The organism is Paenibacillus canaveralius (assembly GCF_047238265.1).
GTDB lineage: Bacteria > Bacillota > Bacilli > Paenibacillales > NBRC-103111 > Paenibacillus_F.
Genome location: NZ_JBDFMM010000001.1, coordinates 315,344 through 430,686, shown reverse-complemented (window position 1 = coordinate 430,686; position 115,343 = coordinate 315,344). Strand labels below are relative to the sequence as shown.

At 54.6% G+C, this 115,343-nt stretch carries 85 protein-coding genes, 5 pseudogenes and 1 other annotated feature (2 of these 91 running past the window's edge); of the genes and pseudogenes, 31 read left to right on the top strand and 59 right to left on the bottom strand.

The window, feature by feature from the left end:
* Positions 1-1,717, bottom strand: partial view of an Ig-like domain-containing protein gene (locus ABC395_RS01925; RefSeq protein WP_413000353.1) — the 5' portion only. The gene continues 542 nt to the left of window position 1, outside the view; the window shows 1,717 of its 2,259 coding nt (coding positions 1-1,717); the start codon lies at positions 1,715-1,717; its stop codon lies off the left edge, out of view.
* Between the two features lie 237 nt (positions 1,718-1,954).
* On the opposite strand from ABC395_RS01925, the gene ABC395_RS01920 reads away from it, so the two are divergent.
* The 4 genes from ABC395_RS01920 (at position 1,955) to ABC395_RS01905 (ending at position 7,160) form a co-directional block, all read left to right on the top strand.
* Positions 1,955-4,054: a cache domain-containing sensor histidine kinase gene (locus ABC395_RS01920; RefSeq protein WP_413000352.1), complete on the top strand. Its 2,100-nt coding sequence runs from the start codon at positions 1,955-1,957 to the stop codon at positions 4,052-4,054.
* Between the two features lie 15 nt (positions 4,055-4,069).
* The gene (locus tag ABC395_RS01915) at positions 4,070-5,128 is read left to right on the top strand and encodes a helix-turn-helix domain-containing protein (RefSeq protein ID WP_413000351.1); all 1,059 of its coding nucleotides are present in this window, start codon (positions 4,070-4,072) and stop codon (positions 5,126-5,128) included.
* Positions 5,129-5,363: 235 nt separating this feature from the next.
* On the top strand, positions 5,364-6,392 hold the full coding sequence (locus ABC395_RS01910; protein WP_413006669.1) for a hypothetical protein: 1,029 nt from the start codon (positions 5,364-5,366) through the stop codon (positions 6,390-6,392).
* A gap of 303 nt (positions 6,393-6,695) precedes the next feature.
* Positions 6,696-7,160 (top strand): hypothetical protein, encoded by a 465-nt coding sequence (locus tag ABC395_RS01905; protein ID WP_413000350.1) that lies wholly within the window; start codon positions 6,696-6,698, stop codon positions 7,158-7,160.
* A gap of 286 nt (positions 7,161-7,446) precedes the next feature.
* Here the strand turns inward: ABC395_RS01905 and ABC395_RS01900 are convergent, their stop codons facing one another.
* The 5 genes and pseudogenes from ABC395_RS01900 to ABC395_RS01880 all read right to left on the bottom strand — a co-directional run bounded on the left by ABC395_RS01900 (position 7,447) and on the right by ABC395_RS01880 (position 13,721).
* Positions 7,447-8,625, bottom strand: coding sequence for a response regulator transcription factor (locus tag ABC395_RS01900; protein WP_413000349.1), 1,179 nt, complete (start codon positions 8,623-8,625; stop codon positions 7,447-7,449).
* Positions 8,622-10,473 (bottom strand): annotated as a pseudogene (locus ABC395_RS01895) (sensor histidine kinase). The gene ABC395_RS01900 and the pseudogene ABC395_RS01895 overlap by 4 nt, the downstream one beginning before the upstream one ends.
* Positions 10,474-10,524: 51 nt before the next feature.
* Positions 10,525-11,349, bottom strand: coding sequence for a carbohydrate ABC transporter permease (locus tag ABC395_RS01890; protein WP_413000348.1), 825 nt, complete (start codon positions 11,347-11,349; stop codon positions 10,525-10,527).
* A 13-nt stretch (positions 11,350-11,362) separates the two neighbouring features.
* Complete coding sequence (locus ABC395_RS01885) at positions 11,363-12,253, bottom strand: carbohydrate ABC transporter permease (protein ID WP_413000347.1); 891 nt, start codon at positions 12,251-12,253, stop codon at positions 11,363-11,365.
* Between the two features lie 127 nt (positions 12,254-12,380).
* Entirely contained in the window at positions 12,381-13,721 is a 1,341-nt protein-coding gene (locus tag ABC395_RS01880) for a sugar ABC transporter substrate-binding protein (protein WP_413000346.1), read from the bottom strand.
* 239 nt (positions 13,722-13,960) lie between these two features.
* Between ABC395_RS01880 and ABC395_RS01875 the strand changes: the two are divergent.
* From ABC395_RS01875 to ABC395_RS01855, 5 genes and pseudogenes are all read left to right on the top strand, one after another.
* Positions 13,961-15,122 (top strand): annotated as a pseudogene (locus ABC395_RS01875) (Gfo/Idh/MocA family protein).
* Between the two features lie 406 nt (positions 15,123-15,528).
* A complete protein-coding gene (locus tag ABC395_RS01870; protein WP_413000345.1) occupies positions 15,529-16,386 on the top strand; it encodes an AraC family transcriptional regulator in 858 nt (285 codons plus the stop codon).
* Between the two features lie 202 nt (positions 16,387-16,588).
* Entirely contained in the window at positions 16,589-17,662 is a 1,074-nt protein-coding gene (locus ABC395_RS01865; protein ID WP_413000344.1) for a Gfo/Idh/MocA family protein, read from the top strand.
* Positions 17,654-17,984 (bottom strand) — a sequence feature (23S ribosomal RNA rRNA prediction is too short). Its footprint overlaps the gene before it by 9 nt.
* 71 nt (positions 17,985-18,055) lie before the next feature.
* Positions 18,056-18,922 carry a sugar phosphate isomerase/epimerase family protein gene (locus tag ABC395_RS01860; protein WP_413000343.1) on the top strand — a complete coding sequence of 289 codons (867 nt, stop codon included), beginning with the start codon at positions 18,056-18,058 and terminating at the stop codon, positions 18,920-18,922.
* Positions 18,923-19,154: 232 nt separating this feature from the next.
* On the top strand, positions 19,155-19,568 hold the full coding sequence (locus ABC395_RS01855) for a membrane lipoprotein lipid attachment site-containing protein (protein ID WP_413000342.1): 414 nt from the start codon (positions 19,155-19,157) through the stop codon (positions 19,566-19,568).
* 472 nt (positions 19,569-20,040) lie between these two features.
* Here ABC395_RS01855 and ABC395_RS01850 read toward each other — a convergent pair whose 3' ends face one another.
* On the bottom strand, positions 20,041-21,306 hold the full coding sequence (locus ABC395_RS01850) for a glucuronate isomerase (RefSeq protein WP_413000341.1): 1,266 nt from the start codon (positions 21,304-21,306) through the stop codon (positions 20,041-20,043).
* A gap of 70 nt (positions 21,307-21,376) precedes the next feature.
* A complete protein-coding gene (locus ABC395_RS01845; RefSeq protein ID WP_413000340.1) occupies positions 21,377-22,144 on the bottom strand; it encodes an SDR family oxidoreductase in 768 nt (255 codons plus the stop codon).
* Between the two features lie 304 nt (positions 22,145-22,448).
* On the opposite strand from ABC395_RS01845, the gene ABC395_RS01840 reads away from it, so the two are divergent.
* Positions 22,449-23,303, top strand: a complete 855-nt coding sequence (locus tag ABC395_RS01840) for an AraC family transcriptional regulator (RefSeq protein ID WP_413000339.1) — start codon at positions 22,449-22,451, stop codon at positions 23,301-23,303.
* A gap of 348 nt (positions 23,304-23,651) precedes the next feature.
* On the opposite strand, the gene ABC395_RS01835 is transcribed toward ABC395_RS01840, so the two are convergent.
* The 4 genes from ABC395_RS01835 to ABC395_RS01820 form a co-directional block, all read right to left on the bottom strand.
* Positions 23,652-24,752 (bottom strand): YitT family protein, encoded by a 1,101-nt coding sequence (locus ABC395_RS01835; protein WP_413000338.1) that lies wholly within the window; start codon positions 24,750-24,752, stop codon positions 23,652-23,654.
* A gap of 83 nt (positions 24,753-24,835) precedes the next feature.
* Complete coding sequence (locus ABC395_RS01830; RefSeq protein WP_413000337.1) at positions 24,836-26,077, bottom strand: cation:proton antiporter; 1,242 nt, start codon at positions 26,075-26,077, stop codon at positions 24,836-24,838.
* Positions 26,078-26,081: 4 nt separating this feature from the next.
* Entirely contained in the window at positions 26,082-26,576 is a 495-nt protein-coding gene (locus tag ABC395_RS01825; protein WP_413000336.1) for a cation:proton antiporter regulatory subunit, read from the bottom strand.
* 384 nt (positions 26,577-26,960) lie between these two features.
* The gene (locus tag ABC395_RS01820) at positions 26,961-27,320 is read right to left on the bottom strand and encodes a hypothetical protein (RefSeq protein ID WP_413000335.1); all 360 of its coding nucleotides are present in this window, start codon (positions 27,318-27,320) and stop codon (positions 26,961-26,963) included.
* 236 nt (positions 27,321-27,556) lie between these two features.
* On the opposite strand from ABC395_RS01820, the gene ABC395_RS01815 reads away from it, so the two are divergent.
* On the top strand, positions 27,557-28,249 hold the full coding sequence (locus ABC395_RS01815; protein WP_413000334.1) for a M24 family metallopeptidase: 693 nt from the start codon (positions 27,557-27,559) through the stop codon (positions 28,247-28,249).
* Between the two features lie 32 nt (positions 28,250-28,281).
* Here ABC395_RS01815 and ABC395_RS01810 read toward each other — a convergent pair whose 3' ends face one another.
* Together ABC395_RS01810 and pdxR are read right to left on the bottom strand one after the other, a co-directional pair.
* Positions 28,282-29,043 carry an HAD-IIB family hydrolase gene (locus ABC395_RS01810; protein ID WP_413000333.1) on the bottom strand — a complete coding sequence of 254 codons (762 nt, stop codon included), beginning with the start codon at positions 29,041-29,043 and terminating at the stop codon, positions 28,282-28,284.
* A 115-nt stretch (positions 29,044-29,158) separates the two neighbouring features.
* Positions 29,159-30,541: a MocR-like pyridoxine biosynthesis transcription factor PdxR gene (gene pdxR / locus ABC395_RS01805; RefSeq protein WP_413000332.1), complete on the bottom strand. Its 1,383-nt coding sequence runs from the start codon at positions 30,539-30,541 to the stop codon at positions 29,159-29,161.
* 265 nt (positions 30,542-30,806) lie between these two features.
* Between pdxR and ABC395_RS01800 the strand changes: the two genes are divergently transcribed.
* Positions 30,807-31,448, top strand: a complete 642-nt coding sequence (locus tag ABC395_RS01800; RefSeq protein ID WP_413000331.1) for an iron-containing redox enzyme family protein — start codon at positions 30,807-30,809, stop codon at positions 31,446-31,448.
* Between the two features lie 20 nt (positions 31,449-31,468).
* A complete protein-coding gene (locus ABC395_RS01795) occupies positions 31,469-31,918 on the top strand; it encodes a hypothetical protein (protein WP_413000330.1) in 450 nt (149 codons plus the stop codon).
* Between the two features lie 156 nt (positions 31,919-32,074).
* On the opposite strand, the gene ABC395_RS01790 is transcribed toward ABC395_RS01795, so the two are convergent.
* From ABC395_RS01790 to ABC395_RS01775, 4 genes are all read right to left on the bottom strand, one after another.
* Positions 32,075-34,126, bottom strand: a complete 2,052-nt coding sequence (locus ABC395_RS01790; RefSeq protein WP_413000329.1) for a glycerophosphodiester phosphodiesterase family protein — start codon at positions 34,124-34,126, stop codon at positions 32,075-32,077.
* Between the two features lie 232 nt (positions 34,127-34,358).
* Positions 34,359-36,116 (bottom strand): fibronectin type III domain-containing protein, encoded by a 1,758-nt coding sequence (locus ABC395_RS01785; protein WP_413000328.1) that lies wholly within the window; start codon positions 36,114-36,116, stop codon positions 34,359-34,361.
* A gap of 339 nt (positions 36,117-36,455) precedes the next feature.
* The gene (locus ABC395_RS01780; RefSeq protein ID WP_413000327.1) at positions 36,456-36,740 is read right to left on the bottom strand and encodes a GNAT family N-acetyltransferase; all 285 of its coding nucleotides are present in this window, start codon (positions 36,738-36,740) and stop codon (positions 36,456-36,458) included.
* A gap of 336 nt (positions 36,741-37,076) precedes the next feature.
* Positions 37,077-38,039, bottom strand: coding sequence for a DUF4097 family beta strand repeat-containing protein (locus tag ABC395_RS01775; RefSeq protein WP_413000326.1), 963 nt, complete (start codon positions 38,037-38,039; stop codon positions 37,077-37,079).
* A gap of 210 nt (positions 38,040-38,249) precedes the next feature.
* Here ABC395_RS01775 and ABC395_RS01770 point away from each other — a divergent pair, with 210 nt between their 5' ends.
* Positions 38,250-38,657, top strand: coding sequence for a YuzC family spore coat inner layer protein (locus ABC395_RS01770; protein WP_413000325.1), 408 nt, complete (start codon positions 38,250-38,252; stop codon positions 38,655-38,657).
* Positions 38,658-38,924: 267 nt separating this feature from the next.
* Here the strand turns inward: ABC395_RS01770 and ABC395_RS01765 are convergent, their stop codons facing one another.
* Entirely contained in the window at positions 38,925-39,788 is an 864-nt protein-coding gene (locus ABC395_RS01765; protein WP_413000324.1) for an NAD-dependent epimerase/dehydratase family protein, read from the bottom strand.
* A 156-nt stretch (positions 39,789-39,944) separates the two neighbouring features.
* Entirely contained in the window at positions 39,945-41,564 is a 1,620-nt protein-coding gene (locus ABC395_RS01760) for a glycoside hydrolase family 13 protein (RefSeq protein ID WP_413000323.1), read from the bottom strand.
* A gap of 569 nt (positions 41,565-42,133) precedes the next feature.
* Here ABC395_RS01760 and ABC395_RS01755 point away from each other — a divergent pair.
* Positions 42,134-43,711, top strand: a complete 1,578-nt coding sequence (locus tag ABC395_RS01755; RefSeq protein WP_413000322.1) for a M4 family metallopeptidase — start codon at positions 42,134-42,136, stop codon at positions 43,709-43,711.
* A gap of 207 nt (positions 43,712-43,918) precedes the next feature.
* On the opposite strand, the gene ABC395_RS01750 is transcribed toward ABC395_RS01755, so the two are convergent.
* The 5 genes from ABC395_RS01750 to ABC395_RS01730 form a co-directional block, all read right to left on the bottom strand.
* Complete coding sequence (locus tag ABC395_RS01750) at positions 43,919-44,290, bottom strand: DUF898 family protein (RefSeq protein ID WP_413000321.1); 372 nt, start codon at positions 44,288-44,290, stop codon at positions 43,919-43,921.
* A gap of 42 nt (positions 44,291-44,332) precedes the next feature.
* Complete coding sequence (locus ABC395_RS01745) at positions 44,333-45,073, bottom strand: stalk domain-containing protein (RefSeq protein WP_413000320.1); 741 nt, start codon at positions 45,071-45,073, stop codon at positions 44,333-44,335.
* A 307-nt stretch (positions 45,074-45,380) separates the two neighbouring features.
* A complete protein-coding gene (locus ABC395_RS01740) occupies positions 45,381-50,852 on the bottom strand; it encodes a glycerophosphodiester phosphodiesterase family protein (RefSeq protein WP_413000319.1) in 5,472 nt (1,823 codons plus the stop codon).
* 486 nt (positions 50,853-51,338) lie between these two features.
* Positions 51,339-51,827, bottom strand: a complete 489-nt coding sequence (locus ABC395_RS01735; protein ID WP_413000318.1) for a DinB family protein — start codon at positions 51,825-51,827, stop codon at positions 51,339-51,341.
* Positions 51,828-51,891: 64 nt separating this feature from the next.
* Positions 51,892-52,761 carry a DUF6597 domain-containing transcriptional factor gene (locus ABC395_RS01730; RefSeq protein ID WP_413000317.1) on the bottom strand — a complete coding sequence of 290 codons (870 nt, stop codon included), beginning with the start codon at positions 52,759-52,761 and terminating at the stop codon, positions 51,892-51,894.
* A gap of 279 nt (positions 52,762-53,040) precedes the next feature.
* On the opposite strand from ABC395_RS01730, the pseudogene ABC395_RS01725 reads away from it, so the two are divergent.
* Positions 53,041-56,315 (top strand): annotated as a pseudogene (locus ABC395_RS01725) (S8 family serine peptidase).
* A gap of 374 nt (positions 56,316-56,689) precedes the next feature.
* Here ABC395_RS01725 and ABC395_RS01720 read toward each other — a convergent pair.
* From ABC395_RS01720 to bglX, 5 genes are all read right to left on the bottom strand, one after another.
* A complete protein-coding gene (locus ABC395_RS01720) occupies positions 56,690-57,268 on the bottom strand; it encodes a TetR/AcrR family transcriptional regulator (RefSeq protein WP_413000316.1) in 579 nt (192 codons plus the stop codon).
* A gap of 179 nt (positions 57,269-57,447) precedes the next feature.
* Positions 57,448-59,064: a copper amine oxidase N-terminal domain-containing protein gene (locus ABC395_RS01715; RefSeq protein ID WP_413000315.1), complete on the bottom strand. Its 1,617-nt coding sequence runs from the start codon at positions 59,062-59,064 to the stop codon at positions 57,448-57,450.
* Between the two features lie 158 nt (positions 59,065-59,222).
* On the bottom strand, positions 59,223-60,188 hold the full coding sequence (locus tag ABC395_RS01710; protein WP_413000314.1) for a LacI family DNA-binding transcriptional regulator: 966 nt from the start codon (positions 60,186-60,188) through the stop codon (positions 59,223-59,225).
* A 159-nt stretch (positions 60,189-60,347) separates the two neighbouring features.
* The gene (locus ABC395_RS01705; protein ID WP_413006668.1) at positions 60,348-63,926 is read right to left on the bottom strand and encodes a GH36-type glycosyl hydrolase domain-containing protein; all 3,579 of its coding nucleotides are present in this window, start codon (positions 63,924-63,926) and stop codon (positions 60,348-60,350) included.
* 21 nt (positions 63,927-63,947) lie between these two features.
* Positions 63,948-66,107, bottom strand: a complete 2,160-nt coding sequence (gene bglX, locus ABC395_RS01700; RefSeq protein ID WP_413000313.1) for a beta-glucosidase BglX — start codon at positions 66,105-66,107, stop codon at positions 63,948-63,950.
* 349 nt (positions 66,108-66,456) lie between these two features.
* On the opposite strand from bglX, the gene ABC395_RS01695 reads away from it, so the two are divergent.
* The 3 genes from ABC395_RS01695 (at position 66,457) to ABC395_RS01685 (ending at position 69,599) form a co-directional block, all read left to right on the top strand.
* Positions 66,457-67,716, top strand: coding sequence for a sugar ABC transporter substrate-binding protein (locus ABC395_RS01695; protein ID WP_413000312.1), 1,260 nt, complete (start codon positions 66,457-66,459; stop codon positions 67,714-67,716).
* A gap of 111 nt (positions 67,717-67,827) precedes the next feature.
* Positions 67,828-68,715: a carbohydrate ABC transporter permease gene (locus ABC395_RS01690; RefSeq protein WP_413000311.1), complete on the top strand. Its 888-nt coding sequence runs from the start codon at positions 67,828-67,830 to the stop codon at positions 68,713-68,715.
* A gap of 20 nt (positions 68,716-68,735) precedes the next feature.
* The gene (locus tag ABC395_RS01685) at positions 68,736-69,599 is read left to right on the top strand and encodes a carbohydrate ABC transporter permease (protein WP_009675348.1); all 864 of its coding nucleotides are present in this window, start codon (positions 68,736-68,738) and stop codon (positions 69,597-69,599) included.
* Positions 69,600-69,976: 377 nt separating this feature from the next.
* On the opposite strand, the gene ABC395_RS01680 is transcribed toward ABC395_RS01685, so the two are convergent.
* The 9 genes from ABC395_RS01680 to ABC395_RS01640 all read right to left on the bottom strand — a co-directional run bounded on the left by ABC395_RS01680 (position 69,977) and on the right by ABC395_RS01640 (position 76,849).
* Positions 69,977-70,585, bottom strand: coding sequence for a hypothetical protein (locus ABC395_RS01680; RefSeq protein WP_413000310.1), 609 nt, complete (start codon positions 70,583-70,585; stop codon positions 69,977-69,979).
* A 213-nt stretch (positions 70,586-70,798) separates the two neighbouring features.
* Complete coding sequence (locus tag ABC395_RS01675) at positions 70,799-71,539, bottom strand: YfjL-like protein (RefSeq protein WP_413000309.1); 741 nt, start codon at positions 71,537-71,539, stop codon at positions 70,799-70,801.
* On the bottom strand, positions 71,536-72,123 hold the full coding sequence (locus tag ABC395_RS01670) for an anti-sigma factor (RefSeq protein WP_413000308.1): 588 nt from the start codon (positions 72,121-72,123) through the stop codon (positions 71,536-71,538). Before ABC395_RS01670 ends, ABC395_RS01675 begins: the two co-directional genes overlap by 4 nt.
* Positions 72,113-72,607: an RNA polymerase sigma factor gene (locus ABC395_RS01665; RefSeq protein ID WP_413000307.1), complete on the bottom strand. Its 495-nt coding sequence runs from the start codon at positions 72,605-72,607 to the stop codon at positions 72,113-72,115. The genes ABC395_RS01670 and ABC395_RS01665 overlap by 11 nt, the downstream gene beginning before the upstream one ends.
* Positions 72,608-72,846: 239 nt before the next feature.
* Positions 72,847-73,695 (bottom strand): MurR/RpiR family transcriptional regulator, encoded by an 849-nt coding sequence (locus tag ABC395_RS01660; protein ID WP_413000306.1) that lies wholly within the window; start codon positions 73,693-73,695, stop codon positions 72,847-72,849.
* Positions 73,696-73,725: 30 nt separating this feature from the next.
* Positions 73,726-74,430 carry a PIG-L deacetylase family protein gene (locus ABC395_RS01655; protein ID WP_009675323.1) on the bottom strand — a complete coding sequence of 235 codons (705 nt, stop codon included), beginning with the start codon at positions 74,428-74,430 and terminating at the stop codon, positions 73,726-73,728.
* A 44-nt stretch (positions 74,431-74,474) separates the two neighbouring features.
* Positions 74,475-75,644: a serine hydrolase domain-containing protein gene (locus ABC395_RS01650; protein ID WP_413000305.1), complete on the bottom strand. Its 1,170-nt coding sequence runs from the start codon at positions 75,642-75,644 to the stop codon at positions 74,475-74,477.
* Entirely contained in the window at positions 75,634-76,662 is a 1,029-nt protein-coding gene (locus tag ABC395_RS01645; RefSeq protein WP_413006667.1) for an exo-beta-N-acetylmuramidase NamZ family protein, read from the bottom strand. The genes ABC395_RS01650 and ABC395_RS01645 overlap by 11 nt, the downstream gene beginning before the upstream one ends.
* A complete protein-coding gene (locus ABC395_RS01640; RefSeq protein ID WP_413000304.1) occupies positions 76,622-76,849 on the bottom strand; it encodes a hypothetical protein in 228 nt (75 codons plus the stop codon). The genes ABC395_RS01645 and ABC395_RS01640 overlap by 41 nt, the downstream gene beginning before the upstream one ends.
* A 508-nt stretch (positions 76,850-77,357) precedes the next feature.
* Here ABC395_RS01640 and ABC395_RS01635 point away from each other — a divergent pair.
* The 5 genes from ABC395_RS01635 to ABC395_RS01615 all read left to right on the top strand — a co-directional run bounded on the left by ABC395_RS01635 (position 77,358) and on the right by ABC395_RS01615 (position 84,571).
* Complete coding sequence (locus tag ABC395_RS01635; protein ID WP_413000303.1) at positions 77,358-78,299, top strand: N-acetylglucosamine kinase; 942 nt, start codon at positions 77,358-77,360, stop codon at positions 78,297-78,299.
* A 65-nt stretch (positions 78,300-78,364) separates the two neighbouring features.
* On the top strand, positions 78,365-79,279 hold the full coding sequence (gene murQ, locus ABC395_RS01630) for an N-acetylmuramic acid 6-phosphate etherase (RefSeq protein ID WP_413000302.1): 915 nt from the start codon (positions 78,365-78,367) through the stop codon (positions 79,277-79,279).
* Positions 79,280-79,311: 32 nt separating this feature from the next.
* Positions 79,312-80,598, top strand: a complete 1,287-nt coding sequence (locus ABC395_RS01625) for a GNAT family N-acetyltransferase (protein ID WP_413000301.1) — start codon at positions 79,312-79,314, stop codon at positions 80,596-80,598.
* Positions 80,599-81,119: 521 nt separating this feature from the next.
* Positions 81,120-83,732, top strand: coding sequence for a winged helix-turn-helix domain-containing protein (locus ABC395_RS01620; protein WP_413000300.1), 2,613 nt, complete (start codon positions 81,120-81,122; stop codon positions 83,730-83,732).
* 410 nt (positions 83,733-84,142) lie between these two features.
* Complete coding sequence (locus tag ABC395_RS01615) at positions 84,143-84,571, top strand: hypothetical protein (protein WP_413000299.1); 429 nt, start codon at positions 84,143-84,145, stop codon at positions 84,569-84,571.
* Positions 84,572-84,788: 217 nt separating this feature from the next.
* On the opposite strand, the gene ABC395_RS01610 is transcribed toward ABC395_RS01615, so the two are convergent.
* The 4 genes from ABC395_RS01610 to ABC395_RS01595 form a co-directional block, all read right to left on the bottom strand.
* Entirely contained in the window at positions 84,789-86,069 is a 1,281-nt protein-coding gene (locus ABC395_RS01610) for a DUF1963 domain-containing protein (RefSeq protein ID WP_413000298.1), read from the bottom strand.
* A gap of 116 nt (positions 86,070-86,185) precedes the next feature.
* The gene (gene thrS / locus ABC395_RS01605) at positions 86,186-88,099 is read right to left on the bottom strand and encodes a threonine--tRNA ligase (RefSeq protein WP_413000297.1); all 1,914 of its coding nucleotides are present in this window, start codon (positions 88,097-88,099) and stop codon (positions 86,186-86,188) included.
* 370 nt (positions 88,100-88,469) lie between these two features.
* The gene (locus ABC395_RS01600) at positions 88,470-91,070 is read right to left on the bottom strand and encodes a metallophosphoesterase (RefSeq protein WP_413000296.1); all 2,601 of its coding nucleotides are present in this window, start codon (positions 91,068-91,070) and stop codon (positions 88,470-88,472) included.
* A 234-nt stretch (positions 91,071-91,304) separates the two neighbouring features.
* Complete coding sequence (locus ABC395_RS01595) at positions 91,305-91,712, bottom strand: GNAT family N-acetyltransferase (protein WP_413000295.1); 408 nt, start codon at positions 91,710-91,712, stop codon at positions 91,305-91,307.
* A gap of 465 nt (positions 91,713-92,177) precedes the next feature.
* On the opposite strand from ABC395_RS01595, the gene ABC395_RS01590 reads away from it, so the two are divergent.
* The gene (locus ABC395_RS01590; protein ID WP_413000294.1) at positions 92,178-93,152 is read left to right on the top strand and encodes a hypothetical protein; all 975 of its coding nucleotides are present in this window, start codon (positions 92,178-92,180) and stop codon (positions 93,150-93,152) included.
* Positions 93,153-93,240: 88 nt separating this feature from the next.
* Here the strand turns inward: ABC395_RS01590 and ABC395_RS01585 are convergent, their stop codons facing one another.
* From ABC395_RS01585 to ABC395_RS01560, 6 genes are all read right to left on the bottom strand, one after another.
* Positions 93,241-93,666 carry a hypothetical protein gene (locus ABC395_RS01585; RefSeq protein WP_413000293.1) on the bottom strand — a complete coding sequence of 142 codons (426 nt, stop codon included), beginning with the start codon at positions 93,664-93,666 and terminating at the stop codon, positions 93,241-93,243.
* A 90-nt stretch (positions 93,667-93,756) separates the two neighbouring features.
* On the bottom strand, positions 93,757-94,407 hold the full coding sequence (locus ABC395_RS01580; protein ID WP_413000292.1) for a hypothetical protein: 651 nt from the start codon (positions 94,405-94,407) through the stop codon (positions 93,757-93,759).
* Positions 94,408-94,607: 200 nt separating this feature from the next.
* A complete protein-coding gene (locus ABC395_RS01575; RefSeq protein WP_413000291.1) occupies positions 94,608-95,795 on the bottom strand; it encodes an MFS transporter in 1,188 nt (395 codons plus the stop codon).
* A gap of 267 nt (positions 95,796-96,062) precedes the next feature.
* Positions 96,063-96,374: an ArsR/SmtB family transcription factor gene (locus ABC395_RS01570; protein ID WP_413000290.1), complete on the bottom strand. Its 312-nt coding sequence runs from the start codon at positions 96,372-96,374 to the stop codon at positions 96,063-96,065.
* A gap of 338 nt (positions 96,375-96,712) precedes the next feature.
* Positions 96,713-97,132, bottom strand: coding sequence for an arsenate reductase (thioredoxin) (gene arsC / locus ABC395_RS01565; protein ID WP_413000289.1), 420 nt, complete (start codon positions 97,130-97,132; stop codon positions 96,713-96,715).
* 46 nt (positions 97,133-97,178) lie between these two features.
* The gene (locus tag ABC395_RS01560) at positions 97,179-98,477 is read right to left on the bottom strand and encodes an arsenic transporter (protein ID WP_413000288.1); all 1,299 of its coding nucleotides are present in this window, start codon (positions 98,475-98,477) and stop codon (positions 97,179-97,181) included.
* Between the two features lie 206 nt (positions 98,478-98,683).
* Between ABC395_RS01560 and ABC395_RS01555 the strand changes: the two genes are divergently transcribed.
* Complete coding sequence (locus ABC395_RS01555; protein WP_413000287.1) at positions 98,684-99,133, top strand: MarR family winged helix-turn-helix transcriptional regulator; 450 nt, start codon at positions 98,684-98,686, stop codon at positions 99,131-99,133.
* Positions 99,134-99,203: 70 nt separating this feature from the next.
* A pseudogene (locus ABC395_RS01550) lies at positions 99,204-100,065 on the top strand (arsenite methyltransferase).
* A gap of 144 nt (positions 100,066-100,209) precedes the next feature.
* Here ABC395_RS01550 and msrA read toward each other — a convergent pair.
* Complete coding sequence (gene msrA, locus ABC395_RS01545) at positions 100,210-100,890, bottom strand: peptide-methionine (S)-S-oxide reductase MsrA (protein WP_413000286.1); 681 nt, start codon at positions 100,888-100,890, stop codon at positions 100,210-100,212.
* 91 nt (positions 100,891-100,981) lie between these two features.
* Positions 100,982-101,205 (bottom strand): annotated as a pseudogene (locus ABC395_RS01540) (DNA-binding protein).
* Between the two features lie 195 nt (positions 101,206-101,400).
* Here ABC395_RS01540 and ABC395_RS01535 point away from each other — a divergent pair.
* Entirely contained in the window at positions 101,401-101,715 is a 315-nt protein-coding gene (locus tag ABC395_RS01535; protein ID WP_413000285.1) for a hypothetical protein, read from the top strand.
* Positions 101,716-101,768: 53 nt separating this feature from the next.
* Here the strand turns inward: ABC395_RS01535 and ABC395_RS01530 are convergent, their stop codons facing one another.
* The 7 genes from ABC395_RS01530 to ABC395_RS01500 all read right to left on the bottom strand — a co-directional run bounded on the left by ABC395_RS01530 (position 101,769) and on the right by ABC395_RS01500 (position 106,983).
* Positions 101,769-102,083: a DMT family transporter gene (locus ABC395_RS01530; protein ID WP_413000284.1), complete on the bottom strand. Its 315-nt coding sequence runs from the start codon at positions 102,081-102,083 to the stop codon at positions 101,769-101,771.
* The gene (locus tag ABC395_RS01525; RefSeq protein WP_413000283.1) at positions 102,083-102,445 is read right to left on the bottom strand and encodes a DMT family transporter; all 363 of its coding nucleotides are present in this window, start codon (positions 102,443-102,445) and stop codon (positions 102,083-102,085) included. The genes ABC395_RS01530 and ABC395_RS01525 overlap by 1 nt, the downstream gene beginning before the upstream one ends.
* A complete protein-coding gene (locus ABC395_RS01520) occupies positions 102,446-103,210 on the bottom strand; it encodes a MerR family transcriptional regulator (RefSeq protein WP_413000282.1) in 765 nt (254 codons plus the stop codon).
* Between the two features lie 248 nt (positions 103,211-103,458).
* Positions 103,459-104,922, bottom strand: coding sequence for a M56 family metallopeptidase (locus tag ABC395_RS01515; protein WP_413000281.1), 1,464 nt, complete (start codon positions 104,920-104,922; stop codon positions 103,459-103,461).
* Positions 104,919-105,278, bottom strand: a complete 360-nt coding sequence (locus ABC395_RS01510) for a BlaI/MecI/CopY family transcriptional regulator (RefSeq protein ID WP_413000280.1) — start codon at positions 105,276-105,278, stop codon at positions 104,919-104,921. The genes ABC395_RS01515 and ABC395_RS01510 overlap by 4 nt, the downstream gene beginning before the upstream one ends.
* 150 nt (positions 105,279-105,428) lie before the next feature.
* Entirely contained in the window at positions 105,429-105,791 is a 363-nt protein-coding gene (locus ABC395_RS01505) for a hypothetical protein (protein WP_413000279.1), read from the bottom strand.
* Positions 105,792-106,113: 322 nt separating this feature from the next.
* Entirely contained in the window at positions 106,114-106,983 is an 870-nt protein-coding gene (locus ABC395_RS01500; RefSeq protein WP_413006666.1) for a sigma-70 family RNA polymerase sigma factor, read from the bottom strand.
* A 194-nt stretch (positions 106,984-107,177) separates the two neighbouring features.
* Between ABC395_RS01500 and ABC395_RS01495 the strand changes: the two genes are divergently transcribed.
* The 3 genes from ABC395_RS01495 to ABC395_RS01485 all read left to right on the top strand — a co-directional run bounded on the left by ABC395_RS01495 (position 107,178) and on the right by ABC395_RS01485 (position 109,325).
* Positions 107,178-107,651, top strand: coding sequence for a carboxymuconolactone decarboxylase family protein (locus ABC395_RS01495; protein ID WP_413000278.1), 474 nt, complete (start codon positions 107,178-107,180; stop codon positions 107,649-107,651).
* A 107-nt stretch (positions 107,652-107,758) separates the two neighbouring features.
* Positions 107,759-108,400 (top strand): NAD(P)H-dependent oxidoreductase, encoded by a 642-nt coding sequence (locus ABC395_RS01490; protein WP_413000277.1) that lies wholly within the window; start codon positions 107,759-107,761, stop codon positions 108,398-108,400.
* A 406-nt stretch (positions 108,401-108,806) separates the two neighbouring features.
* Positions 108,807-109,325, top strand: a complete 519-nt coding sequence (locus tag ABC395_RS01485; protein ID WP_413000276.1) for a hypothetical protein — start codon at positions 108,807-108,809, stop codon at positions 109,323-109,325.
* Between the two features lie 483 nt (positions 109,326-109,808).
* Here ABC395_RS01485 and ABC395_RS01480 read toward each other — a convergent pair whose 3' ends face one another.
* Positions 109,809-115,343, bottom strand: the 3' portion of a protein-coding gene (locus ABC395_RS01480; RefSeq protein ID WP_413000275.1) for an S-layer homology domain-containing protein. It continues 216 nt past the right edge of the window; only the last 5,535 of its 5,751 coding nucleotides appear in the window; the start codon falls outside the window, past its right edge; its stop codon occupies positions 109,809-109,811.

The following is a 115,343-nucleotide window of genomic DNA, read 5'->3' as shown; positions in this document are numbered from 1 at the left end:
AAGCCCGGCCGTAGGCCAGATCGATCCGCTGGTAGTCGAATGCATCCGCTTGGGGCCTGCCTCTCACGGCCGAAGGAGGCCGTTTGTCGGCCGGCGGCTGCCAGAAGCGGGCGCCGGGGCCCCAGGCGGAAGGCAGCGCGCGCAGCGTATCGTAGTGATGCAGCGCGATTCCGCCGAATGCGGCGTTCCCTCCGAACGCGGCGTACACTTTATCCAGCTCCCGCTCCATATGGGAGCGCCCTTCTTCGCTGAAGGAGATCGTTTCCGGATCGCCTCCGTCCGCGATGTCTTTGGTCTCTACGCCGAGGATAACGGAGTACGGCTTCCCGATTTTGTTGGCGTAGTCGATCTCTCCCTGCGCCTGCTGGATGATGCCGGCACCGCCCTCGGCCTGATCCCGGTAATCCATAATGGCGTCCTGGATATGCTCGGACAGCCATTTCGTGGAGCCGTTCCACGTAATGCTTTTCGCCGTGTCCGACGAATCGTACCATCTCGGGATAGCCGGTCCGACAGGCAGTGATAAGCCCGACGCGTCTTTGCGCTCCATCAGCGCGGCAAGCATATCGAGATACTGGATCTGAACGTCCGGGTAGCCCGTTTTAAAATCCGGCAGCGAATACGGCTCCGTATCCACATTCACTCCGTCAAACCGCTCCGCGGCTTCGGAAGCCAGGTTGTAGTTCAGCACCTTTTCGAACTCCCGCAGCGCCGCTTCCCTGTATCGCGGATAAGTTCCGAAGTACGGCGGAACCGTTCCTCCCGCTATCAGCGCCTGCACGCGGTATCCTTCGGCATGAGCCCAGCGCACGAAATCCCGCACCTTGGGTCTCTCGTCCTCCAGCATGTCCGTGCCCCCTAATTTGTCGACCCCCAGATAAAGCGTCGTAACGGGGTCCTGGCCGAACGTCTTCGTATCCTTCGCCATCGCATCGAGTACTTGCCGGGAACCCGGCGTTTGGATGAGATTGTAGGACGCGTTCTCCCAGATCCACATGGAGCGGTCCTGGCGGGGCAGCACGGTGACGGGCTTCGGCTCCGTCCCTCCGCCCGTGCGGACGTACGTCGTCAGGCTCCGGCCCGTATGGCCCCGTATGTCTGTCGCCCGGGCCTCGATGCTGTTCGTGCGGCTTCCCGTTTTCTTCGTCTCCCATTTGTAAAGATAGCCGCTTCCTTTCTTCTCGGCCCGCTTCCAGTTCCCGCCGTTTATGCGAACCTCCACGGATTTAACGGGATTCGCGCCGTAAACGTCCACCGTCACATCGGCAGTGCCGCTCACCTTGTCACGGTCAACGGGACTCGTGATCGTTACCTGCGGCACGTCCGCGGCCGGGTTATCCACCGTCAGACGGGTGTAGGCCGACCAGGCATTGTACCGTGTCGCCGTATCCTTCCCCCTGGCGATCAGCTCGACCTCCCCGTCGTATTCGGTAGTATCCAGGTCATAATACCAGGTACCCGCATCATCCCCGTTGGGGTCGTCCATGTGCGCGTCCGCCACTTTTTGACCGTTGATCACCAGCTCGACCTCGTAAGCTCCCGCATAAGAACCGCCGATCCTGACCGTCCCCACTTCCAGACGGCCACCGTCCCTGTGGGAATCGATCGTCAGCAGCGAAGCCGCATTCCCCCTGGACACCGGAAAGGTCATTAAACCAAGCAGAAGAGCCAGCGCGAAAAGAAATCCTTTTTTCCAGCCGTTCCATACGGATGTCACGGAATCATCTCCTTATCGGATTCATGTTCATGTTGCGGCCCCGGCAGACATACACGCCGTTTTTTGCGCTTACCCAGGGCGCTTTTTAACGGGCCGATAAAAATAAAGCGTTTTCAATGTGTAGCTGTAGTATACGGGATGAAAAAGCGGCGCCGCATGGTTTTTTATTTACAATTGGTGTTTTTTTGCTACACTATTTTTAACTCCGACAATGAGAAACGGAAGAGGGGTACATCGATGAAGACCCGGAATTCCCAACACAAAATCGTATCGATCCACCGGCGGCTGTTTATTCTGATCCTTTTCTTCATCGCCCTGCCTGTCCTGATTTTGGGGTGGCTGTGGTACGAAACTTCCACCCGCACGATCGAGCAGTCCGCCATCGAAACGAACCGGCGCTTTATCGAACAAACCGGTAAAAACCTGGATCTGTACATATCCAACCTGGAAAAATCCACTTATCCCATCGTTACCAGTGCCTTGACCCAGCAGTTTCTGGCGCCCGCGCTGCCCTCCGCTTATCCTTACTATCAGCTGACGGAAAAAGTCGAAAACGACTTGTTCGCGCAGATGATCTACGGGCGCTCCGATATTGTCGGCATTTCTCTGGTGGGCAAAAACAGCCTGCAGATCAACGATTTCAGCGAGGCGAAAGAAATTCTCGATATGAACACGATCCGCAGCCGCAACGCGGACCTGCTGAAAAGGCTGGACACTCTTGGCAATTTCGAGGTGCTCGGTTTAAACCGGATCGGCTCCAGCCCCGTTCTGACGGTCGCTCGCAAGCTGCACAGCAGCTCGACCTATCTGTACGAGGGACTCCTCATCGTCGACCTTAACCTCCAGCAGATTGAAAATATATGCAAAGATGTTTCGCAGGGAAGCTTCAGCGCCTGGATCTCCTCGGCGGCCGGAGAGCTCGTCTACCATCCCGACGCCTGGAAAATCGGCACGTACCTTCCCGGTGAGCAGTTGACCCGGTTTCAGGGAGAGCAGCCGGATTTCTTCCGGACAGATACGCCTCAGGGCGAAGAAATTGTCATTTATGAAACGTCCCGGGTCACCGATTGGATCGTCGGAGCCAACATTCCGATGGAGACGATTATCGGGAATCTGATCCGCCTGAGAAACATCTCGCTTGCCGCTGCACTGCTGCTGTTTGTGATTGCGCTTTCAATCGTGGGCGGCTATTCGCTCTCCATCACGCGGTCTTTGACCTATCTGCAAAAATGGATGGAAAAAGTCGAAAACGGCGATTTTAACGTCCGGATTACTTCGACGCGGGAGCGTAACGATGAAATCGGGCTTGTGTTCCGAAGCTTCTCCAAGATGGTCAGTGAACTGAACCGGCTTGTGAGGGAGGTTCATTCTTCCAAGCTGAAAGAGCAGGAACTCATTATCAAGCAGAAAGAATCGGCTCTGCAATCCATGCAGGCGCATATCAACCCCCATTTTCTGTACAATTCGCTGGAAATTATCAATTCCCATGCCATCCTCGAAAACAACCGCAGCATCAGCAAAATGACGGCGGCCCTGGCGCATATTTTCCGCTACAACACGGGCAGCGCCGGACCGCTCGTGCCGCTCGGCGAGGAAGCGGCGCATATCCGTTCCTATCTGGAGATCCAGACTTCCCGCTTCCGCAATCTCCAGGTGGAGATTGACATCGGAGAACCGTGGCTGAGCACCGTCACGACAGTCCGGCTGACGCTGCAGCCTCTGGTGGAAAACGCGTTCATTCACGGGTACCGCGACAAAAAGCCCGCGTATATCGGCATTATCGGCAAGCCCCGCGATACGTACTATGCCGTTGAAATATCCGACCGCGGCCTGGGGATGAGCGCGGAGACGGCCGGGAGGCTCGTCTCGCTGCTTGCCGGCAGCACCGGAGACGGACCGGCGGAACTGGAGCCGGAGCCGGACGGCTCTTCTCCGGCAGACCCGCGCGAAGCTCCGCCGGCCGCTGCCGGCCATGCCTCCGAGGCGGCCGCGGACCTCCCGAGAGCGGCCCGGGAAGCGGCATCCGCCTCCGATGGCAGAACGGCGGATGCCGCTGCCGCGAGCGGGCCGGAGGACGACGGCGCCTTCATCGGCCGGACATCGGCGGCCGCTCCCCCGGACGGCTCCAGGCTGCCGCAGAAGCCTGCCTCCGGTAAGGCATGGCCGGATTCAGCCGGGACGCGGCCGGACGGCGGCGGCCGCCAAGGGGGCATCGGCCTGCTCAATGTGCACCGGCGCATCCGGCTGACGTTCGGGGAGGAATACGGAGTCTTCCTCCTCTCTTCCTCCCCCGGCGCGGGAACTTGCTTCGAGATTCGTCTGCCTTATTCGAAATAACGAGGAGGTCTTGCCATGTACCGGATGATGATTGTCGACGACGAATATATGATCCATTTGAGTGTCCGCAAGATGGTGGAAACGTCCGGACTGGACATTGTCATCGCAGGCGAAGCGGAAGACGGGGAGGAAGCGCTCCGGGTGCTCGGGAGCTGTTCCCCGGACATCGTCCTGACGGATATCCGCATGCCGGAGCTGGACGGGCTCTCCTTCATCGAAGCGGCGAAAAAGCGGAATGAACGGACCCAGTTCATTATTTTGTCGGGCTACAGCGATTTCGAATATGCCCAGCAGGCGATCCGCTTCGGCGTCTCGGATTTTCTGCTGAAGCCCGTCGATCCCGACCAGTTCCGCGAAGCCCTCGGCCGGGTGTACGACCAGCTCGCCAGCAGCGAGTCGAAGCTGTCCCGGCAGCATGAATGGCTGCTGACGCTGCAGGGGCTGACCGGGGAGCTGATCGAGCAGCTCTGGGCCGCCTGCGAGGACAAAGCCCAGCTTCTGGCCGGAGAAGCGCTCCGGCATTACATAAGCTCGGGCCCGGCCGAGCTCAGCCCTCCGCAGTTTGCCCACCATTTCACGGGCATGCTGGAGACGGAGCTGGGCAAACGGGATTTCCGGTTTGCCCGTCCCTACTCAGACCGCGAATGGCCGGGCCATGCGGCGGAGCTCGGAGAGGCCCTGCGCGGGACTTTGAGCGCCATGATCCGGGAAATCAAAGGGACCCGCAACCTCGGGTCCCGGCAGAATATCCACCGGGCGATGCAGTACATGCGGGAGCACTACGCCCGCGAAGATCTCTCGCTGAGTGTGGTGGCGGAGGCCATCGGCATGTCCGACGCGTATCTGAGCCGCATGTTCAAGGAAGAGACGAACGTGAACTTCGTGAAGTACCTCATCCGGCTGCGGATGGAGAAGGCCAGGGATCTCCTGGAGCATACGGATTGTCCGACGACGGACGCCGCCTATCAGGTCGGCTTCTCCGATTACTCCCATTTCAGCAAAACGTTCAAAAAGACATACGGGCTTACGCCTTCCGAGCTCAGGAAACAAAGCCGTCAGCATCCGGAAGGATAGCCCCGCATAAACAGAAGCCGCAAACGGATCGCCGTTTGCGGCTTCTTTGCATGATCATCAGGCCGTACCGGACAAAGCAGCCGCCCGATTTTCTGGTAATTTCGTTACATTTTCTGGTAAATTGATTATAACTTTTTAATTAAATAGATGAAATTATTTACATTTTTTCAAGAAGTGATAAGCTTTTTTTTGTAAGAACCAAAAAACTATAAAGGATGTGTGCCGTTTGAAGAAAATGAAGACCGCTCTCGCTTCCAGTCTCACTCTGCTGTCCCTTGTAGTCTCTCTCGCCCCTGTGTCCGCTTCGTCCAATAACCGGGAGCTGGAGAAAGAAGTCGCCGCCGGAATTACCGGTCAGGAACGTCAGATCATGATCGACGTCATGAAAAATCTTCCCAAAGAAGAGCGTGAAAACGTCATATACATCGACGACAACGGACAAATTCATGCCAACAAGACAGAGTTGAAAGATGTCTTCGGCAAAGTGGCCGTATCAGAAGACAATACCGTAGCCGTCAGCAGCAATGAAACCTTCACCCTGCCGAAAAGCACCGACTCGCCGGCACTAAGCAAGAACGCTTCCGTCACCCCGCTTGCGGGTTATGCTTGTGGAGAAGCGGGCGGACCTTACCGTCGCGTATTCTCGAATCCCGGTTTCTCCTGGTGGTCCGGCAACGTATATCTGCCTTCCAGCACCAACAATGAAGTTTACGTGAACAACGCTACTTCCAACGATACTCCTTACATTTATACGGGTGGGCACGCCAGCAACGGAGCCTCCGAAGTCGATGCCGGATTCCAGTACAGCAAAACGTACAACAACTGGGCCCACTCGATCTTTACCGGCGGCGTCTACTACCATAACAATTCCTTCCGTTTCAAGGCCGGACAAAATCTTACGTTCAAATTCTACGTACCGGCAGACGGGCAAGTCGCTCTCTATGCCGCAGGTATCCGGTATGACACGAATACGGCGGACAACTATACCGTTGTAACCAATGCGTCCGGCTGGAAAAAAAGCGGCGCCGGCAACGAGATCAAACGGATCACGGCCATTGCGAGCAACGCCCCTAAGCCTTATAGCACCGGGACTTATCTGAAAAACGTCAAATGGTCCAATTCCAAGATCGGAACAAGCTCGACCAGCAATCACCAATGGCTGGCGGCGGATACGGGCGGCTACTGCACTTATCCGAACTCCACCCAAGTCAGCGTTAACTATGTGAACGCGGGCGAGGAGACCGTCAATATCAGCATGAACTAGCGGACTGCCTCAATTCCATTCGTTCCGCACTCTTTTTGTAAGGTAATCCCCTTCGGACGGGTTTCATAGAAGCTTTGGCTGCTATCGCCCCGGCTTTGTTCAAGACAAGGTATATCCCCCTTCGGGCGGATATACCTTTTTTTACGGAACCGATGCCCGTACTAAACCTGCAGCCCGCTAACTATCCGGGAAATAAACTCCACAAATTCATTCTCTAATGGATAGAATACAGTCGTCCCTATTCCCATATAGTGTAAACGCAACCGTAATTTATACCCTATCAAAATTAGAGGAGATGAATTGATGAGAGTAAAAAAATGGGTGCTTGGTTTCATGACGGCGGCTCTGTTATCGTTAACACTGATGATCAGCGGAGCGGCCGCAGCACCGGTAACGAGTGTTCACAGTATCTGGTCTACGAAACCTATTCAGGTCATAGACAATGGCACCGCTTACAAAGCCAAGGCGGGAAATGTTATCATCAGTTGGACGAATCAGCCCTTGTCTTCGGGTGACAGCGGTTTCTTCAACGCGATCGTGCAAGCAACAAACGGCATCCAATATGAGTTCCGGCTCGTGTCGTTCAGCTCCAGCACAAACGATGAGATTACAGGCAAATTCGATATCTACAAAAACAACACCCTGGTCACCACCGTTGCCGGAACCGCTTACGGGTTGAGCCAGCCGGTCGGAAGCTATTTCAAGTTCTACGACACGTCCCAGCAGTGGCATGTTTCGGCTTACATTACAAGCCGCTTCGATTATTAATCACCGGCTAAATGAAACGTCCGTGTTAACTTGCAATTCCTGACGGCTCTATAAATAAAGAACGGTTGCAAAAAGGTACATTCCCTTTACGAAGGGAAATGTACCTTTTTAAATGGGAGGCATTCCAATCATCCATTCGGCTTCCCGTTCATACTACAACGAATGTGCGGCTTATAATTTTCCGCAAAATAAAGGGCCGCATCTCCAGACCGCACCCGGTTGATTCGAAATTTACCGAAAAACGGGCCATTATTTGTCATGATTCCGTTTCTCCGTGAATCCCGCCTCATACCACCGTCACATTGTGCTCCTGCCGGTATTCCGTGGGCGTCTGCAAAAATTTCTTGCGGAACACCTGTGTAAAATGCCTCACATCCTGGTAGCCCACACGCTCGGCGATTTCCGCCAATTTCAGCCGGGGGTTGCACAGGAGCTGCTTGGCCTGATCCAGCCGCAAGCCCGTTACATACTCCTTGTAGCCCTGGCCGGTTTTCTGTTTGAACAACTGGCTGAAATAGACCGGGTTCAGAAAGACGACAGAGGCCATTTTCTCCAGGGACAAGTCTCCGGAATAATGCGCCTTGATATATTGCAGCGCCACCTCGATGGATTTGTCTCCGCTCATTTTGATACTGTCGTATTCGACCGCTGCGGAAGCCTGCCTCAACCGGGTGACGATTTGCGGCACGTTTTTAAAATCATGATGGAGCCCCGAGTTCAAAATCTGGAAGGGCACCTTCAAATAGTGTTTGAGGTGACCTTTCAGCGCGTCCAGCAGGGTATCGATCCGGATACCGTCACCGAGTGCCGCAAGACCGAGCAGGCTCTGGCGGTCGTAGCTGACGACAAAGCCCTGGCCATGCGTCTCGATCATTTCGGAGAGGACATTTTCCACGATAAAATGTTCCAGATGAACGCTCTTGCTCCCGGCATCCATCTGCACGAACACGAGGTAATAATCCGGGAAATCTTCCACGAACGACTGAATATCGAGGTTGCCGGTATCCAGTCCCGCCGCCAGCCGGAGAAAAACAGCTTCGCGCAAATATTTCAGGCTCGACTTCAGTCTCACGCTCTCCTTGCTTTGGAGATTCTCGCGTCTGATCTCACCGGTGAGATTCTCGATCAGCTCGACCAGCTTCGGCTTGCCGATCGGCTTCAGCAAATAGTCGCGGGCGCCGAGCCGGACCGCCTCCTGCGCATAAGCGAATTCGGAGTGAGCCGAAATGACGACCCATTTGATGGCCGGATGCTTCCGCTTCGAAATGCGCATAAGTTCAAGGCCTGTCATCCCCGGCATGATAATGTCGGTAAGCACGATATCCACGTGCCGTTCACCGAGGATTTTGACCGCTTCCTCGGTCGAAGCCGCCAGATAAACGCCGTACCCCGGGCAGGCGTTCTCGATCGTGCGCTTGACCCCTTCCCGGATGACGCTCTCGTCGTCGGCAACCAGAATGTTCATACGTTCTTCTCCTCCTTCGGAAGCGGGACCCGCACGATGACGGTCGTTCCCCCGCCCGCTGAACTTTCGACCGTGACGCCGTATGCGCCACCGTACATGTGCCGCACACGCCGGTGCAGGTTCTGCAGCCCGATGCCGCCAGGCGGTGCCGCTCCGCTGCCTTCGCCCGGACCATCCCGGCTCTCCGGAGCGCCGGTCGCGACCCCGGCGCTCCCCCCGCCACCCGGTGCGCCGGCGGCGCATTCGCCGTACAGCGACTCGCGCAGCCGGAGCAGCTTCTCTTCCCCGATGCCGACGCCGTTGTCCCCGATCCGGATCGCCAGTCTCCCCGCCGTCCGCGAAGGTCGAGATGGTGAGCATCCCCGGCCGGCTAAGCGGCTCCAGGCCGTGCTTCACGGCATTCTCGATGATGGGCTGGAGCGTCATCTTCGGAATACGGATGTCCATGTACCGTTCATCCGTCTTCAGCTCCACGTCCAAACGTCCTTCGAGCCGGACGAGAATGATGGTCAGATAGTGATGAATCTGCCCGAATTCCTCGCGAAGCGTAACCTCCGCACCTTCTTCCCACTGGCTGCTGTAGCGGAACATATGGGAGAGCGAAAGTACGACTTCGCCCAGCTTGTCGTTGCCTTTCTCGTCCAGCATCCAATAGATCATATCCAGCGTATTGTATAGGAAGTGGGGGTTCACCTGGGACTGGAGCGCATGAAGCTCCGCATTCTTTTCGCTGACCGATGAAATCTTCACCCGTTCGATAAGCTCCCCGATCCGGTTCACCATATGATTGAACGATCCGACCAGAATGTTGATTTCCCGGTAGGAAGTCACATTTACGATTCCTTTGAAATTGCCCTGCTCCACCTGTTTCATCTGACGGATCAGCCGGATGAGCGGCATCGAAATCCGTTTGGATACGATGGAAGCGATAAATGCCGAGACGAGAACGAGAATCGTTCCGATCAGAATAATATAGCGCTGCATCTGCACAAGCTCGACGTTCAGATCTTTGTAGGGCGTCAGGCTGACCACCAGCCAGTCGGCAAAAGGCAGCTTGGAAGCTACCGCCAGCCGCCCGTTCTTCTGATCGACGGTCATTTCCCGGGAATCGTCCGGCAGCGGGATATCCCCGAGGGAAGGCAGCGAGGCGGCCGAAGAAGTAGAAGACACGAAGCGTCCTTTATCCGAAACGATATATACCTCGCTGTGTTCGCTGAGCTTCAAGTTATTCAACGCGGACAGAATCGCCTGCGGATTCGCTTCGTACAGCACGATCCCGATCGGCTTATGCTCGTTGAGATCGTAAATTTGACGGCCGAAGGCAAATACGGTCCGCTTCTCGTTCTGGTCGATCAGGGAGTGGGGAAACACGCCGAGCCAGACCATTTTGCCCGAAGATTGACGGACGTCCCGGTACCAGCCGGAACTGCGGTATTCGGGATCGACCACGTTCATGTAGTTGCCGTAGTTGTAGATCTTTCCTTTGTCCATGATGACGTGAATACCGATCAGATCTTCCCGGGAGTAGAAAATCGCCCCGATCATGTTAGTGACGGAGCGAGTGTTGATATAATCGAGCGCGGGCTCTTGCGGCGATTCCGTCAGCAGTCGGACGAGATCGAAATTGTTGCCGATCGTTTTGGACAAGCTGTCGTAGCCTTTGAGCAGCAGGTCGAAGAGATCGACGGTCTGCGAGACGTTTTTCCGGGAAAGGTCGCTGATCTTCGTCTGAAACTGCTCCGTCGTGCGGCTGTAGAACAGCAGGGAGATGATGATCAGAATGCCGGACATGCAGAACAGGAACAGAAAAAACAACCGGTGGTGGATAGATTGGAAGCCGCGTCTCAAAGATTCGTCCCCTTTCGTTGTTTCGCCCGGTCCTTGCCGCCGGCTAGGCGCCTACCCTTTTACCGCCCCGGCAACCATGCCCTTCGTGATTTTTTCCGAAAGAATGAAATAAAGGAGAATGACGGGCACTGCCCCCATGACGAGAAAAGCCCCGATGTTGCCGTAGTTGACGGAATACTGGCTCACGAAGGTGTACACACCGAACGGAAGCGTCTTGAGCTTCTCCGAGGAGATGAACGTCGCCGCCAGGATGTATTCGTTCCAGATGTTGATGAACGTTAAGATGCAGACCGTCATGACAGGCGGAACGGAAACCGGGAGGATGATGCTGCGGAAAATGCGGTACACGCTTGCCCCGTCCATATAAGCGGACTCTTCGATTTCGTGCGGAACCGTTTTCATAAAACCGCTCAGGATAAAGACGGCGACCGGCGTCTGGAACGCGATGTAAGGCAGAATCAGAGACAAGTGCGTGTTGAGTATGCTCATATTTTTGAAAATAATCATCAGGGGCAGCAGCGTGGCCTGCAGCGGAATCATAAGCCCGATCAGAAAAACGAGCATGACGGCGGGGGCCAGCTTCCAGCGGAAGCGCGAGATGGCGTAAGCCGCCATGGAGCTTAGCAGTATGACGCAGACCATCGTAATAACGGTGACGAACACGCTGTTGAACAAATACTGCAAATAATGGCCCGCCTCGTAGGCTTCTTTGTAGTTGCCCCATCTCGGGGATGCGGGCAGGGAGAAAAAGCTGCTGCCGAGAATCTCTTCGTTGGTTTTAAGGGAGTACGTGAGCAGCCAGAGAAGAGGATACATCTGGGTAACGGCCAGAATCGCGAAAAGCATATAGACGATTCCTTTTTTAACGGATTTCATAGGTATCCTCCTCCTAGCTTACCTTATTTTCCAGACGTTTGAAAACCACATTAATCAGCACCGTAAACGCCAGGCACAGGATAACGAGGAAGGTGGCGATCGCGCTGCCGTACCCGTATTTCTGGGACAGGAACGACATGTTGTACATATGCGTCGAGATCACATCCGTCGAGTGTGCGGGCCCGCCGCCCGTCATGACCATCACGAGATCGAACGCCTGCAGGGAGCCGATAAAGGCGAGCACGAGCGAGATTTTCAGAATGGGCACGATCATCGGGAACGTGATGTAGCGGTCGGCGGCAAAGCCTTCCGCTCCGTCGATGCGGGCCGCCTCATAGATCTCGGCCGGGATGTTCTGCACCCCGGTAAACTGGATAAGCAGGTGATAGCCGAAATACTGCCACAGGGACACGAAATAGAGGCAGAACATGGCGATGTTCGGCTCGGTCAGCCAGCTGCGCGTCCATTCGGTCAAGCCCATTGCGGTCAGCAGCCCGTTGATCATCCCGCCCATCGAAGCCGGGTTGTAGACGGTTTTCCAGAGCTGCCCGATAATGACGACCGACAAAATCACCGGCAGAAAGTAAACCGACACGAGCGAATTGGCTTTTTTCACGTACCGGTTCAGCAAAATCGCTACCATCAGGCAGACCGGAATCTCGATCATGGAAAAGACCGCGTAAAGCAGCGTCCTGCGGACGGACGGCCAGAAGACCGGATCGCCGAAAAACATCGTCTTGAAGTTGGCCAGGCCAACGAATTTGGAGCCCGATATACCGTTCCAGTCCAGCAGCCCGGTGTAAAACGAAACCAGGATGGGGACGAATACCATGCAGACGTACAGCAGCAGACTTGGCAGCACGAAGACGGCGATAGTACGCGCAGGTACTTTTAACACATTCACACGAGTACGCCTCCTGTAGACAAACGGCCGCTTGCTCTTTCTCCCCATGGGGCGGCCCTTGCGAAAAAATGTCGAATGTCGATGAAAAAGGGGCCCGGTTCGAACCCCTCCAGCGCAGCACTCTTTTTTATTTGTTGGCCTCGAATGCGCTCTGATGCTCCTGCGCGACCTGTTTAGGATCGGCCTTCTGGATGAACAGGTTCTGGATGCTGCCGAGGTGGACTTGAGCGGTGGCCGGATTCATCGTGTTGTCGAACGCGAGGTCGCCGCCTTTGACGTTTTTGAACAGATCGAGGATGGAAATCGCCAGATCGGAGTAACCCGCCGCTTTAAAATCCCCCTCGACCTTCTGGCCGATGCCCACGGCGTTCTTCAGCTCAAACTGGACTTTAGGCAGATTCAGCGTGAAGTAGTTCAGGAAGTCCTTCGTCTCCTGCAAATGCTTGCTGTTGGCCGAGATGGCGAAGGCGCTGCCCGGCGCGATCATGTACTGGTTCACGTCGCCTTTGCCGCCCACTGTCGGGAACTGGAACACGCCGACCTTGCCCCCTACGGAAGAAGCGTCGATGGCGCCCGTTTCCCACGTTCCCATGACGTGCATGGCCGCTTTGCCCGTTTTGAAAATGTTGCCGCCCGCATTGTAATCGACGGATGTGGCGCCTTCGTTAAATGCGCCGGCCTGCACCAGCTCCTGGAACTTCGAAACGGCTTCCGTAAATGCCGGATCACTGAACGTCTTCTTCTTGTCGAGCACGTCCTGGAGGAAACCCGGGCCGCCGTTGGTGCGGAGCAGCATGTTCATAAACAGGAACGAACCTGTCCAGGAGTCCTTCTCCCCGATGGCGATGGGCGTGATGCCTTTGGATTTCAGCAGTTTCACGTCTTCCAGCAGTTCCTCGAACGTTTTCGGCGTATCCTTGATGCCCGCCTGCGCGAACAAATCCTTGTTATAGTAAACGACCTGGATGTTGTTTCCGTCCGGCAGCGCATAGACGTTACCCGCAAAGCTGTAGTAATCGAGCAGCCCGTCCTGGTAAGTCCCTTTGAGGCCGTTCTTGTCCAGCATGTCGTTCAGCGGAGCGAGCAGTCCGGCATCGACGAACGGCTTCATCTGGGCGGCCGGGTTCACGATCGTGATGTCCGGGATTTCTTTGGAGGCGGCCTGGGTTTTCAGCTTCATTTTCTGCTGGTCGGTGTTCATGGAATCAAGCTCGATATGAATGTTGGGGTTTTCCTTTTCATACTGCTCCACGATTTTATGAAGCATTTTGTACGTAGGCGTCGTCGGATCGGGGTATATGTTCTGGAACGTGATGGTGACTTTCTTGTCCCCTCCCTTAGATCCCGTATTCGTATCCTGTGTGTTCGCCGTACCCGCGGATTCATCGGCCCTTCCGCAAGCCGCCAGGCCGACCGCCAAGATACCGGCCAGTGCCGCGGCGGAGATGCGAGCTGTTTTTCTGCCCATTTTCCCAACCCCCATTAAGTTCGAAATGTAAGTTTATTATCATCGTTTGGAGCGCTTTCAACAATGCAAGAAATTTAGGTATGTGGTTTACTTTTTCAAGATTGTGGAATTTTTCAATTGAACAATCAGAGTTAAATCCGTCCGTCAACTGGAAAAGTGCAGTAAAACGCCCTCCGTCACAGCCGTGCTACACTAGTACAAAACGGCCTTGATCTATGCCGGAGAGGATGGTTTTACAGATGGAACATGTCCGCATCGGAATCATCGGATTGGGTAACATGGGATCGGCGCACGCGAGATATTTGATTGAGAACAAAGTAAAAGGCGCGGTGCTTGCAGCGGTGTGCGACGCGCGGACCGAGCGGCTGGAGTGGGCGGCCCGTGAATTCGGAGACGGGGTTGCACGCTTCACCGGCACCCTGGAGATGTACGCCTCCGGCACAATCGACGGCGTGATCATCTGCACGCCGCATTACGGCCATCCGGCGGAAGCCATTGAAGCGTTCCGGCACGGTCTGCACGTGCTGACGGAAAAGCCGGCCGGCGTCTATACGAAGCAGGTCCGTGAAATGAACGAAGCGGCCGCGGCATCCGGCAAGGTGTTCGGCATCATGTACAACCAGCGAACGCAGCCGCTGTACAAAAAGCTCCGGGAAGCTGATCCAAGAAGGCGAGCTCGGGGAAATCCGCCGGATCAACTGGATCATCACCCTCTGGTACCGGTCCCAGAGCTACTACGATTCCGGCGGATGGCGCGCCACCTGGGCGGGAGAAGGCGGCGGCGTGCTTATCAACCAGTCGCCCCACCAGCTCGACCTGTGGCAGTGGATCACCGGCATGATGCCCAAGCGGCTTCGCGCCTTCTGCGCGTTCGGCAAACACCGGGACATCGAGGTGGAGAACGAAGTGACCGCCTACGCGGAGTATGAGAACGGCGCGACGGGCGTATTTATCACGTCCGCCTGCGAAACGCCGGGTACGAACCGGCTTGAAGTGGCGGGAGACCTGGGCCGGATGGTCATCGAAAACGACAAGCTGACCTTCTACCGGCTGCGGCAGTCCGAGACGGAATTCAACCGCACCTATAAGGGCGGCTTTGGAGAGCCGGAGGTGTGGAAAATCGACATTCCCGTCGGAGGAGAGCGCGGCCAGCACTACCTCATCACCCAGGATTGGGTGAACGGCATTCTTCACGGCACTCCCCTGATCGCTCCGGGCGAAGAGGGGTTGAAGGGACTCACGCTCTCGAACGCCATGCTTTTATCCGCCTGGACGGACAAATGGGCGGAGCTCCCGTTGGACGAAGAGCGGTTTTACGAGCTGCTCCGGCAGAAAATACAGGCTTCGGGAGCCGTGAAAAACGCGGAAGAGAAAACGCTCGATACGACAGGTTCTTACTGACAGGAAGAAGCGCACACCTATGGAGCCCGCCTTTGGCTGGGGAATTTATAGAGCGGACTAGAGCGTTGTGTGGAGCGGCTGCGGGGTGCATAGCTACTGCCGTGATGCGACTGCTTCAGATTCTTAGCGAGCAGGCGCGATGTTCAGCACGGATGTATCTTCGGGGTGCATAGCGGGCTTGTCGCGATATGCGGTGCGGCTGCGACTGCGGGCACCTGTCTCCCACCCTTTAATTGGCGGCCGTCATAAAAGACGACACCCTGTAGTCACAAAGTGTGCCGCCAAAAATGCTCCGGACACGCCTTCCTTGCAAATAGAACCAGGAAGCGCTTCCATGCTACACTAAAGATAGAATGGCCGCTTCCGGGCGGCCCTTACATCCCGATAAAGCGTGGTGCTCTCCCGCATGTTCAAGAACCTGCACGACCGTGAAGATACGCTCGGCCTGAGCTACCGGAACGAAGGGAAGGTCGATTCCGTTTTTCATTCCCATGCGTATTACGAAATTTATTACTTCCACGGCGGAAGCTGCAACTATCTGATCGGCGGCAACATCTACATGCTCCAGCCCGGGGATCTCATCCTCATGAACGGCATGACGCTCCACTGTCCCAAGGTTGATACCGCCGTCCCTTATATCCGGACGACTGTGCATTTTGAGCCGGCGGCCCTCAAACCGTATCTGGAGCTGCCTCATGCGGTCAATGTTCTACAGCCGTTTCAGGAATTGAAAAACTGCCGCCTCACTCTCCGCGGACCCGAGAAAGAAGAAGCGGAGCGCATCCTGCATGAAATGAGCGTCCACCGCAGGACGGACGGCTTGATCGCCTACAACCGGCTCCACCTTGCATTCCTGGACCTGCTTTATTTCGTTCACGACCAGTGTCAGCGTACGCTGCGCGCGGGACGCGAGTTTTCTTCCGAGAAGGAAAAACACGTCCAGCGCATCGTCAGCTTTCTCGAAGAGCGCTTTGCGGAAGATCTGCACCTGGAGCATCTTCAGGAGCACCTTAACTTCAGTAAATTTTATTTATCTAAAATATTCAAGGAAATCACGGGACTGACCATCTTTCAGTTCGTGTACCGCCGCAGAATCAACGAGGCCAAAACGTTGTTCCTGCACAATCCCGGCCACTCCGTTACCGATGTGTGCCTGCAGGTCGGCTTCAAGCATCTCGCGCACTTCAGCCGCTTGTTCAAGCAACAGGTCGGACTGACGCCGGAAAAATACAAGAAAACGGTTCGCGAGCAGCTTTCTTCGTAACCTCCCGCTCGGTCACAGGAGATCGGCTGGCGTCACTTTACCCGTCGTGGAGGCTGCCACAAGAGTCCGGTCTCGGGGTTCCCCTCATTCGAGAAGAGCTCTCACTGGCGGCAGCGGCCGGACACATCGCCGTACAACATCTCATACGGAATCTTTTCGTAACGGGCATGATCCTACCATCATCCTGAAAGGAGCATCTCTTTTGAGCAAAAATGACGGCATGAACTATGCGCCCGAAGGCAAACCGGCATCGGTCGTCGCGAGGGGCGACTTTATTTTCGCGGCTGCGGGATTGGAACACGGCCACATCTACGGCATGTGCAACGGCCTGCGGGAAGCCGGGGGCGAGCTGAAATGGGTTTACGACCCCGATCCCTTGAAAGTAAAAGCATTCCTGACCGCTTATCCCGGTGTCCGTGCCGCCTCGTCGTTGGAGGATATTTTACAGGACGGGGAAGTCCGGCTGGTAGCGGCGGCCGCCGTTCCATGCGACCGCGGGCCGCTCGGAGAGAAAGTGATGCGCAGCGGCAAGGACTACTTCACCGACAAAACGCCGTTCACCTCGCCGGACCAGCTTCAATCGGCCAAAAAAACCGCAGCCGAGACCGGCCGCAAATACACGGTCTATTTCAGCGAGCGGCTTCATGTCGAAAGCGCCGTCTTCGCGGGGCAGCTCGTCCGCGACGGGGCGATCGGGCGCGTCGTACAGGTGCTCGGCCTCGGCCCGCACCGGCTGAATGCCGCTTCGCGTCCCGGCTGGTTCTTCGAGCGGGCCAAGTACGGCGGCATCCTGTGCGATATCGGCAGCCACCAGATCGAACAGTTTCTGTTCTTCGCCGGCTGCCGGGATGCACAGGTGCTGCACAGCAAGGTCGCCAACTACAACAACCGGGAGTATCCCGAGCTGGAGGATTTCGGCGACGCGACCCTGCTCGGTGACAACGGGGCGACCCAGTATTTCCGCGTCGATTGGCTGACGCCGGAGGGCCTGTCCACCTGGGGAGACGGGCGCACCGTTCTCCTCGGCACGGACGGCTATATCGAGCTGAGAAAATACGTAGACATCGCCCGCAGCACGCAGGGCGACAACTTATACCTCGTGAACGGCGAGGGCGAACGCAGGCTTGAGCTGAGCGGCAAAGTCGGCTATCCGTTCTTCGGAGAGCTCATTCTCGACTGTCTGAACCGCACGGAGCATGCGATGACCCAGGAGCATATTTTCAAAGCGGCCGAGCTGTGCCTGCTTGCCCAGCAGAAAGCGGTAAGGGCCGAATAGCGGCCGGCGGAAGTTCCGCCTTTACGGACAATACATTTTGGGTGCACAGACATTATGCCAGTGAGCTGTTTATGCACTCTTTAATTATAGACTGCTTCTAATCTCGTATCCTGGTTGTCTGTGCAACGCTAACCTTTTTTCACTTCACCCACACAGATTTGGGGCCTCTGCCGGTGATCCGGGCTGTTTCCCTCTTGCCGATAGACCCAGGTACCCACTGTCCCATTCACGAGGAGTAACGTCTAAGACCTTCAAAGTTAGACCGGACTTAACGGCCCTCAGCTCTAAGCTCTGCGACCGCTTCAGACATGCGGTACCGCATCGTGCGCTGTGAACGGCATGCAGTGTGGCGTTCAATCGCGATCAACTATCCGACCGGAGGTGTCCTACCGAATGAAACTATCCGTGTTTACCGTTGCCACACCCGAGCTGTCCCCGGAGCAGCTGGCCGCCGCCGCAAAAGAAGCCGGAATCTCCGGCATCGAGTGGCGCTGCAAGGAGATTCCGCCCGAGATGGCCGGTGAAGCGCCATCTTACTGGCGCAACAACCTCTGCTCCATTTCGCCGGACTGGGACGAGGCGGAGCTGAGCCGCTTCCGGGAAGCCGCCGAGCGCCACCGGCTGCGTTCGCTCAGCGTAACGCCTTACCTCGAATCCGGCGATCTGGTAGGCACCGAGCGCGTGCTCGACGCCGCCCGGCGGCTTGGCGCCTCCTTCATCCGGCTCGGCGTGCACCGCTATGACCGGACGCGGAACTTCCGCGAGCTGTTCGAACTGCAGCGGGCCTATCTGCGCGAGGCGGAAGCCTTGTGCCGGGAGTACGGCGTGAAAGGGCTCGTCGAGACGCACCATGTGACGCTTGCGCCGAGCGCCTCCGCCGCCTACCGTCTCGTGGAAGGACTGCGGCCCGAGCATATCGGCGTGCTGTACGACCCCGGCAACATGGTCTATGAGGGCTTTGAGAATTACCGGATGGGAATGGAAATTCTCGGCCCTTACCTCGCCCACGTGCACGTCAAGAACGGGGGCTGGGCGCCGGGTCCCGAAGAGAACGGCATGACCCGCTGGGTTTCCGCCGCCCGCCCCATGAACCGGGGAATGGCCGACTGGAGGCAGGTCGTCGCGGATCTCCGCGCGGTCGGCTACACGGGCTGGCTGGGCGTCGAAGATTTCAGCGGCGAGCTGCCCGGACCGGAGATGCTGAAAAAATTCAGCGCTTTTATGAACGGCTTGATGCAGCGGCAGTACGAGATGACGTAAAAACGCCGTTCGAGCAATGAAAAACCAGCCGGTTATTTTTCCGGCTGGTTCTTCTGTGTCGGGTGACAGAAAATGTGCGACTTTTTTTGCAGCCCCGAAGCCTCCTCTATTTAACCTATGCTATTTAAACACCATTTTTATCCATGTACAATGAAGATAGAACAGTTCTTCGTTTGACGCTTACCGGCCCAATACAATTTAATGCCATTAAAATCTCCCCAAGGAGGTACCCGTGAAGAAAATTTTTTTCTTAGTCGTGCTTATTTTATTGGTGGCAGGGTGTGAGAAATCGGAAAAAGACATAAATCCGGAAATTGGAATGTCCCCACAATCTTTAGAGAATTATTTCCAAGTTGATTGGGCCAAAATCGACCGGATCGATATCCGCAACGGCGCTACCGGTGAACTGCGAACATTTAAGGAGAAAGAGATTCTCCGAAAGTGGATAGACGAAACCCGTATCATCGAGATAACCCCCGATCCGAGTCAGGAAGGGAGAACAGGTTTTAGATTTTCAGCAAATTTATATGAAGGCGATCAGTTGAAGTTCGGCTTTACGGATGGCCACGTCGGGAAAGTGTATATACTCTCTTCGGACCTGCTTTATAACCAGCTTAAGAGTTTGTATGAGTCATACACTCCTTAAAGAAAGGCTGTCCGGTTAGAAGGGATGAACAAATGAGAAAGTTAACATTACGTATTTTTAACGGTAGACTGGATGAAGTATTAAATCAGATGAACTTCGGGGTCATCATCGGCTCGTTGGTCTGTATCTTATTTTTAAAAATGATTATACAGACAAAACGAACAGGGTTGATACTTATGAAATATTTCATTTCACACTACCAGATTGTATATCGAAAATATGTAAATACCATGTAGGCCTACTTACCGTATGAAATTCGCGTTCCGCCGCCGTCTTTAGTATAGAAAAGGGACGCTGCCGTCCTAAAATCTTTACGTATACAGCTGTTCGGTCGTAAAAAAAGCAACTCCGTGGACCCCAGAATTGCTTAGCATCAACGATATTTTTTGAGTTTAATCATTGTAATTATTTTAAGTGACATTATTTATACCTGATACTTAGTCTTTAAAAAACCATGCTCTTTTTTAATCGCCTACCGCGCCTCCCTGCCCAAAAACCGCCAGAAATTGCGGCTGTACAAGTCATCGAAGTCGCGTTGTATCTCTTCCTCCGTTACGTACCAGCCGCTTCCGTGCAGCTTTTCGTACTTGTCCGCAAGAACCCGGCCGATGATGGAGCGGGAATGCTCCCACTTGTAAATAAGCTGCTCAAGAACGCGGCAGTCCGAGTGTTGCGGAATGAACGAGGTGCCGAGAAGTTCCACCCGGAAACGGGTCATCTCCTCCACGATCGATTCCACGTGCAGGAACCACCAGCAGCCGAAAATCATCAGGTTACGGAATTTGCGCGCAAGCACCGCAAGCTCATGCTGATTTTCGCGGGCCAGCATCGTGACCAGAAATTTCTGGTCCGGATAGCGCCGGCAGAGAGCTTCCACCGGGGTCACGTCCGAGTGCATGCTCATGTCGCCCGCCAGACGGAGGCCCGGGTTGACCGAACGCCGCACCCCGATCATGAGCGCAAAAGGAATGCCGTGCTCCCGGCATACCGGAATCATCGCTTCGTCGATCATCCGGCTGCGGTGATCCTCCGACGGATACACGAAATCCCCTGGCATGGAAACCGCCAGATAGAGCGCGTCCATCCGCCGGATCCACTCCGACAGGAAGCGGCGGACTTCCCCGCGCGTCTCTTCCGTCCACTCCTCCTCTACGCGGTATCCGAGCAGCTTCAGCTCACACACCGCCTGCGGCCAGTTGTTCAGCAGGGCATCTACGCGCAAAGCTGCGGAAAAACGCGGATCGGTATTGCCCCCGCGGTCCAGCCACACGGTCCGTTCGGCCGCATCGAAAGGGTCGTTCGTCATCACGATGTGATCCACCTTGGCGAGCTTCATGACCGTGTCCAGTTGTACACGCGTATTTCTCGCTGCCAGTACCCGCCGGTATTCTTCCAGATTGCGGCTGGAAACATCCAAGCCCAGGCGGTTCAAAATCGTGATCAAGCCGCTTGCCGCCTCGCTCACCGGAGAATGACCGGTGAACAGCTTTTTCCAGATGAGATCCGCCTGTTCCCTTTTGGACATCCCCCAGAAAGCATCATATGAATCTTCGAACCAGCGGAAAGATTCCGAGATCAGATAATGATAAGTCAGCAATTCATCGATTCCCCAGAGCAGAGAGTCTTCAAAATCCGCGGAATACAGATGGGTATGCATATCGGTGACCGGGGTGGAAAGGGCCAGCCGCCCGACGATTTTTCTAAGCTCCGTCACGTTTTGAATCGTTTGTGCCTTCATGGTTCCACATCCTTTTAATAAGGGTTAGAGTATGCAAAAAATACCTGCCCAAGAAGCGCCGGACACGGCTCTAAATCGTCATGGCCCCGAATCCCCCGTCGACCCGCAGAATAGAGCCGGTTACAAACCCTGAAGCCGCGGATGAGGCCAGGTATACGGCGGCGCCTTGAAGCTCGCGCGCTTCACCGAACCGGTTCATCGGCGTGTGGCTCATGATGGAGGAGATCCGTTCTTCCGAGAGAATTTTGCGGTTCTGTTCCGCCGGGAAAAATCCGGGTACGATCGCATTCACGCGCACGCCGGCCGGGGCGAACTCTCTCGCCAAATATTTGGTCACGCTGTTCACACCGGCCTTCGACGCGGAATAAGTAAACACCTTCGACAACGGCGGATCTGCCGATACGCTTGAAATGTTGATAATGCTGCCGCCTCGGCCGCTTTCCACCATATACTTGCCGAAAACCTGACAAGCCAGCATGACGCTTTTCAGATTGACGCTCATGATGCTGTCCCACTCTTCTTCCGTGATCTCGAAAAAAGGAGTCGCGCTGTTTTTGCCCGGACAGTTGAGCAGGATATCCGCTCTGCCCGTCCAGTCCAGCACTTCGTCCAGGACACGCCGCAAATCTCCCGAAGATGTCGCGTCCGCCTGGAAACAGCGGGCAACGCCGCCCTCTTGCTCTATGCGGTCCCGGACTGCGGCGGAGGTATCCGCGTTGCGGCCGACAACGGCCACCCGCGCTCCGTGTCCCGCCAGCCCGGCCGCCATCTCCCCGCCCAGCGTGCTGTTGCCGCCGATGACGACGGCCGTTTTGCCCGTTAAATCGAATAAGTTCATATGAATATGACTCCTTTGGGGTATTCCGGCTATGGCAGGTTTGTCCGATTACATATAATTAGGACACTAGCTATCCTCCTTACACATAAGCCGGGCCTTTTAGTGAATGAAACGGATTCGCTTTTATTAATCTGCTTCTACCGTACCATGAGATCCTCTAAAACGCTTTCTTCTCGTTATGCGTCTGCCTTTTCCCATTTATACTTGGTTGGTGTTATTCTGAGGGAGGCCATGCTAAACTGTGTGTAAGATTAAGTTGGTTTACTAACCGATCAGATACCCGAGAAAGCCGGAGGACAGCCGTATGAGCCTGATGGAATCTTTTACGCAACCGGTAGAAGCCCTGTACAATACATCCCGCATTCCCGCCGGTTTTCATTCTCATCTGTATTATGAAATTTATTATTTTCACAGCGGACAATGCAGTTACCTGGTCGGGGACCGGATTTACAAGCTTTCTCCGGGTGATCTCCTTCTCATGAACGGCATGACGCTGCATTATCCCAAAATCAATCCGGCATACGAGTACTGCCGCACCATTGTTCACTTCGATCCGGCTTTTGCCGAAGAGCTTTTCCGTGCGCCGCTGCTCACTCCCGTGCTGACTCCTTTTAAAAAGGCGGATAACCGGGTCATTTCGCTGGAGTCCGGGGAACGCGCCGACTTGGAGCCGCTGCTTGAACAATTGTGCTCTCTGTCCGGAGAAAATGACACTTTATCCCGCGACCGTTTTCTCACTTTGTTTATGGGGCTGCTCTTGCAAGTGTATGAAATCGCGGACAAACCCCGTAACCGGAGCCACGAGCCCGGCGGCCCCAGACAACAGCATGTGCAGCGGCTCATTTCTTACGTGGAGGCTCATTACGCCGAAGATTTGACCCTGGATGACATGGCCGAAGCCGTCCACTTGAACAAGCACTATCTCGTCAAAATGTTCAAGGAAACGACCGGGATCACGTTGTTTCACTACTTATACCGGCGCCGCATCAACCAGGCGAAAGTTCTTTTCACTTTGGAGCCCGGAAAAAGCATTACCGAAACCGCCTATGAAGTCGGCTTCAAGCATTTGTCACACTTCAGTCAGACGTTTAAAAAGTTTACCGGCCTGACGGCGGAGGAATACCGCAAACAGGTGCTGCACACCTATCCGAAGGAGTAACGCTACTGCGGGGCTGCCGCGTTAAAACATAAGAAAGCACCGCAGCTTTTTGCTGTGGTGCTTTCTTGTTCCGGCGGAATACCTTTCCGGCGATGTTTTAGTTCTGGTTCTGGTTTTGGTTCTGGTTTTGGTTCTGGTTTTGGTTCTGGTTCTGGTTCTGGTTCTGGTTTTGGTTCTGGTTTTGGTTCTGGTTTTGGTTCTGGTTTTGGTTCTGGTTTTGCTCTTGTCCTTGTTCTTGCCTTCGCCCTTACACTTGTCCTTAACTCTTACTCTTGCCCTTGCTCTTGCCTTCGCTCTTGCTCTTGCTCTTGCTCTAGCTCTTGCGCTTGCTCCCGCTTACACAATCCCCTACTCCGCCAAGCTTCCGTCCCTTCTTCGCCCGCGCGAATCCGTTACGATACCGGCGGACGGGTCAATCGCTTTCACAATGGCCTTCAAACGGGCTGCTTCCATAAAATGAATGGTGTAAGAAAGGCAGCGTCCCTTGCCGGGACCATTCCCCGCGCTTATCGCTTCATACAGCCCGTCTTCGTCCGGCCCCGGACCGCTTCCGATCGCCCCCTCCCTCGCAAACCGGCGGGGTTCGACAGGCCGGAAGTTCGCTATGACCCGCCCGGACCTTCTGCCGAAAAAGCGTTCGGCAGCCTGCCCCAGCCCGTAAGCTTGATGCTCTTCCGGCAGTTCTCTTTTTGCAGCCGCCTCGCGTTTTTCCGCTTTTTCTGCAGGATAGACAGAGGCTTTCCGTCCCAGTCTGGCCTCCATCTCCCTTTCGATTTCAGCGCAGTATCCGCTTACTATCGTAATCCGGCGGTGCACGGAGAATCCCCGCAGGCTGAAATGGACGGTTTCATACGCGAGCAGGTAAGCGAGAATGGAATACATCGCCTGCTCCCAGCCGTATATAAATCCCGCTCCCGCTAAAATAAAGCAGTTCAGCAGCATGAAATCTTGATCTTTAAAGCCGAATTTCACCAGCTTCTCGGTGTGATCCCGCGTTTCCAGGGTATCCAGGGTCCCCCCGTAGCGGATGACCAGACCGATCCCCAGCCCCAGGGCGGTTCCTCCGCAGAAGGCAGCCGTCATCGGATTTTCGATCAGAGCCGGTACCGGATGAAGAATGAGGGCGCTGAGCGAAAACACGAGCAGGCCGAGAACCGTGAGCACCGCGAAATTTCGCCGGACCTTCCGGTACGAGAGCAGAATAAGCGGCAGGTTCAGAACGAACAGAAACAGGCCGAGCTTCATTTCCGTAAAGTGTGCGGCCAAAGCGGACAGACCTGTCATCCCTCCGACCAGCATCCGGTTCGGGATCAGGAACAGCTCCAGCCCGACTGCGGCCAGCACGCTCCCGCAAATCACCATCAACAGCTTGAAACACCACTGCGCCAAGGACCAGCCGTCCATTGTTTCACCGGCCGGGCCGATGCGGACATTTTGCAAAAGCTTCATGCGGAATTCCTCCTCATCGCTTAGATTCCGTCCTTACAGGACCGTACAATCAGCCAGCGTCCGAGTGCGAATATCCGGCGGCATTACCCGCTTCCTTCCTTTTGCAGAACGGTTTTGCCTTTCTTTTTGCCGGACCCGTCTTTGAAAGGAATCACTTTATTCATCCACTTGTAAATGGTCTTGCTTTCCTTGGTAAGCAGAGGCCCGAGAATCGCCATAATAAGCACGTACAAAGCCGCAAAAGGCTGTAAAACCGCCAGCAGTCCGCCCGCCTTGCCGAGATTGGCCATAATAATGGAAAATTCGCCGCGCGATACGATGGTCAAGCCGATGTTGGCCGAGGCCTTCGGAGGGAGACCCGCGCTTCGCCCCGCAAGCATTCCCGCGGCCAAGTTGCCGATCAGGGTAATGACGACGGCTCCCAGCGACATCCAGACGGCTCCACCCAGCGCCAGGGGATCAATGGTCAGCCCGAAGCTGAAGAAGAAAATGGCGCCGAAGAAGTCCCGGAACGGCATGATCAGATGCTCGATCCGCTTCGCGTGCTCTGTCTCCGCCAGGACAAGCCCGACGAGCAGAGCACCGATCGCTTCCGCGACATGAATCGTTTCGGAAAATCCCGCTACGAGGAACAATGCCGCAAAAATCACAAGCGCGAACAATTCGTTGGAGCGGATGTTCAGCAGCCGGTTCAGAAGCGGAACGGCTTTTCTGCCCGCTACGAGCAGCACCAGCATAAATCCGAGTGCGATGAGTGCGGAAAGCAGTACGCCTCCCAATGTTGTAGAGCCGCTCAGGACAAGGCCCGACAGGATAGAAATGTAGACAGCGAGGAAAACATCTTCGAACATGATAATACCGAGGATCATTTCGGTTTCGGGATTGGCCGTTCTTTTCAGATCGACCAGAACTTTGGCCACGATGGCACTGGAGGAAATCGTCGTAATTCCGGCAATCACCAGAATTTCGGCTAGAGGAAAACCGAGCGCCCAGGCAAATAAGACGCCCAGCGTAAAATTAATGAGGATATAAATCGTACCGCCTACGGCGATGGAACGTCCCGACTTGATAAGCCGGCCTACCGAAAACTCCAGTCCCAGATAGAACAAAAGGAACAGGACTCCGATCCGGCCCATAAATTCGATCAGCGGCGCACTTTCAATGAACCGGAAATCAAAATGCCAGAACTCCAGCGCGTGAGGACCTACGGCCATTCCGATCAGAATGTAGAAAGGAATGACCGAGAAACGGAGTTTGGCCGACAACAACCCGGCCGCCGCGATAAGCGCGATGGCCAGCCCCACCTCAAATACCATATGATTCATCTATTCAACCACTTCCATTCTTTAAAATGTGCCGGAACAATTTTTGCTGCTGTCTCTCCCCGACCACGATCAAGGTAGAATCGGCGGACAAGACATAATCCGGTCCCGGATTGATCTGCTTGCCGTGATTTTTTTCGACAATCGCGATAATGGTCGCTCCCGAATTTTGCCGGACATCGAGCTCGCCGATTGACCGGCCGATACAGGCATACTCGGGGTCCATCTTGTACCACTCGATGATCAAATCGTCCAGAGCCACTTCGATCGACTCCAGCGCCTTCGGTTTATACGTCAATCCGCCTACGATTGCGGCAAGCTGCCGGGCTTCATCGTCATCGAGCGTAACCATGGACAAGCTCTCATCGGGATCGTCATAGCGAAAATGATACATTTCACGTCTGCCGTCGTCATGAAGGATAACGACAATCTTATCTCCGCCGCGGGTATTTATCAGGAACTTTTTTCCTATCCCCGGCAAATCGGATTCTCTTACGTACATAGCGGAACAGCCTCCTATAAATGAGTGTGATTGAGGACCGTTCGGTCCCGGTTCAGACATAGTTCAACGGTTCGTTTCACCGCTTCATGTTTTGCAAATCCAACCGTGTCAAATGGGCCATGCCCTTAGCCTAAGGAGTCAAGGAATCCGGACAGACGGGGGCCTTGCCGCCCGGCTTATTTTTTCGCCGAGGCTCCTCATCGCTTCTTGCATCATAAATCCAAGTTTTTATACATACTTATGCACAATTTATACATTCAACCGATTTCAGACAGACTCAAAGAAACCCTCTACAAACGGTCGAAAAAAATTATTTTGCAGACAGCATCGTTCAAAATTCTGATAGGACGGGACTATACGGTTTGCCGGACAACGGCATAGAAATTAAACCACGTAATTGGACGTGAATTTGATGGGGAGAAGGAGTTGTTTGCGCCTTAACAGGCAGACGAAGGGTTCGTACGGAAGCCCGGGTAGCGGGGCTTTAAAGAGGGTGAACAGGCACAGCACGGATAAGACCACGAGGGTAATCGCTGCCTTCACCATTTTGGCAAAATGATGGGTAACGGCTTTGCGGATCACATACTTGGATTTGTGTTCGCCAAGCGGAGGAACTGACTCATAAGTGGAGGACGCCTGAGCGGCCGCCGCTTCTTGGGTCAGCGGCACGGGCGCGGAGAAGCCGAGCAGGAGGGAAAGCATAAGAAACAGGCACCAGCGAATGATCGCGTTCTTTTGCTTCATCGTCTCCCCCCTTTGCAATCTGTTACAACTATGATAACACATTTTGCGTCTTTACGAAACAATTTTCAGAATATTTTATGCATTTTTTTGTTTGATTATGCAAAACGCCGGCAACCTGTCCCTGCTTCCCTTCCGAAACTGTAACTTTCCAACTTGTCCGCCAAACCGTACAATAAAGAAGGGGATAATTGGAAACCCGTTAGAGAGACCCGTTAGAGAGAGAGGAGAATATCATCATGGCGGCAACAAGAGAAGAGCGTCATACAAATTTACGCGAGGCGGAGAAGAAGGCGCTCGCGCTTTTCGAAATCGCCGAGGCGAAAGGAATTCTGCGCAGCGGAGTTACGGAGAAAGAATTGAACCGGGAAATTTATCAGCTCGCTTTCGAGCTTTACGGGATCAAAAAGTATTGGCACAAGCGGATCGTGCGCGCGGGAAGCAATACGCTTCATCCGTACCGGGAAAATCCGCCGGACAGGCTTGTAGAGCCGGGAGACATTCTCTTTATTGATTTCGGCCCGATCTTCGAAGATTGGGAAGCCGATTTCGGACGCACATACGTGTTTGGAGACGATCCCGTCAAAAATAAACTGCGGCGGGACGTCGAACTTGCCTGGCACGACGGTAAAGCCTTCTTCGAATCTCGTCCGGATATAACGGGCAGCGAGCTTTACGATTTTATGACTGCTTTGGCCCGCGATTACGGCTGGGAGTATGGCGGCCCTCACGCCGGCCATCTTATCGGGGAATTCCCCCACGAGATCGTACAGGGCGAAGAGGTCGAGAATTATATCCATCCCGACAATCACATCAAGATGCGGGATAACGATAAGAACGGCCTGCTCCGCGACTGGATTCTGGAGATCCATTTTGTGGACCGCGAGCGCGAGATCGGCGGATTTTTCGAGCAGCTGCTGACCGTAGACTGAATCATTCTTACTAAAAAGGAGCCTGCGGGTACTCAAACGAGTACCGCGCAGAGCTCCTTTACTTTTAGCAGGATGTTCTCCTCGGTCCGGTCATCGACAGCGATCTTTTCTTTGGCCAGTTCCGCCAATGCGTCATGGTCCCCGATCAGAACGGAATGCTTTGCCATCCGGAACAGCGGCAGGTCGTTGTTGTCGTTGCCGAAACAGACGAACTCGTCCAGCGGGAGACCGCATCCGCTTAACGCGGCCATCTTGTTGACGCCTTTGCCGGTCAGATCCAGGATCCCCTCCGAAGAATGATGATGGATCGTGACGTCCATGGCCCTCAGCTTCGCGGACAGCTCCTCAAACCTGCGGCAGGAGAGCACGACGATTTTAATAAACGACTGAATGTCATTCGGCTCTACGCGTTTTGCCAGTCCATGAGGGTCCACATTTGCCAGAAACGGATGTTCCGGACTCAGACGGTAAGCGTAGTTCCATGTGTCGTCGATCAGATATTCGGCTTCAAAATCATTCAGCAGATGAATGATTTGCCCCGCTAAAGGCCCCGGAATCGGCTGGTATGCCAAAGGCTGCTTGCGGTAAAACGTCATCGCCCCGTTCGCCCCGATCAGCAGATGGCCGTCGAATCTGTCGTCCAGCACGGGAAGCATGTCCCGGCAGGGCCGGGCCGATGCGAATCCCACAAAGTGTCCGGCTTCCTCCAGCTCCAGCAAAGCATCCAGAATACGCTTCGAAATCGGCTGTCCTTTAAAGCAAATCGTTCCATCCAGGTCAAAAATAAAGTTCATGTTCATGCCCACCTTACTCGGTTGATGTCCCTAATCGTAAACGGTATGAGCCGCCCGTTAAAGGGACAGAACGCGCAAAGTGAGCAGGACACCCGCCGCCTTACGATACAGCGGATTAGAACCACGCTTCCGCCAAAGCCTTCACGCCGGCGGAAATTTCCTCCCGGCCCAGCGCCCCGTATCCGAGCAGGATCGTCGGATACTCATCTCCGGGCCGCAGCCAGTACCGGGCGGTGCCATATACCCGCACGCCCTTTTCCAGGGCCGCTTCGATCAGCTCCTCTTCAGACCGGTCGGTCCTTACGATCAGAAAGGCGTGAAGCCCCGTATCTTTTCCCTCGGCCCGCGCTTTTCCAGGCATATACCGTTCGAGAGCCTCCGAGAAATAGCGCTGCTTCTCCTCATAAAGCCGCCGCATCTGCTGCAAATGCTTGTACCAGTATCCATCGGATAAGTACCGGGCGAAGGTAAGCTGATCAAGCCTCGAAACCGGCTGGTCGTACTCCGGTACTTTGGAGTGAAACCCGGAAAGAAGTCCGGAGGGCAGCACCATGTAACTGAGATTGAACACCGGCAGCAGCGCCTTGGAGATCCGGCCGATGTAAACCGCCTTCTCCGGGATCATGCTTTGAATCGCCGGAAGAATCCCTTCCTCGTATTTGAATTCCCACTCGTAATCGTCTTCGATCAAATATTCGCCGAGGGAACGGGTCCATTCCGCCAGCTCCGCTCTTTTATCCGCAGGCATTGTAATCCGGTTCCTGAACTGCTGGGAGGGGCTTACATACATCACGTTCGCTCCGCTTTCCGCCAGCTCGCCCAGCGAAACGCCGCTGCCGGACAACGAGACCGGATGAACCCGGAACCCGTGGTTCAAGAACGTGTTCCGGGCTCCGTCGTAACCGGGATTTTCCACACCGATCCTGTGCTTCTTCACATCGAGAAGCTGGCTTAGCAGCATCACGAGCTGCTGGGGGGCGGCCCCCACGACGATCTGATCCGGGGCTGCCGTCACCCCCCTGGATTCATATAACAGCCTGGAAAGCTCTTTGCGAAGCGGATATTCCCCCTGATTCGTTCCTTCGACGGCGTAAACGCTCTGGTTCTGCGCAATCACCAGGTTCCTCACTTTGTTCCAATGCCGGAAGGGAAACGTCCCCAGCTCGATATTGCCGTAACGGAAATCCGTGGTGACCGCGAAGCCGGCAGCATCTTCCGCCTCCGCCGGGGCGCCCTCTCGTTCGTTCGCCTCCGGCTCATACGTCACGCAAAAGCCCTTTTTGGCGATATTCCGCAGATACCCCTCCGAAACCAGAAGCTGATAGGCGCTTTCCACGGTATTTTTACTGATACCGAAAGATCGGGCGCAGCCCCGGATGGAGGGAAGATAGTCCCCCTTTTCAAGTTTCCCGTCCCGGATTTCGTTTTTGAAGTACGTATACAGCTGATGAAAAATCGGCTTCGGGCTGGCCGAGAAATCAAGGGTAAATTCACGCATGACGGGCGCACCTCCTAAGCTTCATACTTTCCCCGGGCTCTGCTAGAGAACGCTTTTGAATACGGCAGCCTTACCGTTAACCGGGTGCAGAATCTCCCGATTTTGTCGTGCCTGTCCCGCATTTCCGGTCTGTATTTTCAGTCCTATCTTCCCAAACTTCACCTGAACTTTCAACAAAACATAATTTAAAAGAATTTTGTCGTTATTTGTCTTAAAAATTTACATTATTTTACCGATATAAATATAGAAAGGGGAGAATTCCTGAATGACAAACGTAACAACCACCAAAGAGCAAGTAGTCGAAAGAATCAGCGGGATCATTTCATCTGAACTTGAGCGTGTTAAAACACAAAATCCGTTCTTTTTGAATTTCCCGGCGGAAAGAGATCCGCAGTATTTTGTCTGGTGCAACAATCTTTACCATCTGTCCAAACATTTCGGCGAACTGCTGAAACTTAGATGGGAACGGTTCCCGGATGTGGATCACGACGTTTTCTCCACTCACTACGACGAAGAGAAGGACCATGCCGAAATGCTCCGCAAATGGATGATCGGCATCGGCTTGGACGATCCTGAAAACCACAATGCCAATTACGAGACAGAGCACTTTATCTCCCTTCAATACCGCGCCGTTGCGGCCATGGATGAAAACATGTCTCTGCTGATCATTAACAGCACGAGCGAAGGTTTCGCCCATGCCGTGTACCTTCACGCCTACAAAATCCTGCAGGAGACCGGATTCACGGATCTCGAATACTGGGCGATTCACTGCGAGGCGGACGAGGAACACAGCCAGGTTTATCACCTCATCCAGAACATGACCGAAAAACAGCTGCAGGAAGCCGAACATCTCGTGAAGTATACCTGCAACACGCTGGACGTCATGCTGGCTTCTTGGTTTAAATAATTCGCGAAGGGGTAGCAAAAATGAGCGTGCAACTAAAAGATAAATTCAGCTCCAGCATGGATAAGGCCAACCTTGTTTTCGCCTGGCAGGTTGTCGATAACCTGACGGTCGAGGAAGCCAAGGAAGCGGCCCGCATCATTACCGAGACCGTGGAAAACAGCGCCAAATCGGGCAAAGTAAAACTGCTCGTCGACAACCGTTTCATGGAGCGCGACGGACGCCCGATCGTGTTCACGCCGGAAGTCAACAGCATTTGGGAAGAAGCCCAAAGAACGGTCTTTCCTCATGTTTCTCACATTGCCGTACTGTGCAGCGGCTCGATCATGAAGATGCAGATGGACCGCATCTCCAGAAACTCGAACATTTCCGATATTCAGAAAAGCTATTGGAACAAAGAAGATCAAGTTATGCTGAAAGAAGCTTTCGACTTCCTCGGCATCAGCTCCAACGATCTCATCAAAAGCAAATAACGGCCGAACGCCGATAGTCCCGTGTTTCCTTCTTAGGAAACCGGGGCTTTTTTGCGCATGTCCGTCTGCACGTCAAACAAAAAAGCGCAGATCCCCTCGGGATCGTGCGCTTTTCCTCGTAAAAACTGTCTACCCGCGGTCAAAAAAAGAATTCACTCAGCCCGGCTCTTTAATATCCCGGACTTCAAGCGTGACGGGCTGCGTATACAAGTCATACTTCCCGCCGTCGATAACCGCCGTATATCTCAGCAGGGCGTGAGCTTTGCCGGGCCTTTTTGCCGTGATCCGGCTTCCGTAAGCTTCCACGCTGCTCTCGCCGTCGAGCAGAATCACATCGGCCGCCTTCTCCAGACGGTCGCCTTTGAACGTTTCCATCAGGACGGACAAGTCCCTGCTTTCGTAGTTACCGACGACGATATGGTCCTGCACCGGTTTAACCGAGGCCGCCCAGTCCGAAGCCCAGAACGCGTAGTCCGTCGTAATGCCGAACGCGCCGTAACAGAAAAACTTCGCAAAATTGCTTTTATCGTTAAACGTCCAGGGAGAAATCAGAACTCCCCGGTGCTTGGCGGCCTCCATAAAGTTCGGCCCCAGCCCTTTGTAAGTGGTATTGAACGTGGTATTTCTCTGCTGCATCAGCCGCAGCGTATTGGTCAGCGATCCGTCGATATTCGCCTCATTGGCGGTTTCACCCGTCAGCAGTCCCATCGGCATTTCGGGCATCAGCTCGGAGAGGCGTTTCAGCTGGTCCGGATTGAAAGCCATCGTGTTGATGAGATCTTCGGCGCCTTTAGCTTTAACCACCTTAACAAAAGCATCCATTGCCGCCGGGTTCTTCGATTTCATCTCGGCCATAATCATCTTGCCCTGGCTGCGGGCGAGATCGATCTGCTCTTCGAGCGTCGGTATCTGGACGTACGGGAATCCCGCCGGATGCGGTTTGTTGGCGTTCAGCTTTTTAAGCTGGGCCAGGGTAAAATCTTCGACCTTGCCTTTGCCGTTCGTCGTGCTTTCGAGCAAAGGGTCATGAATGATCACGAGCCGGCCGTCTTTTGTAAAATACATATCATTCTCGATAAAATCCGCTCCCGCCTCCAGGCCGAGCCGGTTGGAGACGATCGTGTTCTCGGGAGCCTTCGACGGCATGCCCCGGTGACCGATGATATACGGCTTGCGGATCAGCGTGTTTCCGTGGGAGTACACTTTCAGCGCTTTGTAGGCCGCCTTGGGCGAGTCGGTCACGATACCGTTGACCCCGGCCGTAATCAGCGTATGCAGTCCCAAATCCCGGGCAGTCTTCGTCCCCGCCTCTTTCGTCCATACGACGATCAGCCTTTGCTGGAGATACGCGACGGAGGAGCGGGATGCCGAGGCACCCGGCAAAATGGCGATCTTGGCCAGACTGGCCGTCGTTTTGCGACGGATGTTCAGCAGATCTTCCGCCGACAAATTGCCGGCCGAGCTGAAATCCACGATGCCGCGCACGGCCGGGTACAGCGTTCTGGCCCGCTTGACGAGCTCGCCTTGGTCGGACACGACGAAAGCGTCCTCGATGCCGTTCTTCTTCAGCAGCCCGGCCACGCTGTCCGCCGTCTTGCCGTCCCGGACGTAGAAAGCCGGGATCATCCGGCGGCCGAGCGCATCGAGGACGGCCTCAAGCGTACCGAGCTCCGTTTTGCCGGACGGGTCCGTGATGCGGAGTCCGCTGCCCACATGGAGAATAACCGTGGCGGGCTTCGCCGGACCGGACAGCTCCTCCAGCTGCTCCCTGCTGCGCAGCTCCGTCACGATAGTCGGCGCGATGGCGATGCCCGTCTCCGGCTCCGTGACCTGCACGAGCTTCCCGCCGGCCACCGGGGGCTGCTTCACCGGCTGTGCTGCCGCTCCGGCGCCTGCACCGCCGGCGGGTTGAGGCGCCCCGCCTCCGGTGGACACTGCCGCTGCGGCCGTTCCGGTTTGTTTCGTTTTATTCAAAAGGATGTTCGGGTGATCCGGGGTTCCGCCTGCAATCGTCGTTCCGCTTCCAAGCGCCTGACTTCCTGCATCGGCCATATGAGCCTGCGGCATGCCCGCACGAAACGGAACCGCCATGCCCACCAGTGCCAACGTAACCCCCACATAGAAAATGTTCCAACGACGTGTCGACTGTTTGCGCTCTTTCCCTGTGGAAGGTTTCAGGTACTTGAAAAATCTTGCCGGTTGCTGCACGGCTCTCCCCCTTACATATGGTGAAATGTCCCCACTCCCGGTAAATCCCATGTATGTTAGCAGATTATGGTGGATACTCCCTCATTGTATCAAGTTCTCATTAGCGGGTAATCAATTCTTTATAAAGAATGTTTGAATTTTCCTTAAACTTTTCTTACAAAAATAAAAGACTTCCCGACCATAATTCGTCGGGAAGTCTTTAGAGCAATCCATGCTTATCTCAAGCCGGATATTAAGGCAGCTGGTTAAGGAAAGGCTTAACCGTTTTCGCGAAGCTGTAGCCGTTCATGCCGTCCCAGTTAATGGACCAAGTCATGGCACCGCGGATGTCCGGGTATTTCGCTACAGGCTTGTAGCTTCCGCAACTGTTGCCGGTTGCCAGGCAGTTCAGCGCGTTGTTCACGACCGATGCGGATACATAACCGCCGCCCGCAGCCGAAGAGGTTGCCGGAACGCCGATACCGAGCTGGCTAGGGGATACCCACTGGATCGCGAGATCCGTAAGAGCCGTCAGGAAGTCAACGGTTCCCTGGGAGTAGCATTTGCCGTCACGGCCGAGCATACAGCCGGAGTTGTAGTACTGGGTGTTAATAACTGTCGTAATGTCTTTTACATTGTTGTAGAACTGGATATAGCTTGTTTGGTTGTTCTGCATGTCGATCGTTTGCGGAGCCATGGTCAGAATAAAGCCGGAACCGACTTTCGCCTGAATTTGGCGGACCGCCGTGGTCAGGTTCGGAACGTTGAAGCCGTGCTCCAGATCCACATCGAGGCCGTCAAAACCATACTCCGTAATCAGAGCGGACATGGTGCTCACAAAGTTCGCCACGTTCGGCGAAGCGCTGCTGAGGTCGATGTTGCCTTTCTCGCCCCCGATGGACAAGATGACTTTCTTGCCCTGCGCCTTTTTCGCTTTGATATCGTTGATCAGATCCGCATTCGTATAACCGCCCAATGCTTTGGACAGATCGGGATCGATGCCGAAGGTAACGCCGCCCGGCTTGGTGCGGTCCATCTCCGCGAACGATACGGCAATGATGTCGTACTCGGCCGGCACTTCGCTCAGCTTGAGATTTTTCGCTCCGTTAACGAAGTTCTGCCAGTAGCCGGTCACGATATGCTTAGGCAGCTGACCGCTGCTTCCGCCGGTCGGCTGGGTTTTGGCCGTAACCGCCGCGCTCGCCGGGGATACGTTGCCTGCGGCGTCTTTCGCCTTCACCGTGAAGGAGTAGGAAGTGTCGGCCGCCAGGCCCGTTACGGTGGCGGACAAGCCCGTTACCGTCTGCGCCAGGGAGCCGTTGCTGTAGACTTCGTACTGGGTTACGCCGACGTTATCCGTCGCCGCACTCCAGGACAGGGAGACACTCGACGTTGTCGAGCCGGTAGCGGCCAGGTTGCCCGGTGCCGTAGGCGCCTGGGTGTCGGAGCCGCCGCTCGAAGGCAATGTAGTCACGCTGAGCGCGCTGCTTGCCGCCGACACGTTGCCTGCCGCGTCTTTCGCTTTCACTGTGTACGAATAAGCCGTATTCGGCGTCAATCCCGTGTTCGTATAAGTCAGCGTACTGCCGGAAACGCTTCCAACAAGCGTAGTGCCTCTGTAAACATCGTAGCCCGCGACACCGACATTATCGGTGGACGGATTCCAGGCCAGCGTGATGCTGGTGGAAGTCGTCGTTCCGGAAACCTTCAGGCCTGTCGGCGCTGTAGGTGCCTGGTTGTCGACTGTTCCTCCGCCTTGAACTTCTTTCCACAGGGCGGGAACGTTAGGCGGCTCCCAGCCGTTTAACGACGTATGCGGCTGTACGACCTGATAAGTTTTGCCGCTGTATGTGACCGTATCGCCAACCGCATAGGAAACCGATGACGCCCAAGCTCCACGATCGGCCGCCGAAGCCATTGCGGGAATTAAAGAGGCGAACAACGTCGCGGTCAACAGAAAACCGGCGGTTTTCTTCACAACCGATTTTGGACCGGTTAAAATCTTTTTCATAAATGAGATCCCTCCTGAATTGGTTGATCTGCGTTCCGGGGAACGCGGAATGGAATGCCTGCTGCATCCGAAGTGCGAAGCGTCTTCCACCTCCTCATGGATTTAAAAACGGTTGGCGAAAGGAATGAAAGCCCTTTCCTACTTCCATTTAAACACGGGCAGATAACCAAAAGTAGGGATAAATCTATTGAATATAGGGAGAAGATTACAGAATCGGACATAAAAAAAGCGCCATTCCGTCTGGAATGAACGCTTTCCCGGTTTACGCCGGGTCTGTGACGACGGCAATCCGGTTAAACCCGGGCCTCTGCTCAACCGAGCTCCCGTCATGCTGTACGTCTATTCTTCTTCGCGCCGCCAAATATCGTGATATTCCTTGTGCCGCTTGAAAAGGGCATGCGCGTACGAGCAGGCCGGGACGACCGTCTTCTTCTCTTCCCTCGCCTGATCGACGACGGCCCGGACCAGTTCCTCGCCCACCTTCTGGCCCCGCAGAGCTTCGGATACGAAAGTATGGTCAATCACCAGCGACTCGCTGCCTAAGGGCTGATACGTAATTTCGGCGACCGCTTCCCCGTTTTCCATGACCGTGTAGCCGTTTGCCTGTTTGACGGTTTCTCTCATGATATTGGCCTCCTCCTTATCTTTTCTATTTATTATTAACCATATTTTAGCCTTTCTATTTTTCCGGAAACTTGGCAAACTCAAAATGAGAGCGGAAGGCCGGCCATTCTATCAGGCATTTACGGGCCAGCATTCGTTAAGGCGGTGAAAAAATGAAAGAAAAACGAGTCCGGGAAATCCGCGTAACCGATTATCGGGCCATTTACTTGTTAAACCGGGACTTCAATCCCGACCTGCATCAAAAAAATTTTATAAAAACGTTCGATTAACCGCAAAAAAGCCTTAACCCTTCTGCCGGGTCAAGGCTTTCTTTCCGTAAATTGTTTGCGTCCCGGATTATTTCACCAGATGAAAATCGCCGGAGCCGGTTCTTACTTTGAGCTTCACTTCACCGCTGCCGAATTTGCCCTTCAGCCGGTCTTTCTTCTCGTTCTTCTCTTCTGAGGAGAAGTTCTCCCAGTCGACGCTTCCGTTGCCGCTGCCGCCCTCGAAGTCCACTGCCAGCGATTTGGGCTCCTCGGACAATTCTATCTTCACGTTGCCGCTGCCGGATTTCAGGTCGGCATCCCGCAAAATCTCGCCCGCTTCTAGGCGGATATCGCCGGAATGCGTCTCGCCTTGCAGGGAAGCCTTGCCCTGCTTTAATTCGACATTCCCGCTGTGTCCTTCGAATTTCAGGGAGTTCGCCGCATACTGTTCGGCTCTGATATCGCCGGAGTCCGCTTTAAGCATGATCGCGTCTCCTTGGACATCGGTCACGGAAATAGCTCCGCTCCCCGCATCCGCAACCAGCTTGTCGGATTTAATCTCACGGAGTGAGGTATCGCCGCTTCCCGCTTTGGTCTCGACGGCATTCCCTTTCAGAGATTCCAATTCGATATTACCGCTGCCGGATTGTACACGAACGGAATTCCAGTTTTTCTCGGGAAGCTCGACAACCAACTCCACGTTGACAATCGTTACGCCTACCCCGATTTCGCTCGGTTCCTCGATTCCGACCGACAGCGTATCGCCTTTGGAATCGACCTTGAGCTGAAATTTCTCAGCCTGCTTTTTGCTTACGCTGCCGTCCAGGCGTACGTTCACTTGATTGCCCTCGCCCTTGACGATCCGGGCATCGGCGCTTCCCGTCTCTACGATAATATTTTGTAAGGGAGCTCCTTCCGCCGTTTTCTCCAGATGAATATCCTGTGTCTTGAAAGAAAGTCCGTTCCAGGAGAACACGCCTACCGGATTAAAGTAATACAGCAGAGCCAGCACTCCTACGCCAATCAATAGAAAACCCATATTTCTTCTCATGTAATTTCTCCACTCCAATCAACCGACATTGTTCTTGAATTCAGCCGAGCCTTACCTCGCTTTCAAAGTATATCACCAGATATTGACTGCCCGCATTGGACCTGCGAAGGTAATTCTTCCCCGTCTGAGGTCCAGGGGGAACGGCCGGGCACCAACCTCCCGCTTTTTCATAAAATGAACAAAAGAGCGTTCGGAAAGGAGCCTGTAAGCATGTACAGTCCCCCCTATCCTCTCCCGTATCCGTCCCATCTCCCCGATTTCGCACCTTCCGTTTACAATTGGCCGGCAGGGCCTCCCTTTACCCGGTTCCCGGAAAATACCGGGTACCCCTCCGCCGATCCGAAGCAGCTGATCTCGTCGGCCGCTTCTTTCCGCAGGCTGCTCGCCGACGGCAATGTCGTGCTTGCCCGGCTGTCCGACGAGCCCTTTGCCTTCCGGCTGATGACGGCGGCGCAGGCCGGCCGCAAGCAGGAGGTCGACCGGCTTATGAAGAGCATCGCCGTTTCCTCCGTCCTGGCCGCCCGGTACACTCCCAGCGGACTGATCGTGACCGTGACGCCCGGCGCCCAGGAACTCGCATGCTGCGCCCTTACGATGTCCCTGAAGTGGGGACAGTAAAGCCGTCAGCGGCATGAAAGCAAAGCGTGCAGCACGGGGGTTGGCGGCTCCAGGACCGGGCGGACTTAGGCCGACGCCTCAGAGCGGACTGCCGGGAAGCGCCGCAAGCCTGCGGACCTGGTGGCCCCTCTCTTGCAGCCCGGATGGCTTTGCCTCGGCTTGCCGGCCCGCGGCCACCCAAACGCGGCGCCAAATACTGCGTGCGCCGCCGCGCAAACCAAAAGGACCGGAGGAATCCTCTCCTCCGGTCCTTATCGGCCGGCGCGCCTACTTCTCCTGCGCCAGACTGGTTTTAAACCCTTCGCGCCAGCTCGGGTACACGGGCTCCCAGCCGTAATCGCGCCGGGCCTTGGCGTTGGACGCTCCGCGTTCGCCCCGGCTTCGGCCCGGCTGGAACTCCGGCTCGGGGGCTCCGAGCGCCGAAGCGTAAGCGGGCAGCCAGAGCGTGCCCGGGGCCGGCTCGTCGTCGACGATGTTGACCGCCCCCGAAGGCCACTCCAGCGCTGCCAGCGCGGCTCTTGCGGCATCCTCCACATGGAGGAAGGAGGTGACGCCTTCAGTCGCCCTCACTTCGCGGCCGCGGACCTTATCCGCGACAGCCCCGTCACGGGCATACCAGGTTCCGGGGCCGTACAGCAGCCCGTACCGCAGAATGACGAACTCCGGCATCTCGGCCGCTGCACGTTCCAGTGCGGCTACGCCGTCCACCGTCGTTTTTCTCGGCTCCGGAGCTTCCAGATCAAGCGGCACGTCTTCGCCGGCCGGCCCGTCCCCGGGCTCGTACATCCACGAGATGCTTTGGGCAATCATTTTCCCGGTTCCCGCCTCCCGTGCGGCATCCACCAGATTACGCGTGCCCTGCTTCCTGATCCGTGCGTTCTCTTCCAGATTATACCCGCTGAGCGCCGTAAGCTGATGAATCACAACCTCGGCCTCTGCCCTCCGGAGCTGTGCGATCAGTTCATCCCGGTCGAAGACATCCGCCTCAACGGGTACGGCCCCTTGTGCAAGCACCGCTTCCTTCCCCGCCTTGCCGCGCACCATGGCGTATACGGTGTGCCCTTCCTTTATCAAAAGCGGGAGCAAGGATCGTCCGATTACTCCCGTAGCGCCTGCCACGAAAATTTTCATCTCCAGCCCTCCTTTACGAGTTCCCAAGCGGGATTGTATTCTCCCCTTAGACAAAGGAAAGAGCGTTTTTGTGACAGGCCGAGCCTTTTTAAGCTAATCAATGTTTTAGAAAGCGAACGATGGGCGGAACGGCTGCCCCCGCCGTATCTGTCTCCGTTAACTCTTCACCCGGTAAATCCGGGACTCGTATGGCTTCAAGTTCCATGAAGAGCCGGCCGGACTTTTCACCTCGTAATTCGCAAGAATCAGTTCTTTTTCCGCTGAGGCTATGGATTCCGGCAGCGTGCAAACCGTACTCCCATCCGAAATATTCAGCAGAATCAGCCATTTCTCGCCGTCCAGCACGCGCAGGAACGCGTAAATCCGGTCATCCTCTTCAAGCAGAGGCTCGTAAGTCCCGTAAACCATGACCGGATTTGCCTTGCGGAGCCGGATCAGCTTCTGGTACGTGTAGAAAACGGAATCCGGATCGGCAAGCGCCTGCTCCACATTGATCTCCCGGAAATTTGGATTCACCTTGATCCAGGGGGTGCCGTCCGTAAACCCGCCGTTGGCCGAACCGTCCCACTGTACGGGAGTCCGGGAATTGTCCCGGGCCAAGTGCAGCAGGCTCTCGAAAACTTCCTGCGGGTCGCGGCCTTTTTCCACTTCTTCCTTGTACTTGTTCTTTAACGCGATGTCGTTATAATCCCCGATCGAATCGAACCGCACCCCGGTCATGCCGATTTCTTCCCCCTGGTAGACGTATGGCATTCCCGGAAGAGTGTGAAGCAGCACGGCAAAGCATTTGGCCGATTGCACGCGATACTCCTTGTCGCTGCCGAACCGGGTTACAAGCCGGGTATGGTCGTGGTTGTTCAGGAACTGGGAATTCCAGCCCCGGCCCCACATGCCGTCGTACCACCTTTTCTGAATCCTTTTGAACTTGTCCATCTCCCAGTGAGCCATGTAGTCGCAAACCTCGAAATGGAACAAAGTATTCAGCTCGCCGCGGTCTTCGCCTACATAAAGCAGCCCGTCCTCCGGCGTGACGAACGGAATTTCCCCGACCGTAAAAATGTCGTAATGCTTCAGAACCCGCTCATGCATTTCCTGCAAATATTCATGTATCCCCGGGTTATTTCCCAGATACGAAATATTCTCCGGATGCTCCGCATCGGGAAAACCCGCCTGCTTCGCGAGCAGATTAATGACGTCCATCCGGAAGCCGTCGATGCCTTTATCGAGCCAGAACCGCATCATATCGTAAATTTCTTCGCGCACCTGAGGATTTTCCCAGTTCAGGTCCGGCTGCTCCGTTGCGAAGGAGTGAAAATAATACTCCTGCGTCACTTCGTCGTATTCCCAGGCGGAAGGCGTAAAGTACGATCTCCAGTTGTTCGCTTCCCCGCGCCAGATATAATAATCCCGTTTGGGGTTATCTTTGGACGAGCGGGATTCCGTGAACCAGGGATGCTGATCGGACGTGTGGTTGACCACCAGATCCATAATCAGCTTCATACCCCGGCCGTGGACTTCGCTGAGCAGCTTCTCGAACGTCTCCATGGTGCCCGCCTTGGCCATCACGGTCCGGTAATCCGATATATCGTATCCGTTATCGACATCCGGTGATCCGTAAATGGGATTCAGCCAGATCACATCCGCGCCGAGCTCTTTTATATAATCCAGTTTGCGGATAACACCTTCCAAATCCCCGTATCCGTCTCCGTCCGTATCGTAAAAACTTCTCCAGTACACCTGATAGACAACCGCTTCTTTCCACCACGTTTTTTGCATGCGCTTACACTCCTCGCTGTTAAGATCGGTATCCAGATCTACTAATTCGGCACAGGGGCGCTTCTCCCCTTTAAAAGCCGCACGCGCCAGGTGCCCCGTTCAACATGGCCGCGCCTGATTTTACCGGATTCATCACGCAAAAATATATTTGTTCCGTAAACGTGACAGACAAGCAAACGACACTGTCAATATTATACCCCCGGTCAATAACCTGTGGTTAATTCCTCATTCCTTCCTTTTGCCGCCTCCCCCTCTAACGGTTCGTCATCGCTCATAATTTACAATTTTAGTTAAACTTTATAAAAAATGTTTGACAGGACTGTGAACACATTCTATACTACAGATATTAAAACAACTTTTCCTACCTGAATACTTGCATATTAATTCTGTCGTTCTTTCCTCGTCCCGCCGTTTTCTAACGGCCGCTTTTTCGACCCACTTGGAAAGGGGTGATGCCAATCGGTTTGTAAGGCTGTTTGTAAGGCCGCAGCTCAGATCAACCGGCTATCGCGTTTTGCCCGGGGCGCCGCACAGCGGACGTCAACCATTTCCTAGGAGGGATTGTATTTATGAAAAAGAAGCTGACATCGCTAGTACTCGGAGGAACACTTCTGATCGTATCCGCTCTGCCTGCAGGTGCAGCAACCGCCGAGGTTGCGACGCCGAAATCCGTAACCCCCAAATTCATCGGGGAAACGTGGAAAGCGCCGGCCGGACTTTCAAACGAAGATAAAGTGTGGGGATTCCTCGATCATAAGAAAGAGGCGCTGAGCCTGAGCGGAAGCCTAAAGGAAAATCTTAAAATCGTTAACAAACAGAGCGACGCCGCAAGCGGCACGACTCACTACCGCCTGAAGCAGTATATCCAAGGAATTCCGGTTTACGGAGCGGAACAGACGGTGCATCTGGATAAGAGCGGCAACGTGTCTTCTTATCTCGGAAGCGTGCTGGCGGACTCGGAGCAGGAAGTGGCCAACGGCGTGAAAGCCAAAATCAGCGCTTCCGATGCGATTAAAACCGCTATTGCGGACACCGAGAAAGCCGCAGGCAAGCTCGGCCAGCAGCAGAAGCCCGCACAGGCGGAGCTGACGATCTATCCGCTGGAAGGCAAGAACGTGCTCACCTATGCGACAGAGGTGAACGTACTGGAACCGTCCCCGATCCGTACCCGTTACTTTATCGATGCCGTTGACGGCTCTATCGTGAAGAAGTACGACCTCCTTGACCGCGCCGTAGGCACGGGCACAGGCGTACTGGGCGATACGAAGCAGTTCATCACGACACAAAGCGGCTCGACTTTCCAGCTGAAGGATACCACGCGCGGCAACGGCATTGAAACATACAGCGCCAACAACGGTTCCTCTCTGCCTGGGGTACTTAAAACAAGCACCAACAACAGCAACTGGACCGACCGGGCAGCCGTAGACGCTCACGCTTACGCGGAGAAAGTTTACGACTTCTACAAAACGAAGTTCGGACGGAACAGCCTGGACGGCAACGGCAAGCTGATCAAATCAACGGTCCACTACGGACAAAACTATAACAACGCCTTCTGGAACGGCGTACAGATCGTTTATGGAGACGGCGACGGCGTCAACTTCCTGCCCTTCTCCGGCGATCCGGATATCATCGGTCACGAGCTGACGCACGCCGTAACCGAATATACGGCCGGCCTGGAATATTACGGCGAATCCGGTGCCCTGAACGAATCGATTTCCGACATTTTCGGAAATACGATCCAGAACACCAACTGGCTGCTCGGGGACGATATTTACACGCCGGGCAAGGCGGGCGACGCGATCCGCTCCCTCTCCAATCCGGAGCAGTTCAATCAGCCTAACCACTACAGCAAGCGTTACACGGGCACTTCCGATAACGGAGGCGTTCACACGAACAGCGGCATCAACAACAAAGCGTTCTACCTGATCGCGCAAGGCGGCACTCATTATAACGTTTCCGTAACGGGCATCGGCCGGGACAAAGCCATCAAGATTTACTACCACGCCCTGACCAACTACCTGTCTCCATACTCCAACTTCTCCAACATCCGTGCGGCTGCCGTACAATCGGCGGTAGACCTGTACGGAGCCGGCTCTGCCGAAGCCGTAGCCGTAGGCAAAGCCTACACCGCGGTCGGCGTGAATTAATCCGCTTACCCGGTAAGGAGGTAAGCGGGCGGCTTAAGCATCGCCGGCGCTCCTCTCCGGCGGCGGCATTTCCGTAAAGTTTGCGTCTGCCGACCGCCGGTCATAAGAAAACCGCAGTCCTCCGTCCGGAGACGACTGCGGTTTCTTTGGATTATGACGGAACCTGGCCTGCACCGGCCAGGCACCGCCCAAGCGGTCTTGTTCTTTTTAACGGAAATACGTGTGTCTGGTTTTCCACTGCTCCAGCTTGATGCCCGCCCAGAAGAAATAAATGCCGAGCGTGACAAGACCGAGCAGGAACCACTTGATCCAGGAGCCGAAAAGCCCCACTGCCGTTCCTTCGAAACGAAGCCGGCGGCCTTCAATAACCGTATGCTCGATTTTCCAACGGTAGATAATGACGAGACTCCACGGGTAACAAATACCGGCCGTAATGCCCGTGATAATGGCTCCGAGCAAATACAGGCCGATGAGTTCCAGCAATCCTCCGTCAAAATAAGATTCGCCGCCCTGCGGCCTCCGGTTGGAATCGAAATCGAAATCCTTCGGGAGCGTGACGTTGATCGTCGTATTCGCCATATTTGTAGTGATCTTCCCTTCTTTATTCAGCTTAAAAAGGTTTTATTTACCGGACTTCCACTTATCCATTTCGGCCTTGGGTACTTCACCCGCAGGAACTTCCCCGATATAAGCGGTAGACGAAGGGCCGTAGTAGTTAACCGGCAGCTCCAGAATATCGCAGGCGGCTCTCATCGGAACGTACGTCGTTCCGTCGTAAAGAAACGTACTTGCGGTAATACTTTCCCCATGCACCTTCACCTGCACACGATCCAGATAAACGTCTATCGTTCCGCTGCCCGGCACAAGCGTTCCGGCTGCCGTATCCGCACGCTCTTCCGATCTCTGCTTCTCCCATTCGTCGATAACCTCGTCGGGCACTTCACCGGCGGGGAGCTGGCCGATATAGGCGGTTTGGGTTTCCCCGTAGTAATTCACGTCCAATTGGAGCAAATCAGCCAGGTCCCGTATGGGCAGATAGGTAGTCCCGTCATACAAAATATTGGGTGCCACGAAAGCCTGGCCGTTCACTTTGATGTTCATCCGGTTAAACTGGACATCCAGCCGGGCCTGCACGGTATCCCCTCCGGCTTCCTCTGCTCCGCTTTCTTCTCCGGAACAAACGGGCGTGTCCGGGAAATCTTCACAAAAATTTTGACACAACTGATCCCCCGGATCTTCTTCGCAAATTTCGATATAAGCGCTGTGGGGCAGAAGATAATCTCTTGCCATTGCCGCACCCGAAAAGCTTGCCACGGCCATCATTAGTAGAAGCGCCGCCAGAAAAGACGTTTTTCTCAGCAAAATGAATCCCCCTTCTCGTATCAGCTGCCTTTCTTATAAAAGGCAACCACTCAATATTAGGCATATACTCCTATTATTATCGGCTTTTCCAGCATAATTATGAGTCATTTGTCCTAATTTATTTAAATGTATTTGTATTACAAAAATAAGAAGTATCCCTACGGCACCTCTCAAGCGGTGTGACAGGCCATGTACAAGAGGCGTTCCCACACAAAATTTTCTGTACGCAAAGTTCTTAACACGCAAAAAAACCTGCGCAGAAATTCTGCGCAGGTTTTGAACCGGGTACTTCCGCTTGCGTCCTTGGTCAGTTGATGAAGCCGGCGGTGACAAGGAACCGCCGCAGCATGGCTGCGGACTGAGCGCGGGTCGCTTCGCCTTCCGGCGCCAGCGTGCCGTCCGTCATGCCGTTCATGAGACCGGCATGAACCGCTGCGGCTACTTCCGCCTGCGCCCAGACGATCTTGCCCGAATCGGTATACCGGGCAAGAATCTCTTCCCGCTGCGGCTCCGTGAGCGCCGCAGCGGATGCCGCGCCCGCATAAGGCAGGGCGCGGACGAGCATGGCCGCCTGCTCCTCGCGGGTGATCGGGCGCTGAGGACGGAACGAGCCGTCCTCATAGCCGCCGATCAGACCCGCTGCCGCCGCGGCGGCCACATCCCCGGCGAACCAGTCGGCGGAGCCGACGTCGCCGAAGGCTGCCGGCCCGGCCGCTTGAGGCAGGCCGAGCGCCCGGACGAGCAGCGCCGCGAATTCGGCGCGCGTAATGCCGCGTTCGGCGTCGAACCGGCCGCCGCCGCTGCCTTCCACGACGAGCTTCGCCGCGAGCAGCTCGACATCGGCCTGCGCCCAGTGGCCGGCCATGTCGGCGAAGACAGGCGCGCCGCTTACGACCGCGTAGAAACCGCTGCCGCTGCGCTTGAACGTCACGGCCGTCTTGGCCGTGCCCGCCGGTGCGAAGAGGGACGGCGCGAATGAGAATTTCTTCTCATTCGGGTAAGCGAGCACGCCTGTCGCTCTCTTCGCGTCGAATGTCCCGTCCAGGATCAGCTCCAGCTGTCCTTTTGTCTCCAGCGCCGCAGAGCCGCCGGATTGGCCTCTCGCCGCGATTTCCAGCTGTACCGGCGTTCCCCCGGACTGGAAGCCTGCCGCTTTCACGGCTGTTCCGATCGCGGCCGCTTCACTGTCCGCCGCATAGCGGAGGGTGTAGCGGACCGTCATGCTGCGGGCATCGCCTCCCAGCCTGCGTGCCGCTTCGTCCAGCTTCAAATCCCGAAGCTGAACGGTGTATTTGCCGGCCGGACCCGAGATGACGAGTGTCCGGCTGCCCGGAGCGGCGTCGGTCAGGGCGGACGCCGGGATTTCGACCGTATCGCCCGTGTAGGCGATCTCTACGGTCGGGTGGGTTTTGAGCGCTTCCCGCAGGGCGGAAGCGTCTACGGCACCCCCGGATGCCGTCACCTTGCCGGCAGACCCGCCGCTGCTGCCGTTGTTTCCGTTATTTCCATTGCTGCCGTTATTCCCGTTATTGCCACCGTTATTACCGCTGTTTCCGTTGTTATTGCCACCATTGTTGCCATTATTGCCGTTGTTGCCTTCGCTTCCATTGTCGCCGCCGCTGCCTCCATCACTGCCTCCGCCTTTTACTTCGACAGTAACGGGCTGGGTGTAGAGATCATATTTGTTAGCGGCATCGATAGAAGCCGTGTACCGCAGGAGAACATGGGCTTTTCCCGCTTTTTTGGCTGTGATTTGGCTGCCGCTTACGTCCACGACATCCTGACCGTCCAGCAAAACGATGTCCGGTGCGACGTTCGTTTTCGTCCCTCTGTAGGACTCCACTTCCAGTGCGAGCGCCGCTTTTTCACCCGGAGACAGGCTGTATGCGCTCTTTGCCGGCTTAACCGCAGCGGCCCAATCCGCGGACCAGGACGCATAATCGGTCGTAATGCCGAAGGCACCGAGCCCGAAGAACTTAATAAAATCGTTCTTGTTGTTGAACGTCCACGGAGAAATGATGACGCCCCGGTGTTTCGCGGCTTCCATGAAATTTTTACCGAGCCCGCCGTAGCTCGTGTTGAATGTCGCGTTCAAAGGCTGCAGTACCTTGAGCGTTTCTCTCAGCGATTTGTTGACATTGGCTTCGTTGGCATAGCCGCTTGTCAGCAGACCCGAAGGCATTTCGGGCATTAGCTCGGCCAGCCGCTTCAACTGATTCGTATCGAAGGACATCGCATCGACGAGGTCTTCGGCTTTCTTTTCCTTGATGATTCTTACAAAAGCGTCGACCGCCGCAGGCGTGCTGGTTTTGATTTCGGCCATTACCATGCGGCCCTTGGATCTGGCCAGGTCGATCTGCTCGTCCAGTGTCGGTATTTTTACATCGGGATACCCGTTCGGGAACGGTTTGTTCGCGTTGAGCTTTTTGAGCTCGGCGAGGGTAAAGTCTTCGACTCTTCCTTTTCCGTTCGTCGTATTTTCCAAGACTGAGTCATGAACGATGACAAGCTGGCCGTCTTTAGTCAAATACATGTCGTTTTCGATAAAATCGGCCCCGTATTCAATAGAAAGCGCGTTGCTTTCAATGGTATTCTCCGGAGCTTCGGATGGAATGCCCCGATGGCCGATAATGTAAGGCTTCCGAATCAGAGTTGTCCCGTTGGAATACAGCTTCAGCGCTCCGATAGCCGCTTCCGGCGCATCCGTAACGATCCCGTTCGCTCCGCCCGTAATCAACGTGTGCAGAGACACGGTTTTGTCCGTTTGAGAGGATTGATCCTGCGCCCATACCACCAAAGCACGCTGCTGGAGATAAGCCATACTCTCACGCGTCGCCGCTTTCTGGGAAAGGAGCGCGATTTTGGCCAGGTTCACGGTCGTTTGGCGGCGGATTTCCATCAGCTCTTCGGCGGTATCCGCTTTGGCCTGGCGGAAGTCCACAATGCCGCGGATAATCGGGTAAGCCTGACGCGCCTTCTTAACCAGCCCGCCTTTGTCGGACACGATGAACGCGTCCTCGATACCTCTCGCTTTAAGCGCCTCGACAAGCTTGTCGGTGCCCGCCTCATCCCGTACATAGAAAGCCGGAATCACTTTGTTGTTCAGCGCTGCCAGGATGTCGTCCAGGCTGCCGATTTCGGCGCCTCCGGGAGAGGTGATTTTCAGATTGCCGTTCACATACAGCATAGCCGTCGCTGGCAGAGCTGTTCCCTGCAGCTTAACCAGGTCGGCGGAAGATTTGAGTTCCATGACCACGGTAGGGGCCAGGGAAATCTTCGTTTCCGGCTCCACCACCTGCACGAAGCGCTCGGAAGGCAGCGGAGGAAGCGCATCCTGCTGGAGGGTGACGCGGATATTGTCCACCTTCATGCGGCTTCCGTTCGCCTGGAGCCCGATGCGGCCCTTCTTGTAAGCGCCCGCGTTATCGGTATCGACGAGAAGCTTGTCGCCGATCCATTCCTGTACGCGGTCGTTGTAGGCTTTTACCGTGTAACGGTACATTTTCGCGGAATCGATCGCTTCGGTGTAAGAACCCCGGTCCATCACATTCCATTCGTTAGCGGGTGTCCGTTCCGCGAATTCAATTCCGTTGACGGCAACCGCGTTTTGACGCACGGCCATCTGGTAATAAGGGATGTTGTCGTTTTGGATACGGAACATGATCGAATTCCACCGTGCCGCATCATTAGCGGACAAATGCGTGATATCCGCTTCGATTTTGTAATTGCCGAACAGCCCCAGATACTCGGGGAGCAGCACGCGGGAAGGGTTGTCCGGAGCGGCGGAAGCGTTCATTTCGAATGCACCCGATTTGACGGCTGCCGCAGAAGCGGTCGTTCCTTCTTTGCGTGTCCAGTCCTTCGGAAGAGTACCTTCGGCCGTTTGATCGAAGTTTTCCTCGTACAGGGTATATTCCTTTTCACCCGGATTTTTGGCGATGATCATTAAGGTGAGCGAAGCGTTATCCTTCTGAACCGTAACGGGATAAGCGCCTTTTGTGTTCACCTGCAGAGTACCGCCTCCGACTGAGATCTCTTGGCCGGCCGGTTTCCAGAGAAGCTCTCCGCCTTTCAGCGTGCCTTTGGAAAAGTCGCTGAATTCGGCCTGGAAGCTCACCGTGCTGAGGTCCAGCTTCGCGCCGGTATCCGTCAGCACATAGCCTTCCGCATGCTGCAGCTTGACGGCTTGAGCGCCTGCCGCCGATGGAGTGACGGTGATTTCACGCGCCGCTTCCGCGTTGGCGTAGACCGCTTTCACGGACGCTTTGCCCGCTTTTACCGGATAAAGCTGATTATTCACGATTTTGATCACCGATTCATCGGACGAGTAGAGACGAATCGCGCCGGGCGCCGGAACTTCCGTCAACCCGTCGGAATAATACACGCTGCCCGTAACGGTTGCGGGGCCCTTCAAAGCTTCCAGCGTGCCCGGTATCGTCACATCCAGCCGATCGGCCGTTACCCGCGTCACCTTCAGGTTGTCGAACGAAACCTTGCTCTGATCGGCCTGAAAGCCGACCTTTCCTTTTTCCAGAAGATTGGAAGAAAAGTTCTGATCCATGAGAAGCGTAAAATCCGCCTCGTCCTTGGCTTTGATATATTCTTTGACGTTGTTTCCGACTGCGCGGACTTTCAACGTATACTCCTTGTCGAGCTCCAGCGGTTTCCACATGCCGCTTACAGGCGTAGGCGAAGCCCAGTTGTTATTGGGCATCCGGTAAGCCAGCTCGTATGTCCCGTTGCGGCGGACCGCCATCTGGTTGTACGGATTTTTCCCGTCGGCCGCTCCCCGGAACATGAGAGCCGCCCACCTGGCGTCGTTCAGCACGCCTTCAAACCTCACGTCGGCTTCAACGGTGTAGTCGTCCCACTGGACAGGCGCGGTGATACGGGCCTGTTTCCCGGAAGCTTTCCCGTCGAAGTTCATGCGGCCGTTTCCGTATGTATCCTGAACGACGGTAAAGGGATCGCTGCCCGCGTTCACATCGGAAATCCAGCCGGCCGGAGTTTGCCCAGGCGCGTAACCGTCGAAATTATCCTGCAGGAGCACGGGATCGATTGGAGCGGAAACCGGATTCTCGTCTTTCAGGTTGAGAATTCCGTAACCGGCCGTGTCGTTCCAGAACGATTTGGAGTTAAACGCGCTCCAGTAGCTCGTCCGCTGCTTGCTCGCATCGGCTTCGTAACGGTCCGTTACGCCGATTTCAAAGCCGAGCTGCTTTTGCAGGCCCGCGTCGAAACGGAGCATCTCCCACGGAATCGCGGTTTCCAGCGTCCAGCCGTCCTGACCGGCCGCGATCGCCCTCAAGATTTTCTTCTCGTCTTTGCCGCTGTGATTGCCCAGGGCCGCCCCGAAATGAAACTCCGGCGTCGAGCCGGGCCGGTACACGAAGCCCGCCTGCATATCGTCGGCCGCGAAAGGCGCCGACTGGTGAAGGGACGGATCGAAGAAGAAGTTGACGGCGTCCTGCTCGAACCAGTACCCCGTTCCGCCCGGGAACAGCGTGTCGTCCTCCGCTTTTACGCCGATATACAAATACTTGTTATCCCACAGCATTCCGAACCGGGCGTTTTTAAACGTGCCTTCGCCTGTCCGGACATTCATCGGTTCGCTGACGTTCCAGAGCGATTCGTCAATCCTGCCGTCGATTACGGGCGGAGTCAGCGTCTTGCGGACATCCAACTCCTTCCTCCCCGGGTCGGCAGCGTGCGCCGCCCCGTCGAACAGGCCAAGCGGAGCCGTACCGCACAGCAAAGCGGCGGTTAGAACCAGGCTCAAAAACCGGGAAAATCTCCTCATTTCGTATCCATTCCTTTCGGATGAGATATCCGGATCGGTTCCGGACGCCAAGGAGAGAACAACAAAAAAACCCTCTATCCATCAAACCGGAAATGCCGAAGCAAGGCATTTATCGTTTGTGCATAAAGGGTTTTCTCCTGGACTCTTACCCTTGGATATTCAGTTATTCCTGCATGTCCCTTACTCTACCAGTACTATGTCAGCGCTGCGTTAAGTATGCTTGAAGATTTTGTAAGGGTGTGGAGGTGTAGACGGACGCGGACTCTTACGTTTGTTTGAGCGGTTCTGGCCGCGTGGCACAAAAAATGGAGAAAGGCAATCGGATTTAGAACTCCCCCCCGACCTTGTTCAAAAGAAAGAACCCGCCGGTCAACCGGCGGGTTCCGCAATAACGCAGCCATCCATCCGTCGGTACGGCTCCCGGAAGGAAAAGAGGAAGGTGCTGGGCTCCTTCCTCTTTTTATTTTAAGCGTACAGCATAAAGAAGTTCAGCTCATGGCCGTTCTGCTTCAAATAATTGTACAGCTGCGAACGGTGGTGAAAAAGATGCGTTACGATTTCGATCAGCCATTTGATTTGCGGCATGGCGTGTTCCAGATAGAAGGCTTTCGTCTCTTTGTTCAAAAGTTCTTCCTCGCTTAGTGATACCATATAGGCTTTCAGGGTATCGAAGTGGGCCCGCAGCCGCTCCGCCAGCTGTTCCGGGTCCGTAATGTCCTGCGCGCCGTTCTCGACAAGTTCAACCTCCTGCTGCGTTTTCTCCTGCAGAATGGCCAAATCCGAAGCCGGGATAGCGACAATATGATGAACGAGCTGAAGAAGCGTCCGCATGTTATTCCCCGGGGCGAAAGCCCACTCCTCCGGTCCGATCCGCCTGATCAGCGTCTCGCTTGTCCGGACCGACAGCTCAAGCTCGTCCAGAAGATGATCCCTGATTTGCATAACCCCGTTCATAGATAGCTTCATCCTTTCTCAATGTCCATCGTAGACACATATCAGTATAACCAAACACGGACCTTTACCGATTGGATAAATCGGACATGCCCCGGTATTCGGCTGCCGCCTGCATCGGAGAAGCCCCGTAAAATCTTTTGAATTCCCGGATCATATGCGCCTGATCGAAGAACCCGCGCTCCGCCGCCACAGCCGCCCAATTGCTGACGGAACCCGCCTGAATGTCTCTAAGGAGTGTTTGGAACCGCACGACTTCGGCAAATTTTTTGGGGCTGAGGCCCACCCATTGCCGGAAAGAACGGTGAAGCTGCCTCGTGCTGATGGTCTCGGACCGCGCCAGCTCGCTTATCGTCGCCTCACCGCCTGTAAGAAAGATGCGGTGCAGCACATTTTTCAACCGGGCGTCCCCGTACGTCTCCTTGTTAACGAGCTGCCGCAGCAGGCACGCTTCGACCGCTCCGATTCTGTCCCGGAAAGATCCGGCTTCCCGCATACGTTCCACGGTTTCCGCCCCGATAACCGGACCGATCTGCTCCGCCGCAACCGCCCGATCGTGAAATTCGGACACCGCCGTCTTCAAGAACGGATACGCCCCGCCGGGCATAAAACGGATTCCGAAATTTCTCACGGGCGCTTCCTCCGCGTAGGAAATGGTAAAAGCCTGCTGGAAAGTGCCGCAGTATTTAACATTCCATTCACCCGAGGCCAGATTCTCCGTAAATATGATATCCGTGCATCCGTCGGGAAGCACCCGGTCCACCGTGCCGGGCTGAAAGAGCGGCTTCGCCTCCCCGGCTACGCGCGGTTCGGACTGCCAATAACAGCATACGTACGGCTTGAGGGCGGGGGACGGCGGTTTTTCCGCATATATATAGGAAGAAATTCTTCCGTTCGCCTGAACGGGCCGGAATAAGTCGTGCAATTTCGCATCCATCTTCCCCCAAAAGCCTCCTCGCCCTTTTTCCTCTATCTCCCACTATAAGTCCGCGGCAAAAGCCGGGCAAGGCTCATTTTAAAGGCATTTTCCAGCCCTTTTACCATCAAAATAAAATATTTTCTGTAAAAAAGCTGAAATTAACCATTTTTTATGGAATACAAGACCTTTAAGAACTGTCTTACATAGTGTACAGGCCTAATCTTGATAAAGGGAGGAGGTTCCGGATCGTTCACTAGCTCGTTTATTGTTCAAATATGAATGAAAAGAGGGAACTAGTTGAAAAATCGCCATCTCATCCAAAAATTATCCGTGATGTCGCTCGCGTTTGCATTCGTTGCAGGCACGGCGCTGCCTCATGCAAGTGCAGCCCAGTCCGGCAAAAGCATCCATCCGCGTACCCAGCTCAATGGTTCTCTGAATCCCGGTACAAACTCGCTCCCGGGCCAGGTCAAGGGGTATATTTCCCCGAAACTGAATACGGCCTCCACGAATTCCGTCCGTGTCATCGTCCAGCTGCAAAACCAGCCGGTCGCCGTAGGCAAGTATGCCGCCAAACTGGGCATGTCCGCTCTGGCAGCCGAATCTACCGAAGCCGCTATCAAACAGGAGCAGACCACTCTGGTCAGCGCCGCCAAGAGCAGCGGAATTAACCTCCAGGTCAATTACCAGTATAATACAGTTTTGAACGGACTGGAAGTAACCGTTCCGGCGAACAAAATTCCCGCGCTGGCAAAGCTGGCCGGCGTTAAATCGATTCACCCCAGCGCCAACTATTTTCCTATCCCCGTAGATGAACCGAAAGGGCTCGATGTCAGCAGCCCCAATTTTGACATCACTCCGCTGAAACAGATCGGCGCGGATGTCGCCTGGGCCAAAGGCCTCACCGGCAAAGGCCTCAAAGTCGGCGTTATCGATACCGGAGTCGACTATCTTCACCCCGACTTGAAGGACGCCTACAAGGGCGGTTACGATTCCTTCGAGAAGGATAACGATCCTTACGAAGAGCCTCCGCTTACTCCGGAGGAAGACCCCTACGGCACCGGATTTGAAGGGACGTCTCACGGCACCCACGTATCCGGAACGATCGTAGGAAGAGCATCCAACCCAAGCTCGGACATCGTTCAAAAAGGCGTCGCTTACGAAGCCGATTTGTATGTATATAAAGTGCTCGGCCGGAATCCCGAAACGGGAAAATCGTCCGGTTCCTCGGCTCAAGTCATCGACGGCATCGAGCATGCGGTTAAAGACGGCATGAACGTCATTAACCTGTCTCTCGGTTCTGATTCCGAGAAAGACCCGAACTCCCCCGACGTCGTGGCCATCAACAACGCCGTGCTCGGCGGTGTAACGGCCGTTATCGCGAACGGCAACGCGGCGGATAAAGGGCCTTACTACTACTCGCTGGGCTCGCCCGCCACTTCGCAGCTGGCGATTTCCGTCGGCGCCGTAACCAGCCCGAAAACGCAGTATACGGCAACCGTGTCGGAAGCGGTCTATACAGCGCCCGTCAGCGCAGGTGCATCAGCAGTTACGCCGGTGACGCCTGCGGCGGCCGGATACAATCTCAACGTGATGGCCTGGGAAACCGGCCTGGAAAACTTCGCTTCCATCCTGGGCACGAATCCGAGAGACGTCGTGTACGTCAACCTGGGCCAGCCTCAGGATTATGAAGGTAAAGACGTCACCGGCAAAGTCGTGCTGATTTCCCGCGGCAATCTTGCCTTCGTGGATAAAATCGCCAATGCCAAGCAAAGAGGCGCGAAAGCCGCCATTATTTTCAACGGCAACACCGAACGCACGGACCCGACTAAAGCCGATCTTTCCGAATCGGTCATCGGCCGTGACGGCTTTATCGGTTCCGCCGCTTACCTGGGCGACGGCTTCGAGTACATTCCGACCTTCGATATGAAAGGTGCGGAAGGACGCGCTCTCGCCAGAAAAGCGCTGGCCGCTCAAGGCCAGACGCTGAAGCTCGCTTTCGGAGCCAACTATCCGAAGAGCGAAATCCCTGGCGATACGATGGCGACGTTCAGCTCGCGCGGTCCGAACGTGGACAGCGACCTGAGCATCAAGCCGGATATCAGCGCGCCGGGTGTGAGTATCTTGTCCACTTGGCCCGCCTACGGCAAGCAGAAGCCGGATGCGAACTACAATACGGCCTACAGCCGCATCAGCGGCACAAGCATGGCGACTCCGCACGTAGCCGGACTTGCGCTGCTGCTGAAACAGCAGCATCCGGACTGGTCGCCGCTGGATATCCGTGCCGCGCTGGCCAACACGGCGGACACAATCAGCGACCTGGACGGCAAGCTGTATGACGTCTACTCGCAGGGCGCGGGCCGTGCGAACGTCGGTACTGCCGTGAAGACGCAGGCGCTGCTCCAATCCGTGGAGCCGATCACGATTCTCGACAAGTACTGGCAGCCGCAAGCCGTGACGAATTACAATCCGTCCGTCAGCTTCGGCCTCCTGGCTCCGGGAACGAACTCCCAGAAGGAGCTCCGTCTGAAAAACGTGTCCAAGCAAAGCGTGACATACTCGGCCAAAGTCGTGCTGCATCCGAACGTAACGTCGGATCCTAACGCTCCGGTCCAGACGCCGGATGTCGCTAACCTGACCGCACAGCTTGCTCGGCCTGCAAAACGGTAAGCTGACCGTTGCGGCCGGCGCGTCCAAAGGATTTTATTTGTCCGTAACCCCGAAAAACAACGCGGTTAAAGGCGTTTATGAAGGCGAAGTGCTTCTCGAAAGAAGCGGCCAGCCTTCGCTGCACCTGCCTTTCGCCGTTCATGTCGGCCAGGATAAGCCGGAAACCGGATTCGGTCTGCAGGAACTGGAGCAAACGGAAAATGCCATTTATCCCGATAATCTTGACGGCTCCCCGACCACAACCGATCTTTCCTTCCGTCTGACGGCTAAAGATGTGAACGTGATTTCCCTCTGGGCTGTAGGACTCGACGACAAAGAAATCGGCATCATTGACGAGATCACACAGACCGATGCTAACGGCCGCCTTAAGCTGATCGAGCCGGGCGTTTACTCATTCGAAGGCATCGACGGTTCTTATGTCGACGGAGAACTGGATGCGAACGGCGATCTGAAGGTGAAGCAGTCTCGCGGCAGGCACCTACAAGCTCGCCGTAATCGCCCAGAAGATTGATGAGTTCGGCAACAACGTGGACGGCATCACCTACACGGCTTACAGCTCCCTGCGTATCGCCAACCTGGAGAGCGACCGCGTAGCCAAAGCCAAGGACGATTTTAAAGCCAAAATCGTCAATACGCGCAAAATCAACCAGCCGGTTCTGCAGCTCCCTAAAACGGACGGAATCGTGTACAAGGTCACGAACAGCTCCAACAAAGCGTATGTCGACAACAGCGGCGTTCTGAAGTTCGTTCCGAACAGCGGAGTCGTCAATGTTGAGCTTACCGTCACCATTTCATCCGCCAAGAACCCGGCCGTCAAGACTACGGTCAAAGTTCCCGTCGTGCTGAGCAAATCGTCCATTCCGCAGCGTCAAACTGCCGATGAAGGCGTGCTCGCCGAATAAGGCGGACCAGGCGTCAGCGGCGTCAGCGGCGTCAGCGGCGTCAGCGGCGTCAGCGGCGTCAGCGGCGTCAGCGGCGTCAGCGGCGTCAGCGGCGTCAGCGGCGTCAGCGGCGTCAGCGGCGTCAGCGGCGTCAGCGGCGTCAGCGGCGTCAGCGGCGTCAGCGGCGTCAGCGGCGTCAGTAAAAAAAGCCATCTCCCGGCAGCCTTAGGGCAGCCGGAAAGATGGCTTTTTTGTGGTTAAGCAGGTGTCATCAGCCGTTCGGCATTTGCGTGTTCGGCTTGAGCCGCTGCGATCGTCTATCGACACATCGTCCGTTTCAACGTATAAAAAAGGTGCATGCCGGAACATCATCGTTCCTGTACATGGCCTATATTTCATGTATTCAAAGGATTTCCTCCGCCGTTCCACCAGAGGCCAAAAAGCATCTCCGCCCATTCCTCGGTAGGCACGTTCAACCAATTCGGCGTATCGATCGCATGGAAAAATACCGCCGTAATCACCGGAAGAGGAATATCCGCCCGCAGCGCGCCCGCTTCCTGGGCTTTTTGGAACAGCGCAGTCAGCTTTTTTTTCAAATCCGCGTGGCCTTCATTCAAAAATTCGAGATCCAGCCTCGCTTTGTCCGAAGCACTTTCATCGATTTTGGGGGCCGCCAGCATCAGCGTATGGAAATTCGACAGCTCCAGAAAAATAAGCAGCACTTTTTTTATGGCCGCTACAGGCTCAAGATGCTCGATCCCTTCGCAGGCCTCGATCGTCTGCTCCATCGTTCTGCGCATGCAGGCCGCGACGATCTCTTCCTTGTTGGCGTAATATTCGTAGATTGTGCTTCTTGCGCCCGACAGCATTTCGGACAAGGCTTTCAGGTGAAAGCCGTCATAGCCCCGCTCCATCAATAAGCGTTCGGTCGCGTCCAGCAGCTCCGATTTAGTAAACGCCCGTTGTCTCGCCATAACCCTCTTCCCCTTCCTCCCCCTATCTTATCACCGTGCGGTTAGACAGACAAACCCTGCTGGAAAGCCGGGATGAAGCCATCGAAAAAATCAAAACGGATGTATCAGCAAACAAAAAGACGATCGGCCCCTATCCTAAAGAACCGATCGCCCCGCATGAAACGGAAGGCCGTTCGAAATTATTGTTCCGTTCCAAATACATTGATGCGTCTAAGCAATTTGTGTTCGTTGTCATGAATAATAATATTGCCTTGACTGTCTACGGCAAAGTCTACAGGAATAGAATCATCGTAAAATTCCATTTCTAAAGTTCCCACAGTAACCTCCCCACCCGGTCCAAACGGGCCAAACGGATTATAAGGCAAATCCTCAAAATTAAAGTTACCCGTTCCGAGACGATCGTAGGTTTTGGTTTTAGGCTCATACAAGCCACTATTGTAGCGAAGCTCGCTTAATTTCACGTAATCCTCGACTTTACCGGTGACATCGATTTTATAGAATCCGTTTTTATCAGCCGCATAAAAAAAATCGCCTTTGGAGGCGGCTGCACCGATCTTCTCCATCTTTATTTTGGCAACCTCGATAAGACGTCCGTCTTCCCGCAGCATATGAATGGTTTTATTAACGTAATCCATTAAATAAATCTTGTTGTCCTTAATGAGCGAAACAAGCTTGGGCTTCTTTTCAGCTGCTATAACCGCTTTTAGAGATCGTTCTTTTCCCGCTTCTACCGAATAAATACTTCCAAAAAATGTATTACTGAAGATTAAGTTTACGCCATCCAACGTTGTCATTATGTCATTTTCTTCGTCGAGCAAGGTTTCATCGGCATTATAAGTAATCAATTTCACCTCGGGAAGAACTTCATAAATAACTATTTTAATATCTTTCTTATCTACACTGGCCAACATATACAGTTTGTCGCGCTTCTCATCGTAAAAAATTTTCTCGGGTGCCAGATCTCTATAGGACAGACTTTGAACCTGACTTTTTTTATCCAAATACTCAATATCAAATTTTTCGTTTAAATTTAAAACTTGTTCCAACTTTCTGTTATCTCCCGTCTTTTGATTATACTTGGAAATAACATACTCGTGCTTGATTGGGCGTTTCGCATCGTAGTCAATCATATAAATATCGTCGTTAGAATCGGTCACAAAGCTGGATACAAAGCGTGTTTTGGCACTTTTGCACTCTAAAAATTTAACACATATCTTTGTATAAGATTTCCCTATTTTAAGAGAGAGATTATCGACGGTCGGATGCTCCAGTTTTTTCTTTGGAGCTTCTTTTTCAGGGACTGGGGGAACCGGTTTAGTCTCTTCTTTAGGTACGATAGTGATCACCTTCGAAGCATTGTCGTAAGCAACGTTGCGGTTCAAACTCTCGGCGATAAAACGCAGAGGCACCAGAGTTGTCTCATTTACGATTGCAGCCGGCTGGTCCAGAACTGTCTGAACTCCGTTTACGTCGGCTTCGGGATGACCGACCGACAACGTAACGGTGCGATCGTTGCCTTTAAGCGTAACCGTCTGTGTGGAATTTTCCCAACTCACTTCGGCTCCCAGCAATTCTCCGAGAAACCGAAACGGAACCATGCTGGTATCTTTAATCAATACAGGCGCTGCAGGCATAGCAATTTTCTGCCCGTCAACATCCGCTTGAGGATTCCCAATCGTCAGGGTAATAATCCGGTTCGTTCCCGCAGACTCCGCCGACGCATGACCCTGATATTGAAAACATATAGTTACTCCAAATAATAATAGGGATAGCTTTAATAACTTTCTTATTAGCATATATTTCCTCCTGTTTTGTATTATTATTAGTATAATATTTTTGTTCCTTCCTGTATCTACCTAATTTGAGCTTTATAAGTCTTATTTCATAACAAAAAAAACAAGAAAGATCCCGAATCTTTTCGGACCTTTCTTGTTTATATTTGCAACGGCCGAGCTTACACCTCTCCCACCGATTCGCCCTTCACCAGCGTAACGTAAATCCGCTCATGCTCGACCGTCTCTCCGGCGATCAGCTTCGACAGCTGCTCCGCCGCCAGAGCGCCCCACTTGTGTTTGGAATAATCGATCGTAGCCAGCCGCGGGGTGACGTACGCCGACAGCTCGATATTATCGAATCCGATAATATGGATATGCTCGCCGATGCGGTAATCCGATTCCGCCACGGTGTTATAAACGCCGATTGCCATCTCGTCATTCAGACAAAGAACGGCGGCCGGCTCCTTATATTGTTCCAGAATGAGCCTCGCGGCTTTCTCCCCGGACTCTTTATCGAAGCCTCCCGGCAGCTCGGTGCAATCGACATCCTTATAGCGGCCCACGGTTTGCCGGACGGCGTGTAAGCGCTTATCGGAATCATAAGAGTCTTGCGGTCCCGCCACCACATATAGCTTACGGTGACCTTTTTCCAGAACGTAATCGGCGGCCAGATTGGCCCCCGCTTTGTTATCCAGAAGCACCTGATTGATGTTCGGATGAATCAGCTCGCGGTCGAGCACGACGATTTTATGTCCCCTGTCCGCATGCTGCAGCAATTCTTCATTGGAAAATGCCGCGTCCAGGATAATTGCCCCGTCAATCAACCGTTCCGGCAGAAAACGGTGGGACTGGGACCCGCTGCAGACGATAAGCTCGTAGCCGTGCCGGTTTAAGTACGCCTTGATTCCCTGCAAAAGATGGCCGTAGAAAGGGCCGCTGAAATCGGTCAGAAAAACGCCGATAATTTTGCTTTCCCGCTTTTTTAGCGAGCGGGCCGCCGCATTGGGAGTGTAGTTCAGTTCCTTGGCGATCGCCAAAATCCGGGCGCACGTTTCGTCGGTTACTTTGGGACTGCCGTTCAGCGCGTAAGAAACCGTTGAAATGGACACGCCGGCTTTTTTTGCGATATCTTTAATGCTTACCACTATTCTCGCTCCTAACCTTGTTGCATTCGCTGTATTCTCTGGTTTCGTATAACCTTCTCACACTCCGTACTCACGCTTCTATTTATTTACTATACCATTAAATGAACTCGTAAAAGAGATGCAAAAGGGCGATCCGTGAAGATCGCCTTTCGCCTCCGTTCAGCTGTAAATCTCGATCACGTTCGGCCCTTCCGCCGTAAGGCTTTCCAGCTGCCCGCCGCTCAGGCGGAGTCCCCCGGTCCGGTAGCGGTTGTGCAGTCTCTCGGCGGACGCTTCGTGTCCGTTTATCGTGACGCGGGAAACTTCACGGCCGCTCAGGTGGTACACGAAGGTCACCGGCCGCTCCAGAATGCGGAACTGGAAGCAAAGACCGTCCAGCTCCTCGCCCAGCACAGGGTCCACAACGAGATTTCCGGCGTCCATCCGGATGCCGAGACCGTTCGAAATAAGCTGGTTCATGTAAATTCCGGGGCCGCTGGAGTATATTCTCCAGCCGCCTTTGACCGGCACGCTGCCGCTGCGCAGCTCGTTAAAGCGCTCCTGCGCCTCGTAGCGCGTGCTGAACTTCCCGTCGGAACTGCTGAAGTATGCGTTGCTCTGGCGGAGTTCCGCATTCGGTACCACATCCTGAAGACGGACGGGGTTGATCATCTGGAGCCCGCGCCACACTTCGCCGGTCTTACCCAGCTTCGCCATCGCTTCAACGTAGCGGATATGGGCGTGCACATACTGGAGGCCGACTTCACGGCCGAAGTTCGCGGCCTGCTCGGCACGCTTGAAGTTCGTGCTGACGCCACCCGCGTAATTCGCGGGCCGGTTCATAAGGCGGACGCCGTCCGGGCAGTACATTTCCGCCTTAATGAGGCGGTAATGGGCTTCCGCCTGCTCCGGCGTCAGCAGCTCGCTGATCATGCTGCGCGTCATCGGCAGCAGCCGGTAGGTGATCCCTGTCTTCGTATCCTCCGGATGGAGCATCTTCTCGGCATTGCCGGGCTCCTCCAAGTACAAGAAGCCGGGGATCACGGACTCTTCGGACGGCAGCATATAGCGCATGTAATCGGCCTGGATGCCGTCCGCCATGCCGCGCAGCTCCGCCGCCAAGGCGCCGTGGCTGTCCGCCAGCACGCCGGACAGCCGGCGGAAGACCTGGTAGGTCAGCGATACGGTCCAGGAGCTGACCATAAACTGCTTCAGCTGGGCGTTAGCCGGCTGAAGGGTGTCGTCCCAGTCTCCGTCCCCGTAGGAGGACAGATGGGTGTCGTGCAGGAAATGGCTGCGGATGTAGCCGATTTCCTTGACGGCATGCTCCAGCAGAGAAGCGGTCTCTTCCGTGAAATCTCCCCCGTGGCGCCGCGTATACGGAAGCTGCTCGTCCAGGATGGAGATATCCCCGGTGGCGCTTAAATAATCCGCGAGCACCTTCAGAGGCCAGACGATGACGTCTCCGTGGCTTTCTTCCTGCTGGATGCAGGAATACCGGTCAAACATGAACCACTGCGGCCAGCTGCCGTCGTCTTCGAACTGATGGGAAAACACGGTCCGGATAATGTCCCGGACTTCGCCGTATTTTCCCGTCGCCAGGAAATATTCGGTCGGTCCCTGGCATACGTCCCGCGTCCCCCATGCCGCTCCGCCGTACTGTTCCAGACCGTGCGGAACCGAATAATGAACGAGCATGTTGTGCGTGTACCACCAGGCAAGCACGTTCGTTTTCGCCAGCTCCGGGTCGTTCCCGCCGCCGGCCCGGTACAAGTGGAAGCCGTTCATGACTTTTCCGAGGAAGGCACGGTAAAGCTCCGCTTCCGAATCCGCTTCCCGGTCCGCAAACGCCTGCTCCTCCCCGCGCAAAAGACCTTGGACGGTCATGCTCCAGGCAGAGCTTTCCCCCAGCTCCAGCACGGCCAGGGAAGCGGAACCCCGCTCCGCGTTCGGCGCAAGACGCGTTTCGTCCGTCAACCGGACGGGAGCTCCCGTGACCTGCATGCGGTAGGTGAGATCCGGCCATACCTGGGCACTGTCCGAGACCGCATCCGCCGTGAACGTAAGCGTCCGGCCGTCTTCTTGTACCGACAGATGAAACGGCGCTTCGTACTCGTTGTTGTTCATCGAAACCTGATGAGTCACCAGGTACCGGTAAGCTTTGCCCCCCGCCGAACGGAGCTGGAGACGAATCTCCGGCGCATCCGCCGCCGTAAAGCCGGTTACAATGACCGTGTCATCGGCCAGTTTATAGTACCAGCGGGTGTAGTTGAACCCGATTTCGAACAGGGACGGCATCGTCAGCAGACGGTACTTCCCGCCGGTTTCGATATATATGCGCTGCCCCGAAGTTTTGGAGACGTTGAGTGCATTACGGGCGTTCGTCAACATTTTGTTAAACGACGTATTGCCCACGGTTAGCTGGGAATTGAACACCCCGTACATGTAAGCGGTCGACGTCAAAACGGCTTCCCGGAGCCGGGCATTATCCCCGCTCATCAGAATATGGCCGTGCGGACGCTCCACGCGGAGCTCCTTCGCTTTCAGCACGACGTGTTCGTTTGTCATCGTAAAAAAGGAAAGCAGCTCCCCCTCCAGCGATTCTTCCAGATGACGGTCGGGAAAATATCCGTCTACCTCATCCGCGGTCATCGTGAGTCCGGTAAGCGGCGCTCCGATATCGCTCGCCAAACGCACCGGCTCAAGAGCCGTAGAGCCGCTTGCGGCGACGGTGACGGAGCTGGTGTCGCTATTGGTGTTGGTGTTGGTGTTGGTGTTGGTGTTGGTGTTGCTGTTGCTGTTGGTGTTGGTGTTGTTGTCGCTATTGCTGTTGGTATCGCTGTTGGTGTTGCTGTTGGTGTCGCTGTCGGAGCTGGTGACGGTGCCGCTCGCGGTACCGGTGCCAGTGCCGCTGCCACCGCCGCCCACAGCCGTGTTCAAAGCTTCGGCCTGCTCCCAAGCGGCGGAAACTTCCTCAGTGAACTCTAGGGCAGTAACGGCTTCGGGATGGTTTTCTTTGAACAGTCCGTAAAAAACGAACCGAACCGGTTCCGCTCCCGGAATGACCCGGCCGGATTGCAGTGCCGTGTAGGCAAACTCGTACTGATAAATCTCATTTGCCAGATGAGGACGAGTCAAAGCTTCCGGCCGGTCCGTTTCTTTATAGGAAAGCCCGTAAAATTGGAAGCCGTCCGTGGAGTATCCTTCCGCTCCGGTCAGCGATCCCTGCTGCACATACGGAAAAGCTCCGCCCTGCGGCTGATTCTGTCTCGAACAGACGACATACCCGCGCTTTTCGTCCCCGTAAACGCTGTGATCGATATATTGGGACATGTACGCTTCGTTGCTCCGTACCGCCCCTCTATCGGCGAGACCGAGATCCTGGCCGTACAGAATATCAACCGGAGTGTCTCCGGCGCCTCCCGTAATCAGTACGTCCCAAAACCAGATATTTTGCGGAGTCAGCGTAAACGTGACTTCGTAGGCTATGCCTTCAACCTCTCCGTTCCAAACGAAGCCGGAGTTTTTCCGTCTCATAAGGCTGCCGGAACGGATGCCAAGCAGAGGAAACGCCTCAATGCCCTCTTCACGGTGCAAACGCAGATACAGGTTGTTCATGGAGCCGTCCAGCGGGTTTCCGATCCACTGGTTGATCAGGGTCGAACCGGAAACAACTTCTCTGATATCTCCGCTGTTCAGGAAAGAGAATTGCAGGCTGCCCGATTTCAGTTGGTACGACCGATCCTTCAACTGGGTCATGGTGATGTTCACTCGCTTTCTTTACTTCGTTAGTCGGAACCGGAGCTCTGCGGTATCACGGCTGTTCGGGCCGACGAAGACGGCAAACTCTCCCGGATCGCTTGCAAAACTCAGGTCGGAATGATGGTAACGGAGCTGTTCTTCGGTCAAGTCGAACCGGACCTCGGCTTTTTCGCCCGGCTTCAGCAATACTTTCCGGTATGCCTTCAACTCTTTGACCGGACGGACAACCTCACCCGACAGGTCACGTATATACAGCTGGACGACTTCTTCTCCCGTGGTTTCTCCCGTATTGGTCACGTTGACACGTACCGTCAGCGGCTTCTCCGCCGTCATGCTTGCCGAGTCAAGTGTCGGAGTGTCGTAGACGAAGGTCGTGTAGCTTAAACCGAACCCGAAAGGAAGCAAAGGCTCGTTGGGAATATCCAGATATTTGGAAACGTAATGTTCCTGGGCGTCCTGCGCATCTTTGGGCCTTCCCGTATTAAAGTGATTGTAATAGACCGGCACCTGTCCCACGCTGTAAGGGAAGCTCATGGACAGCCTTCCGGACGGGTTCGCCCGGCCGAAGAGCAGATCGGCGATCGCCGCGCCCCCTTCGGTGCCCGGGAACCAGGCCTCCAGCACGGCGTCCGTCTGATCGATCAGGCCGTGCAGGTCGAGCGGCCGGCCGTTGAACAGCACGGCCGCCATCGGCTTGCCGAGCGTGCGCAGCTCGGCGACAAGCCTCAGCTGCGCTTCCGGCAGCCGGATGTCGCCGCGGCTGCAAGCCTCGCCGCTCATGCCGGAGTGCTCGCCCAGCGCCAGCACGATGACATCGGCGCCCCGTGCCGCTTCCAGCGCGGCCGCGGTCTGCTCCGGCGTGCCGCTGTCGATGCCGCAGCCTTCCGCAACGGCGATCCGGGACGGATCGGTGTGCGCCGCCAGGCCGGCGGCCAGCGGCACCGCTTCGTCCTGCGAGCCGAGCCACGACCACGGCCCGAGGATGTCGCCGCTCTCGGCGAACGGGCCGATCAGGGCGATGCTGCGGTCCGGCTTCAGCGGCAGAACGCCTTCGTTCTTGAGCAGAACGCACGATTTCTGCGCCAGCTCTTTTGCCGCTCTGCGGTGTTCCGCGCAGAGCACCACTTCCCGCTCGCGCTCTTCATCCGCGCCGCGGTAAGGATCGTCAAACAAGCCGAGCTTCTGTTTGAGCCGCAGAATGCGGAGTACGCCTTCGTCGATGAGCGCTTCGTCGACTTCCCCCGAAGCGACTAGCGCCGGGAGATGATGCACGTAGCACGCGGTCATCATCTCGATATCGACGCCCGCCTCGATCGCCCGGCGGGCGGCTTCGGCTTCATCCGCGGCGGTTCCGTGCGGAATCAGTTCCTTGACGGCTCCCCAGTCGGAGATCAGAACGCCGTCGAAGTTCCATTCCCCGCGCAGCAGATCGCGCATGAGGCGTTTGTTGCCGCTGGCCGGAATACCGTCCACGGTATTGAAGGACGTCATGACCATCTCGCAGCCTTCCTCCAGAGCGGCCTTGTAAGCGGGCAGATACTGCTCCCGGAGCTGGCGCTCAGACATATCCACGGTGTTGTAATCACGGCCGCCTTCCCCCGCCCCGTAGGCGGCGAAATGCTTGACGCAGGCCGCCACCCGCTCCTTATCGCCGGTCAGGTCCGCGCCCTGGAATCCGCGCACGAAAGCCCGCGCGTATTCGCCGTTCAGGTACGGATCTTCCCCCGTAGATTCCATTACGCGTCCCCAGCGGGGATCGCGCACCAGGTCCGCCATCGGGGCGAAAGTCACGTGCACGCCGGATACGGCGGCTTCTCTTGCGGCGATTTCCGCGCTTTTCTCGGCCAGCTCCATATCCCAGGAGCAGCCGATGGCCAGCGGTACCGGGAAGATCGTCCGGTATCCGTGCACGACGTCCGCCATAAACAGCAGCGGAATCGCTTTTGGTCTGCCGCGCAGGTTAGCTTCCTGGACCGCCTTGACCTGCCCGGCGCCGGATACTCCCAGGACGGAGCCCGCGTGAGCCGTCATCTCGCCGGTGATGCCCATGGAAGCCATGGGGCCGGTAATCTGCCCGTCCGCCCCTTCAAAAAAAGGACCCGCCAGCTGCAGCAGCTGAGCGATTTTTTCCTCCAGCGTCATTTCCTTCATCCTAGCCAGCAGCTGTTCTTCCGTCATACCGCCGCCTCCTCGCGCAGATTTTTTTCTTGCTTTTTCTTATAGAAGTTTTAGTGGGCACGAGTGCCTGAGCACTCCGCAAATGCTTACATAAAACGAGAAGTGAAACGTTTCGATTTTCTTTGATTTGAATTATAACCCTCCTTTTTGAATGAAGTCAAACGGAAATCTTCAAGGTAAATAGGATTTTGTAAGCGTTTAATGGACCTTTGAAATAGAACTTGAATACGGTTCCAGGATGTTTTATAATGATTTCGAAACGTTTCGATTGTTTTTCATCTACCATTTAACCTTTACGATTAAGGGTAAACTATCACCATAATAAGGATTCCTACGGGAGGCAGACAGTATGAAACGGAAAAATTGGGCGGCAGGGATTGCGACTACGGTTCTTTTGACAAGTGTTCTATCGGGTTGCGGAGGAAGCGGCGCAGGCGGCGAGAAAGGCAGCGGAGAATCCGGAGGAAAAGTGACGCTGAATGTATGGGGAATGGGTGAAGAAGCGAAATCCCTTCCGAAAATCGCGGAACAGTTCGAGAAAGATAATCCGAACATCAAAATCAACGTGCAGGCACTGCCTTGGGCTTCGGCTCACGATAAGCTGCTGACGGCGGTCGCTTCCAAGAAGGGTCCGGACGTTCTGCAGATGGGAACGACCTGGATTCCGGAATTCGCGGCGGCAGGCGCATTGATGGACCTCAAACCGATGACGGACAAATATCCCGAAATCAAAGAAGACAATTTCTATCCCGGCTCGATTCAAACGACCAAATATGAGGATAAAACGGTAGGCGTACCTTGGTATATCGATACCCGCGTCCTTTACTACCGCACGGATCTTCTGAAAGAGGCAGGCTATAACGAGGCGCCGAAAACGTGGGAAGAGCTTCAGGACGCGGCCCAGAAGCTGACCAAACGCGGCAGCGGCAAGTATGGCATCTCGCTCGATCCGAAAGAGCAGTCCCTGACTTTCATGTTCGCCCGTCAAAACGGCTCCAAGCTGCTGGACGGCAAGCAGCCTTTGTTCGATCAGCCGCAGTTCGTTGAAGCCGTAGAGTATCTCAACAGCTTCTTCAAAAACGGTTCGGCTCCGAAGGATCTCGGTATCGACGCCGTTCAGGGCTTGAGCGGAGACGGTATTGTGCCCATGTTCATCAGCGGACCGTGGATGGTTAAGCTTATCAACGACAAAGCACCCGATCTGAAGGGCAAATGGGCCACGGCCGTCCTTCCGAAGAAAGAAAACAACATTTCCGCGCTGGGCGGCTCCAACTTGTCGGTGTTCCAGCATACGGAGCATAAAGAAGAAGCGATGAAATTCCTGGCCTATATGAGCAAACCGGAAACCCAGCTAAAATGGCTCGAAATGACGCAGTCGATGCCTGCGGCCAAGAAAGCATGGGAAGACCCTGTTCTGAAGGAAGATCCGAACTATAAAGTGATCGGCGAGCAGATGAAAGCTTCCGAGCCGATGCCGATGATCAAACCGTGGGAAGAAATCGCCCAGGCTTACCTGAAAAGCTTTGAACGCATCTACCGCGGCCAGGCGGAAGTAAAACCGGAGCTGGATGCCTTCAATAAGCAGGCTCAGCAAATTTTGAACAAGTAACCGCACGGACGGAAAATAACCCGAAGCCGGCCGGCCCGCAGGGGCCGGTCCGGCTATTAACGGTCCATCCTTTTTAACCGGGCTGGACGACAGTGAAAGAAGGGACATGAGATGAAGGGCTTCAGCAACAGCAAAGCACCGTACTTTTTTATTGCGCCGACTCTGATCCTGCTCACGGTTTTCTCGCTGCTGCCGATCTTTATTGCGCTCATTATCAGTTTCACCGATATGGATCTCGCGGGTCTGGCCGATTACTCCAACATCAATTTCATCGGCTTCAAAAACTATATCAGTGTCCTGCAGGACCCGATTTTTATCAAATCGATTACGAACACTCTTTTTTACGTGATTATCGGGGTTCCTTGCGTCGTTATTTTATCGCTCGGCATCGCGCTGCTGATCAATTACGGAGCCTCCCGCGTTTTTAAAGCATTCCGGGTCATTTACTACCTCCCTTCCGTTACCAACGTAGTCGCGGTAGCTGTCGTCTGGAGCTATTTGTACAACCCGGCGTTCGGTCTGTTCAACTACGTGCTGGAATCGGCCGGCTTCGATAAAGTTCCATGGCTGACCGATCCTCTGATCGCGAAAATTTCCCTGATCCTTCTCGCCTTGTGGCGGGCGGTAGGTCTGAACATGATTATTTTCGTCGCCGCTCTTCAGGGCATTCCGAAAACGTATTACGAAGCGGCCCAGCTCGACGGGGCCAGCACCTGGAAGCAAATGATCCATATTACCGTTCCAATGCTGCGTTTCGCCATTTTCTTCGTATCCATCACGACCATGATCGGCTGGCTGCAATTTTTCGAAGAACCGTTCGTCATGACGCAGGGCGGACCGCTGGACGGCACTACGTCCGTGGCTCTGTTCATCTACAACAACGGCTTCAAGCTCAGCAACTTCGGTTACGCCGCGGCGGGTTCGTTCGTTCTGTTCGTCGCCATCATCATTATTACGCTCATTCAATTCCGGCTTCAGAATAAAGATACGGACATGTAAAAAGAACGGAGGAAAAGCTTATGGCTGCAAAAGCTGCAAAATTACGTCCGGCTGGCGCAGGGACATCGGGATCGAGCCCCTTTTTCCAAGGACTCGTATTTGTCCTGCTGGCCTTGGGCGGCATCGTCTTCCTCATTCCGTTCGTTTGGATGATTCTGTCGGCGTTCAAACCGGAAAGTGAAGTGCTGCGTATTCCGCCCACCCTGTTTCCCGAGACGTTTACGATGGAAAACTTCAAAAACCTGTTCGAACGGATGAATTTCGGTGTCTACTTGAAAAACACCCTGATCGTCGTGCTCTTCTCCTTCGTCGGCCTGTTCCTGAACGCGATGGCGGGCTTCGGCTTCGCCAAATACCGCTTCAAGGGTCGCGAAGGTCTTTTCTACCTCGTGCTCGCCACGATGATGATTCCCGGACAGGTCACGATGATTCCCGTGTATCTGATCCTGAACTCCATCGAGCTGACGAACACGCTGGTCGGCGTTGTGCTGCCCGGCCTCGTCGGAGCGTTCGGCGTCTTCCTGTTCCGCCAGTTCATGTCCACGATTCCGGACGAACTGCTGGAAGCGACCCGGCTTGACGGAGCCAGCGAGCTGCGCACCTTCGCTCAGATCGTGCTGCCGATCTCCAAGCCGATCTTGTCGGTGCAGGCGATCCTGACCTTCATCGCGGGCTGGAACAGCTTCCTCTGGCCGCTCATTATCGCCAACGACGAGAAGCTGTACACGCTGTCCGTCGGCTTGTCGCTGCTGAAAGGCCAGTATGACAGCAACTTCGCCCTGCAGATGGCCGGTTCCGCCTTTATGGTCGTGCCGATTCTGATCATTTTCGCCATCTTCCAGAAGTACATCATCGACAACTATTCGATTTCGGGGATGAAATAAAGCGGTGCGAATGAACTTAATCTAAACATAGGGTCCAAAGATGCAGCCGGTGCTGGAAACAGTGCCGGCTTTTTTTGTATCTACAACAGCACTGTCGGGTTAAAAGAAATCCAAGGCGTTGACGCCGGGGGAAAAGTCACTTACCGCAGAGCCTGGTGAACCGTTACGGACAACTCTCCAGCCTCAGAGCAGCAAAAGATGGCTTCCAACCGCATATAACCGTCAAAAGGCCAGAACCCGGGAGCATATCTCGCGAGACTGACCTTTTTGCTTCTTATATTTTTTGCTTCATATAATGGTAAAAGATTGGCTTTCTCGCCTCACCTTGCCGGCTCGACAGCTCAGCGCGGAAGCTCCCGAACTCTATCGCCAACCCCTTACGAGCTTTTATGCGCAAAAGTCCTGGAACCCCGTTCGCTGTTCTTCTCTTCGGTGACCGCTTCTTTCCGCTCCCCGTCTTCCCGCTTCATTTCCCGCTCCAGCAGCAGGAGGACGTACATCGCAAGCGTCATGAGCAGCCCGATCACCGCATGCCCTTGAAGAGGCAAATGAACCGGAGCGTGAAACACCCCGCTCATCCAGGCCGTACCGGCGGCTGTCAGCAGAGCGTTCAGCAGTCCGCAGCTTAACCGCAGACCTGTTTCCTTCCCGTACACTGCCGTTTTGATCAGAAAACTAAGAAGTACCGTGATTCCGATCGATACGGAACCGTACCAAACGAGAGCTTCTTTGGATTCGGGCAAGCCCAGCACCGGAAACGTTTTGGCCAAGATGGCCCCCACGAACAGGAACTTACCCAGCACGACCGCTACCGACAAAAGAGCGATCCCCGCCGCCTTAGCGGTCTCCATAAACCAATGCGGCTCTTCTCCCTGCAAACTTCTTTTCTTCAAGGCTTCTGCGAGCTCGCCCAGCATAACCAATACGACGGCCGCCCCTATCCAAATCAAAGTACCCGCAGGCACTTCCCCGCGGACTAAACTCACAAAAAAAGCTCCTGCCGTTCCTAAAGCCATACTTAACATACTGCATTCCCCCTTATACTGTAACCGGATCCTATCGGGTGAATTCAGTATACCAAGGCAGGCAGGACGGGTTTTGACCGTTCTTGCTCTTTTAGGGATTCCAGCGCCAAACAACCGCTATGGAATCGGCTGGCGCAGCCGGTCGGGCAGCTCCCCAAGCAAAATACGGGGCCGCTATTTCGTCACTTCCTCCACATCCTTCGCGCTCACCTTTCCGCCGCCTTTATCGAAGCGCGCCACGTATTTCACATACCCGTAACTGTCTTTACCCGCCTTGTCGTCCATCACGTTCGCGTTAATCGTGACGTGTCCGTAATCGTACCCTCCGGCGTCCAGAACGGCCGCGATCTCACCCGCCGCTTCGGCAACCTGCTCTTTGGACGCGCCCGCCGCATCCGTCACCACGTGGATATACAGCGGCTCATCCAGCTTCAGGGACGGAGTCCAGACCGCGTTCTCCGCCAGTTGTCCTTTGACGACCTCAAGCTGGACGGTGACTTCGCGGACCGCAGGAACACGCCCGGCAAAAGCTCCCTTAAGCTCCGCGGCCGCCTCTGAGCTCAGCCGCTCCATCAGAGCCGTATCGAGGTTGGCGGTTCGGATGCCGTCCACTTTCACCTTGGGAATCCAGCCGCCTACGGAAAATTCATACTCCGCCGGCTCTCCTTTGCCCGCATCCGCCCCGATTTCCCTCACCCGGTACTCGTATTGCTTGAATTTGAAGTTATAAAACCCTTTCTCGATTCTCAGCCGCTTCTCCGGATAGTGCTCAGCCATAAACTGCTCCAGCTCCCGCCCGGCCAGCCATTTACTGAGCGGATTCCCGTTCAGCGAGTTATACAGCGAACCGACAAACAAAGCAAGCAGCACCAGCAGCGCGATGTACAAGCTCTTTCTCTTTTTCCTTTTCTTCATTCCGAATCGTCTCCCGTCTTTCTGATCTTTAACACCAGCAGTCCCATCAAGCTTCCGATAAGGGCAAACAGGCTGTGAATGAAAGCCGTCAAAACAGCCCCCATTATAGGCGCAAAGACGAGCATTCCTATTCCCCCCTCTCCCGAACCGTTTACGGCCGAGTAAATACTGTCTCCCAGTGACCACAGAAAAACAGGCGCGAACGAGAGGAATAACACAATCTTCATCTGCTTATAAAACAGGTACGTGACGAAGCCGAGCACGGCATACCACAAAACAAACCCGAAACTTTCGTTAAGCAGCGACGTGCGGATCGCCAGCACGAACGAAATCGCCATAAACAGCAGTTGATACAAAGACAGCTTCCGGTTGATCTTCGCCATCATCTTCGCATAGTCCTCGGCCGGCTCCGGCAGCTCCGGTTTGGGCAGACTCTCTCCCGACAGACGGACTAGCCTTGCGTAATCGGGGTCCCCCGCCGTCTGCGCTTCCAGCCACTTGGCCGTCTCTTCGCTGAGCAGACCTTCCTCATAAAGCGGCAGCAGGTCTTCGATGATATGCCGCACCGTATTTTTATCGTTCATAATATCCCTCCAGCTCTTTGTGCAGTTGGAGCTTGATCCGGTGGAATTTTACCCGGACACTGTTTTCCGTAGCGCCGATAATGTGTCCGATTTCCCGGAAAGACAACTCGGCATACATACGCAGTGTGACGATTTCCTGGGCACCTTCATCCAGCCGGAAAATCCGTTCCAGCAAAAGATCGCGGTCCTCCCGGTCCAGCACCTGCTTCTCCGGCGTAACGGATTCGCGGTTTTCCGACGCAAGCTTCGCCGCCAGCTCCTGCCCGTATTTTTTGGACCGGTAATAGTTGCTCAGCTTGTTCTTCGCGATGCCGAAGAGCCAGGTCCGCACCGTCGAATCTCCCCGGAAAGAGCCCTGTCCTTTGACCGCCTCATAGAAAACTTCCTGGGTCAGGTCTTCCGCGGCTTCTCTGCTTTGCGTTTTCACATAGAAAAAAGCGTACAATTTTGGTTGAATCTCTTTGTAAAGCTCCTCAAGCCCCATGCGCCCTCCTCATTCGAAGCCTCATCCGACGGGCATGTTTTTAATGGTTCTTCTTATTTGTACCAGACGGAGTCATTTCGTTACAGCATTCCGGAACCTTTTTTATTTTTAGCACAAAAAAGCCCCGGGTCCGAATCCGGTGATCCGGTTCCCGAGACACAGCAAAAAAATCCCCCGGGAACGACGAAGCATGAGGCTTTCATCGTTCCACAAGGGGATTTTTGGGCGGGCGCCGACATTCAGCGCCCCGTCATGCGCCGGATAATATCCCGGCTTTTTTCCAGATAGCGCACGGAATCTTCGTACTCCCGGCTGGCTACGCCCAGGTACAAAATATCAATGACATTCAGCTGCGTCATCCTTGAAGACATCGCTCCGCTGCGGATTTCGTTCTCCGTCGAAGAGGTGTACAAGGGATAATCCGCATGCGAGCTGACCGAATTGTTGCCGTATTTCGTGATGGAAATCGTTTTTGCCCCGCATAGACGCGCTTCTTTCAAACACTCGATGACATGATCCGTCTCGCCGGAATAAGAAATGCCGACCGCCACATCCTCCTCGTTCAGCATCACGGCGGATGTCAGCTCAAGATGCGGATCGGTAAACGAATAGCTGGTCTTGTTGATCCGCAAAAATTTGTGCTGGGCATCCTGAGCGATCAGATTCGAAGCGCCCAGCCCGTAGAAGTACGTCCGTTTCGCCCGGCTTAGCGCCTCGACCGCGCTTTTGACCGTATCCGCATCCAGGATGGTCACGGTATCGCGGATGGACTGGATGTTGTTGGCCGATACCGTATGAATAATCCGCTCGATGGAATCGTTCGGACGAATCTCCCGGTATTCGTATCTTTCCTCGCTCTGGTTCAAGTCACCGGCTACTTTGAGCTTCAGCTCCGGGTAGCCTTTCACGCCCATCGACTTGCACAAACGGATAATCGCCGCCTGGCTGCCGCCGCTTTCGGCCGCTAATTGCGCTACGGACATTTCCAGCATTCGATGCGGATGAGTGAGCACAAATTCAGCCACCTTGCGTTCCGATGGCGTGATATCGTCCAGAATCTCGCGCAGCCTGACTAATCCTCCGTTCATAATTCCTCTCCTTTGCCTGCGTGCCGCGCTTTAGAAAAATTGTACGCGTTTCGAAAGCGCGCCCGTCGGTACCGCGAACGCTTGAGCCCGCTTGAAGTTAGCCGGAGCGCCGCGCACGATCGTCAACGCTTTATAGTATTCGATGAACGGAAATCCGTAAGTTTCACCGCGTGCGTAGGCATACACATTCATCGCTTTAACCCAAGTCTCGTATGCTTCATCGGGAATGTCAATAAAAATTTCCGGGTTGAAATCGTACGGATCTTCCCAGTTGTCGGCATAGTACAGATGGTTGGCGTAATGGGACGGAAGCTCGCGCTCGATCGTCTTCAATCCGGCGTAAAAACGCGCGTCATTGACAATATAATGCGTATTCGCATGGTCTTTATGAATGCTGCCCTTCCAGTGGGTGAGAATGATATCCGGTTTCACCTCGCGGATCACGTCGGCCACCTGGTATTTCACTTCTTCGTCGACGGGAAGCTCGGCGTCTTTGTAGGCCAGAAACTTGACGTCGGCCCCGACGATATCGGCGAATTTGTGGGCTTCCTCGATTTTCTGCTTCGCGTACTCTTCCGGAGTCAGGCGGGGATGCCCCTTCTCTCCCGGGGTGAGGTGCAGGAAGGTCGCTTTATGGCCGGCCTGCGTATATTTCGCGATAACGGCGCCCGCCGTCAAATCCAAGTCGCCGGCGTGACCGCCGATCGCCAAAATATGATGCTTTTGCTCTGTCATGTGGAATCGCTCCTTTGGGTTGAATGAATCGGTTTATCGTCCGGTCAAAATCTCTCATTCGTCACAACCGCTCCCGCAAGCGCGTTATGCACGCAAGCGCGAAGCGCCGCCACCGTTCCGCCGCGTCCGTAATAAACCCGGTTGGTCAGCAGCACGACGGCCAGATCCCGCTCCGGGTCCATCCACAGGCTGGTGCCCGTGAAGCCCGTATGGCCGAAGCTGCGCGGCCCCATCCAGTCGCCCGAGGCATCCAGCGGGTCGCCCTTGAGCGCCCAGCCGAGTCCGCGGTTCGCGCCCGGGATGTTCTCCGTGCGGCTGCGCACGGAGGCAAGGACCGCCGCCCGCGAGAGGATGCGCCGCCCGGGCGCTTCCGCTCCCGCCGCGGCGTCCGTCCCTCCGGCCGGGGCGGGAACGAGCCCGCAGCCCAGCCACATGCGGGCATAGCGGACGAGATCGCCGGCCGCCGCGAACAGCCCGGCATGGCCGCTGACGCCGCCGAGCGCGCGGGCGTTCTCGTCGTGGACGACGCCGTGCAGGCGGACTCCGGCGGAGGCGTCGAACTCCGTCGCCGCGATGTCCGCCGTCCGCTCCGCGGGCGGGCAAAACCCGGCGCTGCTCATGCCCAGCGGCCCGAAGATTTTGTCGCGCGCCGCCTCGTCCAGCGGCACGCCCAGCATTTCCTCGGCTATCCGGCCGAGGGTCATGTAGCCGACGTCGCTGTATGCCATCCGCGTACCGGGTTTCGCCTGCAGCGGGGTGCGGTACACCGTCTGCCACATTTCTTCCCGCGTCAGATGCGACGCGTGCAGATTGACAAGCGGCGGAAGTCCCGACGTATGCGTCAGAAGCTGGCCTACCGTGACTTCTTCTTTGCCGCCGCTTGCAAACTCCGGCAGCCAGGAAGACGCCGGTGTATCCAGCGTCAGCCGGCCTTCGTCAATGAGCCCGAGCACCAGCGGCAGCGTAACGGCCACCTTGGTGAGCGAGGCGCAGTCATACAGGGTGCCCTCATGTACGGCGGCAGGCTCGGGGCCTTCCGGCTCGGCGTAACCTGCCGCGTATACGAGGTCTTTGTCTCCGCGTACGACGGCCAGTACCGCTCCGGGAGTGACGCCCGCCGCGATCTCGCGGTCAACGGCCCGGCAGGCGGCGATCACTCCTTCCGGCGTGAGGCCCAGCGCCGCAGCGCCCGAAGCGGCCGCCTCATACCCCATTGCCGCTGACTCCTGCGGCGGAAGCCGCCCCTTCTTCTCCGTAGAGCAGATACTTGCTGCGGATGCCGGCCCATTCCTTCCCGTCGCGTTCCCAGGAAGCGATGATTGCTTCCAAAGCGCCCGGCTCGTGCAGAGTCAGGCGGATCCGGTCGCTGCCGCTAAGCAGATCGATGAAGGTGGACTGGCCTTCCTTGAAAGGAGGCAGCCATTCGAATTCAGCCGGATGAAGTTTCTGAATCATACTCAGCAAGTGAAGGCCGGTAACGGCCGATTTGTACACGTCCGGCTCCGTAACGAACGTCATGACACCGTTGCACAGTTGACCGGCATGTTTCGAAAAGGTCGGTGTGAACGTGACGGGATGGAACCGGACTCCGGGAAGGTTCAGCACATTCAGCTCGCGGCATGTTTCCTCCGCTTTCAGCCAGGGCGCTCCCACCTGCTCGAAAGGTTTGGTCGTACCGCGTCCTTCCGACAGGTTCGTTCCTTCGAACAGGCAATGTCCCGCGTAAATACGCACCGTATCCATGGTTGGCATGTTTGGCGACGGCGGAAGCCACGGCAGCCCGGTATCGGAATATTCCATATTCCGTTCCCAGCCTTCCATCTTGACGACATACAGCTCGCAGGGCGTCTTCATTCCATCGGCCGCCAGCAGCGCGAATTCACCGATGGTCATGCCGGTACGGGCGGGCATTCTCCACGCGCCTACCATCGACAGCAGACTCTCGTCCAGCAGTCCCCCTTCCCACTGAAGCCCGCCAAGCGGATTCGGCCGGTCCAGCACAATCACCCGGACGCCGGCTTCGGCGCAAGCTTCAAGCGTATAGATCAGCGTGCTGAGATACGTGTAAAACCGGACGCCGAGATCCTGGATGTCAAAAACCATCGCCTGAAGCCCCGACAACATATCGGCCGTCGGCTTTTTATGTTTGCCGTACAGGCTGTACACCGGAATTCCCAGCTCCGGATCGGTTTCATCTTCGAACCGGACGCCTGCCTGGCGCTCCCCGCGAATTCCGTGCTCGCAAGCGAACAGAGCGCCCAGTCTCCGCTCCTTCCAATGAGGCGCTAACCTTAATGGTCGACTGAAAATCGCGATTGATCCCCGTCGGATTCGTCAGCAAGCCGAATTTACGGCCTTTGAGCAGCGCGGGCCCCATTTCCGGAAACCGGTCGGCTCCCGTTTTCACCTTCCCTTGCATGAGGTTCCCCTCCCTTGTCGATAGTAAAATCGAATGATTGTTTTCCACTTATCTGTAACCGCTTTCTATGTGCTATTATATCGTTTACGAAATTTTATTTCAATTATTTTTTACTATATAAAATTTTGTTTCCTGCACCTTTTTATAAAACTTTCCTTTTAGTACGGGCGTTTTAGTCCATTTGAAAATTACCAAAAAGCCTGTTTCTGATCAAAATTTTATTTCAAAAATTTTAAAAATACATAAACTTTTATTTTACAATCTTCCTATGCTTCCGCTATACTATTGGCAGGGACATCAGCTTCATCCCCTTTTTTTCTTCTGTTTCCACATCTCTGATTTACCGGGCGGAAGCTTCTTTTTCCTTTTCGTATTCGCCCGATTCCCAAAATCGTTCATTCCGATCCCGCCCGGCTCGGGCCGCGGCAGGCAATCGGCCTGCGTTTTATACATCGTGCTGGCATACATTCATTTTCTACAAAAATACCGGAAGAAAAGGGTGACTCCCATGGATTACGTCATCGGCCTTGACGGCGGCGGCACCAAAACCGAAGCCCTCGCAATCGACTTGAACGGCGCGGAGTTCGGCACCTGGACGGGCGGTCCGGGAAATCCCCACGCCGTTACTTTCGCAACCGCGTCGGCCGAGCTCGGCCGGCTTCTCGCCACGGTCAGGGAAGCTTTGCCGGGACATAGGTGCCTGGCCGTTTGCGCCGGTCTTGCCGGAGTGGACACCGCCGAGGAGCGCGCCACGATGGAGCAATATCTGATCCGGGCGCTTGCGGGAAGTGCATATGAAGGTGTCGCTCTTCTCATTAAAAACGACGCCGAAATCGCGCTGAAAGCCGCCCTCGGCTCCGGCACCGGCCTCATCGCCATCGCGGGCACCGGCTCCATCATTTACGCCTTCGATTCCGAAGGGAAGAAGTACCGCGGCGGAGGCTGGGGACATCTGCTCGGCGATCAAGGCAGCGGCTATGACATCGGGCTCTCCGTTCTTCAAACCGTCATGAAAAGCTACGACGGCGTCCTCCCACCGACCGCGCTTACAGAAGCCGTCCTTCAAAAACACGGCATCCGGGAAGCGCCCGAGCTGCGCGGAATCGTGTATCAGCCCGGCGTGCAGAAGGCGCAGATAGCCGAGCACGCGGAGCTCGCTGTCCGTGCGGCCGCGGCGGGAGACACACTCGCCCGGCAAATCATCGTGCGCTCGGCCGAAGATCTCGCCGACCTCGTCGTTGCGCTCCGAAACCGTCATCCTGGGCTTGACGGCCTGCAAGTCGGTGCTGCCGGGTCGATTTTCGCCCATTGTCCGCTCTTCTACGATACCTTCCGGGTGAACGTATCGCAGGAAGACGATTTATCGGACGTCGTCTTGTCCGGCCGCCGTTCATCCGCAGGCGCCGCCCACTACGCACAGGAGCTTGCGGCTTCCCGCACGGCGAAGTAGACAGCAGCCATGCGGAAAACGGCGCTGCTGCCTTACTATCTCTTTTTAACTACCGGAGGTATCTTATGAAAGAAAACATACACAGTCTCACGACCGAGCAGCAAAATCCCCGGACCCGCCAGCTCGACCAGAGATCGGCCCTGGACATTGTCACGCTGATCAACCAGGAGGATTTAACCGTAGCGGAAACGGTCCGGCAGGTGCTTCCGGCCGTCGCCGAAGCGGTTGATTGGATCACGCAGCGGCTGTCCGCAGGCGGCAGGCTCTTTTATTTCGGAGCGGGAACAAGCGGAAGGCTGGGTATTCTCGACGCGTCCGAATGTCCGCCCACTTACGGAACCGATCCCAAGCTGATTCAGGGAATCATTGCAGGGGGGCCCCCTGCGATTCTGAAAGCCGTCGAGGGAGCCGAAGACAGCGAGCAGCTCGGGCGCGACGATGCGGACACCTGCGGCGTCAGCTCCCGGGATGTTGTGGTCGGCATCGCGGCTAGCGGCAGAACGCCTTACGTGATCGGCGCCATGAAACGCGCACGCGAACACGGGGCGAAAGTCATCGCTTTATGCAACAACCACGGCACCCCGATGGCGGCTATCGCCGATCTGGCCATTGAGCCCGTAGTCGGTCCGGAAGTCGTCCTCGGGTCGACCCGCATGAAAGCGGGCACCGCTCAGAAAATGGTGCTGAACATGCTCACGACAGCCTCTATGGTACGTCTGGGTAAAGTTTATGATAATCTGATGGTGGACGTTCAGCCTTCCAATTACAAGCTGGTCGAACGCGCGAAACGCCTCATTGCGATGGCAACGGGCGCGGACAGCGAAGAAATTTCCCGGGCTTACGCGGAATCCCAAGGCCACGTCAAAACCGCCATCGTCATGATTCTTGCCGGCATGTCCTATGAAGAAGCAGCGCGCAAATTAAAGGAAACCGGCGGCCAAGTCCGCACGGCGGTTGAATCGTCCGAAAGCGCCTCATAAGCGTTTATTTCTCAGCGAAAGGTTGCATGCACATGAATGTCCGCTTAGTGAAACCTGATGAAATGACTGAAGCCGCGGCGCTTGCCGACTCGATTTTCCGGGACGGCGAGCAGGTATCGATGGCCGCCGGCTTTCCTTACTTGTTTTCCGCCGTCACTTCCTATTCGTTCGGAGCTTATGGGGAAAACGGCCGCATGACGGCCTTTATGGGACTGCTCCCGTCCGTCGTCCGGATCGGAGACGCACGGCTTAACGTGTTCTCCGTGGGCGCGGTCTGCACGGCCCCCGAAGCACGGGGCCACGGGGTTGCCGGCAAGCTGCTCGACGCCGTCAAGGAACAAGTCGACGCCGCAGACGGGGACCTCATCCTCGTGTCCGGCACGAGAAGCCTGTACACGCGCGCTGGCTGCCGCACGTTCGGGACGATCCGGCGCTATACCCTTACGCCGGAAATGGCACCGGCGCTGCGCGAAGCAGCGGCAGGCGCGGATACGGCGGCGCAAGCCGGTGCAGGCTTGGCCGGCACGGTTGCATCGCCCGCTGCGCAGGCTGGCGCTTCCGGCGGTGCGGATACGGCTGAGCCGTTCCTCTGCCGGGAATGGACGCGCAGCGACCTGCCCGCCCTGGCCAAGCTGGCCGCTTCCCGCGAAGTCGCCTTCGAGCAGAGCCAGTGGGACTTGGCCATGCTCATTGACGCGCAGGCTTACGCGAGATGCGTGAAGCTCGGCCACAGCGTCTACGTCGCGGAACGCGGCGGTGTTCCGGCCGCGTTCCTGGTCGCCGCGCTTCCGGGAAGCCTCCGGCCGAAGATGACGCCGTTCGCCATCGAGTGGGCGGGCGAAACTCCGGCCGTAGCCGCTCTGCTCGCGCATGCGCTGGAAACCGCGGCGCCGGAGAAGCTCGACGTGCTGGCTTCCCGGCACGATGCCGGACTGGCCGCGCTGCTGCAAGAGCATGCTCCGTTCGCGGACGAGCAGATTCTGGGCACCGTGTACGTGCCCGATACGGCCCGTCTTTTCAGGCGCCTGAAGCCGTACCTGGCCGCGCTGCAGCCGGAAAAAGCGGCTCAGCTGGAAGGAAGCCCCGGCGCGGCCGAACGCGGCATCCGGTTATCCTATTCGGGCCTGGATGACCTGGAACTGGATGCGGACGCGTGGATCGCGCTTCTGTTCGACGGAGCGTTCGTGCTGCCGGAAGAGACAGCGGGTTCGGCGGCTGAGCCGGTTCTTCCCGAAGGGACGCCGGCACAATGGCGCGAAACGCTTACGGGTCTGTTCCCGGTTCCGTTTCCGTCAACCTCCGGCCTCAATTACATCTGACGCGCGCATACCGTTCTCCCGCCGAAACCGGCGTTCAGCCGATCGGCGGGACACGGCAATGTGCTGCCCATAAGAAAAACGCCAGCCCTTTTACGGGCAGGCGTTTTTTTTCGTTCCGATCTATGCCAAACCGGTTTGACCGGCAGGTATGCGGTGCGGAAACTTCCGGCTCAATGCACGAACCCTTAATTAAAGCGGCCGGAGCCACATCCTCGGCTGCGCTCGCGGATGCATTTTCCGCTTGTTGCGGCAGGTTCACATGGACATTCCATACCGTGTTAGAGGGCCCGGAAAGCACTCCTCCGTCAAGTTCCCCGCCCGGCTCCGCCTGCACATTAGGTCTGTCTCTTTACTAGAGTCTGGCGAGCCGGATGCCTTCATCCGGCCCAAAACTCGCGGCAAGTTTACGGATAGTAAATGAAATTATCCATTAACTTGAGTTAACTTGGAGCTTGTTTTTTTATATAATGATACAAAACAGATGGAAACGACCGCGGCTGCCTGCCGCTTCCGGAGGACTTATGACTGATACGGCTCCCGATGCCCCCGTCATTTTAAAAACCAAAATAACCACACCTTTTCCAAAAGCGGATCTGGTTGCCCGCGAGCGGCTTACCGATTCCTTGTCTAGGGGAATAGACGGGCGGCTTACGCTTGTGTGCGCTCCCGCGGGATTCGGCAAAACGACGCTGCTTACCCAGTGGGCACACAACAGCAGGCATACCTGCGCCTGGCTGTCCCTGGATGCCAGAGACAACGATTTTATCCGCTTCTGGCGCACGCTCGTCCGCTCACTGGCCGGTAAATCCGGAGAGCCCACGGGGCAGCGGCTTACGGCGCTTACCCTGTCACTTCAAGATATTTCCGTCTCCACTTTCCTGGATGAGCTTTTAAACGAGCTTTACGAGCTTCCCGGAAAAACGGTGCTTGTTCTCGATGACTACCACCTGATCGGAGACACGCGGATTCACGACAGTCTGGCTTATTTTATCGAATACCTGCCGTCCGCGCTTCACGTGCTTATCGCAAGCCGCAGCGAGCTGCCTTTTTCGACTGTAAAATGGACCGCGAAACAGGAGCATAACGAGCTGCACACGGCTACCCTCCAGTTTACGGCCGATGAAACCGCGGCTTTTTACCGGGATGTTCACAATCAGCCTCTAACGGATGAACAGATCCGGCGTCTCGCCGCACGGACGGAAGGCTGGGTAACCGGCTTGCAGTTGGCGCTGCTGTCTCTTCAATCCGGAACGGACGCGGCCCGTTTTCTCGATGAATTTCATGGAGACCACCGGGTTATTTCGGATTATTTGTTTGAGGAAGTTGCTTCGCAGCTTCCGCCGGACCTCTATTCCTTCGTGCTGAAAACGTCCGTTCTTCAAGAGATGGACGCCGATTTGTGCGATGCGGTCACGGAAAGGACCGACGCCCGGAACCTGCTTGAGCTGGCTAAAAAATCCAATCTTTTCCTGCTGCCCCTAGACGAGCGCGATGCCTGGTTCCGGTATCATCATTTGTTTGCCGGGTTTCTCCAGGAGCTGCTTAAGCGCAAGCATCCGGAGGAATGGCTGCGGCTTAACCGCCTGGCAAGTGCGACCTGCATTTCGCGCGGATTTATGAGTGAAGCGGTGGAATACGCCATAGCCGGCGAAGATTATCCTCTGCTGGAAAGCTGTCTGAAAGCCCACATCCCGGCCGTATTGGAAAGCGGGGAACTCGGCAATCTTCTGCGCTGGTTCCGCAGCTTTCCCCAGGAGTATGTCATACCGCCCGCGTTGTCTCTGCACCATGCCTTCGTCCTTCTCATGACGGGACAGGCTGAACGGGCCGAGCAGCTGCTGGATCGTGTGGAAGCGTCCCTGGAATCGGCCATGGAGCAGGAGGAGCGGAAAGAGCTGCAGAGCGGGCTGCTCTTCGTACGTTCGAATCTGATGTTTATTACAGGCATCTTCGATAAATGGTTCGCTCATATCGGCACTCTGCTGAATGACATCTTACCGGCAGATCCGGCCTTTTACACGTTTAACTATAACCGGACCGAACCGCTTGTCAGACGGACTCCGCTCGGCCTCAAAGGCATGCTGTCACCCGATACGGAAAGGATCGGAACCATGTTCGCGGGCCTGCTGGAAGCCAGGGGCTGGCAGGGGTCTTATATCTATTTGTACGTTATGCAGTCCCTCAGCGAGGGCTATTATGAATGGAACCGGCTGGAGGACAGCCGGAAGCTGGCGGTGCTGGTCTCACGTTCAGCCCCAGCCAAAGAGCTGCCCGGCTTGTATGTGCCGGTGCATCTGACGCAGGCCATGCTTTATGCGGCGGATGGGCGCTTCGAACTGGCCCATGCCGCTGTGGACGAAGCTTTCGAGGCAGCTTCCGGGCTGAAAGACAGCCGCTGGCGGCAGCTTTTGCACGGGGCCAGAATCCGCCTGTATCTTAAAGAAGACCGCTCCGCAGACGTGAAAAAGGCACTGCCGCAGCTCGGCGTGTCCGGGAAGGACAAGCCCGGCTTCCGGCAGGAGTTCGAATACGTGACGCTGGCGCGCGCGCTCGGCAGCCAGCGCAAGGAGAAAGAAGCGCTGCGCCTGCTGGAGCTGCTTAAACCCCAGTGCGAGCGGGAGCAGCTTCTGTCCGGCATCATCGAGATCGCCATTTTGCAGGCGCTCCTGGAAAATCAGCGCGGTCAGCGTACCGCTGCGCTGCACCATCTGCACGAAGCGTTGGAGCTGGGCGCGCAGAACGGCTACATCCGCAGTTTCCTCGATGAAGGTCCAGCCATGGAATCCCTGCTGCGGGCTTATGCCAGACAGTACCGCTTGACCCGGGAAACGGCCGGGCAGGGGGACGGGCTGCAGGATTATGTGTCGAAGCTGCTCAGCCTGTTCATGCCCGCCTCTACCCGGCGCGTAACCCCGGACCCGGCGCTCGCAGAAGAACTGAGCCGCAGCGAAATCAGCCTGCTCCGCCTTATCCGTCAGGGCGCTACCAATAAACAGATGGCGGAGCAGCTGACGCTTTCCGAGGGCACGGTCAAGGTCTACCTTTCGCGCTTGTACGAGAAGCTGGGCGTCTCCTCCCGTACCCAGGCGCTCGTCACCGCGCAAGAGCTTAAGCTGCTGGATGCGGGGGAATAGCTTGCCGTCCGGCCGAAGTATCGGTTTGTTGCAGCTTTCCCGGCCCGCTGTATGCCAAGGCCGCCGTTTCGTTTACCCCCTCCAGGTTGCAGCCGGAGGGTTTTTTGCGTCTTTAGAATTTCAGAGCAGATTCAGGCTGATTTAATCCCGTTTTAAGAACCGCCGGTTACAATGGGTTCAGGACAGCGGATCAAACGTTTGCCTCGACCCGTTTTAGAAGAGAATGTACCGGGTAATAATTCCGGCCGCGCAACGGAAACCTTTCTGCTTCGTATAAGACTAGAAGAAGTCCTTTTTAACCTACATACGAATTTACTCCATTCGCTTATCTGCCTACTTACGCTTATAGATACGTTTGCCCGTTTGCCCGTTGACCTACCTATTCGTTTTACAGAAAAGAGGAAATACACATGAGACCCAAACATATTTTAATCGCAGGTACTGTCGCCTTTGCCATTACGATCGGCGCGGGTTTCTGGAATGAAGAAAGCACCGCCGAAATCCAAATCATGATTCCGGATAACCCGGCCGCATTCGATAAAGTGAAAACCGCCGCCGCCCAAACCGCAGTCGTACCCGTCCGGGACGAACTGCATCAGGCGCTGGGAGTCACTTCCGACGAAGAGATTTACGACGCTCTGTATAACGGGCAGTCTCTTGCCGATGTAGCCGCCAGCCGTTCGCGCGACGTGCAGGATGTCATAGCCCTGCAAACGGCGCAATTGTCCGCGCAGCTTGATGAACGCTTCGCTGGCGGGAACTTGTCCCGTGAAGCTTATGAAGCCCACAAGGCAGAGCTGGCCGAGGTCATCACACGAAGCGTCACGAACGTGACTTGACCGGTCCTTACCGGTCCGCCGCCACCCTGCAAGCATCATACCGTTAAAAAGAAAAAAGGCGCTCCCGATCTTACGGGAAGCGCCTTTTTGATTGAAACAGCCGCAGCCTTTAACGAAAGCTGCGGCTGCCGTATGCCCGTCGGCACGCAGGCCATAACTGTCTGCGGCGGAACCGCCCGGCAGTAACGAGCCTGCCGCAGCAGACCGATCACAAAACTCACGTCTGCTGGAAGTGAGTCGCCGCCACTTGGCAGTCCTTGCAGACGAACGCATACGTAATTCCTTCGCCGTAATCATCCGCATCCTCCCAGGAGAATTGGGCCAGGAAGGTCATTTTCGCCGAGCATCCCGGACAATCCGGGTACTCCGCATCCTGAATCCACGTGGGGTGGCCTCCCACTTGGGAAGCCACGGCCGGTTCTTGAGTCCAGACGGCGGCATAATACGTTCCCCGCTCCTTACCGGAGAACCGCAGAGCGGGCCGATCTCCGGTATCCGGCGGGCCGTCCTCTTCCGGCACCGGGGAAACGGCGGGGGCGGGATTGTACCGGCTCCAACCGCTTCCCCCTTTTCCGTCTATATCGGTAAAAATAAAGCCATAACAGGTACAGCTCAAGCAGGTCGCGATCTTCAGCCTCTCCCCCTCCATTTCCAAAAAACGCAGCGAGGGATGCTGAAGATCCAGATCGAACAAAACGGTCAATTTGTTCCCGCAGCCTCTGCAACTCTCTTCGGATTCACCGAAAAGGGCGACAGGCTCACTGCCAGAGGGCGTTCCTTTCTCGAAAGTCCGGCACTCCTCGTAAAACAAGTCGCTTCTCGAACCTTCCCCGCTGAGCACCCATCCCGCCTCAAGCGAGTACCGGTGCGGAGGTACATACAGCTCCCCGGCCCAAACCGGCGGCGTCTCCCGCCATTGATGGAAGCGGGCCGCCACCGCCTCATCCCCGACCCAGGCCAGCGCAAGCAGAAGGAAGTTGCGGTTCTCCGCATCCTTTTCCACTTGGTCCAGCAGAAAGTCCCGGATGGCGGAAGGAGCCTGCCTGAAGAGAATCGCCGGGTAATAGCGTCCCTTGCCGATAAGGGCAGGCAGACAGTCGTGCACGTGTATGCCTGTGAAACATACCAGCGACAACAAAATATCTTCCGCAATATCGAGTTCATCTTCCGAAATCAACTCGGCTGCGTAAGCTTGCATCCTCTCCGCATCCCGCCCGGATAAGGCGGCATACAGCTCTTCAGCCGTTTTCTCGTATGCCGTATAACGGATAAGAGGATCCGGGACCCTCCGCTCGCACATGATTTTCAAAATCTCCACGGGGTCCGTTATCCCCTCATAGAGATTCACGTCCCTCTGGTTCCGGCGTATAAATTCCTCCCGTTCCAGCCGCTCCCGGTTCTGTACGCAGGGCATACAGTAACCGCCTGTCTTCTCCGCTGTCCGGGGGAGAATCGTCGCCCGGCAATCCGCGCTTCTGCAAGGAATACGTTCCGTCATCGCTCTTCATCCTTTCGACGCCAGGCGGGGTCCGTTTGAAACACCCACCCGGATTTTTCGCTTAAAGCCCTTCACGGAAACATGAAGCCCGCCTTCCGGGTATTCTTCTTCCGTTTCTAAGCTTTACTGCGGATTTCTTCGAGAATCTGCCCGCAAATCTCCTCGACCGATTTCGGTCCCAGATCCCCTTCACCGCGTTTGCGGACCGCCGCCGTGCCCGTATTTTTTTCGTTCTCGCCGAGAACAAACATGTACGGCACTTTTTCCAGCTGCGCTTCACGGATCTTGTAGCCCAGCTTCTCGCCCCTCAGGTCGATCTCCGTCCGGATGCCCGCTTCGTCCAGCGATTTTTTCACAAGCATGGCGTAATCGGCATAAGGGTCGGATACCGGCAGCAGCTTCACCTGCACCGGCGCCAGCCAGAGCGGGAAAGCACCGCTGAAATGCTCGGTGATGATCCCGATGAACCGGTCGACCGAACCGTACACGGCCCGGTGGATAACGACCGGCCGGTGCTTCAGGCTGTCCTCGCCGATATAGATGAGATCGAATTTCTCCGGCATTTGAAAATCGAGCTGGATCGTGCCGCACTGCCAGCTCCGCTTGAGCGCATCGAGGATATGGAAGTCGATTTTCGGCCCGTAGAACGCGCCGTCGCCTTCGTTGATCCGGTATTCGATGCCTCGGTTATCGAGCACGCTTTTCAGGGAGCCCTCCGCCTGGTCCCACAGCTCCTGAGAGCCCATGGAGTCCTCGGGACGCGTAGACAGCTCGATCTTGTACTCGAACCCGAAGACGCCGTAAATATGATCGATGAGCTCGATCACCCGGCCGATTTCTTCTTCGATCTGGTCGGGGCGGACGAACAGATGCGCATCGTCCTGGCAGAATGTGCGCACGCGCATCATTCCGTTCAGCGCTCCGGACATCTCGTGCCGGTGCACCTGCCCGTACTCGGCAAGACGGATCGGAAGCTCCCGGTACGAGTGCAGGCTGTTTTTATAGATCAGCATATGGCCCGGGCAGTTCATGGGCTTCAATGCGAAACTCGTATCGTCCACATCGGTAAAATACATGTTGTCTTTGTAATGGTCCCAGTGTCCCGACTGCTCCCAGAGACGTCTGTTCATCATGAACGGCGTGCGCACTTCGTCGTATTCCCGCTGCCGCTGCAGTTCCCGGGCGAAGCTTTCCAGCTCCGTGCGGATCGTCATCCCTTTGGGCAGGTAGAACGGCATGCCGGGGGCCTCTTCAGAGAACATGAACAGGCCGAGTTCCTTGCCCAGCTTGCGGTGATCGCGCTTCTTGGCTTCCTCCAGCAGATGCAGATGCTCGTCAAGCTGCGCTTTTTTCGGGAACGACGTACCGTAGATGCGCTGGAGCATCTTGTTGGCGGAGTCGCCGCGCCAGTAAGCGCCCGCCACGTTCAGCAGCTTGAACGCCTTGATCCGCCCCGTCGAAGGCAGATGAGGTCCCCTGCACAGGTCGACAAACTCCCCCTGTTCGTAGACCGAAATTTCCGCCTCTTCCGGCAGGTCGCGGATCAGCTCCAGCTTCAAGGGATCCTCCATTTCGCCGAAGATACGAAGGGCTTCCTCCCGGCTTACGACCCGGCGGACGATCGGCAGGTTCTCGCCCGCGATCTTCTCCATTTCCTTCTCGATGGCGGCCAGATCTTCGGTCGACAACGGTTTTTCGAGATCCAGATCGTAGTAAAACCCGTCTTCGATTACCGGTCCGATGCCGAGCTTCACGGCCTTGCTTCCGTAAATCCGCTTGATGGCCTGGGCCATCAGGTGCGCTGTGCTGTGCCGGTAAATGTCCAGCCCGCCGTCGCTATCCGGCGTAATAATCTCCAAAGCGCCGTCCCGATCGATAATCGTGTTCAGATCGACCGGTTTGCCGTCCAGTTTGCCGGCGAACGCGCTTTTTCGTAGCCCCGGACTGATAGACTGGGCCACCTCTTCGACTGTCGTTCCTCTGGAGTACTCCCGGACCGATCCGTCTGGCAATTTCACTTGAATGTTCATCGCTTATCCCTCCACGAGTGTTTTGTTGAACGCAAAAAAACGCAGCTCATCCACAAAGGGACGAGTGCGTTCAGCTCGTGGTTCCACCCTCATTTGATCTGCGGTAAAGCGCGCAGAATCCTCATTTGGCATCCTGTAACGGAGATGATCCGGTGTCATCTACTGCCGCCGGTTTCATTGCGGGTTCGATGCCACGGCTGCAAAGGGGTAATTCCGCATCCGTCGGCAGGAGAAGCTTTCAGCTGGCGCTTCTCTCTCTGGGCAGCCCGTGAAGGGGATCTTGTCTTTGGTCAATGCCTTATGGGTAGCAATTATAGATTCGCCCCTGAAAGATGTCAAGCCGCGAATTTCTAATTTTTCCCGCTACAAATCACTTCGTGCCGCCTGCGGTACTGACTTCAACCGGCTCCGAATTATTTCTTCCCCCCACCGCTTTAACGACAAACTCGTAGGTTTGTGAAGAGTCGATGCCGCTCAGCGTATAGCTGTAGGCGGTTTGCCCGCTGACGGCCGGGACATAGGCACTCCAGAGAATGCCCGCTCTGCCGTTTTTCTCGTAGATGCGGTAGCCTCTGACAGGCTCGGAAGTGCTGGAAGGGGATTTCCAGGAAATAACCGCCTTGTTAGACTGCTTGACGGCGCCGGCATTCTCCACTTTGCCGGGTTTGCCGTCCGTCCGCTTGATGCTGTAGGACTCATAGACAGCGACGGGTTTGTCTTTTACGGCCGTGTAGGACGTGAATTTAAGAACGTCGCCGGTAATCGATACATCCACGAACATCTTCTTGTTCGGCTGCTCGTTCTTGGCGGCGAAGAACGTATCCGCGTCCGGATTGCGGTCGTAGAACTTCGAAGCGGCGGAGTTGCCCATCAGGTATACGGTACCTTTCGGGTTCACCACGTTGCCCTGTTCGTCGATAATGACGTTTTTGATGGGAACGTTATTCAGCATCTGGTAGGATCTCATGTACATATGGTCATGGCCTTCGAAAACCATGTCCACGCCCAGTTCGTCGAATACCGGAATGAGATACTTTCGGTAAAATTTAACCCGGTCGTCTTCCGCCGTGGCGTTGTCACCCGAGGAATAAGGGCCTTTGTGCATGGAAACAAATTTCCATTTCTTGTCTGACTTGGCCACCTGGTTCCTCATCCATTCCAGCTGCTTCGTAAATTGGGGATCGGCTTTATATGGAGAGACATCGCCCTCGTACTGGGAATTGATCTGCATAAAGAGAGCATCGCCGTATTCAAACGCATACACGGATCCGTCATGAGCGCCCGTCCCGACATCTTTAGGCAAATTGAAGTGGTTGTAGAAATTGTTGTTGGGGTAGTCTTCCACCTCATGATTGCCGATAATCGGGGCGAACGGCACGTTGGCGAATTCCTTTTTCGGAACGCCCAGGAACCACTGCCACAGCTGCTCCAGATCGCCGTCATCCGTCAAATCCCCCGTCAGCAGGACGAATTTGGGATCTACGGTTTTTTCAATGGCTCTCTTGAACGTGTCCTGCCAAAGCTCGAAGTTGGATTTGCTGGAGCCCTGGGTGTCGGTTACGTAGAGGAAATGAAAATCCTGGTTGTCGGCCCGGTCCGTCGTAAAAGAACCGGTTTCGCTCCAGCCGTCCGAATCCCCGTTGCCGACCCTGTACACGTACTTCGTACCTGGTTTAAGCCCGTTAGCAGTCGCTTTGTGGCTGGCGAATTTCTTGTATTTCTTCGAGCTTCTGTCGCTCGCGGTCATTAACGTGTCGATGACGGTGGCGCTGCCTGTATAGCTCTGCGCCAAATCAGCCGGGAATGTGCCTTCCGGTGCTTTGGAAGCCTCGACCACCTGGACAACGGTGCCCTTCACCGTCTCGGCCGTATACCAGTCGAACGAAATGCTCGTTTTCGGATCGCCATTGAACGTCATGTTCAGCAACGAAGGCGCTTTATTGCCGGTGTCCGGCAGTCTTGTGGTGAAGCTCCACGTAATGTCGGCGGACGGGTTTACGCCGTCCTGGGCGCCTTTTACGAGTCCCTTGGGCACGGTAACCTTGTAGGTTTTTCCGGCGGCCAAATCGGGATGGCTGATTTTGAGAGTGCTGCCGCTTACCGTCGACGAGACACCGGAAAGCGAAGCGCCGCCGTTGTCCGTGATCGCCGCTTTATACGCGTTATCCTGCACCACGGCTTTGTTGAAGGTCACGCTGATTTCAGTGTTTACAGCCGCATCTGCCGCTCCGGGAGCGGGAATTCTGCTTACGGCCGTCGTGGGATTTTCCCCCGGTTCGCCGCTTCCGCGCTCGCCGGTTATGAGTACATCCTTGATCCGGCTGGAACCGGAGCTGGATACCGTACCGCCGCTTGCACTGACGGTCGAGTTTACGACCCAGCGGATGTACAGGACACCCTGATCGTTGGCCGCCTGCGGGAGAGGAAGTTCACTCAATTTGCAGGTATTGTTCGGACAATTGAAATTATTTTGGGCGAGAACCAGCTTTCCGTTCGGAACGTCCGTCCACGTCTGCTGATCGGTGCTGAATTGAACTTTGAAGTCACGAGGACCCGTGCTTGAGGAAGTCTGCTGCGAAGACAAGGTGATATTTTCGTATCCTTGTGTGGAAAGCGCCGCCTGCCAATACTTCTTGCCGCTGCCGTCGTGCCAGCCCTGGTTGCGGACGCTGTTTTCACCCGGTTCGTATGTGTACTGGTCGGTATTGGTGCCTATGTCGCGGATGGAAGAAGCCGATTGGAACACACCGCCCGTGGCGGGGAACACACCGTTGGTGCCCTTGTCTTTGAAAATCCACTGCGCCAGCGTTTCTTTAACCGCCGCCGCTTCCGTCCGTGCGCCGCTGTCCGCTACCGCCGTCCCGCTTGCCGCAACGGCTCCGGCCAAGTCCAGCGCCAGCAGCAGGAACACGACGAACAGGCTGATGGAACGCTTCATTCTTTTTCCCGGAAAAACTCGATCCTTCCGCATTTCGCTTCCTCTCCTCATGTGATTAGATTGGTAAAGCGGTGCTTCCGCAAAATTAAAGCGCTTTAATTTTGCCTCATTTATTTTAGCATGCGTTCCAAATTTTTGTAAATTCTCAAAGATAAGCGAGTATACAAACACAAGCACTCCGGCAAGCGCTTCCTTACAGGCAGCACAAAAAAGCACGGTCCTCACGGACTCGTGCTTTTGCCTTCCACGCTTCGTCTGACGGTCTTTTCAGCCTTTTAAAATACTGTCGGAACTGTACGTATCCGAGTATTTGGTCTCGCCTTCCTTCAGCCAAACATCCGCAAATTCATCCGGATTCTGCTTAAATTGCTCCAATACGTACGAGCAGGCGGGGATAATTTTCCGGCCGTTTTCGCGGGCTTCCGCGACGACACAATCCAGCAGCATCCGCCCCAGGTTGCGTCCCCGGTACTTGGGATCGATAAACGTGTGATTCACGATCCAGGTATCGACGTCGACCATGTGATAGGTCATCTCTCCCACCGTGCCGCCAATGCCCGTCAGGATATAGCTGGTTCCCTGCTTCTGGACCACGATATCCACATATCCCTCTTCACCCGTTTCACGAGGGGCAGAATCCTTTTCTTCCGGCAAGTTCCGGTTCAATTCACTCATTTTATCGCACCTCCTGAAAGAGTAGTCGTTTCTGTCGTTTCTGTCGTTTCGCGCTAAAGATGTAAGCACGCTGTAAAACCTCTTTACCCGCAGAGAAGGGTTGTGAAGCTGATTTTATTGCAGGGCAGCCTGCAGAACCTTCTCTTCCCCGGACCGGAAGCAGAGAAATTTTTGACGAAAAAAGTCAGATAAACGCTCAGGTACCGCGTTCCGTGTCGAATGGAGATAATTTCTACAAATAAGGACAAAAACTGAACAAAAATTGTCGATTACTTTTCTAATTGGATGTGGTACTATAATTTGTAAAAATACTTTATCCAGATAAAGCTTTGAAATGCGCTATTTTTGCAAGCGCTTCGATTATTTTGAAGGTTGTAAGTTAACTCCGTTAATTACCTATAAAATGGTTGTTTAAAAAAATGAACGGCCGGAAATTTTACTTTACCAAGGAGGTGAAATCAGAATATGTATCTTCCAAAATGGAGCGGTTTGTACGTCCATGTCAAATGGTTTACCGAGGATCACGTCTGGAACCCTCAACCTATGGCGAAAGTCATTACACCCGCTTTCCTGCTGTGGCTGGGGGTTACGATCGCCGCTCTTCTCGCCTGCGTCCTCTTCAGCCAATCGCTGGAACGGATCGGACTGGTGCGCCGCGTTCATCAATTTTTAAACGGAATAAAGCGCTACCATTTGCTTATTCTGCGCGTCGGTGTCGGCCTGGGCCTGCTGATGCAGCTTTTTACGGGCACGTATCTCGCGCCGGCTTTCGTGTCGGACCATGTCTGGGTATACGCGGTGCTGATTGCGGCCATCGCGGGACTGCTCCACCGCAGGCTGCTGGTCGTGAGCGGGATCGCGCTGGGCATCCTGTACGGGTACGCCCTCGTTACGTACGGTCTCTTCCACGGGCTTGATTATTTTTTCTACGCCGGCGTGATTTATTATCTGCTCGTCTCCGAGAGCCGCTGGAAGCAATCGGCTACCCCCATTCTCTACCTGTGCACGGGACTGTCGCTTGCCTGGCTTTCCATGGAAAAATTGACCTTGGCCAAGCTGGCCTGTTCGCTTATGCACGAATACGGGCTCCCTACGCTCGGCTTCACGGTTGAAGATTTCGTGCTCATCAGCGCATTTATCGAAATGGGGCTCGCCTGGGCTTTTATTATGGGAATTATGAACCGTTTCACCGCTCTTCTGCTGACCGGCGTTTTTCTCATGACGACCACCTTTTTCGGATTTAAAGAGATCGTGGGTCATACCATTATGCATACCATTCTTATCTTGTTCATTATCGAAGGGAGCGGTGCCGCCAAGACACTCTACCAGTTCCACCGTACCGCCTACATGCGCTGCCTGTTCGTTGCCGTTAACTTCTGCATCGTCGTGTTTGGCTTGATGGGCATTTATATCTGGCTGGGACAATTTAATCCACTTTAATTTACGAAAGAAGGAAACTAACGGACACTTTTCTGTACGCAAAAAGGACGCGGGCTGATCGTCGGAACAGCCCCGTCCTCTTTTATATTTACATGCCCCGGCTCTTTACATAATCGCGGTAACCCCAGAACGCTTCCTCCCGCCCTCCTTCGCCTTCCAGCAAAATCATAACGGCATACGACAACATGTCGAGCCACTCTTCGAGAGTCTCCGTCTGCTCTGCCGAGAGCAGTCCGTTCCGCTGAAGCATACCGCCCGGCACCAGAGCCCAGGCCCGCGCAAGCTGGCAGATCCCCCACAGGCAGGCCATGATCTCCCGGTCCACCTCACCGCGTTCCAGCTCGTCCGCAAGCACTTCGATAATTTCCATAAGTTCATGAAAATTACGCTCGTCCAGCTCGCCGCCGAATGGCCGGAGCATGCCCAGAAATCCGCTGCGCATCTTTTCCGACTCTATATCCTCATGAGCGAAAGCGTGACATTTCAGCAGCTCTTTCGCTTCTTCTTTGGTCATTGCGGAAATCCGCTCCCTTCCCGGTGAAAGACAGAACGGCTGTATCGCCGTGCGCCTTCCGTTCATCGTACGCTGCCAGGAAGCGTCCTGTTACCGGCCCCGGTTGGCACGCAGACCGAGGCTCTCCAGCTCCGCCAGGGCATCTGTCGCGCTCCGCTGCGGGTTTAGCTCCTTTATAAGCTCTTCCGTGACAGCCGCACCCGCGAATAGCCCGCGTATCGCTTCAAGATCAACCGGTTTCTCGTAGTAGGATACGGCCCACTCCGCATGTTCTTCCGGTGTATTCTCCAGATAGCCGAGCAGAAAATCGGCCCCGTCGTCCTGTCCTTCGGCCTCTTGAAGATCTCCGGTCTTCCACGCCGAATCCCCGGACTGCCGCCAGACGCAGAACGTGACGTCCTCCCGTTCGAACAGGTCGTTGTCCAGATAGGCGAGCAGACCGGCCGGTGCCGTCTCATACATGCCCGGCCATACTCCATACTCGTCCCGGGCGTGCGGGCTGAGCGGCGACATGTGGTCGAAGCCTTTGATAATGACTCCCTCGGCCGCAAAAACCACATACACATCATCGCCCGCCCCGTTCTCGACGATCCCCAGTGCGGCGTCTGCCTTCCACGCCGGTATGTACCGGTACACTCTCAGCCACTCTTCTTCGCTCATGATTACATCCAATGCCGCCATATGGAGCAGCTGTCTCTTCAGTTCGGCCGGCTCTGCCAGCGGACGTTCCCAGTTTTTCATTGTTTTCTCCTCCTGTCGGCAAGATTTGTCGGGTTCTTCGCGGGAGCTTTATCTATCCCGGTGCTATTTTTCGTTCCGTAAGGATCGTCTTTATCGTATAAAAATTTTCCTGCCTGTACAAGCCGGCAGAGGATGCTGCTGATTCCAGCCCCCTTGTTCCCTTTAACGCCGCGCTCCAAACATTTAACGCTTGACGGAGGTTAGTCGGCAGCAGTCTGCTGTCCCGCCGGTTCCGCCTGAGAGCGGGAAACGCCTCTTTTTATCAGAATCAGAACAAATGCGAGTCCCGCAAACAAGATTCCGCTCCAGACAAGCTGATGAACGCCCAGCCGGGAAATAAACCAGCCGCCGGCCGCGCTTCCTATCGTAATCCCCAGATTCGAAAACGATACGAAAAGACTGTTCCCGAACTCGGGAGCTTCCCCCGATTCATCCATCAGCCATGTTTGACTGATAATGAGGCCCCCTGAGTGTACAATTCCCCACAAGACAATCATTCCGAGCATCGGTATCAAGTACAGCCCCATCCAATAGTTCAGCAAATAAAGGACGATATACAGGAGCGGAAACAGCATAACCGTCTTGGTTACACTCTTCTGGAGCATCACGCCGAACATAAAATTACCCGCGATCATCACGAGACCGAACACCATCAGCATCGCGCTGATTAACGAGCCGGACATCCGGGTCACTTGGCCCAAATATTCGGCAAAATAGCTGTATACCGAGAACATCGCCGCAAACAGGCACATAACGGCACCAATATTGAGCCACAAGCCCGGTTTCCGTAAAATGCCGAGCTGCTTGCCGTAAGACATTCTTTCTCCGACCGGCATGGACGGCAGCCAGAAAAGAATGCCCAGAAAGGCGGCCGCGTTCACAAGCGCCCCGAACAGAAACGCCGTTTCCAGCGAAAATTGTTCCGCCAGATAGGAAGTGAGGGGCACGCCGAAAGCGAACCCGACCGTAATGCCGGCAAACACTTTCGTCACCGCCGCGCCGCTCTTCTCGGGGGGAACGAGCTTGGCTGCCGTCACCAGCGCCACCGAGAAAAATACCGGGTGGAAAAATGCCGGGAGGATGCGGAACAACATCATCACCCCGTAGCTGTCCGTGAGCATGTAAACGACATTGGAAATCGTGAAGACAAGTACGGAAAGCAGCAAGATCCGTTTGCGGTTTACTCCTGAAGCAAGCAGCGTCAGAAACGGACCCGACACAGCCACCACAAGAGCAAATAAGCTGACCAGCAGGCCGGATTGGGAAGCCGTCACCCCGAATTTTTCCGTAATCCGGGGCAGCACTCCGACCACACCTATCTCTGTTGTAATAATGCCGAAAACGCCCAAGGCGAGAATCATAATGAGCAGCGGGTTTCTTTGTTTCATGCAGCAAGCACTCCTGTCTGACACGTATTTTGTATCTATGTGGAATGAGAAAATCGAGGGACTGTCGTTCGTATTGGAACTAAGTGGCTCTAACGCAGGCTGATCAGCCTAAGCCAGTCCTACATGCGGTTAGTCCAGACAAAGCGGAATGTCCGCTCTTTACCGTTAGAGCAGTCCCCTTGAAATTATTCTCATGAAATGAATCGTCATTTAATCTATTTATCTAAATATATAGATTTATTGAGCCAAAAAAAATGCCCTCCTCTCCTACAATTCATTCCGGATATAATCAGCAAACTCCCGGATTGTTTTTTCATTGCGTCTGTAGAACGTCCACTTGCCCACCCGTTCCGATTCGACTAAACCGGCCTTCTGCATGGTGGCTAAATAGCTGGAAATCACCGACTGCGCAAGCCCCGACTTCCCCTGGATATCCGCTACGCAAACGCCGGTTTTGATTTCAATGCCATGCTGGAGGTACGGTGCCGGATCGAAATGTTCGGCAGGATCTTTCAGCCAGTCGAGAATTTGCCGCCTTGTTTCGTTCGCCAATGCTTTATAGATCAATAAAGGTTCCATGCTCCTATTATATCTAGATTTATAGATTTGTAAACCCGGCATTCCGTCAATCGCCCGCCATCCTTTATGGCTAAAATACGTTGTTCGCTTGCAGTAACTCGCCCGGTGAACCTTCATCCTCTCCCACACCCTTGGCACCAAACACCTGCTGATTTCACCATCACGGCGGGCTATACTTAGAAAAAGCCGGCTTCTAAAATTATCGAACACCATGAAAACATTTGGAGCGGCAGGTTTGCTTCGCTCAGCCTATGGAGAGCATTGCTTTTTAACCTCTGCAAAAAGCAAAAAACCGCCGGCAGATCAGCTTCCAAGCCGGTCCGCTTTGGCGGTTTTATTTATTCGCCTGTGGCGGCAAAACGTCGAATGCGCTCCCCGATTTCATCGCGCACCCGCCCGAAAACAGCCCGCTTCTCCGCCTCCGTGCCCTGCGCTTTGGCAGGATCGTCGAAGCCCCAGTGCTCGCGCCGGAGATGCGGGGGCGTCACGGGACAGCGGTCGGCGGCATTTCCGCACAGGGTGACGACAAGATCGGCCCGGTCAAGCAGCGACGGATCGATTTTGTCCGACGTCTGGCCCGAAATGTCTACGCCCGCTTCCTTCATCGCTTCCACTGCGCCCGGATTAAGCCCGTGTGCCTCAATGCCCGCGCTGTGAACGTTCCAGTCCGCGCCAAGCAGCTTCTTGGCCCAGCCCTCCGCCATCTGACTCCGGCAGGAATTTCCCGTGCATAAGAAATAGATCGTTTTCTTTGGCATGCTCGTGCCTCCCTTATCTTTTATTCCCTGACGCTCCCGCCTGCTTTTACGCTACTATCCTTAGCCAGAAGTACAGCCCCAGCAGTGTAATAAACAGGGTAGGAACGGTAAGAAGAATACCCGTTTTAAAATAAGTGCCCCAAGAGATTTTCACCCCTTTGGAATTCAGGACATGAAGCCAGAGCAGCGTGGCCAGCGAACCGATCGGGGTAATTTTGGGCCCCAGATCAGAGCCGATCACATTCGCGTAGATCAACGCTTCTTTCGTGATACCTGCCGCACGGGTGGCGTCAATAGCGAGAGCGTCAATCATAACGGTAGGCAGATTGTTCATGAGCGATGAAATCAGCGCGGCAAGAAAGCCCATCCCCATCGTCGCCGCGAACACCCCCCGGTCGGCCGCAGCCTGAATAACACCGGCCAGCAGATCGGTTAAGCCCGCATTGCGCAGCCCGTATACAACAACGTACATCCCGATGGAGAAAAAAACGATCGCCCACGGGGCGCCTTTTACCACTTCCCGTACCGGAACCGCCGCGCTTCTGCGGGCCATCAGCAGGAAGAAGACGGCAATAACTCCGGCAATGACCGACACCGGTATGCTCAGAAACTCGCTGACGAAATACCCGGCCAGCAGAACTCCAAGCACCACCCACGACAGGCGGAACATCGCTGGATCTTTAAGCGCGTCCGCCGGTTTTCTCACCTGCTGCGCATCAAAATGCCGGGGAATGCTTTTCCGGAATAAAAGATACAGCACCAGAATGCTGGCAGCCAGCGAAAATAAATTCGGCACCATCATTCTCCCGGCATATTCCATGAAACTGATTCCGAAATAGTCTGCCGAAACGATATTCACCAGATTGCTGACGACCAGCGGAAGCGACGTCGTGTCCGCGATAAATCCGCCCGCAATAATGAACGGGAACACCTTCTTCTCGTCGAAGCGCAGCGCCCTCACCATCGCCAGCACAATCGGAGTCAGAATCAACGCGGCTCCGTCATTGGCAAAGAAAGCCGAGACAAAGGCTCCCAGCACCGACACGTAAACAAACATGCGAAGCCCGCTCCCCTTAGCCGCTTTTGCCATATGAAGAGCCGCCCACTCAAAAAAGCCGATCCGGTCCAAAATCAGCGAGATCAGGATAATGGCCACGAATGTCAGGGTGGCGTTCCAGACGATGTCCGTAACATCCCAAACATCCTGAAGAGTGACCACCCCCGCAAGAAGGGCCGCAGCCGCTCCGCCGCACGCCGACCAGCCGATAGACAAGTTTCGGGGCTGCCAAATAATCAGCGTCAATGTAATGATAAAAATAAGACCCGCCCAAACTACCGTACTCACTGCTCCAACCTCCAATTTATCGCTGCGATCATTGCTGAAATTTATTTTTTGTTATAAAACGCTGTAATCCGGGATATTTTAAAACAATAAGAAACCGACATTATTATATAACCATATGTTTATATATACAACCTCCATTTCTGCACTCATAATATATTTGCATTTTGCAATTATATGCTGTATAAATGATGCAGGAGGTGATAGCTATGCAGGATGAACGCGAGCTTTTCCAAGTGATGACCCGGCGTTTCGGGCTGCTTAACAAGAACTGCTGTACAGTGGGCGGATGCGATATATCTCTTGTCCAAAGTCACATTCTTTATGAAATCGACCGCCTGCACAAGCCTTCCATGCAGCAGATAGCGGAGACGCTCGGAACCGATATTACAACCTTCAGCCGGCAGGTGCAGTCTCTGATCAAAATGAAGCTTATTCAAAAAACGCCCGATCCTGTCGACCGGCGTATTCACACGCTTTCTTTGACCACGGAAGGAAAATTCGTCGCGACCGCGATCGATACTCAGATGAAAGATTATCTCGAAGAAGTTTTTTCTTATATGAGTGATTTCGAAAAGGAAACGCTGATCCGTTCCATAAAGCTGTTCAACGACGCGATGGGGAAATCCAGCCGCTGCTGTGCCCCGGTTTCGGGGTAAGCTTTTCCGATTAATATTTGCATTTTGCAAGTATATTAGCGACCTATTTATAGTTTAAGGAGTGATTATCATGACAAAAGCAAACCGCGACCACGATCTGATTCGTCACAATGTACGCAGCAAATACAAAGAAGTAGCCATCAAATCCATCCCGTTGACGACCTGCTGCTCTACGGGAACGCCGTCCGCAGAAAGCCAGGCAGAAAACCAGACGGAAAGCTGCTGCGGTACCCCCGCCGATTTCGATGCCATTTCGGCTAAGCTGGGCTATTCCGGCGAGGAGTCTGAGTGCCGTGCCCGAAGGTGCCAATCTGGGCCTCGGATGCGGAAATCCCCAAGCCATAGCGGCACTGAAACCCGGCGAAACCGTGCTGGATTTGGGCAGCGGCGGGGAATTCGACTGCTTCCTGGCTTCCCGGCAGGTAGGTGCGGCAGGCCGTGTCATCGGAGTCGACATGACTCCCGAGATGGTTACCCGCGCGCGCCGCAACGCGGAGAAGGGCAATTTCTCCAACACCAGCTTCCGGCTCGGAGAAATTGAACATCTGCCCGTCGGCGACAGCGCAGTCGATGTGATTATCTCCAACTGTGTCATCAACCTCTCGCCGGATAAACAGCAGGTGTTCCGCGAAGCTTTCCGCGTCCTTAAGCCTGGAGGCAGACTCGCCGTTTCCGATATCGTTACCACCGCCGAGCTTCCGGAGGAGATCAGGAACGACATAAACGATCTTCACTCCGGCTGTATTTCCGGCGCTTCTTCTATTGAGGATGTGGAGCGTCTGCTGCAAAACAGCGGCTTTACCGGCATTTCTATCGAACCGAAAGACCAGTCCAAAGCATTTATTAAAGACTGGGTTCCCGGGGCTGCGATAGACCGGTACATTGTCTCGGCGGTTATCCAGGCCGTCAAGCCTTCAGGCGCTAATGACTGACAAAAGAGTGCTCCAGCATCTGTTCATACCGCGGATGCCGCCAAACCCTCACTCGTTCCCCGCAACCCGATGGCATCGTATTCAAGTGCCCCTGCTGCGCTCGGGAACTCTGTAATCCGGTATTGGCCTCCGCGGACTGACTGACTACCACCGGATCTGCCGGATCAGATCGAGAACCTTCTGCCGGGCCGCGGCCTCCATCGGCCACTCCCTGATCTCTCCGGCAACCCGCTCCAGGCTCGTATACCCTTTGGCCAGTCCGTTCAGCCGCGCCGCCAAAGTCGAACTCACCAGCTCGCGGTGAGAAGGGTACAACGTGCCGAGCTTGTCGAGGGCATCGGGGAATCTTTTCAGATAATATTTCTGATGCCGCTCTTCAGCCGGATAAAAAACCGAGTAAAGGGCCACTTCCGTCTCTGTCTCCGCCCTCGAACTTCCCTGCTTTTTACGCCTGGAGATTACCGTCTGTACGGCCTCCCGCTGCTCTGCGTTATGATATAAAATCAGGGACAAATACTGCCGCCCTTTGTATCCGTTAATATTCATTGGGTTATGATGGTCCCAGAACACGTCCAGAATATCCTCAAACGTAATCACCGCAGGATCAAAATCCAGCTCTACCGTCTCCGTATGGTCTCCCATATCACGGTATGTGGGCCTTTCCGCAGTTCCGCCCGCATAACCCGTCTTGGTGCGGATAACACCCGGCAGATGGCCGAACAAGGCGTCCGGACTCCAGAAACAGCCCATGCCGAGAGTGGCCGCTTGTATTTTTTTCTCCGGCAAAATAAGCTCTGTAGGTTCGGTTCCCGCACGGTCGTTCATACCAAACGCCCTCCCTTCTAAGCGATACCCTTCCAGTCTATTGTTACCCTTAAACAGGCCCATCAACAAAAAAACACCTTATCCAGGTGTTTTATCTCTTCAGCAGTTCGTCTATTTCCTTTTTCAATAAAAGGTACCTGTGAACGCTTCTCATAATCGGCACCTTGGTCAGTGCATTTTATCTACGAAGGTTTTCATCTGATCTTTGGACAGACCCAGTAAATTTCCGGCTTCCGTAACCGTCAACACAACTTCGTTACTCGTCGCATTAAACGTCTTTTTCACCTTTTGATTCCAATCCTGGAATGCTTGCATAAGACGGCAACCTTCCTAATCTTAGCCAGTACATTTCTTGACCGATTCTTTAAGTATACCACAAGAGGGGAGGTTTAACCTAAGCTCATCGGAATTTGGAAGAGTCACCTCAGTCAGGCACCGGTTGTGACAGGAGCCCATAGAATATCAAGGTCAAATACAAATACCTACACCATGAAATAGGAGGCGGCTCATATGAGTTTTCACGGAGGGTTTGGACCCGGTGGTTTTGGGCATGGAGGGTTTGGAGCCGGAGGATTCGGGCATGGAGGGTTTGGAAGTCCTTTCGGATTTGGAGGCTTTGGAACCCCCTTCTTTAATCCTTTCTTTACTCCCTTTTTTAATCCTTTTTTCACTCCCTTCTTTAACCCTTTCTTTTTTCGAGAAAATAATCAAGGAACAACTGCTCCATATTTCCCCGGGCAATCCACCCTATCTTACACAGGAGCTTCTCACTACACATACCCCGTGCAGCAAACGGCACCTCAATTTTACAGCAATCAGCTATGATCGGTTTGAAGAGATAACACAAAAGGAGCTGCCGCCGCAGCTCCTCTACTTATTTAACCGGCCAATTTCAAGCCGCCGACGGAAAATATAATACCCAGAATACAGCCGATCCGCATCCAGCCTCTCGGTTCCTTGAAAAATAGCATTCCCACAACAGCCGCCCCAACCGTCCCGATCCCTGTCCATACCGCGTAAGCCGTCGCCAAAGGGATCGTTTCCATTGCCCGGATAAGCAGCTGGAAGCTGACGATAAATCCCCCGATAAGAATAATATTGTTCGTGATATTGTTTTTTTGGGCGACCCGTTTGATTCCGATCACCCCGATCACTTCCAGCAGTCCCGCCGAGATAAGCAGCAGCCAATCCATCACGTTTCACTTCCTTTACCCGACAATTTCAAACCGACGATAAAAGCCAGCAGCAGCAGAATGAAAACAATCCGTAACAGGCTGACGTCACCCCCGGACATAATGATTTCCACAATCGTAGTCCCCAGCGTTCCCATTCCCGCAAACACGGCATATACCGTCCCTACCGGTAAAACCTTGGTCGCTTTAATGATTAGCTCGAAGCTCGTCAGCAAGGCGATAAGAACGGCAATGCCAGGAACAGTCTCGTATTTGAAGCCGCTCGCCCACACAATCTCAAGCACACCCCCCAGGATCACATAGAGCCAGGCCCTTCCTTCACTCATCCGTACTTCCGATTTGGCTTCTGATTTGACTTCCATTTACGCCCCCGCCTCCTCCAAATGTTCTAAGTACCAGTCGACAATCCGGTCGATATACTCCATCACGTCGGCGTCCATGCCGTACACCTTCGCTTCTTCGCCCTTATCGGGACGGATTAAGGTCCAGTATTTCTCGATAAGTTCCTCATCCCGCTGAAACCAATCCATCGAAATTTCTACGATCCGAGCCGCAAGCTCTTGAGAAACGGCCGAAGACGGAGGCTCATGCAGATGCTCCTTGACCTCCCGGATCAATTTCGCCCACGCCATATTCCGCGGATCGTCTGCGCTGAGGTCCGGCAAATTTTTAATGATCGAGATCTCCTTTTCCGTAAAATTTTGAGCCAGGAACGTTTCCCTGCTCTCGGCTGGCGTATTCAAAGACCGGATGAAAAGAAAAATGTCCTCCGATTCGACATCCCCCTTCATCTCGAACGCGTGCCGTGTAATTTGGAGAAGCTTCTCCATCTCGTCCAGCCGTCTTCTCTCCTCCGCTATGGCAGCCAGTTCAAAATCCAGATAAGCCCTCCAGTCGATCTCGCCGGATTCCTTCCCGGAAGAGAGCATCTTTTTGATCGCGTTCAGCGTAAACCCCAATTCCTTCAACGCCGCTATATGCCGGAGCAGCTTAACCTCTCTCCCGGAATAATACCGGTAGCCCGAATCCGCCACCTTGGCAGGCTTCAGCAGCCCGATCTCGTCGTAATATCTTAGTGTTCTTATGGATATGTTCGTCTTCTTGGCCAATTGCCCGATACTGTACAAATGGACTCTCCTCCTTGCATCCATAATTATACAGTCTCCAGTATAGGAGAGAGTCAAGGGGGTGTTAAAAAATAGGAAACGCAAATAGGCCAAATGATCAGCCGGATTAAACGTTTTAACCTAAAAAAGAGCAGAAGCGAAGGTCCGTCCTTCTTTCTGCTCTTTTAATATATAATCAGAAACATTTGTCCGAAATTGATCGCCCTCTATTCAATCACCGAACCAACGTCCCCCCGCACCCTGCATGACTAAACCGCACTCCCGCTTTCACCGAAATTCAATCGGTCCAATCGATCGATTAGCTGCCGCAGGCTCGCCTGATCTTGGCCATAAGACCTGACATCTTCTCCAAGCCGTTGATCGGCTTGTTCTCTTGTGAGCGTAAAACTATACGCCGAGTCATCGCCACGTCCCGTGTTGTCAGCAATGGAATACGTTATCCGGTCGACGTTATCAATCAGGCTCAACAGCAGGACGGCATTGCGGTAAAACGCTTCACCGCTCATCGCCCCGTTTTCCACTACATCCGTATCGTCGTTCATTTCATAATAGACGGTCAGTCCGTAAGGCTGAGCCTTCGTTTGAAGTTCAATTCCTTTGCCTTCCAAACCGCCCGGCTTGGGCATCCCCCCGAGTAGCCCGCCTACCTTTATGTTGTTGCCTACATAGAGCGTTTTGTTCCCCATAAGCATATCCATATCATATCCGGAATAGAGCGATTGCGGGGATATCCGGGACGATTGTGACAAAGGCTTGGGATTAGTTGAACATCCTAGTACAAGCGCCGCAATAATAAGCACGGAAACCGCGGCCATCCAGGAAGAGGGCTGACGGTAGGCGAGAATATTTTTAATCCTGGCCTTGATATTCCCCTCTCCGAAGGCAAGCGGACTACCGGTCCGCAGCCCGCTCCCCCTTACCGCAAGCGAAAGCAGGGTTGTGGAGTAGCTTCCTTTAATCCGGTCGCCCATCTTCTGCACTACACTCTCGTCACAGGACATTTCCATATCCTTGCTCATAAGCGCATAAGACAGCCACATAATAGGATTAAACCAATGGACAGTAAGCATAACGAACGCCAGAGGTTTCAGCCAATAATCCCGTCTTCGGATATGGGTCTCTTCATGCAGTAAAATGTACGGCAGCTCATGCTCGCTAAGACCGGTCGGGATGTATATTCTCGGTTTCAGAAAACCGCAGACAAACGGTGTCGTGATTCGGTCCGTTTCAAAAATATTTCCTTTTACGAGAGTCGCCGTTCGGATTCTGGATCTTAATTTCACGTAAGAAAAAGCACTATAAAAAAGGAGCGCGACGGTGCCCGTTATCCAGATTATACTTCCAATCCATAGAATGACTCCCATGGGATTAACGCTTGACGCCGGCACGGCAACCGGAAGAGCCGAGTTGATAAAATGACTGATTCCGCTTATACCGGCATCCATCGTAGGATTGTTCTGCATTCCCATATCCTGCGGAATAAACTGCAGGTATCCCGTTCCGGCTTTTCCTTGAGGTTGGATCGGCTGCAGCAGGCTGAAGCTTGAAGTAAAGCTGACAGGGATGAGCAGTCTTACGGCTACGGCCGACCAAAGAATGTAGGAGAATATTTTAGGAGCCCGCTTTAAAAACAATCTCGTAATCATAACTGCAAGTGCGACATAGCTGGCTGTAATGCTCATATTAAGGACCGCAATAAACAGGCTCGTCATCGTGTCGCCTCCTCAATAATCCGCTTCAGCTCCTCAGCCTCCTTCTCCGACAATTTCTTTTCACCCAGAAAAGCGGTTAAAAACTGCGGCAGAGATCCGCCGAAGGCTTTATCGACTACCGTTTGGCTTTCGTATTTCTGCGCGTCGGTTTTCTTAACGACAGCGGTCACCGTCGCTTCCTCATTTTTGAGGATTCCCCGCTCGCAAAGCTTTCTTAAAACGGTATACGTCGTGGACTTCTTCCAGCCAAGCTTTGTTTGGCTTAGCTTGACAAGATCGGTGGAATTGACCGGTTCATGATCCCAAACCAGGCATGCGAATTTATATTCGGCATCGAATAACTTGTACGGTTCCATGGGAGCGCCTCCTCTCAGGTTTATTTAGATAAACCTTATTGCGATAAGTCTATTGCAGTAAACCTTCGTTGTCAAGAGTGGAACTGCAATAAAAAGCCCCGGCGTTTGAGCCGGGACTTCTGTATGTACAGAGCTGCTCCCAACCTCTCCTCATAGAGAAAAATCGGTCACACCCTTTTTGTAAGCATACTTCAAGGTGTATGTTTCTCCGTTCTCATAAGGCATGGCAGCAATTTTAATCCGGGTATAATCCAGCCTGTGTTCTTTTAAAACTTTTTTGATCAAGGCAACACCCTGTGTTTCATCGTTCACAACGCAAAATATGTTAAGCGCATACGCAGTCGGGTCGGACACGCATTTTCCCATATCGAACCCATCCACATGGCCAAGCCCGGCATCAGATAAAAACATCTCCAGATACTCCGTCACTTTGTCCTTTAACCAATGGTCCCGCTGGCTTCCTTTTGCGCTTTTGAGGGGAAACTGCACGACCAGCCAACTTTTTTCATTCATCCAAATCACCGCCTGACGCTAATTTATTCCGCCTGTTGAAACGAAGATTCCTCTTTCGAAAATATTTCTATATATTAACAACTAATCTAGTTAATTTTACACTCAAGCTATATCCAATGCCAAGGAGACCACAAATAACCTTAAGCCGACAGCCTATACCCTGCCCTCTTTTTATAAGTTCGAAATACCATAAAATGAGCTCCTTGCCTGCCAAGTGCCGCAAAATAAATCTCACCCGCCCCATAGCGGTTCCAAGCGGGATAACTCTTCGAACGGATCTAGGCCCATCCCAGGATGCGGCATTAGACCGGGTTGACTTCGCTCAACCGCTTAACACTGCCAGATCCAGCCGGCCTATTCGTGCAGGATCGGAGATCAGGTCGACCTCGGCGATTTTCCCTTCATTTACTTTAAATTTAAGCACATAAAGCAGCCTGCCCCGGGGAGCCACTATAATTCCCGCTTGTCCATCCACAAGGGCCGCTTGCGCCGCTTTCTGTGCACGCCCCGAAACTTGTTTCGCCAGGGCGAGCGCTCCCCGCGTTACTCTAGAAGATCCAGTTTGACGATCGTCACGAAGTATAGCGTCCGGATCAAGCATAGCTACGAGATTATCAAAATCGCCCGAGCGAGCCGCAGCCAAAAAGGCTTTAACTACCTCGCGTTGGTAAGCAAAGTCGACCTCCGCCGTTGTTTTCACTCCGCGGATCCGTTGACGCGCCCGGCTCGCAAGCTGCCTTGCTGCGGTCTCTGACTTTCCTACAATGGGCGCAATCTCATTAAAGGGCATCGCGAAGACATCGTGCAGCACGAACGCGATGCGTTCCGCAGGATTCAAATTACCGAGCACGACCAGCAGTGCAATTCCCACGGAATCTGCCATTTCGGCTTCTTGTTCCGGGTCGGCTTTATTCTCTTGGCTCGTGAAAGATTGGAGCAAGTGAGTTTCTAACGAATCTTCGCGCCTGGATTTTCGCGATCGCAGCATATCCAGACATATACGAGAAACCACGGTAGTCAGCCACCCTCCCATGTTCTCAATGCCTCTTCCGTCCTCTCGGCTAAGACGCAGCCAAGCTTCCTGCAAAGCGTCCTGCGCTTCACTCAAGGATCCCAGCATCCGATAAGCCACTGCCTGAAGGTGCTGCCGGTGTGCTTCGAATGTCTTTGCCAACTCATCTTGTCTGTTCATCATTCAAACCCCTCACGCAAAAATAGAGTCCTCTATAGGATTGACGAATGCAAACCGAACAACGTGACAAACTGCCGGACATTTTGCCGGTTTCTTTTTTTATCAAAATCATGTTGTCACATATCCCGAGGGATGATCCGTCAGCTTATTAAAGGGCCGGAACAGGCTCTAATCAAAATCAAAGGAGATCTCTTATGAAATCGAGAATGGAAAGTCCCGTTATGATCGTACCCGACGTATCTCAAGCCTTACAAGCTTTAGGCAAGGCTCTGTTTGCATCCGCGGAGAAGACCGGTATTTCAAGCCGGACACTCTTCCTTTCTTACCTTCTGGCAAGCCAGATCAACGGGGACAGCGTATGTGTCGGGCTTCATTCACGCAATGCCTTAGCGGCGGGTGAAACTGCAGAGCGCCTGTTAGCCGTGTCGGCATGGCGTGAGACGGAGCACTTCAATGACGCCGAGCGTGCCGCCCTTGCGCTTAGTGAATCCGTTACCCGGCTTAGTGATCGGGAAGATCCGGTGCCGGATCAAATTTTTAACGAAGCGGCCCGACATTTTGACGAAGCCGCTTTAGCCACCCTTATCGCCGGAATCGCCACGGCCAACCTTTGGAATCGATTTAACGTCTCTACAAGGCAGATCGCCGCTGTTTCTGCGGGCAAATAAGTTTACCTATTCAATTAATTGTACATCGGTAATGGGGGGGATGACCGGCAGCTCTCTTCCTCCTATACGATTATTTTTCAAAAAAAGAGGAAGCAGGTACTTTCAATATGGCAACCGTATTGTATATAACGGCAAATCCGCAGGATGAAGAAAAAACATATAGCATGTCAGTAGGTAAAGAGTTCATAAGGGCGTATCGAACCGCAAATCCATCCGACGAAGTGATTCATCTTGATCTGTATAGTATGGACATACCGCAGCTTGATAAAGATATTTTTAGCGGTTGGGGAAAGCTGAACGCAGGCAGTGCATTTGAAAAATTGAACGAGGCAGAAAAAAAGAAACTAGGCCGTATCGATGAATTAGTTGACCAATTCGTTGCAGCCGACAAATACGTATTTGTTACGCCGATATGGAACTATTCGTATCCGCCTGTTATGAAGTCCTATATCGACTCCATTTGTATAGCGGGCAAGACTTTTAAATATTTACCCGATATCGGGAGAGTTGGCCTGCTGCATGACAAAAAAGCGCTGCTCATTCAAGCCAGCGGAAGCTTCCTGTCACCGGGCTCGGACGATGCGGACTTAGAAATGGGCCACCGGCACCTGAAAGTCATTATGGAATTTTTGGGGGTTCCCAGTTTTGAGGGGTTATTTGTCGAAGGAATGGCTGCTGCACCCGAGCAAGAACCTGCGATAAAAGAAAAAGCGATTCGGCAGGCGCGTGAGGTTGCATTAAGATTCTGAAGTTCCAGTAATATTCTAAACGGGCAGCCAAGGTGAAGTGCAGATACGATAGCAAAAGAAACAGCGGCGTACTACGACTTTGTTTTTCAAGTCCTGGTACGCCGCAGCTTCATAAGTTCCGATCCAATATATCTTACGCTTCCGACAAAGTACGGATGGTTAGTACAGACATCTATCGAATTTTTATCACGTCTTATAGTACGAATCAAATTTTATATAAGGAGTAGAAATAGACGATAACCAAATATTTACAAAATAAGGAAAACGGCTTAAAATGATAATTAAAATATCATGTTCGGCCCTGAGTTAACATAACGTATACTTAAATACGTTATAATCTTTACCGCACCTACTATCGTTCATGGAACAGAGTCGGTGGGGATTCTTTCTTTTGATGGGGTATCTTATGCAAATTGAAGAACTTGATAGGCTTTTTAAAAAATCCAAATTACCGTTCAGGTATTTATTGGAAGATGCGGAGAAAATACTTCGGGACAAATATAACATAATCGAGATCGACAAAGAAATAGTCGCCGATTTGAAAAAAGATCCCTTTGTTAACTATGACAACATTATAAAGTGTTACGGGATAAATGATAGTGAAATTTTTTCCGCCCTCTTTAATGATAACGAACGGAGTATGCACGCCGAGATGCGGCATTGGTATGCTAATGAGCCCATACCAAATTTAGAGATTACGGAATCTCAATTATTCTGGAGAGATATCCAAGAAGGAAAGTCCCTCCGACTAGTACTGGAGAGTGCAGATAGGGAGTATATTTCGTCGTTTACTTTACAAGGTTTAAGCGAAAAAATGTTAGATGAATTAATCATACTTAAGGGTATTCCACCAGAGAAAGGTTATATAGGGAATCCCGCCTATGAGTTTTATTTAAACGTTTTGCACAGAAATGATTTAATTTAAATTAAAGCCATGTTGCATTGCGTTTCATACAACGACAACCTTAGCGGTAGATTGCAACCCCCTACTCCTCCCCACTACCCTTCCATTCGCGCGGATTGAACCCTCGAGATTCTCCTCCGGACTCCTGCAGAACAGCAAAAAGGCCCTAGCCTCTCGGCTAGGGCCTTTCTGCTGTGTATAGAGCCGAACCGTGGCTGATAAAAACCACAATCTGCCGGAGCGTGATGCTCAGGATGTTTGGGGAGGCGGCTTTGCGTAAATCCCCCAAATTGCCACTCGATAATGTCAGACCGCTCCGATCCGTATTGCTGGATCTGGGCGTGGTGCTTGCTTCGTTGAAGCAACCATTACTGACTCCCGCACAGTTTGCCTTAGACTGCAAATAGTAGGATTCTATCGTTCGCCAGCCCCGTTACGCTGTAAGTTATCCTGCTAACCATAGCAACTCAGCCATGTCATAAGCCTTTGCCGCCGTTTCCCGGCTTAAATTAAGCCAGATTTTTGCAAAAGTCCCTGAATAATTTTAGCAACCTCAGCTCTGGTCATGTAATCTTTCGGCGCAAGCTCATTGCCGCTTCTTCCGGATACAATGCCGGCCTGTACACTCTCCGCAACACTGCTCAGTGCCCACGTGGATACAGCTGCCGTATCTCCATAGGAACGAAGTATGGCATCAGCCGATTGAACAGAAAGACCTTCTTTCAGTCTAGTGATCGCCATCGCTTTGGAGAGGACCACCATCGCCTGTTCCCGCGTAATCTTGTCCATCGGACGGAAAGTGCCGTCTTCAAAACCACCGATCAATTGATAAGCATAAGCAGTGTTGACAACGCTGTTGTACCAATCTGTCGATTTTACGTCCGAGAATGGGGTTGCCCCATTCTCCGCTTTCACTCCCAATCCGCGAACAATGATGGCTGCAAACTCGGCACGGGTAATATCGCGATCGGGACTGAACATACCGTTGCCCGTACCGTCGATGATCATCCGTGATCCCATATCGCCCACTGCTTGTTTTGCCCAATGGTTCGCCACATCTCCAAATTCGAGCGGATGCCAAACGAGAGAATACGTGCTATTCGTCAAACTGTTGATTTGGGCGTAATATTTGCCGCCAATCACGATAATTTTGGTCGGTACATGACGAACGGTTCCGTCTGCTTCAACAACAACCCCTGTAGTAATCTTACCGGGATCAACACCATCCGGAATCGCAAGGGTTCGTTTGACATAGGCATTGAACTTCGATACTTCAATAGTCTGATCTCCGTAGATGCCTTTCACCGTAAAGTTTAACGGCGGTACGACAAGCGTGAACGTTCCCTTGGCTGCCGCATTTTCAACAATTTTCACCATATCGGTTGTTGGTTCGGAGATTTCGATTTCTACCCGGATGTCTTGTAAGGCTGCCGACTTGCCAATTTGTTCGGATATAGTGTCAATATTGATTTGCTGCGCTGGAATCGTATAGGTCGCACGATCGGTTTTGATCTCAAGAACCGCTTTCTTGTCTTCCATGTTTTTCACCATTTGACCGTTCAGTGAGCCGGCAGCCACATGGGAGTTGTTGTTTACAAAAATCGACACCACCGCATTTTGCCCTTCCGCCGCGAGCTTGTCTTCCAACTTTTTCTGATCCACCAACACGGTGGTAACGGTTTGGCCGTTTCGTTGGGTTATCGTTACGGTTCCCGCATTCTCCGCTTTACCGTTTACAAGTATATTCGCGTCCGTATCCGTTTTCTCCGGTACTGTCGGGGTACTAGGAACGGATGGCGTATCGATAGGGGCCGTGCCGCCGCCGGATGGCGTTTTCGGAATGACTGCATTCGAATCAGCGGAAGCTGCACTTTTTCCTATACCATTGATCGCTTTCACCGTAAACGTATAGCTCGTTCCATTTGTCAAACCCCTAATAACAATCGGGCTTACCGCTCCCGTTACGACTACTTTCCCTGATGAAGCCGTTACTTCATACCCCGTAATCGGTTTTCCACCGTTGTCAGTCGGAGCCGTAAAAGTAACGGTAGCTTCTCCGTTTCCAGCCACTGCCGAAACATTTGTCGGTGCTGCCGGAACAGTTGCAGGAGTAGCCTCCACCTGATTCGATTCCCCGCTCAAGCCTCCCGAGTTGCCTGCTTTCACCGTAAAGAAATACCTTGTGCCGTTCAGCAAGTTTTGTACATGGTAGGTAGCGGAAGTGACGGTAACAACTGAAGCGTTACTTAACTGGCTTGGATCAGTCGCCATATAAATATTGTAATACGTCGCTCCCGTTACCGTATTCCAATTAAGTGTTACCTCACGGTCTCCTCCGGCAGCCACAAGGTTTTGCGGATTCGGGAGAGCGTCAGGCAGGTTCACAGTCTGCGTCACTGTAAACGTCATATCCGTCATATGGGTTGCCGATAACGTTAACGTTGCGGTATATGTGCCGGCCGTCAAGCCGTCTTTCGCTTTAACCGTAAAGCTTGACGTTGTCGCTCCGTTCATTAACGTCGCACTTGGTTGCGTAATCACAAAATCGCTGGCATGGGTTCCGCTGACCATAGCCTGCAGATTCGACAAATCGCTCGTGCCGGTATTTGTTACATCGATGGTTTTCGTCTCTTGGGTACCCGGAGCGTAACCTTGAGTAAGTGCGGCTAACGTTTGATCAGCAATAGGTGCAATCGCATAGGTAGGCGCGATGTTCACCGTTACGGCAGCAGTGCTGCTCGTTGCCTTTGCCGTCTTCGTGCCGCTCACGCTGCCGTTCGTGTTCGTCACGACAACATAGTAGTAGGTCGTGCCTACAGGTGCTGTCGGTGCGGCATAGCTTGCGTTAGTTGCACCCACGATCGGTGTGCCGCCGTTCGTGCTGTTCGCCGTATTGCTGTACCACTGGTAGGACAGCGTTCCGCCGTCGCTTACGCTGGCCGCTACGCTCAAAGTCGGGCTGCTGTCGCCTTCGTTTACCGTAGCGCCCGTCGGCTGCGTGTTAATGCCCGGCGCTGCCGCGTTGGTCAGCGTATTCACCGTTACGGCAGCAACGTTGCTCGTTGCCTTTGCCGTCTTCGTGCCGCTCACGCTGTTGTTCGTGTTCGTCACGACAACGTAGTAGTAGGTCGTGCCTACAGGTGCCGTCGGCGCAGCATAGCTTACGCTGGTTGCACCTATGATCGGTATGCCGCCGTTCGTGCTGTTCACTGCATTGCTGTACCACTGGTAGGACAACGCTCCGCCGTCGCTGACACTGGCTGCCACGTTCAAGATCGGGCTGACGTCGCCTTCGTTTACCGTGGTGCCCGTCGGCTGCGTGTTAATGCTCGGCGCTGCCGCGTTGGTCAGCGCGTTCACCGTGACCGCAGCCATGCCGCTCGTTGTCGTTGCCGTTTTTGTGCCACTCACGCTGCTGTTCGTGTTCGTCACGACAACATAGTAGTACGTCGTGCCGACAGGTGTCGTCGGAGCAGCATAGCTGGCGCTGGTTGCACCTACGATCGGTGTGCCGCCGTTCGTGCTGTTCGCCGTATTGCTGTACCACTGGTAGGACAGCACTCCGCCGTCACTTACGGTGGCTGCCACACTCAAGGTCGGGCTGCTGTCGCCTTCGTTGACCGTAGCGCCCGTCGGCTGCGTGTTAATGCCCGGCGCTGCCGCGTTGGTCAGCGCGTTCACCGTGACCGCAGCTATGCCGCTCGTTGTCGTTGCCGTTTTTGTGCCACTCACGCTGCTGTTCGTGTTCGTCACGACAACGTAGTAGTAGGTCGTGCCGACCGGTGTCGTCGGCGCGGCATAGCTTACGCTTGTTGCACCTACGATTGGTGTGCCACCGTTCGTACTGTTCGCCGCATTGCTGTACCACTGGTAGGACAACGTTCCGCCGTCACTTACATTGGCCGCTACGCTCAAGGTCGGGCTACTATCGCCTTCGTTTACCGTGGCGCCCATCGGCTGTGTATTAATGGCAGGCGCTGCCGCGTTGATCAGCGCATTGACCGTGACCGCAGCAACGCTGCTCGTTGCCGTTGCCGTCTTCGTGCCACTCACGCTGTTGTTCGTGTTCGTCACGACAACGTAGTAGTAGGTCGTACCAACAGGTGTCGTCGGCGCGGTATAGCTTGCGCTTGTTGCACCTACGATCGGTGTGCCGCCGTTCGTGCTGTTCACTGCATTGCTGTACCACTGGTAGGACAGCGCTCCGCCGTCGCTGACGCTGGCTGCCACGCTCAAGATCGGGCTGCTGTCGCCTTCGTTTACCGTGGCGCCCGTCGGCTGCGTGTTAATAGCCGGCGCTGCCGCGTTAGTCAGCGCGTTCACCGCAACCGCAGCAATGCTGCTCGTTGCCGCTGCCGTCTTCGTGCCGCTTGCGCTGCTGTTCGTGTTCGTCACGACAGCATAGTAGTACGTCGTGCCGACAGGTGTCGTCGGCGCGGTATAGCTTGCGCTTGTTGCACCTACGATCGGTGTGCCGCCGTTCGTGCTGTTCACTGCATTGCTGTACCACTGGTAGGACAGCACTCCGCCGTCGCTGACGCTGGCTGCCACGCTCAAGATCGGACTGCTGTCGCCTTCGTTTACCGTGGCGCCCGTCGGCTGTGTGTTAATAGCCGGCGCTGCCGCGTTGGTCAGCGTGGCTACTGGTGGTGATTGCAAAATCATCCCGTTTGCCCCAACCACCACAAACGTGTCGTTGACGGAGATGACACCATATAAAGAACTCGAGGTGCCCGACGTGTGAGCCGTCCAGCTCACTCCGTCAATGGAGGTCAAGATCGTTCCGTTTAACCCCGCCACCACGTACATGCCGTTGCCGTAGCTTACACCACGAAGTTCATTCGTAGTACCCGACGTTTGGCTCGTCCAGCTCACTCCGTCACTTGAGGTCAAGATCGTTCCGCCTGCACCTAGCGCTACATACGTGCCGTTTTCATAACTGACGCCAGAAAGATTTTTCGTGGTGCCCGATGTTTGGCTCGTCCAGCCCGCTCCGTCAATGGAAGTCAGCAACGTTCCATTTGCTCCTACCGCCACATAGGTGCCATTGGCGTAGGTAATGCTCCATAGATCATTTGCAACACCCGACGTACGGCTCGTCCAACTCACTCCGTCACTTGAGTTCAATATCGTTCCGCTTGCTCCCACCGCCACATACATACCATTGCCGTAAGTGATGCCAGCAAGATGATTTGTAGTGCCCGAAGTACGACTCGTCCAGCCCACTCCGTCACTGGAAGTAAATATTCTTCCACCTAACCCCACCGTCACATATGTACCGTTACCGTAGCCGACGCTGTAAAGAGTAAACGTAGTGCCTGACGTGCGATTCGTCCAGTTCGCTCCGTCACTGGAGGTCACGATCGTTCCGCCTAACCCTACCGCCATATATGTTCCATTGTTATATTTAACGCCGTAAAGAAGATTCGGGGTGACACTTGACAGGGGGCTCGTCCAGTTCTCTCCGTCACTCGAAGTCAATATCTTTCCAGCGTAACCTAAGACCATATACATGCCGTTGAGGTAGCTAACGCCGGAAAGATGATTTGTGGTACCCGACGGGCGGGTTATCCAGTTCACTCCGTCAATAGAGGACAAAATCGTTCCATTTATCCCTACCGCCACATACGTGGCGTTGCCGTAGGCGAGGCCAATAAGATTATTCGTGGTACCCGACGGGCGGTTCACCCAGTTCACTCCGTCACCGGAGGTCAGTATCTTCCCGCTTTGCCCCACCACCACGTAAGTGCCGTTGGCGTAGCTCACACTGTACAGGCCGTTCGTGGTGCCCGACGTGCGACTCGTCCAGTTCTCTCCGTCATTGGAGGTCAATATCGTTCCAACTGCCCCCACCGCCATATAGTTGCCGTTAAGATAGCTGACGGCATAAAGAAATTGTGTGGTACCCGACGAGCGGCTCGTCCAGTTCTCTCCGTCAATGGAGGTCAAGATTGTTCCATTTGCCCCTGCCGCCACAAACGCGCCATTGATATAACTAATTGTACGAAGATCATTCGTGGTGCCCGACGGGCGGATTAT

What these genes read in the sequence shown, in the direction of transcription:
- ABC395_RS01920 (WP_413000352.1), top strand. Translation starts at nt 1,955, where the DNA reads ATGAAGACCCGGAATTCCCAACACAAAATCGTATCGATCCACCGGCGG.
- ABC395_RS01915 (WP_413000351.1), top strand. Translation starts at nt 4,070, where the DNA reads ATGTACCGGATGATGATTGTCGACGACGAATATATGATCCATTTGAGT.
- ABC395_RS01910 (WP_413006669.1), top strand. Translation starts at nt 5,364, where the DNA reads ATGAAGACCGCTCTCGCTTCCAGTCTCACTCTGCTGTCCCTTGTAGTC.
- ABC395_RS01905 (WP_413000350.1), top strand. Translation starts at nt 6,696, where the DNA reads ATGAGAGTAAAAAAATGGGTGCTTGGTTTCATGACGGCGGCTCTGTTA.
- ABC395_RS01900 (WP_413000349.1), bottom strand. Translation starts at nt 8,625, where the DNA reads ATGAACATTCTGGTTGCCGACGACGAGAGCGTCATCCGGGAAGGGGTC.
- ABC395_RS01890 (WP_413000348.1), bottom strand. Translation starts at nt 11,349, where the DNA reads ATGAAATCCGTTAAAAAAGGAATCGTCTATATGCTTTTCGCGATTCTG.
- ABC395_RS01880 (WP_413000346.1), bottom strand. Translation starts at nt 13,721, where the DNA reads ATGGGCAGAAAAACAGCTCGCATCTCCGCCGCGGCACTGGCCGGTATC.
- ABC395_RS01870 (WP_413000345.1), top strand. Translation starts at nt 15,529, where the DNA reads ATGTTCAAGAACCTGCACGACCGTGAAGATACGCTCGGCCTGAGCTAC.
- ABC395_RS01860 (WP_413000343.1), top strand. Translation starts at nt 18,056, where the DNA reads ATGAAACTATCCGTGTTTACCGTTGCCACACCCGAGCTGTCCCCGGAG.
- ABC395_RS01850 (WP_413000341.1), bottom strand. Translation starts at nt 21,306, where the DNA reads ATGAAGGCACAAACGATTCAAAACGTGACGGAGCTTAGAAAAATCGTC.
- ABC395_RS01845 (WP_413000340.1), bottom strand. Translation starts at nt 22,144, where the DNA reads ATGAACTTATTCGATTTAACGGGCAAAACGGCCGTCGTCATCGGCGGC.
- ABC395_RS01840 (WP_413000339.1), top strand. Translation starts at nt 22,449, where the DNA reads ATGAGCCTGATGGAATCTTTTACGCAACCGGTAGAAGCCCTGTACAAT.
- ABC395_RS01835 (WP_413000338.1), bottom strand. Translation starts at nt 24,752, where the DNA reads ATGAAGCTTTTGCAAAATGTCCGCATCGGCCCGGCCGGTGAAACAATG.
- ABC395_RS01830 (WP_413000337.1), bottom strand. Translation starts at nt 26,077, where the DNA reads ATGAATCATATGGTATTTGAGGTGGGGCTGGCCATCGCGCTTATCGCG.
- ABC395_RS01825 (WP_413000336.1), bottom strand. Translation starts at nt 26,576, where the DNA reads ATGTACGTAAGAGAATCCGATTTGCCGGGGATAGGAAAAAAGTTCCTG.
- ABC395_RS01820 (WP_413000335.1), bottom strand. Translation starts at nt 27,320, where the DNA reads ATGAAGCAAAAGAACGCGATCATTCGCTGGTGCCTGTTTCTTATGCTT.
- ABC395_RS01815 (WP_413000334.1), top strand. Translation starts at nt 27,557, where the DNA reads ATGGCGGCAACAAGAGAAGAGCGTCATACAAATTTACGCGAGGCGGAG.
- ABC395_RS01810 (WP_413000333.1), bottom strand. Translation starts at nt 29,043, where the DNA reads ATGAACTTTATTTTTGACCTGGATGGAACGATTTGCTTTAAAGGACAG.
- pdxR (WP_413000332.1), bottom strand. Translation starts at nt 30,541, where the DNA reads ATGCGTGAATTTACCCTTGATTTCTCGGCCAGCCCGAAGCCGATTTTT.
- ABC395_RS01800 (WP_413000331.1), top strand. Translation starts at nt 30,807, where the DNA reads ATGACAAACGTAACAACCACCAAAGAGCAAGTAGTCGAAAGAATCAGC.
- ABC395_RS01795 (WP_413000330.1), top strand. Translation starts at nt 31,469, where the DNA reads ATGAGCGTGCAACTAAAAGATAAATTCAGCTCCAGCATGGATAAGGCC.
- ABC395_RS01785 (WP_413000328.1), bottom strand. Translation starts at nt 36,116, where the DNA reads ATGAAAAAGATTTTAACCGGTCCAAAATCGGTTGTGAAGAAAACCGCC.
- ABC395_RS01780 (WP_413000327.1), bottom strand. Translation starts at nt 36,740, where the DNA reads ATGAGAGAAACCGTCAAACAGGCAAACGGCTACACGGTCATGGAAAAC.
- ABC395_RS01775 (WP_413000326.1), bottom strand. Translation starts at nt 38,039, where the DNA reads ATGAGAAGAAATATGGGTTTTCTATTGATTGGCGTAGGAGTGCTGGCT.
- ABC395_RS01770 (WP_413000325.1), top strand. Translation starts at nt 38,250, where the DNA reads ATGTACAGTCCCCCCTATCCTCTCCCGTATCCGTCCCATCTCCCCGAT.
- ABC395_RS01765 (WP_413000324.1), bottom strand. Translation starts at nt 39,788, where the DNA reads ATGAAAATTTTCGTGGCAGGCGCTACGGGAGTAATCGGACGATCCTTG.
- ABC395_RS01760 (WP_413000323.1), bottom strand. Translation starts at nt 41,564, where the DNA reads ATGCAAAAAACGTGGTGGAAAGAAGCGGTTGTCTATCAGGTGTACTGG.
- ABC395_RS01755 (WP_413000322.1), top strand. Translation starts at nt 42,134, where the DNA reads ATGAAAAAGAAGCTGACATCGCTAGTACTCGGAGGAACACTTCTGATC.
- ABC395_RS01750 (WP_413000321.1), bottom strand. Translation starts at nt 44,290, where the DNA reads ATGGCGAATACGACGATCAACGTCACGCTCCCGAAGGATTTCGATTTC.
- ABC395_RS01735 (WP_413000318.1), bottom strand. Translation starts at nt 51,827, where the DNA reads ATGAACGGGGTTATGCAAATCAGGGATCATCTTCTGGACGAGCTTGAG.
- ABC395_RS01730 (WP_413000317.1), bottom strand. Translation starts at nt 52,761, where the DNA reads ATGGATGCGAAATTGCACGACTTATTCCGGCCCGTTCAGGCGAACGGA.
- ABC395_RS01720 (WP_413000316.1), bottom strand. Translation starts at nt 57,268, where the DNA reads ATGGCGAGACAACGGGCGTTTACTAAATCGGAGCTGCTGGACGCGACC.
- ABC395_RS01715 (WP_413000315.1), bottom strand. Translation starts at nt 59,064, where the DNA reads ATGCTAATAAGAAAGTTATTAAAGCTATCCCTATTATTATTTGGAGTA.
- ABC395_RS01705 (WP_413006668.1), bottom strand. Translation starts at nt 63,926, where the DNA reads ATGACCCAGTTGAAGGATCGGTCGTACCAACTGAAATCGGGCAGCCTG.
- bglX (WP_413000313.1), bottom strand. Translation starts at nt 66,107, where the DNA reads ATGACGGAAGAACAGCTGCTGGCTAGGATGAAGGAAATGACGCTGGAG.
- ABC395_RS01695 (WP_413000312.1), top strand. Translation starts at nt 66,457, where the DNA reads ATGAAACGGAAAAATTGGGCGGCAGGGATTGCGACTACGGTTCTTTTG.
- ABC395_RS01690 (WP_413000311.1), top strand. Translation starts at nt 67,828, where the DNA reads ATGAAGGGCTTCAGCAACAGCAAAGCACCGTACTTTTTTATTGCGCCG.
- ABC395_RS01685 (WP_009675348.1), top strand. Translation starts at nt 68,736, where the DNA reads ATGGCTGCAAAAGCTGCAAAATTACGTCCGGCTGGCGCAGGGACATCG.
- ABC395_RS01675 (WP_413000309.1), bottom strand. Translation starts at nt 71,539, where the DNA reads ATGAAGAAAAGGAAAAAGAGAAAGAGCTTGTACATCGCGCTGCTGGTG.
- ABC395_RS01670 (WP_413000308.1), bottom strand. Translation starts at nt 72,123, where the DNA reads ATGAACGATAAAAATACGGTGCGGCATATCATCGAAGACCTGCTGCCG.
- ABC395_RS01665 (WP_413000307.1), bottom strand. Translation starts at nt 72,607, where the DNA reads ATGGGGCTTGAGGAGCTTTACAAAGAGATTCAACCAAAATTGTACGCT.
- ABC395_RS01660 (WP_413000306.1), bottom strand. Translation starts at nt 73,695, where the DNA reads ATGAACGGAGGATTAGTCAGGCTGCGCGAGATTCTGGACGATATCACG.
- ABC395_RS01655 (WP_009675323.1), bottom strand. Translation starts at nt 74,430, where the DNA reads ATGACAGAGCAAAAGCATCATATTTTGGCGATCGGCGGTCACGCCGGC.
- ABC395_RS01650 (WP_413000305.1), bottom strand. Translation starts at nt 75,644, where the DNA reads ATGGGGTATGAGGCGGCCGCTTCGGGCGCTGCGGCGCTGGGCCTCACG.
- ABC395_RS01640 (WP_413000304.1), bottom strand. Translation starts at nt 76,849, where the DNA reads ATGCAAGGGAAGGTGAAAACGGGAGCCGACCGGTTTCCGGAAATGGGG.
- ABC395_RS01635 (WP_413000303.1), top strand. Translation starts at nt 77,358, where the DNA reads ATGGATTACGTCATCGGCCTTGACGGCGGCGGCACCAAAACCGAAGCC.
- murQ (WP_413000302.1), top strand. Translation starts at nt 78,365, where the DNA reads ATGAAAGAAAACATACACAGTCTCACGACCGAGCAGCAAAATCCCCGG.
- ABC395_RS01625 (WP_413000301.1), top strand. Translation starts at nt 79,312, where the DNA reads ATGAATGTCCGCTTAGTGAAACCTGATGAAATGACTGAAGCCGCGGCG.
- ABC395_RS01620 (WP_413000300.1), top strand. Translation starts at nt 81,120, where the DNA reads ATGACTGATACGGCTCCCGATGCCCCCGTCATTTTAAAAACCAAAATA.
- ABC395_RS01615 (WP_413000299.1), top strand. Translation starts at nt 84,143, where the DNA reads ATGAGACCCAAACATATTTTAATCGCAGGTACTGTCGCCTTTGCCATT.
- ABC395_RS01610 (WP_413000298.1), bottom strand. Translation starts at nt 86,069, where the DNA reads ATGACGGAACGTATTCCTTGCAGAAGCGCGGATTGCCGGGCGACGATT.
- thrS (WP_413000297.1), bottom strand. Translation starts at nt 88,099, where the DNA reads ATGAACATTCAAGTGAAATTGCCAGACGGATCGGTCCGGGAGTACTCC.
- ABC395_RS01600 (WP_413000296.1), bottom strand. Translation starts at nt 91,070, where the DNA reads ATGCGGAAGGATCGAGTTTTTCCGGGAAAAAGAATGAAGCGTTCCATC.
- ABC395_RS01595 (WP_413000295.1), bottom strand. Translation starts at nt 91,712, where the DNA reads ATGAGTGAATTGAACCGGAACTTGCCGGAAGAAAAGGATTCTGCCCCT.
- ABC395_RS01590 (WP_413000294.1), top strand. Translation starts at nt 92,178, where the DNA reads ATGTATCTTCCAAAATGGAGCGGTTTGTACGTCCATGTCAAATGGTTT.
- ABC395_RS01585 (WP_413000293.1), bottom strand. Translation starts at nt 93,666, where the DNA reads ATGACCAAAGAAGAAGCGAAAGAGCTGCTGAAATGTCACGCTTTCGCT.
- ABC395_RS01580 (WP_413000292.1), bottom strand. Translation starts at nt 94,407, where the DNA reads ATGAAAAACTGGGAACGTCCGCTGGCAGAGCCGGCCGAACTGAAGAGA.
- ABC395_RS01575 (WP_413000291.1), bottom strand. Translation starts at nt 95,795, where the DNA reads ATGAAACAAAGAAACCCGCTGCTCATTATGATTCTCGCCTTGGGCGTT.
- ABC395_RS01570 (WP_413000290.1), bottom strand. Translation starts at nt 96,374, where the DNA reads ATGGAACCTTTATTGATCTATAAAGCATTGGCGAACGAAACAAGGCGG.
- arsC (WP_413000289.1), bottom strand. Translation starts at nt 97,132, where the DNA reads ATGCCAAAGAAAACGATCTATTTCTTATGCACGGGAAATTCCTGCCGG.
- ABC395_RS01555 (WP_413000287.1), top strand. Translation starts at nt 98,684, where the DNA reads ATGCAGGATGAACGCGAGCTTTTCCAAGTGATGACCCGGCGTTTCGGG.
- msrA (WP_413000286.1), bottom strand. Translation starts at nt 100,890, where the DNA reads ATGAACGACCGTGCGGGAACCGAACCTACAGAGCTTATTTTGCCGGAG.
- ABC395_RS01535 (WP_413000285.1), top strand. Translation starts at nt 101,401, where the DNA reads ATGAGTTTTCACGGAGGGTTTGGACCCGGTGGTTTTGGGCATGGAGGG.
- ABC395_RS01530 (WP_413000284.1), bottom strand. Translation starts at nt 102,083, where the DNA reads ATGGATTGGCTGCTGCTTATCTCGGCGGGACTGCTGGAAGTGATCGGG.
- ABC395_RS01525 (WP_413000283.1), bottom strand. Translation starts at nt 102,445, where the DNA reads ATGGAAGTCAAATCAGAAGCCAAATCGGAAGTACGGATGAGTGAAGGA.
- ABC395_RS01515 (WP_413000281.1), bottom strand. Translation starts at nt 104,922, where the DNA reads ATGACGAGCCTGTTTATTGCGGTCCTTAATATGAGCATTACAGCCAGC.
- ABC395_RS01510 (WP_413000280.1), bottom strand. Translation starts at nt 105,278, where the DNA reads ATGGAACCGTACAAGTTATTCGATGCCGAATATAAATTCGCATGCCTG.
- ABC395_RS01505 (WP_413000279.1), bottom strand. Translation starts at nt 105,791, where the DNA reads ATGAATGAAAAAAGTTGGCTGGTCGTGCAGTTTCCCCTCAAAAGCGCA.
- ABC395_RS01500 (WP_413006666.1), bottom strand. Translation starts at nt 106,983, where the DNA reads ATGAACAGACAAGATGAGTTGGCAAAGACATTCGAAGCACACCGGCAG.
- ABC395_RS01495 (WP_413000278.1), top strand. Translation starts at nt 107,178, where the DNA reads ATGAAATCGAGAATGGAAAGTCCCGTTATGATCGTACCCGACGTATCT.
- ABC395_RS01490 (WP_413000277.1), top strand. Translation starts at nt 107,759, where the DNA reads ATGGCAACCGTATTGTATATAACGGCAAATCCGCAGGATGAAGAAAAA.
- ABC395_RS01485 (WP_413000276.1), top strand. Translation starts at nt 108,807, where the DNA reads ATGCAAATTGAAGAACTTGATAGGCTTTTTAAAAAATCCAAATTACCG.